Genomic DNA, 115,343 nt, shown 5'->3' on the forward strand with positions numbered 1-115,343 from the left:
GTTATCCATTCATCGCATGAGGGCAGCACAATGCAACATCGTAAACTGGGTTCCCACGGTCCCGTCGTCTCCACCCTGGGGCTGGGATGCATGGGCATGAGCGACTTTTACTCCACCGGCGCCGATCGGCAGGAGGCCATCGCCACGCTGCACCGGGCGCTGGAGCTGGGCGTCACGCTGCTCGACACCGCCGACATGTATGGCCCCCACACCAACGAAGAGTTGGTGGGGGAAGCGATCAAGGGCAAACGGCAACAGGTGTTCCTGGCCACCAAGTTCGGCATCCTGCGCGATCCGGCGGATCCTTCGGCGCGCGGCGTCAGCAGCCGGCCCGAGTATATCCGGCGCTCCGTCGAGGGCAGCCTGAGGCGCTTGGGCGTAGAGGAGATCGATCTTTATTATCAGCATCGGGTCGATCCGCAGGTGCCGATCGAAGACGTCGTGGGCACGATGGCGGATCTGATCCGCGAAGGCAAGATCCGCTATATCGGCCTGAGCGAGGCGTCGGTCGCCACGCTGGAGCGGGCGCACAAGGTGCATCCGATCACGGCGCTGCAGACCGAGTATTCGCTGTGGACGCGCGATGCCGAACAGGGCGTGCTGGCGGCCTGTGAGCGCCTGGGTATCGGTTTTGTGCCTTACAGCCCGTTAGGGCGCGGTTTCCTTACCGGTGCTATCCGGCGGCCGGAGGATCTGGCCGAGGACGATTTCCGCCGCGGCAACCCGCGCTTCCAGGGGGAAAACTTCGCCCGCAACCTGGCGCTGGTGGAGAAGGTGGGCGAACTGGCGGCGCAGAAGGGCGTCAAGCCTTCACAGCTGGCGCTGGCCTGGGTGTTGGCGCAGGGCGAGCACATCGTGCCGATCCCTGGCACCAAACGCCGTCGCTATCTGGAAGAGAACGTCGCGGCGGCGGAGATAACGCTGAGCGCGGCCGAACTGGCTGCGATCGAAGCGGTGTTCCCGCTGAGTGCGGCGGCCGGCGAACGCTATGGCGCCGAGTCGATGACCTATATCAACGGTTAAAAAAAAAGCGCGGCCTCAGGCCGCGCTCTGTCCTTTTCCGCCAACGGCGAATTATTTTTTCTTCGGCGCGCGCGGCGGGCGGCCGACGGTGGCTTGGTACACCTTGAAGCGGCCGTTTTGCGCCAGCACTTCGTGGCTGCCGAAGGTGGCGTCCAGAATGTCCGGGTACGGCAGGAAGGCGTTGGCGACGATGCGCAGCCGGCCGCCGATCGGCAGGTGTTTCACCGCGCCGCGGATCAGGGTTTCGGCGGCGGTCAGGCTGGTCTGCAGCCCGTCGTGGAACGGCGGGTTGGAGATGATCATGTCGAAACGACCGGTGATGTCGGAGTAAACGTTGCTGACGATCACTTCGCCTTCGATGCCGTTGGCGGCCAGCGTCGCGCGGCTGGATTCCACCGCGGCGGCGTTGACGTCGCTGAGGGTCAGTTTCACCTTCGGCGACAGCTTGGCCATCACCGAGGCCATCACGCCGGCGCCGCAGCCGATGTCCAGCACCTTGCCTTTCATGTGTTTTTCCAGCGTCGATAGCAGCAGCGAGCTGCCGACGTCCAGGCCGTCGCGGCTGAACACGCCCGGCAGCGTTTTCACTTCCAGATCGTGCAGCTGATAGCTGTCCCACCAGTCGTTCAGGTCGAATTCGGTCTGCGCGTCCAGGCGGCCGTGATACAGGCCACAGCGGCGCGCGCTGTCGATTTTCACCAGCGTGGCGTGGCCTTCCAGCGTTGGCTCGGCGCTGCGCACGCCGCTGCGGTTTTCACCGACCACGAACACGTCCACGCCTACCGGCAACAGCGCCAGGAGGTTGCACAGCTGGAATTGCGCTTCCTGCTTGCTCTTCGGCCAGTAGTAAACCAGCGTGTCGCAGTCGGCGACGAAAGCGGGATCGACGGTCAAACCGAACTGCACGTTATCGCCCATCGTCCGGTTCAGTAACTGCCAGTGATGGTAATGCTGAGTGTGGACGCGCACGTCCGCGGCCTCGAATTGGGCCGGCAGGCTGTCCTGCAGGTCGCCGGCAAACAGCACGCGGCGTTCGATAAATTCATCACTGTGGCGCAGCATGACTTCACTGGCGGGGGTTAATGCAGACATCAGATATTGGCTCCTGGAAATGAGACCGGGGATTATAGAGCTTTGTGGCGATATGTTCGACGGGTTTGTTGGCGCGGGCTGCGCGGGTTTGTTAGCATAGCGCGGCGCATGGCAGGCATGGCGCACCACAACGGGTAGGAATCGGTATGGCATCAAAACGCGACTGGCTGTTACAACAACTGGGTATTACGCAGTGGACATTGCGCCGCCCGGGCGTGTTGCAGGGCGAAGTGGCGGTCAGTCTGCCGCCCGAGGCGCGCCTGCTGGTGGTGGCACAGACGCTGCCCGCACCCGACGATCCGCTGTTTTGCGACGTGCTGCGCAGCCTGGGGCTGACGCCGGCGCAAACTTACAGCCTGACGCCGGAACAGGCGGCGATGCTGCCTGAAGAGACCGCATGCAACAGTTGGCGGCTGGGCGTGGCGGAGCCGCTTGCGGTCGCCGGCGCGCAGCTACACAGCCCGGCGTTGGCCGAGCTTTCCCAAGACGCGGGGGCCAAACGTGCCCTCTGGCAGCAGATTTGTCATCATGAACACGATTTCTACCCTGACGGCGGCCGATCTGGCCACGGCCTTCACCATTGAGCAAGCCAGCCACGCTTTCCCCTGGACGGAAACCACCTTCGCCAGCAACCAGGGCGATCGCTACCTTAACCTGAAGCTGAACGCCGACGGGGAGATGGCGGGGTTCGCCATCACGCAGATCGTGCTGGACGAAGCCACGCTGTTCAACATCGCTATTCATCCGCAGTACCAGCGTCGGGGCTTTGGCCGCCTGCTGCTCAACGCGGTGATCGAACAGCTGGAGAGCCGCGGCGTAGTCACGCTGTGGCTGGAGGTTCGCGCTTCCAACCAGGCGGCGATCGCGCTGTATGAAGATCTCGGTTTTAACGAGGTCACCGTGCGCCGCAATTATTACCCGAGCGCCCACGGCCGCGAAGACGCGATCGTGATGGCGCTGCCGCTGGCGTAATCCGCCTGGCCGGAAAAAGCATTGATTGTCACCGGTTGGCAAATCGGCGAAAATGCCCGGCTGTTATCTTTTATTCACCGCTTTGCCCGGCGCCGCGATCGGCGCGTTCTGATGATGTTGCAGGGCGGACTAACCGTAGAACCTGAAAACCATGTCTCCTAGTGAATTTGCCCGCGAAGTCTCTAAAAGAAGAACTTTCGCCATCATCTCGCACCCCGATGCCGGTAAAACCACCATTACCGAAAAAGTGCTGCTGTTCGGACAGGCGATCCAGACCGCCGGTACGGTAAAAGGCCGCGGCTCCAGCCAGCACGCCAAATCCGACTGGATGGAAATGGAAAAGCAGCGTGGGATCTCGATCACCACCTCCGTGATGCAGTTCCCGTACCGCGACAGTCTGGTCAACCTGCTGGATACTCCGGGGCACGAAGACTTCTCCGAAGATACTTATCGTACGCTGACCGCCGTCGACTGCTGTCTGATGGTGATCGATGCCGCCAAGGGCGTTGAGGATCGTACCCGTAAGCTGATGGAAGTGACCCGTCTGCGCGATACGCCGATCCTGACCTTCATGAACAAACTGGACCGCGACATCCGCGATCCGATGGAAGTGATGGATGAAGTCGAGCGCGAACTGAAGATCGCCTGCTCGCCTATCACCTGGCCGATCGGCTGCGGCAAACTGTTCAAGGGCGTTTACCACCTGTACAAGGATGAAACCTACCTGTACCAGACCGGTAAAGGCCACACCATTCAGGAAGTGCGCATCGTCAAAGGCCTGAGCAACCCGGAGCTGGATGCGGCGGTAGGCGAAGATCTGGCGGCGCAGCTGCGCGATGAGCTGGAGCTGGTGCAGGGCGCTTCCCACGAGTTCGATCAGGAAGCTTTCCTGAGCGGTGAGCTGACCCCGGTATTCTTCGGTACCGCACTCGGTAACTTCGGCGTGGATCACATGCTGGACGGCCTGGTGGCCTGGGCGCCGGCACCGATGCCGCGCAAAACCGATACCCGCGAAGTGACGGCGGCGGAAGAGAAATTCACCGGCTTCGTGTTCAAGATCCAGGCCAACATGGATCCGAAACACCGTGACCGCGTGGCCTTTATGCGCGTGGTTTCCGGCCGCTACGAGAAGGGCATGAAGCTGCGCCAGGTGCGCACCGGCAAAGACGTGGTGATCTCCGACGCGCTGACCTTTATGGCCGGCGACCGTTCGCACGTGGAAGAAGCCTATCCGGGCGACATCATCGGCCTGCACAACCACGGCACCATTCAGATCGGCGATACCTTCACCCAGGGTGAAGACATGAAGTTCACCGGTATCCCGAACTTCGCGCCGGAACTGTTCCGCCGCATTCGCCTGCGCGATCCGCTGAAGCAGAAACAGCTGCTGAAAGGGCTGGTGCAGCTGTCCGAAGAGGGCGCGGTGCAGGTGTTCCGTCCGATCGCCAATAACGATCTGATCGTCGGCGCGGTCGGGGTGCTGCAGTTCGACGTGGTGGTGGCGCGTTTGAAGAGCGAGTACAACGTGGAAGCGCTGTATGAATCGGTCAACGTGTCGACGGCGCGCTGGGTCGAGTGCGACGACGTGAAGAAGTTCGAAGAGTTTAAGCGCAAGAACGAGCTCAACCTGGCGCTGGACGGTGGGGACAACCTGTCCTACATCGCGCCGACCATGGTGAACCTCAACCTGACGCAGGAACGCTATCCTGACGTGACCTTCCGCAAGACGCGCGAACACTGATTGCTCGGCAGGGCGCCCAGTGCGCCCTGCACGTTTCCTCCATCCTCACTGCGCTAATTAATAAACCTTCCTCATATTTTATCCTGCGAACCGCTATCGCCAGGCGATGTTCGTTCGGCCTGCGTTTTCCGTCTGATGGTCTATCTTTAACGAGATGTCCGCACATTGCTTGAGAGTAAATCACTGTAATACGTTATTTGTTTGGTGAGTTATTCTGATGTGTTGCCGATAGGAGACAGTCAGTGTCTTTAAATATCAATGAGATAGCTATATTTCAGTTTTGTGTAACTTAGCCTGTCGTCAATAGACGACAGTTTTTTGATTAAAAATCCGACTGAAATATTTTTATCTTTGATAATTAAGGTATTTCTTGAGTTGGCACGGCTGTTGCAATATTCCTGTCGTGAACGCTTAATCGTATAGCGATGATGAAGTATTTACCGAGAAGGCCGCGTGAAGGTGGCCGCAGGGTTCCGGCGCTCTGGCGCTACGGGCCCCCAACAAAAGGAAGAGATCGATGAAAAAGACCAAATTTGCACACTCGCTGATGGCTGTCGTATTGGGTTCTGTTTTGGTAAGCGGCAGTGCGCTGGCCGAAGACAGTCTGCTCAACAAGGCGTCTAACGCCGCGGATAGTGCCGGTGCCAAAATCGATAGCTCCATGAAAAAAGTTGATGGTTACATGGATGACAGCGCGATAACGGCTAAAGTTAAAAGTGCGTTGGTGGAAGATAAGACCATCAAAAGCGCCGACATTTCGGTGAAGACCGAAAAAGGCACCGTGATCCTGAGCGGGTTCGTCGGCAGCCAGGCGCAGGCGGAGCATGCGGTCGCGGTCGCCGGTAAGGTGGAAGGCGTCAAGACCGTCAGCGACAAGCTGCACGTGAAAGATGAAGCCAACCAGTCGATCAAATCGTATGCCGGCGACACCGCCACCACCAGCGAGCTGAAAGCCAAGCTGTTGGCCGATGACATCGTGCCGTCGCGCAATGTGAAAGTGGAAACCACCGATGGCGTGGTGCAGCTGTCCGGTGAGGTGAAAACGCAGGCGCAGTCTGAACGTGCGGAAAGCATCGCCAAGGCCATCGACGGCGTGAAAAGCGTGAAAAACGACCTGGTGGTCAAGCAGTAACCCCGCCAGGCGCCCGTAACAAGCAACAACAAGCCACATCTGTCGGGCCGTGAAGGCGGCCCGGCATGTACCACCAAAAAAAGAAACTGATTTGCCGCCGACGTTCCGTTGTCGGGGCGGTAGGCAGCAGCGAATTTTTCACAATGGTAAGGAGAAGCTTATGTTTCGTTGGGGCATTATCTTTTTAGTTATCGCGCTTATCGCTGCGGCGTTAGGGTTCGGTTCGTTGGCGGGCACTGCTGCCTGGGCGGCTAAAATCGTGTTCGTCGTCGGTATCATCCTGTTCCTGGTCAGCCTGTTCACCGGCCGTCGGCGCCCTTAGCCGGCCGGCTTTTTCCTGCAAACTGTAACAAAGCTTAATTCCTTTTCTCACGTCGGGGAGGGCCGGCCATGAACAGCGACATCATCGTCGGGCGCTGGAAACAGCTGAAAGGCCAGGTATGGCAGGCATTGGCCGAATGGTCCGGCAGCGATTGCGCCTGGCTGGCCGGCAGTAATGATTTCCTCGCCGGTGTGCTGCAAGAGGATTACGGAAGAGAGCGAGACGCGGTATCCTCGGAGAAAACGTCTCACTGAGGATGCCAAGTTGGGATACAGAATACCCATCACGCTCGGCAATATAGAACCGCTGGCGTCTAAACCCTTTCGGCCAGGCAAGATGGCGCTGGTCTGCGAAGGCGGCGGCCAGCGCGGCATTTTCACCGCCGGCGTGCTGGACGAGTTTCAGCGCGCGGGCTTTAACCCTTTCGACCTGATGATCGGCACATCGGCCGGCGCCCAGAATCTGTCTGCCTATATCTGCGGGCAGATGGGCTACGCGCGCCGGGTGATCACCCGTTACACCACCTCGGCCCAATTCTTCAATCCGCTGCGCTTCGTGCGCGGCGGGCATCTGATCGATCTCGATTGGCTGGTTGATACGGCGGCGGCACAGATGCCGCTGGCGATGGACGTGGCGGAACAGCATCTTACCGACGGACGCGAGTTCCTGCTGTGTGCCTGTCGCAGCGACGATTTCGAACCGACCTATCTGCCGGCGCAGCGCGAACGCTGGCTGCCGGCCATCAAGGCATCCAGCGCCATTCCCGGTTTTTATCGCCAGGGCGTGGAGCTGGACGGCATCAGCTACCAGGACGGCGGCATCAGCGATGCGATCCCGGTGGAAGAGGCCTATCGTCGCGGCGCCGACACCATCGTGGTGATCCGCACCGTGCCTTCGCAGATGTACTACACCCCGCAGTGGATGAAGCGCATGGAGCACTGGCTGAGCGACAGCAGCCTGCAGCAGATGGTGCGCATCCTGCAGCATCACGAGCAAAGCTATCACCGCATCCAGCGTTTTATCGAGAAGCCGCCGGGCAAGCTGCGCATCTTCGAAATCTTTCCGCCGAAGCCGCTGGCCAGCAATGCGCTGGGCAGCCGACTGGGGTCGCTCAATCAGGATTATCACCTGGGGCGCCGCTGCGGCCGTTACTTCCTGGCCACCGTCGGCCAGTGGATGGCGCAGCCGGAGCCGGACGGCATGAAGGTGAAAAAAACGCTGTCGCGCCGCCTGATCCAGCCGGAGAACGTCAGAATGCCTTCGCCGATCGTGACTGACATCGTCATGCCGCCCGATCTGGCAGCGCAGCCGGAGGCCGCCGTGGCGGCACCGAAGATCATTCTGCCGGGCGATTTGCCGCCGGGTGAAGGGGGCGCGCTGTGAGTTACGCCTTTACCGATACCCACTGCCATTTCGATTTTCCGCCCTTTACCGGGCATGAGGCCGAGAGCCTGACGCGGGCGGCAAGCGCCGGCGTGCAGCGCATCATCGTCCCGACGGTCACCGCCGATCGCTTTGCCCGGGTGCTGCGGCTGGCGCAGGATCACGCACCGCTGTTCGTCGCGCTGGGGCTGCACCCGCTGTATATCGCGCAGCATCATGAGCCGCAGCTGGAACAGTTGGCGGCGCTGCTGGCCGAGCGGCCGCGCAAGCTGGTGGCGGTAGGGGAGATTGGGCTCGATCTGTATATGGACAACCCGCAGTTCGAGCGCCAGCACAGCGTGCTACTGGCCCAGTTGAAGCTGGCGAAACAGCATGACCTGCCGGTGATCCTGCATTCGCGCCGCACCCACGATCAGCTGGCTGCGGCGCTGCGGCGCATGCAGCTGCCGCGTCGCGGCGTGGTGCACGGCTTCGCCGGTAGCCTGTCGCAGGCGCAGGCGTTTATCCGCCTCGGCTATTACATCGGCGTGGGCGGCACCATCACCTATGAGCGGGCGCAGAAAACGCGCGGCGTGATGGCGCAGCTGCCGCTCGAGGCGCTGCTGTTGGAGACCGATGCGCCGGACATGCCGCTGGCCGGCTATCAGGGGCAGCCGAATCGCCCCGAACGCGCCGCCGAGGTGTTTCAGACGCTGTGCGAGCTGCGGCCGGAACCGGCCGATGAGATCGCCGCTCACCTGCAACGCAATACCCAAACGCTGTTCGTCATGCCGAATTGAGATCAACATAACGTGACTTGTGTCACGTTATAGGATTTTCATTTGCGTCTCGTTGTATACATTTGTGACATAAATCGGTGCGAGGGTGACCTCGCTCAGTATAATCCCCCCCCGAAACTCTCCAATAGCAGACCTCTCTTCATGAGCAGGGATGTATTTTATTTTTTGCAACAGGGAAACTTTGCATGCAACTCATCATGAGTCTGGTTGGCATGGCGGTGCTGATCGCCATTGCGGTGCTGCTCTCCAGCAACCGCCGGGCCATCAAACTGCGCACCGTCGTGTGGGCGTTCATCATCCAGGTCGGCATCGGTGCGCTGGTGCTGTACGTGCCGCTGGGCCGCAGCATCCTCGGCAGTATGTCTAACGGTGTGGCAAACGTTATCGCCTACGGCAATCAGGGCATTTCGTTCATTTTCGGCGGGCTGGTGTCCGACAAGATGTTCGAGGTGTTCGGCGGCGGCGGCTTCGTGTTCGCGCTGCGCGTCCTGCCGGTGATCGTGTTCTTCTCCTCGCTGATTGCGGTGCTGTACTACCTCGGCATCATGCAGTTGGTGATCCGCGTGCTGGGCGGCGGCCTGCACAAACTGCTGGGCACCTCGCGCACCGAATCGCTGTCGGCGACCGCCAACATTTTCGTTGGCCAGACCGAAGCGCCGCTGGTGGTGCGCCCGTATATCGCCACCATGAGCCAGTCAGAGCTGTTCGCCGTGATGTGCGGCGGCCTGGCCTCGGTAGCCGGTTCGGTGCTGGCGGGGTACGCGCAGATGGGCGTGCCGCTGGAATACCTGATCGCCGCGTCCTTCATGGCCGCGCCGGGCGGGCTGCTGTTCGCCAAGCTGATGGTGCCGGAAACCGAGCAGACCCACGATAAAGACGATGCGATGAAACTGATCGCCGAAGAAGAGCGTCCGGCCAACGTGATCGACGCGGCGGCTTCCGGCGCGGCTTCCGGCATGCAGCTGGCGCTGAACGTCGGTGCGATGCTGCTGGCGTTTATCGCGCTGATCGCCCTGCTCAACGGCATTCTCGGTGGCATCGGCGGTTGGTTCGATTACCCGCAGCTGTCGCTTGAACTGATCCTCGGCTGGGTGTTCTCGCCGATCGCCTTCCTGATCGGCGTGCCGTGGAGCGAGGCGATGACCGCCGGTTCGTTCATCGGCCAGAAGATCATCGTCAACGAGTTCGTCGCCTACATGAACTTCGGCGCCTATCTGCGCCCGGACGACGTGGTGGCGGCGGAAGGCCTGCAGGTGCTGTCGGCCCACACCAAGGCGATCATCTCCTTCGCGCTGTGCGGCTTCGCCAACCTCTCCTCGGTGGCGATCCTGCTGGGCGGTCTGGGCAGCATGGCGCCCAACCGTCGCCACGACATCGCGCGTTTTGGTCTGAAGGCCGTGGCGGCGGGCACGCTGTCCAACCTGATGAGCGCCACCATCGCCGGTTTCTTCCTGGCGCTGTAAGCCATCCCGGAGCCCGCGACGGCGCGACCGATCGCGGGACTCCGCCTATACTCTAAGCAACGCGGGTGCTTGCCGCACCCGCGATCTTCAGCCGCTTCTTTAGCGAATTTGTGAACGATATCGCGTTATTTTGTGATGCTCTTCACATATAATTCCGGTCTGTTACAGTGCTATTTCATATAGTGTGACGATGAACGCGAATCGCCCTCGGCATTCGTGTTCAAATAGCTATTACTGGCCGGCCGCAAGGCGGGTGGCCATGTGCGGTGAGAAGGATCTCAGTTGCCGCCGCGGGAACGCCGTTCCCCTGCGCTATCTTCATGGAACCAAGTCCGCTCGCCAACATCCAGGTACTCAGTTGGAGAGTTTTATGACCGAATTAACCGCAGCAGCGCAACGTGCGCTGAACCTGATGGATTTAACCACGCTGAATGATGATGACACCGACGAGAAAGTGATCGCCCTCTGTCGTCAGGCCAACAGCCCGGCCGGCCACACGGCGGCCATCTGCATTTACCCGCGTTTTATCCCGGTAGCGCGCAAGGCGCTGCGTGAGCAAGGCACGCCGGATATCCGTATCGCCACCGTGACCAACTTCCCGCATGGCAACGACGATATCGACATCGCGTTGGCGGAAACCCGCGCGGCCATCGCCTATGGCGCGGATGAAGTGGACGTGGTGTTCCCTTACCGCGCGCTGATCGCCGGCAACGAACAGGTCGGCTTCGAGCTGGTGAAACAGTGCAAGCAGGCTTGTCAGGCGGCCAACGTGCTGCTGAAAGTGATCATCGAAACCGGTGAGCTGAAGCAGGCCGACCTGATCCGCAAGGCGTCCGAGATCGCCATCAAGGCCGGGGCGGACTTTATCAAGACCTCCACCGGCAAGGTGCCGGTCAACGCCACGCTGGAAAGCGCCGAGCTGATGATGTCGGTGATCCGCGATCTGGGCGTGGCGAAGACGGTGGGCTTCAAGCCGGCCGGCGGCGTGCGCACCGCAGAGGATGCGCTGCATTATCTGCAACTTGCCGATCGTATTCTGGGCGAAGGCTGGGCCGACGCGCGGCATTTCCGCTTTGGCGCTTCCAGCCTGCTGGCCAGCTTGCTGACCGCGCTGGGCCACCAGACCCAGACCGCCGGCGGCGGCTACTGATCGATTTCGTTGGCGGGCGCCAGGCGCGCCCGTCTACACCGATTCTCGGCGACACAGGGGGATGCCTTGTTCCTGGCTCAAGAAATTATTCGTAAGAAACGCGACGGCCAGCCGTTAAGCGAAGCGGAAATCCGCTTTTTCATCAACGGCATTCGCGACAACGTGGTGTCGGAAGGGCAGATCGCCGCGCTGGCGATGACCATTTACTTCCATGACATGAGCATGCCGGAGCGCGTGGCGCTCACCATGGCGATGCGCGATTCCGGCACCGTGCTGGATTGGAAGAGTCTGGCGCTGAATGGCCCGATCGTCGACAAGCATTCGACCGGCGGCGTGGGCGACGTGACCTCGCTGATGCTTGGCCCGATGGTGGCGGCCTGCGGCGGCTATGTGCCGATGATCTCCGGCCGTGGCCTGGGGCATACCGGCGGCACGCTGGACAAGTTGGAAGCCATTCCGGGCTTCAATATTTTCCCGGACGATAACGCCTTCCGCAAAATCATTCAGGACGTCGGCGTGGCGATCATCGGCCAGACCAGTTCGCTGGCGCCGGCGGACAAACGTTTCTACGCCACTCGCGACATTACCGCCACCGTGGATTCGATCCCGCTGATCACCGCCTCCATTCTGGCCAAGAAGCTGGCGGAAGGGCTGGATGCGCTGGTGATGGACGTGAAGGTCGGCTCCGGCGCCTTTATGCCGACCTATGCGCTGTCGCAAGACTTGGCGCAGGCGATCGTCGGCGTGGCCAACGGCGCGGGCTGCAAGACCACCGCGCTGCTGACCGACATGAACCAGGTGCTGGCCTCCAGCGCCGGCAACGCGGTGGAAGTGCGCGAAGCGGTGCGCTTCCTGACCGGCGAATACCGCAACCCGCGCCTGCTGGAAGTGACGCTGGCGCTGTGCGTGGAAATGCTGCTGTCCGGCGGCCTGGCGCAAGACGAGGCCGATGCGCGCGCCAAACTGCAGGCGGTGCTGGACAACGGCAAGGCGGCGGAGGTGTTTGGCCGCATGGTGGCGGCGCAGCAGGGGCCGATAGACTTCGTCGAACGCTACGATAGCTATCTGCCGGCGGCAACGCTGAGCAAGCCGGTGTATGCTGAAAAGTCGGGCATCATCAGCGCCATGGATACCCGCGCGCTGGGCATGGCGGTGGTGTCGCTGGGCGGCGGCCGTCGTCGGGCGAGCGACGCCATCGACTACAGCGTTGGCCTGACCGAGGTGGCGCGCCTGGGCGATAAAGTGGATGCCCAGCAGCCGCTGGCGATGATCCACGCCAACGATGAAGAGAGCTGGCAGCAGGCGGCCGATGCGGTGCGCAGCGCAATGACGCTGAGCGACAAGGCGCCGGAGGCGACGCCGGTGGTGTATAAGCGCATCACTCAAGCGTGATGACCCTCGTCTTTCAAGCCGTAGCGTTGTTGGCTGCACGCGTGCACCCCAGTCACTTACTTGAGTAAGCTCCTGGAGATACACGCGCTAGCCGCCTGGCTACAACTTGAAATCCATTGGGTCTAAATTTAGAGAATAAGGGCGATTGCAGTCTTGCGGTCGCAATAGCGTGAGAACACGCAGGAGAGCACAGATGAAACGCACATTTATTATGGTATTGGACTCCTTCGGCATCGGCGCCAGCGAAGACGCCGAACGTTTTGGCGACCAGGGTTCCGACACCCTGGGCCACATCGCCGAGGTTTGCGCGCGCGGTGAGGCCAACGTGGGCCGCCAGGGGCCGCTGACGCTGCCTAACCTGAGCCGTCTGGGCCTCGGTAAAGCAGCGGAAGAATCCACCGGCAACTTCCCGCAGGGGCTGGATCGCAACGCCGACATCATCGGCGCTTACGCTTACGCCAGCGAACTCTCTTCCGGTAAAGACACGCCGTCGGGCCACTGGGAAATCGCCGGCGTGCCGGTACTGTTCGACTGGGGCTACTTCAAGGACGAGCACAACAGCTTCCCGCAGGCGCTGCTGGATAAGCTGGTGGAGCGCGCCAAGCTGCCGGGTTACCTGGGCAACTGCCACTCATCCGGCACCGTGATCCTCGATCAGCTGGGCGAAGAGCACATGAAAACCGGCAAGCCGATTTTCTATACCTCCGCCGACTCGGTGTTCCAGATTGCCTGTCATGAAGAAACCTTCGGCCTGGATCGCCTGTACGAGCTGTGCGAAATCGCGCGTGAAGAGTTGACCGAAGGCGGGTACAACATCGGCCGCGTGATCGCGCGTCCGTTCGTCGGCGACAAGCCGGGCCACTTCCAGCGCACCGGCAACCGCCACGATCTGGCGGTAGAGCCGCCGGCGCCGACCGTGCTGAAAAAGCTGGTGGACGAGAAGGGCGGTGAAGTGGTGTCGATCGGTAAAATCGCCGACATCTACGCCAACGTCGGCATCACCAAGAAGGTGAAGGCGACCGGCATCGACGCGCTGTTCGACGCGACCCTGATCGAAATGGAAAAGGCCGGCGACAACACCATCGTGTTCACCAACTTCGTGGACTTTGACTCCTCCTATGGCCACCGCCGCGACGTGGCGGGCTACGCCGCCGCGCTGGAGCTGTTCGACCGCCGCCTGCCGGAGCTGCTGAAGCTGGTGAAAGACGAAGACATCATCATCTTCACCGCCGACCACGGCTGCGACCCGACCTGGCCGGGCACCGACCACACCCGCGAACATATCCCGGTGCTGGTTTACGGCCCGAAAGTGAAGCCGGGCTCACTGGGCCACCGCGAGACCTTCGCCGACATCGGCCAGACCGTCGCCAATTACTTTGGCCTGTCGCCGATGGATTACGGTAAGACCCTGTTCTAAGCCCTGTCTTTCAAGCCGCAGCGTTGTTAGCTTCACGCGTGAACCCCAGTCACTTACTCAAGTAAGCTCCTGGGGATTCACCCGCTAGCTGCCTAGCTGCAACTCGAAATTCAAGGCTTAGATGTTTGACGTTTTTATTAAATAAGATTTCTAAAGGAAGAAAATTATGGCTACGCCGCACATTAATGCTGAGATGGGTGATTTCGCTGACGTAGTACTGATGCCGGGCGATCCGCTGCGTGCAAAATACATCGCCGAAACCTTCCTGGAAGGCGCGGTGGAAGTGAACAACGTGCGCGGCATGTTGGGCTTCACCGGCACCTACAAAGGCCGCCGCATCTCCGTAATGGGCCACGGTATGGGCATCCCGTCCTGCTCCATCTATGCGCGCGAGCTGATCGCCGAATTCGGCGTGAAGAAGATCATTCGCGTGGGCTCCTGCGGCGCGGTGCGTGACGATATCAAACTGCGTGACGTGGTGATCGGCATGGGCGCGTGCACCGACTCCAAGGTGAACCGTCTGCGCTTCAAGGACAACGACTACGCGGCGATCGCCGACTTCGACATGGTGCGCAATGCGGTCGACGCGGCGGCGGCGCAGGGCATCCCGGCGCGCGTGGGCAACATCTTCTCCGCCGATCTGTTCTACACGCCGGATCCGGACATGTTCCAGGTGATGAAGAAGTACGGCATCCTGGGCGTGGAAATGGAAGCGGCCGGCATCTACGGCGTGGCGGCGGAGCTGTACGAAGAGTTCGGCTGCAAGGCGCTGACCATCTGCACCGTGTCCGACCACATCCTGCGTCACGAGGCGACCACGGCGGCGGAACGCCAGACCACCTTTAACGAAATGATCGTTATCGCGCTGGAATCCGTACTGCTGGGCGACAAAGCGTAATACTCCGGCGGGCGTCATCATGGCGCCCGCCTGTCAATCTATTCATTCCGCTTGGCCAGTTTTGGCTAACGCTTTACCTTTCTGCCGTTTAACGCTATTACTTCCTCTATCAATCTATTCACCAATCTATTCATCTGATGATCACCGTTGAACAAGCTTTGCGTCATGGGCCAGCTACGGCTCGTCAACTGACAGAAGCGTTAGGCATCAGCCAGCCGACGCTATCGCGCCGTATCCGCGAACTGGCGGACGCAGTATTGATCCTCGGTAAAGGTAAGGCGACGCGCTATGTATTGCGGCGCGGGATCGGCGGTGAGAGGCAGTTTCCGCTGTATCGGGTTGATGAACGGGGTAAGGCGCACCTGTTTGCCACACTTTGCCCGCTGTATCCTGCCGATAACTGTGCGGTGTGCGATGAGCGCAGCGGAGAGTGGCAGCTCTATGACGGCATACCATGGTATTTGAACGACCTACGGCCGATTGGCTTTCTCGGGCGAGCCTGGGGAAAAGCAGCGGCGCGCGAGTTGAATTTGCCGGAGGATGTGCGGCGATGGGATGAAGGCCAACGCTTGTTGGCGCTCTGCCGTTATGGCGAAGACATGACCGGCGATCTGCTGCCTGGTGCCGACAGCTATCAGCGTTGGTTAATGCGGGACACTGCCGCCGCCATCACGGTGGAAGATAAAACCGAGCGTTACGCCGCATTGTCTGTCCAGGCGCTGGCCGGGGAACTGGTGGGCTCTTCCGCCGGTGGCGAGCAACCCAAATTTGCCGCCTATGCTGAGCTGGCGCCTGGGCGCCGCGCGCATGTGTTGGTGAAGTTCAGCCTGGCGCCGACGCATGTCATTGCACAGCGCTGGAGCGATTTGCTGATCGCCGAGTCGCTGGCGTTGCAGACGGTCGCCGCTGCGGGATTGCCTGCCGCATCGGCGCAAATCCTGTTCGGCGCCGACCGGCAATGTTTTTTAGAGATTGAGCGCTTTGATCGCATCGGTGAAGAAGGGCGGGTCGCGATGGTGTCGCTGGAGGCACTGGATGCCGAGTTCAGCGGCAGCGGCCACGCCAACTGGGTCGTGGCCGCCGAGCGGCTATTGCAGCAAGGGGTGATCAATCACTCAGTCTACCAACGGATTGCCCTGTATTGGGCCTTTGGCCGGTTGATCGCCAACAGTGATATGCACCAAGGCAACCTGTCGTTCTTGCGAATAACCCAGCGGCCGGTCATGTTGGCGCCTTTGTATGATATGTTGCCGATGGCTTTTGCCCCGGCAAGCAGCGGTAATCTGCGCCGCGACGCGGTGGAGATCCGTTTGAGCAACGAGGTGAGCGGCGCCGTCTGGCGGCAAGCGGAGCTATTGGCTCTCGAGTTCTGGCGGCGAACCGCGCAACATGACGACATCAGCGAGGCGTTCCGGGCGATTGCCGAGCAAATGTTGGTGCAACTGCAGAAGCTGCACGAGCGCATTCAGCGCCTGGCTTGAGTTACCCCTTCTTCGGCGCTTCCTGTTTTGTTTCCGACGCATCCTCTTCGTCGTCTTCCACCGTATTGCCTTCTGCCAACGGCGTGTTGGCGGTCAACAGGTACGGCGACTGCTGCCAGCGGCTGCGGCGGTGTTGCAGCAGGGTGCGCGCCAGAATGATGCCGATCGCCAGCGCCAGCAGGATCATCAGGCGCAGCAGGTTGGTGGTGTTGTCCACCTGCTTGGATTCGGTCGCCAGCACGTGGGTGTCGAGGGTGATGCGGATAAAGCCGATTGGGCCGTCTTTGCCCTGAATGGATTCGACCAACTGGTGGTTGAAGTAGCTGCCGGCGCGTTTGCCGTCGAGCGACAGGCGATCGCGTATACTTATCTGCTCCCCGGCGTGGGAGACCAGCGTGCCGTCCAGCTGATACACGCTGACGTCGAGAATGCGGCTGTGATCGGTGAGCTGCTTGAGGATGGCGTCGATGCGCGGGGTGTTGCCGTCGTCGTCCAGCAGCGGCGCCAGGCTGTAGGCGACCTGTTTGGTCAGCGTCTGCGCCAACTCTTCAACCTGCTCGGATCGCGCCATTTGGTGACTCAGGCTAAAATAAGAGGCGCCCTGCATCAGCAGCACCAGCAAAGCCAGGCAAATCAGGATAATAGCGGTGCGGTGCAGGCGAAATTTCAGTTTAGCGCGAGCCATGCAGGTTCCTTGGGCATCGGGGACACTTTATGTTGCCAGAACCGCTGGCGATAGGATAGCTTGATGCGTCGTTTTATCATGCAGCGTTTTTGTCCATTCAGGAGTCAATGATGTCAAACAGTCTGACCTATTGCGATCTTCCGGCGGAGATCTCCCAATGGCCGGGTCTTCCCCTTTCGCTCAGCGGCGACGAAGTGATGCCGCTGGACTACCGGGCGGGCAATACCGGGTGGCTGTTATACGGCAGAAAGCTGGACAAGGCGCGCATTACGCAATTCCAACGCAAGCTGGGCGCGGCGATGGTGATCGTCACCGCCTGGGGCGTGGACGATTATCAGGTGGTGCGCCTGGCGGGCACGTTGACGCCGCGCGCCAAGCTGCTGGCGGCGGAGAGCGGGCTGGACGTAGCGCCGCTCGGCAAGATCCCGCACCTGCGCACGCCGGGGCTGCTGGTGATGGACATGGATTCGACGGCGATCGAGATCGAGTGCATCGATGAGATCGCCAAGCTGGCGGGCGTCGGCGAGCAGGTGGCGGAAGTCACCGAACGCGCGATGCGCGGCGAGCTGGACTTTACCGCCAGCCTGCGCCAGCGCGTTGGTACGCTGAAAGGGGCCGACGCCAACATCCTCAAGCAGGTGCGCGACGAGCTGCCGCTGATGCCGGGGCTGACCAGCCTGGTGGGCAAGCTGCAGGCGATGGGCTGGCATGTGGCGATCGCCTCCGGCGGTTTCACCTACTACGCCGAATACCTGCGCAACCGGCTGCGGCTGGTGGCGGCAGCGGCCAATGAGCTGGAGATCCGCGACGGCAAGCTGACCGGCGAAGTGCTGGGGCCGGTGGTGGACGCACAGTTCAAAGCCGACACGCTGCTGCGGCTGGCAGAGAAGCTTGAGATTCCGCTGGCGCAAACCGTGGCCATCGGCGACGGCGCCAACGATTTGAAAATGATGCAGGCGGCGGGGTTGGGCATCGCCTACCACGCCAAACCGAAAGTGTATGAAAAAGCGCAGGTGGCGATCCGGCATGCGGATCTGATGGGCGTGCTGTGTATTCTCACCGGCAGCCTGAAACACGAAGTGCGATAACGAAAGATTGAGGTAAGACGTGGCAAAAGCGGCAAAACGGGCATTTGTGTGCAATGAGTGCGGGGCGGACTATCCGCGTTGGCAGGGGCAGTGCAGCGCCTGCCATGCCTGGAACACCATCACGGAAGTGCGTTTGGCCGCGTCGCCCGCAGCGGCGCGCAACGATCGCCTCAGCGGCTATGCCGGTGACGCCGGCGTCAGCAAGGTACAGAAGCTGTCGGAAATCAGCCTTGAGGCGCTGCCGCGCTTCACCACCGGCTTTCTCGAGTTCGACCGCGTGCTGGGCGGCGGCGTGGTGCCCGGCAGCGCCATTCTGATCGGCGGTAACCCCGGCGCCGGCAAGAGCACCCTGTTGCTGCAGGTGCTGTGCAAACTGTCCGAACAGATGAAAACCCTGTACGTCACCGGCGAGGAGTCGCTGCAGCAGGTGGCGATGCGCGCTCACCGTCTGGGGCTGCCGACCGGCGGCCTGAACATGCTGTCGGAAACCAGCATCGAGCAGATCTGCCTGATCGCCGAGCAGGAGCAGCCGAAGCTGATGGTGATCGACTCGATTCAGGTGATGCACATGGCGGACATTCAGTCTTCGCCGGGCAGCGTAGCGCAGGTGCGGGAAACCGCCGCCTATCTGACGCGCTTCGCCAAGACGCGCGGCGTGGCGATCGTCATGGTCGGCCACGTCACCAAAGACGGCTCGCTGGCCGGGCCAAAAGTGCTGGAACACTGCATCGACTGTTCGGTACTGCTGGACGGCGACGCCGATTCCCGCTTCCGCACCCTGCGCAGCCACAAGAACCGCTTCGGCGCGGTCAACGAGCTGGGGGTGTTCGCCATGACCGAACAGGGGCTGCGCGAAGTCAGCAACCCTTCGGCAATCTTCCTCAGCCGCGGCGATGAAGTCACTTCCGGCAGCTCGGTGATGGTGGTGTGGGAAGGCACCCGGCCGCTGCTGGTGGAGATCCAGGCGCTGGTGGATCACTCGATGATGTCCAACCCGCGCCGCGTGGCGGTAGGCCTGGAGCAGAACCGGTTGGCGATCCTGCTGGCGGTGCTGCACCGCCACGGCGGGCTGCAGATGTCGGATCAGGACGTGTTCGTCAACGTGGTCGGCGGGGTGAAGGTCAGCGAAACCAGCGCCGATCTGGCGCTGCTGATGTCGCTGGTCTCGAGCCTGCGCGATCGGCCGCTGCCAAACGATCTGGTGGTGTTCGGCGAAGTGGGGCTGGCGGGAGAAATCCGTCCGGTGCCGAGCGGCCAGGAGCGCATCTCCGAAGCGGCCAAGCACGGCTTCAAGCGCGCCATCGTGCCGCACGGCAATATGCCGAAGAAGCCGCCGGCCAACATGCAGGTGTTCGGGGTCAAGAAGCTGGCGGACGCGCTCGACGTGCTGGAAGAGTTTTATTAATGTCGCCGACGGCGAGAAAGATATGCTATTTTGTTTAGCATACTAAACGGAGGTGGCCATGCCGCAATTTGATTACCTGAAGACGTCCATTAAGCAAAAGGGCTGTACTTTGCAGCAGGTGGCGGATGCCAGCGGCATGACCAAGGGCTATCTGAGCCAGCTGTTGAACGACAAGATCAAAAGTCCGAGCGCGCAAAAGCTCGAAGCGCTGCACCGTTTTCTCGGGCTGGAGTTCCCGCGTAAAGAGGTTAAAGTCGGCGTGGTGTTTGGTAAATTTTACCCGCTGCACACCGGCCACATCTACCTGATCCAGCGCGCCTGCAGCCAGGTGGACGAACTGCACGTTATCTTGTGCCACGACGAGCCACGCGACCGCGAGCTGTTCGAGAACAGTTCGATGTCGCAACAGCCAACGGTCAGCGATCGCCTGCGCTGGCTGCTGCAGACCTTCAAGTACCAGAAAAACATCCATATCCACTCGTTCGACGAGCAGGGGATCGAGCCCTATCCGCACGGGTGGAACGTGTGGAGTGACGGCATGAAGGCCTTTATGGAACAGAAGGGCATCGTGCCGAGCTTCATCTATTCCAGCGAAGCGCAGGATGCGCCGCGCTACCGCGAGCATCTGGGCATCGAAACCATCTTGGTCGATCCCGAGCGTTCGTTCATGAACATCAGCGGCAATCAGATCCGCCAGGATCCGTTCCGCTATTGGGACTACATCCCGACCGAGGTGAAGCCGTTCTTCGTGCGCACCGTGGCGATCCTCGGCGGCGAGTCGAGCGGCAAGTCGACGCTGGTCAACAAGCTGGCCAACATCTTCAACACCACCAGCGCCTGGGAATATGGCCGCGATTACGTGTTTTCGCACCTGGGCGGCGACGAGATGGCACTGCAGTACTCCGACTACGACAAAATTGCCCTGGGGCAGGCGCAATACGTGGATTTCGCGGTCAAGTACGCCAACAAGGTGGCGTTTATCGATACCGATTTCGTCACCACCCAGGCGTTTTGCAAAAAGTACGAGGGGCGTGAGCATCCCTTCGTGCAGGCGCTGATCGACGAATACCGTTTCGATCTGGTGATCCTGCTGGAAAACAACACGCCGTGGGTGGCGGACGGCCTGCGCAGCCTCGGCAGCACCGCCGATCGCCTGGCGTTCCAGCACCTGCTGGAGGAGATGTTGCGCGCCAACAACATCGAGTATGTGCACGTTGAGTCCAGCGATTACGAAGAGCGTTTCCTGCGCTGCGTCGAGCTGGTGCAGCAGCTGCTGGCGGCGGACGCCGGCCGGTTGGCGAATGCGCCCGCCCATCGCCACGCCGCAGGCTGAGAAAATTAGCGGAATGTGCGGTCGCGGCGGCAGAAACGCCTCTCGGGCGCACATTTAACGGCTTGTTTAAACATGGTTCATTCGACAGCGACTAGGTTAAGATTTTCTTTACAATAACGCTTAGAAGAAGACATGTCTTATCGCTTACTCGCTCTCTGGTTAGTCTGCTATGCCGCAGCCTGGACGCTGCTGACTGTTCATCTCGATCCTACCCTGCCTTACGACGCCGTCGAGGCGCTCAACTGGGGCCTCAACGGCGAGTGGGGCTCACCGAAAAATCCTTGGCTGGTCGGTGCGGCGATGCAGCCGGCGATCTGGCTATCGTGGCTGCCGCTGAACCTGTACTGGTATGGCGGGCACTTTATCGCCATCGCCATCGGCATGTTGGGCGTCTGGCTATTGGCGCGCCGCCTGAGCGGCAGCACCTCGCTGGCCTGGATGGCGCTGCTGACGCTCAATCTGTCCGGCATCATCAATTTCGACATCATTCCCTACAACGATAACTACCTGTTGGTGATGCTGTGGCCGTGGATGGCGTTGTTTTTCCACCTGGCTATCTCGCGTTCGGCCAACTGGTGGCCGGTTTTCGCAGTGGTGGCCGGTCTGGCGATGATGGCGAAATACTCGACCTTCGCCTTCGTCTATTTCGCGGCGCTGTCGACGCTGTTCGTACCGCAGCTTCGCCGCTGCTATCGCCAGCCGCAGTTCTATCTGGCGGTGGCGATCTGGTTGGCGCTGGTGCTGCCGAACCTGTTCTGGCTGTGGAACCACGACTTCGCCGCCTTCAAGTGGGTGGATTCGCAGATCAAGATGCAGCTCAACCTCGATATGCTGCAGTCGCTGTTGCTGGTGTTCTATCCGTCGCTGGCGCTGTGGGTGATCCTGCGGCGCAGCGGGGCGGTGCTGGCCTGGCCAGCGGCGTTGCCGATGCGGGTACTGCTGTGGGTCTACCTGTTGCCGCTCGGCATCATCACCTTCTGGTTCTCCTTCAACGTCGGCGGCCGGCTGACCGAATGGCTGCAGCCGTTCTTCATGCTGGCGCCTGCGCTGCTGGTCGGCTGCGTACGTCAGCCGCCGGTGCGTTCACTGCGTGCGGCGACCATTGGGCTGATGTGCGCGGCGCTGGCGGTCTATCTGGGGTATGCCGCGGTGATGCTGGGCAACGTGCGCAACGCCGGCCAGAAAATGGTGGGTATCAAGGCGTTCAGCGCCGGGGTGGAACGGCAGTGGCAGGAACGGTATGGCGTCAGCCTGCGCTACGTCGGCGGCGAATACCTGTCGCAGTGGATGACGGTGTACGCCGCTTCCCGGCCGCAGACCATTACGCGCTGGTCCAATCATACGCGACCGAATATTTACAACGTCAACATCAGCTATTCGCAGATTGCGCAGCACGGCGTCGCCCTGTTCGGGCGGTTGGGTGAAGACTGCGCGCACAGCGACTTCGGCGGTGAGTTGGCCCACTGGCCGAAACTGCGCCTCGATTGGCAGCAGACGCTGACGTTCCGCGCCGATCCGCATGCCGACGAGCAGACGCTGTGCGTCGGCTTCGTTCGTCCGCAGTAACGGCGGCGCAGGGCACCGCCGCGATTCAGGCTTAGTAAGCGATAACCAGCTTGCCTTGCATATGGCCGCCGAGCAGCTGTTGATGCGCGGCGGTCAGAGTGTCTACCGTCAGCCCGTGCAGGGTTTCGCTCAGCGTGGTGCTCAGCTTGCCCTCGTCCAGCAACTGCGCCACCTGCTGCAGGATCTGGCCCTGCTGCGCGATGTCCGGGGTGGTGAACATGCTGCGGGTGAACATGAATTCCCAGTGCAGCGCGGCGCTTTTCAGCTTCAGCGCGTTTTGATCCAACGGCTGCGCGTTCTCGACGATGGTGCAGATATGGCCCAGCGGCGCGACCAGCTCGGCCATCGCCGGCCAGTGGCCGTCGGTATCGTTCAGGCACAGGATGTAATCCACCTGCTCGATGCCGTGCTGCGCCAGGTTGCCCTTCAGATCGCGGTAGTCCACCACCAGATCGGCGCCGCGTTCACGGCACCAGGCGGCGGATTCCGGCCGTGAGGCGGTGGCGATCACTTTCACCTTGCTGCGCAATGCGGCCAGCGGAATGGCCAGCGAGCCGACCCCGCCGGCGCCGCCGATGATCAGCAGCGTCTTGTTCTCCGGCGCATCCTGAATGTTCAAGTGTTCGAACAGCGCCTCCCAGGCGGTGAGGGCGGTGAGCGGCAGGGCGGCGGACTCGGCCCAGTTCAGGCTGCGCGGTTTGTGCGCGGCGATGCGTGAGTCGATCAACTGGTGGCTGCTGTTGCTGCCGGGACGGGTGATATCGCCGGCGTACCACACTTCATCGCCGGGCTTGAAGCCGCTGACGCTGCTGCCTACGCCCACCACGACGCCGCTGGCGTCCCAGCCGAGGATGCGCGGCTGCTGCAGACCGCTCTTTTGCAGACCCGCGTGTACTTTGGTATCCACCGGGTTAACCGACGCCGCTTTCACTTCCACCAGCAGATCGTACTGGCCGGGAACCGGCATTTCCGGTGAGATTTCGATGAAATCTGCGGGGTTCTGCGGGTCTACGGCAATGGCTTTTATCGACATGATTGTACTCCTTTCAAATGATGCCCCCAGTGTAGACCCGCGGCAGAGGGGTGATAAGATGGACAATATCTAACTGAGTGTTCGTTTAAGGTGAACAATGGAATTCAAACAGCTGCAGGATATGGCGCTGTTCGCGCTGGTGGCGGAGTGCGGCAGCTTTACCGCCGCCGCGCAGCGCGTCGGGCTGCCGAAATCCAGCGTCAGCCAGCGCATCAGCCAGCTCGAACAGACGCTGGGGCTGCGCTTGCTCAATCGCACCACGCGCCAGCTGAACCTGACCTTCGCCGGTGAGCGTTATCTGGAACATTGTCAGGCGATGATGTCTGCCGCTGAACGCGCCGATCTGGCGCTGCAGCGGCTGCGCGATAACCCGAGCGGCCGCCTGCGCATCTCGACGCCCGCCGGGCTGGGGGCGACCCTGGTGGCGCGGCTGGCGGCGGATTTTCAGCGCCAGTATCCGGACGTTTCGCTGGAGGTGTCGGTGTCCGATGCCATGGTGGATCTGGTACAGGAAGGCTTCGACGCCGCGTTGCGCACCGGCAAGCCGCAGGATTCTTCGCTGATCGGTCGCCGTCTCGGGTATGCGCCGCGCTATCTGTTGGCGGCGCCGTCCTATCTGGCGCAGCATCCGCCGATCGAACACCCGCAGCAGCTGCAGCAGCATCGCTGTATCGCTCACCGCGCCTGGACGGCCTGGAACCTGCGCTGCGGCGACGATTACTACCGTTGGCAACTGCCGCTGGCGCACACCACCGACAACCTGCTGTATGCGCGTGAATGCGCTATCGCCGGTGCGGGGATCACGCTGTTGCCGGCGTTTCTCAGCCGCGAGGTGGTGGCGCAGAAGCTGTTGGTGGAAGTCTTGCCGGCATGGCGCGCGGAGGGCAACGAACTGTATCTGGTCTACCCGAGCCGCAAGCTGAATTCCCCGGCGCTGGCCTGCTTCATCGATGTGGTGCTTCAGCACCCGGCGTTTGACGACTACGCGCGCGAGCTGGCGCGGGAGTGACTGCCGGGAGCGTCGCCTTCCCGGATCAGGCGGAGCACCTCGCCACCTGGACGATGCGCTTCCCTATATTCTCGCCCGCCAGCAGGCCGACCAGCGCAGCGGGCAACAGCTCAAAACCGGTGATCAGATCTTCGATGACCACTAATTTTTCCTCGGCGACCCAGGCCGTGAGCGCCGCCAGCCCCTGTTCTTGGCGCTGAAGGAAATCGGCCAACAGGAACCCCTGCATCGTCAAACTGTTGACGATGAGCAAACCCGAGATCCCGGCAGGTGCTGCCGGCGGGGAGGCCGTATCGTACTGCGATACCGCGCCGCAGCAAACGATGCGCCCCTGTTTTGCCATGTGCGGCAGGCTGGTCGCCAAAATATCGCCGCCGACGTTGTCGAACAGCACATCGATGCCGTTGGGGCATGAGCGGCTCAGGGCGTCATGCAGATTTTCCGCCTTATAATCTATCGCCGCGTCGAACCCCAGCCTGTCCGTCAGCAGTGCCGTTTTGGCGGCGCCGCCGGCAATGCCCACCGTGCGGCAGCCGTGAAGCCGGGCGATTTGTCCGGCGAACATGCCTACCGCCCCCGCAGCGGCGGATACGACGACGGTTTCACCGGCCTTGGGGCGTCCGCATTCCAGCAGGCCGAAGTAAGCGGTGAGTCCGGGCACGCCGTAAACGCTGAGCAAATGCGTATGCGGAACGATGTTCGGCTGTTTGAGCGCCTCAGCCGCCGGTAGGGCCGTGAAAGTTTGCCAGCCGGTTTCTGCCAACACTAAATCGCCGGCGGCCAGCAGGGGAGAGCGCGATTCGACAACTTCGGCCAGCGCGGTCGCGGCCATGATGTCTCCCACCTGCAATCCGGAACGATAGGTGACGCCCTGCATCCAGGCTCTGCTGGCCGCATCCAGTGGTACGTACAGCGTGCGCAACAGAACCTCTTCAGGGCCGGGGATCGGCATGGGCGCCTCACGAGTCTGAAAACAATCGACGGTCAGTTTTCCTTGAGGGAGTTTGACGAGGATGATTTGGCGATTCTGCATTGGTGGGCTCCTGTTTAAATCTTGCCGAAGGCATCGACATCGGTGAGTTGTGCCGACAGTTTCCACAGGCGTTGGGCCTGTTCAGGATCGACGGCGTAGCTTTTTACGCCGCTGAATGAAAAGCCCTCGTTATCGTTACGCCGGGCGACATCGCAATCTTCGCAATACAATCCGCCAAGGCCATTGAGTTGAGGTGATGTCGCCGCCCAAACCTGGGTTGCCGCTCCTTGTTGCGGGGTCTTCAGCATTTCCGGGTGGGCGGGTTTGCCGTTGGCGTCGATCCAGTCCAATGCGAACATCTCTTCCTGCGAGAGATAGCGCTGCAGTGGCGTTGGGATCATGCCGGGATGCAGCGAGAAGGCGCGCACGCCTGCGTTTTTCCCCTGCTTGTCAAGCTGCAGGGCGAAGAGCGCGTTAGCGGTTTTCGATTGGCCATAGGCGAGCCACTTGTCATAGCCGCTGTGAAACTGGACGTCATTCCAGCGTATGGCGCTGGCATGGTGACCGGAAGATGAGATGACGACAACGCGGGCACCGCCCGCCAATGCCGGCCAGAGGTGGTTCACCAGCGCGTAATGCCCCAGGTGGTTGATCGCGAATTGTGCCTCCCAGCCTGGGCCGATACGGGTTTCAGGGCAGGCCATGATGCCGGCGCCGCAGATCAACATATCGAGGTGGACGCCGGTCGCCAGAAGTTGTTGCGTGAACTTTCTGATGTTGCTCTGATCGGCCAAATCAAGCTCATAAATGTCGACGTTGCTGATACCGGCGATGGCCAGACGAGTGCGGGCGATGACGGGATCGCGGGCGGCGACGATCACCTGTGCTCCCGCCTGCGTCAATGCGCGAGTCGTTTCCAATCCCAGGCCGGAATGACCGCCGGTTACCAGCGCCGTCATGCCGGCCAGTTGACGATCTTTGAGTACGTCGGCGGCGGTGGTGGTGGCGTTAAAGCTGGAATTGAGGGGCACTTGTCGGTTCATTGGACGTTCCTCGCTGCGGTTGGCTGTGACACTGGGAGTGTAAGTCGGTGCTATCAGCGGCTGAATGCAACAAAAACCTAATTTCTGTCGCCATCGTCCTAACGCCTTTGGCTGGAGCATCGCACGGGCTATGCTCTTGAAAGGACCTTAGGGGGAGAGGGTATGGATCCTTTATCGGAAGTGCTGGCACCATTGAACAGCCAAAATGCATTTTTCGGCGGCCTGAAGGCCGGCGGCGACTGGGCCGTTCATTTTCCCGCTCCGCAAGGCGGGAAGTTCAACGCGGTGGTGCGTGGCGGCTGTTGGCTGGCGGCGGAAGGGCTGGCTGAACCGCTGTGGCTGGCGGCCGGCGACTGTTTACTGCTGACTCGTAGCCTGCCGCTGACCGTCGGCAGTGACTTGTCACTGCCGGCGCTCGACGCAGACGCGCTTTATCTGCAGGCGAAAAACGGCATGGCGAGCTGCGGCGAGGGGGAAACGTGCCTGTTTATCGGCGGTCGTTTTAGCTTTGGCCAGGAAGTGGAGCGGTTGTTTGGCAGCCTGCCCGCGCTGATGGTGATCCGCGGGGGTACGGAAGAGGCGGCCGTGCTGCAATGGGCGCTGCAACGGCTGGCGGATGAGCTGGTTAGGCCTTCACCGGGCAGTACGTTGATGACGCATCATCTGGGGCAAATCATGTTGACCCAGGCGCTGCGGATATACCTGATGGGGGAGGAGAGCGCGGCGTCGGGTTGGCTGCCCGCCTTGTTCGATCCGCGCATCGGCGCCGCGATGCAGGCAGTGCACGCCGATCCCGCCCGGCGCTGGACGGTGGCGTCGCTGGCCGCCGCTGCTAGCGTTTCTCGCTCGACGCTGGCGTTGCGCTTCAAGCAGAAGGCCGGTATGGCTCCGCTGGAGTATGTGTCGCGATGGCGCATGCTGCTGGCGACGCGGGCTTTGCGTACCGGCAGCGAACCGGTGTCCACCATCGCGCAGCGTTTGGGATACGATTCAGACAGCGCGTTCAGCCACGCCTTTAAGCGCATGATGGCATGCTCGCCGCGCGACTATCGCCGGACACGGGAATAAAAAAAGGCGCCGCATGCGGCGCCTTGGGTATTACTTGGCGATCTTCTTGTACTTGATGCGGTGCGGCTCGAGCGCGTCGGCGCCCAGCGTACGCTTCTTGTACTCTTCGTACTCGGTGAAGTTGCCTTCGAAGAATTCCACCTTGCCCTCGTCCTGGTAGTCCAGGATGTGGGTGGCGATACGGTCGAGGAACCAACGGTCGTGCGAGATCACCATGGCGCAGCCAGGGAATTCCAGCAGGGCGTTTTCCAGCGCGCGCAGGGTTTCGATATCCAGGTCGTTGGTTGGTTCATCGAGCAGCAGTACGTTGCCGCCAACCTGCAGCAGCTTGGCCAGGTGCAGACGGCCACGCTCACCGCCGGACAGCTCGCCTACGCGTTTGCCCTGATCGACGCCCTTGAAGTTGAAGCGGCCGACATAGGCGCGGCTCGGCATCTCGGTGTTGCCGATGCGCATGATGTCCTGCCCGCCGGAGACTTCTTCCCACACGGTTTTCGAGCCGTCCATGCTGTCGCGGAACTGATCGACGGACGCCAGCTTGACGGTATCGCCCAGCACGATGCTGCCGGAATCAGGCTGCTCCTGACCGGACATCATGCGGAACAGCGTGGATTTACCCGCGCCGTTCGGGCCGATGATGCCGACGATTGCCCCTTTCGGCACCGAGAACGACAGGTCGTCGATCAGCAGGCGGTCGCCGTAGGACTTGCGCAGGTTGCTGACTTCGACCACTTTATCGCCCAGGCGTGCGCCAGGCGGAATGAACAGTTCGTTGGTTTCGTTACGTTTCTGGTATTCGGTGTTGTTCAGCTCTTCGAAGCGGGCCAAGCGGGCCTTGCCTTTGGACTGACGGCCTTTGGCACCCTGACGCACCCACTCCAGCTCTTTCTCGATCGACTTGCGACGAGCGGCTTCGGCGGACGCTTCCTGTGCCAGACGCGCGTCTTTCTGCTCCAGCCAGGAGGAGTAGTTGCCTTCCCACGGAATGCCTTCGCCGCGGTCCAGTTCGAGGATCCAGCCGGCTACGTTATCCAGGAAGTAACGGTCGTGGGTGATCGCCACCACGGTGCCTTCAAAGTCGTGCAGGAAGCGTTCCAGCCAGGCCACGGACTCGGCGTCCAGGTGGTTGGTCGGTTCGTCCAGCAGCAGCATGTCCGGCTTTTCGAGCAGCAGGCGGCACAGCGCTACGCGGCGGCGCTCACCCCCGGACAGATGGGCGATTTTGGCGTCCCAGTCCGGCAGGCGCAGCGCATCGGCGGCGCGTTCCAGCTGCGTATTGAGGTTGTGACCGTCGTGCGCCTGAATGATCTCTTCCAGGCGGCCCTGTTCGGCGGCCAGCTTGTCGAAGTCTGCGCCTTCTTCCGCGTACAGCGCGTACACTTCGTCCAGGCGTTTCAGCGCGCCGACCACTTCCGCCAGCGCTTCTTCCACCGACTCACGCACGGTGTGTTCAAGGTTAAGCTGCGGCTCCTGCGGCAGGTAACCGATCTTGATGCCCGGCTGCGGGCGTGCTTCCCCTTCGATATCGGTATCGATGCCGGCCATGATGCGCAGCAGGGTAGACTTACCGGCGCCGTTCAGGCCCAGTACGCCAATTTTGGCCCCAGGGAAGAAGCTCAGGGAGATGTTTTTCAAAATATGACGCTTCGGCGGTACTACCTTGCCGACGCGGTGCATGGTATAGACGTATTGAGCCACGTTGCTCTAAGCCTCTTTATATCAGTATTTATAGGATGTCTGGCGGCATGAGTGTAGCCCGTTTCGATCTCGGATCCCAGACATCGCTCAGCGATCGCTAAGTATAAACGTTTATGCGCCGATAAAGGCGCATATTGGTGGCTTATGGCGTGACGACGATCGCGACGCGGCGGTTTTCCGCGCGGCCGCTGGAGGTGCGGTTGTCGGCAACGGGATCGCGCTTGCCCATGCCGCGGGTTTCGATATTGGCGCGCGGAATGCCGACGCTGGCCAGCAGATCGGCCACCGCATCGGCGCGGCGCAGGGAGAGCTGATCGTTATAGCTGTCTTCACCGTAGTTGTCGGTATGGCCGTCCAGGCGGAACTTGGTGATGCCGACGCTCAACAGCGCACGGCCCATCTTCTGCACCGTCTCGGTGCTTTCCGGGTTCAGCTTGCCGATGTTGTTGCCGAACAGCACTTTATCCGACAGGCCGAACTCCCAGCCGTTGTCGGTCAGTTTGAAGCCCTGCGATTGCAACAGCGCGACCTGTTCGGGCGTCAGGCCCTGCGGTTTGCTCTGGCAGCCGGCGAGCGCCAGCAGGGCGACGAACATCATCGCCAGCAGTGAAAAACGACCTTTAAACAGTTGCTGTATCATAGTCAAAATCCCTAGTTCAAGTGTTATAGCCGGGGCTCTTATTTATGTATAGCCAGCCGCCAGCCTCCATTATAACGATGCTTTGCCTGATACATCGCATCGTCAGCTTCGTGCAAAAGACCCTGAGGCGTCGACGCGTGATCAGGGTACAGCGCAATGCCGATACTCAGAGAGGTAATGACCGCCTCGTCGTTCGGTAAAATGACCGGTTGCGTCATGCAGTCGATGATGTTGTCAGCGATCTGCAAGACATCTTCCGTGCCGTGTACCGGCGCCAGCAGCACGGCGAATTCATCCCCGCCCAGACGCGCGACCAGATCGGTCTCGCGCAGCTGCGCGCGAATGCGTCCGGCAATGGTGGTCAGCACCGCATCGCCTGCGGCGTGGCCGTAACTGTCGTTCACTTCCTTGAAACGATCGCCGTCGATAAACAGCACCGCCAATTTCGCCGGCGGTTCGATATCGCCCAGCGCCCGGCTCAGTCGTCCTTCGAAGAAGGCGCGGTTCGGCAAGCCGGTCAGGCTGTCGTGCGTCGCCCGGTGAGCCAGCGAATCGTTCTCCTGCTTCAGATGTGCCTGCCAGGCCTCCAGCTCGTCGAGCAAGCCGTTGAAATCGTTGCTGAGCTCATGCAGCTCGGCGATTGGCGCCGACGGCACCCGCAGGCCGAAGGTGCGATCGCGGCGCACCGCGTGCGCCACGTTGGCGATATCGTCCAACGAACGGACGATGCCGGCCAGCATGCGGCGCGACAACACCAGGGCGCACAGGGTACTGAGCACCATGCAGGCGATCATGCCGACCAGGCCGCGCAACAGGAAACGCAGCAGGCTGCCGCCGTTGCCGCTCAACCAGACCTGGCCGACCTGTTTGCCCTCGTGAGAGATAGGCAAAATGACCGGCTCGGGCAGCGCCCAGTGCGCAACGATTTGTTCCAGACCGTGCAGCGGACCGTCGGTGGGGTGACGCCAACTGGCCAACATCTTGCCTTTATTATCCAGAATGCGCGCCTCCAGGATCTCTTCGTTGGAGGAGATCAACATCAGCGCCTCGCGCGCGGCGGTGCGGTCTTCAAACACCACGGCGGCCTCGACGGTATAGCTGATGGAGCGTGCGATCAGGTGCAGGTTGTGGTTGGCGTAAGCGCGCAGCGCAAACAGCGCCACCAGCGTCAGAAAGATGCCGGCGGTACCGACGGCGATCAGCGCCAGCCCAAGATGCACCCGCTGCAGCACCCGGCCCAATGTCGGGCGCGCATTGCCAGAACGGTTTCTACGCAACAGCCTCATAGCGGCGGCGCCTGTTTGCGTGCCAGCTGCAGCACGTTGGGGTGGACGCGCACGCCGCTGCGTGCCAGGGCGTCCAGGTTGACCTTGAAACTGGCCTGATCCCCATCGATAAGCAGGCAAAATGCGCTGCCGGCGGAGCATTCGCTATCGTTCTCGCTGATGCTGAGAATGGAGTTGCCGGAAATGCGCTGCATGAAATTTTGTCTCTGCGCGGCGTTGATGTTCCCTAAATAGATGACATCACAGCCGGTACTCAACGTTGGGCTGTCAAACGGTACGCGTTCGGTTTTAATCGGACGCGGCGCGCTCAGCAGGATCGGATCGAACAGCCCTTCGGCATACTGGGTGGGTGCGGTCACGCACAAGCGGATCGGATTGGGCTCACGCGACCAGCGGGCGTAGCTGATGATGCCGACCACCACGGTCGTCACGGCGTGCGTACGCTTTTGATAGGGATCATCGGCGGCGTGCGCAGGCCCGGGCAACGTCAGCAGCACCAACAACACGATCAGTAGCAGGCGGCCGATATTCAGGCGTGCGTCAAGGAAGCCCGGCACGGGGCTTTTTGCGCAACGCATCGCTATCGCGGTTTTATTCGCCATCTTCACCCGCCATTCCGGCCTGATCCACCGCCCGCAGGCCGTGGCCTGACAAGGAAAAATCCGGCCCGCTTGAAGGGACAATCGTTTTGCTGAAAGCTGTCAGTCGCACTGCCTAATGAACACTATCTAACCCATAATTGGCGCGGATTGTATTATAAGATGCCTTCGTTGGGCGCTTTATGTGCTGTTTTCTCGGAATTATCCTACTTATTTTTGATAGTATAAAAATGCCTACCCGGGTTTGCCACCGCTTTTCTGCAAAGTTGGCGCGTTTGGCCAGCTGTCAGGCGATTTGCGCAACGGCGCTGCCATCTTATAAATGCAATAATGTGATAGCTAATAATTAAAAAATATTTTACTTCCCCAATAAACGCCGAAGCAGCTAATAAAAATCCGGTAGCCAGAAATATTCCGCCGGCCTGATTTGTCAGCCAAAGTAAACGTTTTTTACCTGGCTCCCGTCATGACGATACACTTCTTCTTCTACAGTATTGAATGGATAAGCGATTGCGCTGTCTATGGTAGATATCTGCGACCGGGCCGTGCGCCCGGCATTATTTTGTCCCGCGGCGCTGTGGCGCGGCGGTCACCGGGGAGCTGGGCGGCTCCCGCGGTACAACCAGTGAGGAAAGAGCGAGGATGGTCAAGGTGGACAAGCGACGGCTGTTGGCAATGGGCCTGTGCCTGACGGCGTTTTCAGGCGCGGCACTGGCGGATTCTCTGGATGCGCAACGTCAGCGCTACCAGCAGATCAAGCAGGCGTGGGACGGCAATCAGATGGATGTGGTGGCGCAGCTGATGCCGACGCTGCGCGATTACCCGCTTTATCCTTACCTGGAATACCGCAAGCTGACACAGGATCTGAGCCAGGCGGGGTTCTCCGAGGTGAACGACTTTATCAAGCGCAACCCGACGCTGCCGCCGGCGAAATCACTGGCGCCACGCTTCGTCAATGAGCTGGCGCGGCGCGAAGACTGGCGCACCCTATTGGCCTTCAGTCCGCAGCCGCCCAAACCGGTGGCGGCGCGCTGCAACTATTACTACGCCAAGTGGGCCACCGGCGACCAGCAGGCGGCCTGGAGCGGCGCCGACGAACTGTGGCTGAACGGCAAAACGCTGCCGGGCGCCTGCGATCGGCTGTTCAGCGTCTGGCGCGGCGCAGGCAAGCAGACGCCGCTGGATATTCTGGCGCGCATGAAGCTGGCGTTGAAAGAGGGCAACAGTTCGCTGGTCAGCAACCTTTACAGCCAGCTGCCGGCCGACTATCAAACCATGGGTAACGCCCTGGTGCGCTTGCAAAACGATCCGACCACCGTGGAAGCCTTTGCCCGCAGCGTGGGGCCGACCGATTTCACCCGCGCTGCCACCGGCATCGCCTTTGAACGCCTGGCGCGGCAGGATGTGGAAAACGCGCGGGCGATGATCCCGACGCTCGCGCGGCTGCAGAAAATGAGCGATGACGAGCGGCTGGGGCTGGAAGAGGCGGTGGCCTGGCGCCTGATGGGCAGTGACGCTACCTATGAACAGGCGCAGTGGCGCGATCAGGTGATTCTGCGCAGCCGTTCGCCTTCGCTGCTGGAGCGCCGGGTGCGTATGGCGCTGGGCAACGGCGATCGGCAAGGTGTCGCGACCTGGCTGGCCCGTCTGCCGGAAGCGTCGCGCAACAAGGATGAGTGGCGCTACTGGCGCGCCAGTCAGCTGATGGACGAAGGGAAACGCGCCGAAGGCGAGGAGATATTGCGTAACCTGATGACCGAACGCGGCTTCTATCCGATGGTGGCGGCGCAGAAGCTGAAGGCCACTTATCCGGTGATGGTGGCGGTGGCAGCCAAGCCGCGCGCGTCGCTGACCGACGGGCCGGAAGTCGCCCGGGTGCGCGAGCTGATGTACTGGAATATGGACAACCTGGCCCGCAGCGAGTGGGGCTCTTACGTCGCCAGCCGCAGCCGGCCGGAACAAGAGGCGCTGGCGCGCTACGCCTTTGAGCAAAAATGGGCCGATCTGAGCGTGCAGGCGACCATCGTCGGCAAGCTGTGGGATCATCTGGAGGAGCGCTTCCCGGTAGCCTGGCCGCAGGAGTTCCGCCGTGCCACCGATGACAAGGGGATCACCACCAGCTACGCGATGGCGATAGCGCGTCAGGAAAGCGCCTGGAATCCGAAGGCGCAGTCGCCGGTTGGCGCTACCGGCCTGATGCAGGTGATGCCGCGCACCGCGCAGCATACGGTGCAGATGTTCAATATTCCCGGTTACGTCGGCCCGAGCCAGCTGTTCGATCCGCAGACCAACATCACCATCGGCACCAGCTATCTGGAGTCGGTCTATCAGCAGTTCGGCCGCAACCGTATCCTGTCGAGCGCCGCCTATAACGCTGGCCCGTCGCGTGTGAACACCTGGCTGGGCAACAGCGCGGGGCGTATCGATCCGGTGGCGTTCATCGAAAGTATTCCGTTCTCGGAAACCCGCGGCTACGTCAAGAATGTACTGGCCTACGATGCGTTTTACCGCTATCTGACGCACCGGCCGGCCAAGGTGCTGACCGACGCCGAGTGGCAGAGACGTTATTGATTTTGACGGCCCTATGGTATGCTGCTGTACTAGTTAAATAGTATGGTGGCTGCCATGACGCAATTATCGTTAAACGACCCCGCTCTTTCAGAACAAGGCAATGAGGATTGGCTGCGCTTCGTCGCGCTGCTGCAGAATTCGTTTGCGCAAGAACTGCATCAGCCGCTGCTGCAACTGATGCTGACGCCGGACGAGCGCACCGCGCTGGGCACCCGGGTGCGGATCATTCAGGAACTGATGCGCGGCGAGATGAGCCAGCGCGAGCTGAAAAATGAACTGGGCGCGGGGATCGCCACCATCACCCGCGGCTCGAACAGCCTGAAAGCGGCTTCACCCGAGCTGAAACAGTGGCTCGAGCAGCAGCTGTTGCATGACGCGCCCTAGCTGGCTCGGTGCTATGTGCTATGTGCTATGTGCTATTGCTGATAGATGGCGTTGTGAAACGGCACCAGCGCCAGCAGCAGCGCCTGGTGGTAAACGCTGGTGCGGCTCAGCTGGCCGTCGGTGAAGACGCCGATGGCGCCGCCCTGGCGCTTCACCTCGGCATTGCCGGTGATCGCCGCCATTTCGCTGCCCAATTCGCGACCGGCGCGAATACCTTGTAAGATGACTTCCGGCAGCATCAGGCTCGCCGAGCGGGATTCGCCGCGGATGTGTGGGTTCTCGATGGTCATCCAGGCGAAGGTCATATTCTCTTCAATCCCGGCTTCCACGCCGACCCAAAAATCGGCCTCGGGCCTGACCTGGCGCGCTTCCATGACGCGTTGACGCGAGCCGGTGCGGGTTTCGTGATTGCCTATCGGCTGCAGCGAGACGCCGCTGGCGACGTCAACGGATTCAATGCGGTATTGGCCTGCGCCAAAGACGTCATCGAAGGCCAGTTGAATAGCCTTGATCTTTGCCGGGTTGGTAGTTGCAGCGACAACATGGTACATAACGGGTTTGATATCCTTCTGGCCGATACGCCGGGCAGCGGCAAAAGCGCCGCCGGGCCGGGGATAAACGCAAATTTCACGCAGTATAACGGAAAACAAAAATGTTACAGGTATACCTCGTTCGCCATGGCGAAACGGAATGGAACGCGGCTCGCCGCATCCAGGGTCAGTCCGACAGCCCGTTAACCGCCATGGGTGAACACCAGGCCCGTCTGGTCGCCAGGCGTGTCAGCAAAGAAGGCATTACGCACATCATTACCAGCGATCTGGGGCGCACGCGCCGCACCGCGCAGATCATCGCCGAAGCCTGTGGCTGCGAAGTGATTGGCGATCCGCGTTTGCGTGAGCTGCACATGGGGGTTCTGGAAGAACGCCTGATCGACAGTTTGACGCCGCAGGAAGAGCAGTGGCGCAAACAGATGGTCGATGGTACTCCTGACGGCCGTATCCCTCAAGGCGAATCCATGGAGGAGCTGGGCGAGCGCATGCGCGCCGCGCTGGAGAGCTGCCTGATGCTGCCGGAAGGCAGCAAGCCGCTGCTCGTCAGTCATGGCATCGCGCTGGGGTGTTTGATCAGTACGGTGCTGGGGCTGCCGGCCTATGCGGAACGCCGCCTGCGTTTGCGCAACTGCTCACTGTCGCGCGTCGATCACCAGCAGAGCCCGTGGCTGGCTTCCGGCTGGATCGTGGAAACGGCGGGCGATGTCACGCATCTGGACATGCCCGCGTTGGATGAACTGCAGCGTTAACGCCGAATCGGGATCAGGTAATCGCACTTGATCTCGATAGGTGCCTGATGCGGACGGCGCTCGCCTTTCGGGTAGAAGCGTTCGATGTCGTGCCCTTTGCGACGTGTCAGCTGGAGCGCCGGCAGGCAGGTGCCGTAGACCGTCAGAATAAAGTCTTGCAGTCCCTCGGTGGGCCCTTCGTAGCTGAACATCGCAAACTCACCGCCCGGCAACACCAGCGGCTGGCCTTCCTGTACCTTGTCAGGCACCTGATCCGGTTCCAGCGCCGTGGTGTACAGCACTTCCTGTTCGTCGTCCTTCTCCTGGCTTGGTCGCGAGTGGTGCAGCCCGTACAGCACCGGCGGCAGGGTTTCGACGTCACCGAGGAACTGACGCCAGAACTGCGAGCGTAGTTCGGTGCGCACCGTGGTGATCTGTTCCAGCGTACAGGAGTAGCTTTGGGTCAGGCCGACCAGATGCTTGTCCGGCAGCGAGACGAATTCCGGTTGCGGCAGGGTGAAGGCCCCCAGACGGATCGGCGGACAGATGCCGAATGCGTTCCAGTCTTCGGCGCGGCGGTACAGCGCCGGCGTTTGCGCAAACTGTTTTTTGAAGGCGCGGGTGAAGGTCTGCTGCGAGTCGAAGCGATATTGCAGGGCAATATCCAAAATCGGCCGGCTGGTCAAACGCAGCGCGACGGCGGCTTTGGACAGCCTTCTTGCCCGGATGTAAGCACCGATGGCATTACCGGTAATATCTTTGAACATCCGTTGCAGATGCCATTTGGAGTAGCCGGCCTTGGCCGCCACGTTATCCAGCGACAAGGGTTGGTCCAAATGGCTTTCCAGCCAGCTAAGCAGATCACGAATGATACCGGCTTGATCCATAGATCTTCCTCGTAAAGCTTGGGGGTAGGAACCCGAACTGTTGATTCGTCACGCTGGTGCTGCGCTATCAGACCGATCCATGAGCCATTATGCGTTGCACTCTTTGCCTCTGCTGCGCATGCCGCGCCAGAGTTGGATTGGGGTACACCGTAGTGGGCGCAAAGAAATAACGACGCCGCATCATAGCAATTTTTTTACTCCGCGACTCTCAAAGATTTTTGTCACGCTCTGTGCTAAAACGGACGGTGCGGACCCGTAAAAAACCGATTCCGTGAGCTTAGACATAAATGATGGCGATCGCCGAACCTATTTTTGCGGCAAAGTTATATCGGAGTTAAGTAAATGAAAAAAGGCTGGATATTTTTATTCGGTTTGGTTTGCGCAACCGTTGGTAGCGCGCAGGCGGAGCAGGTGGGCTCCGTTGATACGGTGTTTAAATTGTTGGGGCCGGACCACAAAATCGTGGTGGAAGCGTTCGACGATCCGGATGTTAAAAATGTAACTTGTTATATCAGCCGCGCCAAAACCGGCGGCATCAAAGGCGGCCTGGGGCTGGCGGAAGACACCGCCGACGCGGCCATTTCCTGCCAGCAGGTGGGGCCTATCGAGCTGAGCGACAAGATCAAAAACGGCAAAGCGGAAGGCGAGGTGGTGTTCCAGAAACGCACCTCGCTGGTGTTCAAGAAGCTGCAGGTGGTACGCTTCTACGACGCCAAGCGCAATTCGCTGATTTACCTGAGCTACTCCGACAAGGTGATCGACGGCTCGCCGAAGAACGCACTGAGCGCGGTGCCGATCATGCCGTGGGCCGAGACGAAATAAAAAAACGGGGTTCAGCATGCTGAACCCCGTTTTCATGACGGCAGGCCGGAATTACTCTTCCAGATCGCCGCAGAAGCGGTAGCCTTCGCCGTGAATGGTGGCGATGATTTCCGGCGTGTCCGGCGTCGATTCGAAGTGTTTGCGAATGCGACGGATGGTGACGTCCACGGTGCGGTCATGCGGCTTCAGCTCGCGGCCGGTCATTTTCTTCAGCAGTTCGCCGCGGGACTGGATCTTGCCCGGGTTTTCGCAGAAGTGCAGCATGGCGCGGAATTCGCTGCGCGGGAGCTTATACTGTTCGCCGGCCGGGCTGATCAGCGAGCGGCTGTTGATGTCCAGCTCCCAACCGTTGAACTTGTAGCTCTCGACCAGGCGGCGTTCTTCGCCGAGGCTGCCCAGGTTCATGGTGCGCGACAGCAGGTTGCGTGCGCGGATGGTCAATTCACGCGGGTTGAACGGCTTGGTGATGTAATCGTCGGCGCCGATTTCCAGGCCGAGGATTTTGTCCACTTCGTTATCGCGACCGGTCAGGAACATCAAGGCGACGCTGGCCTGTTCACGCAGTTCGCGCGCCAACAGCAGGCCGTTTTTGCCTGGCAGGTTGATGTCCATGATGACCAGATTGATATCATTTTCAGACAGGATATTGTGCATCTCTGCACCATCATTGGCTTCATGAACAATGTAGCCTTCCGCCTCGAAAATGCTCTTCAGGGTGTTACGAGTGACTAACTCGTCTTCGACAATCAGAATGTGCGGGGTCTGCATATTTGCTACCTAAAATTGCCAACAAAATAGAAAATAGGAAGTACAGAAGTCTTTGTTTTCTTAGAGGAGGGCAGAGATAGCGCCACGTTCCCTCTCAGCAAATGACTAAAGTACGTAAACTCGTTCTTGATGCACTTTCCATCTCATGTCAACAAGATCGCTAGCCTGGTGGGGATGCTGTTCCCTACAACCCCTGGGGTGCCAAATTGGCGCATATCCTAACCCCATTAACAGCAATATAACAGCGCGTGCCGAATTCATCACCCAACAAAACTACGCTTTGTTGACATATATCAAATTCAATTGTAGCACGTTAACAGATTTGTGAAAAACACTTACAGAAATGCCAGTTTAAGTCACAGAACCTCAAATTCTGTGAACGATTCAGCATTATCCGGCCCGATAGGATACAATTATTCGCTTATTGATCATCGCTTTGTTTTAACTCATTGATAAATAAATGCAGTAAAACATAAGAACGAATAATGACTATTACGACGGGTTTATTAGCTCAACGAGCCGTTTAATCTTGTTTGTTGCTATTAACGCGTTTATTGTTACGCAATTGTAAATATAAGCGGGCGCTGCGCCACCGTCAAAACGCAGGCCCGCCTTCGGTGGAAAAGTGATGCAGCTTCATATTGTTTTAGTGGCTCCGGCGCGGCCGGAAAATGTCGGCGCGGCGGCGCGTGCGATGAAAACCATGGGCTTCACGTCGCTGCGCATCGTCGACAGCGAGGCGCACCTACAGCCGGCGGCACGCTGGGTGGCACACGGTGCCGGCGAGATCCTCGACGGCGTGCAAACGTTCGCCACGCTGGAGCAGGCGCTGGCGGACGTGGATTTCACCGTCGCCACCACCGCTCGCAGCCGCGCGCGTTTTCACTACTACTGCACGCCGCCCGAGCTGCTGGAACAGTTGAGTGAGCGTAAGCAGTGGGTCGGCCAGGCCGCGCTGGTGTTCGGCCGTGAAGATTCCGGCCTGACCAACGAAGAACTGGCGCTGGCGGATTTGCTGACCGGCGTGCCGATGCAGGCAGACTATCCGTCGCTTAACCTGGGCCAGGCGGTGATGGTGTACTGCTACCAACTGGCGAGCTTGATGGGCGTCAGCACGCCGCAGGAAACGGCGGCGTCGGAAGGGCCGCTCAAGGCGCTGCGCCACCGCGCCGATGCCTTGTTGAACGCATTGGATGTCGGCGATGACCAAAAATTGCGCGACTGGCTGCACCAGCGACTCGGCGCACTGCAACAGCGAGATACGGCGATGTTGCATACGCTGCTGCACGACATCGAAAAAAAACTCGCCAAGTGATAGCGGCTCCATCGGACGGTTACCCAGCGTGATCCACTAGTAAATCGGCTTTAAGTTGTTTTTTTGTTCTGTCGTTTTGCTTTTCACCTCCGATATCGCGCAATGTCGCCGCTGAGCGGAAAATAAGCAAAAAAAAGAAATCGTTTGACTTGGGATCGCGATTGCTTTAACCAATAGAGGGGACAGAGTATTTCATGAGACAGACAGACAACATGCGCAATTTCAGCCTGAAAACCACAATTATTACCACCACCGATACCACAGGTAACGGGGCGGGCTGACGCGCACAGGAAACACAGAAAAAAGCCCGCACCTAATCAGTGCGGGCTTTTTTTTCGGCTTAAATTCGGAGAGATCACACATGCGAGTGCTGAAATTTGGCGGAACCTCGGTGGCGAATGCAGAACGTTTTCTGCGCGTTGCCGACATCATGGAGAGTAATGCGCGTCAGGGACAGGTAGCCACGGTCTTGTCCGCCCCCGCAAAGATCACCAACCATCTGGTGGCGATGATCGACAAAACGGTGGCGGGTCAGGACATTCTGCCGAATATCAGCGACGCCGAGCGGATCTTTGCCGATCTGCTGAGCGGCCTGGCGCAGGCGCTGCCGGGCTTTGAATACGACAGGCTGAAAGGCGTGGTCGATCAGGAGTTCGCGCAGCTCAAACAGGTGCTGCACGGCGTTTCGCTGCTGGGGCAGTGCCCGGACAGCGTGAACGCGGCGATCATCTGCCGCGGCGAAAAGCTCTCCATCGCCATCATGGAAGGGGTGTTCCGCGCCAAGGGCTATCCGGTCACGGTGATCAACCCGGTAGAGAAGTTGCTGGCGCAGGGACACTACCTGGAGTCTACCGTGGACATCGCCGAGTCCACGCTGCGCATCGCCGCGGCGGCGATCCCGGCCGACCACATCGTGCTGATGGCTGGTTTCACCGCCGGCAACGACAAGGGCGAGCTGGTGGTGCTGGGCCGCAACGGCTCCGACTATTCCGCTGCGGTGCTGGCCGCCTGCCTGCGCGCCGACTGTTGCGAGATCTGGACCGACGTCGACGGCGTGTATACCTGCGATCCGCGCACCGTGCCGGACGCCAGGCTGCTGAAATCGATGTCGTACCAGGAGGCGATGGAGCTCTCCTATTTCGGCGCCAAAGTGCTGCATCCTCGCACCATCACGCCGATTGCCCAGTTCCAAATCCCTTGCCTGATTAAAAACACCTCCAACCCGCAGGCCCCCGGCACGCTGATCGGCAAAGACAGCACCGATGACGCGATGCCGGTGAAAGGCATCACCAACCTGAACAACATGGCGATGATCAACGTCTCCGGCCCGGGCATGAAAGGCATGGTCGGCATGGCCGCGCGGGTGTTCGCCGTGATGTCGCGCGCCGGCATTTCGGTGGTGCTGATCACCCAATCCTCTTCCGAATACAGCATCAGCTTCTGCGTGCCGCAGGGCGAACTGCAGCGCGCCCGCCGCGCGCTGGAGGAGGAGTTCTATCTGGAGTTGAAAGACGGCGTGCTGGATCCGCTGGACGTCATGGAACGCCTGGCGATCATCTCGGTGGTCGGCGACGGCATGCGCACCCTGCGTGGCATCTCCGCGCGATTCTTCTCCGCGCTGGCGCGCGCCAACATCAATATCGTCGCCATCGCCCAGGGCTCTTCCGAGCGTTCAATTTCGGTGGTGGTCAGCAATGATTCCGCCACCACCGGCGTGCGCGTCAGCCACCAGATGCTGTTCAACACCGATCAGGTGATCGAAGTGTTCGTCATCGGCGTCGGCGGCGTCGGCGGGGCGCTGATCGAGCAAGTCTACCGCCAGCAGCCGTGGCTGAAGCAAAAACATATCGACCTGCGGGTGTGCGGCATCGCCAACTCGCGCGTGATGCTGACCAACGTGCACGGCATCGCGCTGGACAGCTGGCGCGACGAGCTGGCCGGCGCGCAGGAGCCGTTCAATCTCGGCCGCCTGATCCGGCTGGTGAAGGAGTATCACCTACTGAACCCGGTGATCGTCGACTGTACCTCCAGCCAGGCGGTGGCCGATCAGTATGTGGATTTCCTGGCGGACGGTTTCCACGTGGTGACGCCGAACAAAAAGGCCAACACCTCGTCGATGAACTATTATCAGCAACTGCGCGCGGCGGCCGCCGGTTCGCACCGCAAGTTCCTTTACGACACCAACGTCGGTGCCGGTTTGCCGGTGATTGAGAACCTGCAAAACCTGCTGAACGCCGGCGATGAGCTGGTGCGCTTCTCCGGCATCCTGTCCGGGTCGCTGTCCTTTATCTTCGGCAAGCTGGACGAAGGGCTGTCGCTGTCGGCGGCGACCCTGCAGGCCCGGGCCAACGGCTACACCGAACCGGATCCGCGCGACGATCTGTCCGGTATGGACGTGGCGCGCAAGCTGCTGATCCTGGCGCGCGAGGCCGGTTACAAGCTGGAGCTGAGCGATATCGAGGTTGAGTCGGTGCTGCCGCCGTCCTTCGACGCGTCGGGCGATGTGGATCAGTTCCTGGCGCGGCTGCCGGAGCTGGATAAAGAGTTCGCGCGCAACGTGGCCAACGCCGCCGAACAAGGCAAGGTGCTGCGCTATGTCGGCCTGATCGACGAAGGGCGCTGCAAGGTGCGCATCGAGGCGGTGGACGGCAACGATCCGTTGTATAAAGTGAAGAACGGCGAGAACGCGCTGGCCTTCTACAGCCGCTATTATCAGCCGCTGCCGCTGGTGCTGCGCGGCTACGGCGCCGGTAACGATGTGACCGCAGCGGGCGTGTTTGCCGATCTGCTGCGCACACTGTCATGGAAGTTGGGAGTTTAATATGGTTAAGGTGTATGCACCGGCCTCGATCGGTAACGTCAGCGTCGGTTTCGATGTGCTGGGCGCGGCGGTTTCGCCGATCGACGGCACGCTGCTGGGCGACTGCGTCAGCGTAGAGGGTGCCGAGACGTTCAGTTTGCAGAATGCCGGGCGCTTCGTCAGCAAGCTGCCGGCCGAGCCGAAAGAGAACATCGTTTATCAATGCTGGGAGCGTTTCTGCCAGGAGATCGGCCGCGAAGTGCCGGTGGCGATGCGGTTGGAAAAGAACATGCCGATCGGATCGGGGCTGGGTTCCAGCGCCTGTTCGGTGGTCGCCGGGCTGATGGCGATGAACGAATTCTGCGATCGGCCGCTGGATAAGACGACGCTGCTCGGCCTGATGGGCGAGCTGGAAGGCCGCATTTCCGGCAGCGTGCATTACGACAACGTGGCGCCATGCTACCTGGGCGGCCTGCAGCTGATGCTGGAAGAAGAAGGTATCATCAGCCAGGAGGTGCCGTGCTTCGACGATTGGCTGTGGGTCATGGCCTATCCGGGCATCAAGGTCTCCACCGCCGAAGCGCGCGCCATTTTACCCGCGCAATACCGTCGTCAGGATTGCATCAGCCACGGCCGCTATCTGGCCGGCTTTATCCATGCCTGCCACACCCGGCAGCCGCAGCTGGCCGCCAAATTGATGCAGGATGTGATCGCCGAACCGTACCGCACCCGGCTGCTGCCGGGCTTCGCCGAAGCGCGCAAGGCCGCTCAGGACATCGGTGCGCTGGCCTGCGGCATCTCCGGCTCCGGCCCGACGCTGTTCGCCGTCTGTAACGACGGCGCCACCGCGCAACGCATGGCCACCTGGCTGCAACAACACTATCTGCAAAACGACGAAGGTTTTGTTCATATTTGCCGTCTGGATACCGCAGGCGCTCGACTACTGGGATAACGCATGAAACTGTACAACCTTAAGGATCACAACGAGCAGGTGAGCTTCGCGCAGGCGATCAAACAAGGCCTGGGCAAGCAGCAGGGGCTGTTCTTCCCGCTGGAGCTGCCGGAGTTCGAACTGACCGAGATCGACCACCTGCTGGAGCAGGACTTTGTCACCCGCAGCAGCCGCATTCTGTCGGCCTTTATCGGCGAAGAGGTGCCGGAAGCGGCGCTGAAGAAACGCGTGCAGGCCGCCTTTGAGTTCCCGGCGCCGGTGGCGAAGGTGACCGAAGACGTTTCCTGTCTGGAGCTGTTCCACGGCCCGACGCTGGCGTTCAAAGACTTCGGCGGCCGCTTTATGGCGCAGATGCTGGCGGAAGTGGCCGGCGATCAGCCGGTGACCATTTTGACCGCCACCTCCGGCGACACCGGCGCCGCCGTGGCGCACGCCTTCTACGGCCTGAAGAACGTCCGGGTGGTGATCCTCTACCCGCAGGGCAAAATCAGTCCGCTGCAGGAGAAGCTGTTCTGCACCCTGGGCGGCAACATTCACACCGTCGCGATCGACGGCGACTTCGACGCTTGTCAGGCGCTGGTGAAGCAGGCGTTCGACGATCAGGAATTGAAAGACGCGCTGCACCTGAACTCGGCCAACTCGATCAACATCAGCCGTTTGCTGGCGCAGATCTGCTACTACTTCGAAGCGGTGGCGCAGCTGCCGCAGGAAGCGCGCAATCAGCTGGTGATTTCAGTGCCGAGCGGCAACTTCGGCGATCTGACTGCCGGGCTGCTGGCCAAGTCGCTGGGTCTGCCGGTGAAGCGCTTTATCGCCGCCACCAACGCCAACGACACCGTGCCGCGCTTCCTGACCAGTGGCCAGTGGCAGCCGCACGCCACGGTCGCGACGCTGTCCAACGCCATGGACGTCAGCCAGCCAAACAACTGGCCGCGCGTGGAAGAGCTGTTCCGTCGTAAGGTCTGGCAGCTGAAAGAGCTGGGCCACGCGGCCGTCAGCGATGAGACCACCAAGGAAACGATGCGTGAACTGGCCGAACTGGGCTATATCTCCGAACCGCACGCGGCTATTGCCTATCGCGCGCTGCGCGATCAGCTGCAGGAAGGGGAGTTCGGTCTGTTCCTTGGCACCGCGCATCCGGCCAAGTTTAAAGAGAGCGTAGAAGCGATCCTCGGCCAGGCACTGCCGTTGCCGAAAGCGCTGGCGCTGCGGGCCGATCTGCCGCTGCTGTCGCACACGCTGCCGGCCGGCTTCGGTGAGCTGCGCAAGTTCCTGATGGGGCTGCCAGCCTGAGGTTCGGCAGGCTAGAATGCGAAAAGCCGTCTTGCGACGGCTTTTTTTTATGCCTGCTCCGGGCGTTTGAACACCAGTTCATTGCCCTGCGAGGCGGCTTCGTCGAAGACGTAGCCTTCCAGGTTGAAGTCCACCAGCTGCTCGCTGCGCGTCAGGCGGTTCTTGATGATAAAGCGGCTCATCAACCCGCGCGCTTTCTTGGCGTAGAAGCTGATGACCTTGTACTTGCCGTTCTTCTCGTCGAGGAAGATCGGTTTGATCAGCGCGCCGTGCAGTTTGGCCGGTTTCACCGCCTTGAAATACTCGTCGGACGCCAGGTTGACCACCACGTCGTCGCCCTGTTGCTCCAGCGCTTCGTTGAGTTTTTGGGTGACTTTATCCCCCCAGAAGCTGTACAGGTCTTTGCCTTTCGGGTTTTCCAGCTTGATGCCCATCTCCAGCCGGTACGGCATCATCAGATCGAGCGGGCGCAGCACGCCATACAGGCCGGACAGCATGCGCAGATGCTGCTGGGCAAAATCGAAGTCAGCCTCGTTGAAATCCTGCGCCTGCAGGCCGGTGTAAACGTCGCCCTTGAACGCCAGCAGCGCCTGACGGGCATTGTCCGGGGTAAATTTCGGCTGCCACTCGCTAAAGCGCGCGGCGTTCAGCCCGGCCAGCTTGTCGCTGATGCTCATCAGGCTGGCGATTTGCGCCGGCGTCAGCTCGCGGCAAATTTTGATCAGCTGTTTCGACTTGTCCAGCAGTTCGGGCTGCGTGAAGCGTTCTGTCGCCAGCGGGCTGTCGTAATCGAGAGTTTTTGCAGGGGAAATAATAACGAGCATGGCCAGATCCTGTTTATCCAAGTGCGGATACTGTAGCAAAAAGCGCGGGAAAAAGGGGCAATCGGTCCAATAGGCAGGGGCGCGTATTGCACGCGCCCCGGAAAACTCAGCGCGGCGGCTTTTGGTCGTCCCACACGCCCGGCTCCAGCTGCGACTTCAGCTCCGGATAACGGTTGGCGTCGAAGGTCGGCAGCTTGCCCAGGCGGCGTTGGCGATGGTAATCGTCGGCCAGCTTCAGCGCCACCCGCGACAGCAGCAGGATCGCCGTCAGGTTGGTGATTGCCATCAGCGCCATGGAGGTATCCGCCATTTTCCACACCAGCGGCAGCTCCGCCAGCGCGCCGAACATCACCATGCCCAACGCCACGCAGCGGAAAATCAGCAGGCCACCCGGATGGTTGTGCTCGAGGAACACCAGGTTGCTCTCGGCATAGGCATAGTTGGCGATGATCGAGGTGAAGGCGAAGAAGAAAATGGCGATGGCGACGAACGGCGCTCCCCAGCTGCCGACGGCGGTCGACAGCGCGCGCTGGGTCAGATCGATGCCGCTGATGCTGTCGGTCGGCTGATCGAGTATGCCGGAAGAGAGGATGATCGCCGCAGTGGCGCTGCAGATAACGATGGTATCGATAAACACCCCGAGCATTTGCACGTAGCCTTGCGAAGCCGGATGCGGCGGATAAGGCGAGGCGGACGCCGCCGCGTTGGGCGCCGAGCCCATGCCGGCTTCGTTGGAGAACAGGCCGCGCTGCACGCCCTGGGTCATCGCCTGGGAGATGCCGTAACCGACGGCGCCGGCCGCGGCTTCCTGCAGGCCGAAGGCGCTTTTGAAGATCAGCGCCAGGATCGCCGGCATGTGTTCGATGTTATGGCCAATCACCCAGAGGGCCAACAACAGGTAGGCGCCGGCCATCAGCGGCACCACCAGCTCGGCCACTTTGGCGATGGAACGGATGCCGCCAAAGATCACCACGCCGCTCAGCAGCACCAGGCCGATGCCGACGTGCAGCGGCTGCAAATGGAAGGCGACGGCGGAGGCCTGGGCGATGGAGTTGGCCTGCACGGCGTTGAACACCAGACCGAACGCGATGATCAGAAAGATCGAGAACAGCACGCCCATCCAGCGCATGCCGAGGCCTTTTTCCATGTAGTAGGCCGGGCCGCCGCGGTAGTTGCCGTTATCGTCTTTGGTTTTGTAGAGCTGCGCCAGCGAGCTTTCGACAAATGAAGTGGCCATACCGATAAACGCCACCGCCCACATCCAGAAGATGGCGCCGGGGCCGCCGGCGGTCAGGGCGATGGCGACGCCGGTCAGGTTGCCGGTGCCGACGCGCGCCGCCAACGTGGTGCACAGCGCCTGGAAAGAGGAGATGCCGGCGCTGTCGCTTTTATTGCTGTTTTTCAACACCGAGAACATGTGGCTGAAGTGGCGGAGCTGGATAAAGCGGGTGCGCAACGTGAAGTAGATGCCGGTGCCGAGCAGCAGATAAATCAGCACCGACCCCCACAAAATATTGTTTATAAAGTTCATCAGGTCCGTCAAGGGATCCCTCCTCTTATCGAAATTTAATGCGCACCTTGCAGCATCCACCGCAGGTGAAAAACATTGGCCTATTTTTTACAAGAGCTTAGCTGGAATTGGTCCGGCGTCAGTCGATTAAGATTTTTCGCAGATTAGTGGCCGAATTGCATCAATTTTTTCGAATTTAACATAATTTATTCGGACAATAGCACGTTATTGCCTTTCCATCCGCTCGGTTATGGCGAAAGATATCGGCGTAAACGGTTGCTCGCCCAAGGATAAAACAGATGCTTGCGCGCCGCGGTTTTCCAGCCTTGCACCGGGCTTGGCGCATGTTATTATCAAGGGAGGGCATGGTTGAACAATGCCAAAAGTTCATGCACAAACGATGAGATAATGCCAACATGACCGACAAATTAACTTCCCTGCGCCAGTTGACCACGGTGGTTGCAGATACGGGTGATATCGCGGCAATGAAGCTGTATCAACCGCAGGACGCCACAACCAACCCTTCGCTGATCCTCAATGCAGCCCAAATTCCTGAATACCGCAAACTGATTGACGAAGCCATCGCCTGGGCGCGCGGCCAGAGCAGCGATCGCGAGCAGCAGATCGCCGACGCCGCCGACAAGCTGGCGGTCAACATCGGTCTGGAAATCCTCAAACTGGTTCCGGGCCGCATCTCCACCGAAGTGGATGCACGCCTGTCTTACGACACCGTCGCCAGCGTGGCCAAAGCCAAGCGCCTGATCAAACTGTACAACGAAGCCGGCATCAGCAACGATCGCATTCTGATCAAACTGGCCTCGACCTGGCAGGGCATCCGCGCGGCGGAGCAGCTGGAGAAAGAAGGTATCAACTGTAACCTGACGCTGCTGTTCTCCTTCGCTCAGGCTCGCGCCTGTGCCGAAGCCGGCGTTTACCTGATCTCGCCGTTCGTCGGCCGTATCCTCGACTGGTACAAAGCCAACGGCGACAAGAAAGAGTTCGCCCCGCACGAAGATCCGGGCGTGATCTCCGTGACCGAAATTTACCAGTACTACAAACAGCACGGTTACAACACCGTGGTGATGGGCGCCAGCTTCCGTAACGTCGGCGAAATCATCGAACTGGCCGGCTGTGACCGCCTGACCATCGCCCCTGCGCTGCTGAAAGAGCTGGCGGAGAGCGAAGGCGCGCTGGAGCGCAAACTGTCTTACACCGGTGAAGTGAAGGCGCGTCCTGCCGCACTGACCGAACCTGAGTTCTACTGGCAGCACAACCAGGATCCGATGGCGGTTGAGAAACTGACCGACGGTATCCGCAAGTTCGCCGTAGACCAGGGCAAACTGGAAAAAATGATCGCCGACCTGCTGTAATTCCCGCAGATCGCGCAGTAAAAAGGTGGCTTAGGCCACCTTTTTTTATGCCTGACGCACCCGCCGGCGGGGGAAGCCCTTATACTCTCGGCAATGACAACAGAACGGGAGATGAACCCGTTCGGACCCCATCAGGCTGTAGAGGTTACGCATGGATATTTTACGTATTGGTTTGGTTTCCGTTTCCGACCGCGCTTCCGGCGGCGTTTATCAGGATAAAGGCATCCCGGCGCTGGAAGAGTGGCTGAGCGGCGCGCTGGCGACGCCGTTCAAGCTGGAAACCCGGTTGATCCCCGATGAGCAGACGCAAATTGAACAGACGCTGTGCGAACTGGTGGACGAAATGGGCTGCCATTTGGTGCTGACCACCGGCGGCACCGGGCCGGCGCGCCGCGATGTCACCCCCGATGCCACGCTGGCGATCGCCGATCGCGTGATGCCCGGCTTCGGCGAGCAAATGCGTCAGATCAGCCTACACTATGTGCCAACGGCAATTCTTTCTCGCCAGGTGGGGGCGATCCGCAAACAGGCGTTGATCATCAACCTGCCCGGCCAGCCGAAGTCGATCAGGGAAACGCTGGAAGGGGTAAAGGATGAGCAGGGCAATGCGGTGGTGCACGGCATCTTCGCCAGCGTGCCTTATTGCATTCAACTGCTCGATGGGCCTTACGTCGAAACGCACGCCGCGGTGGTAGCAGCATTTCGGCCAAAGAGCGCGCGTCGCGAGATAAACCTCTAAATTTCAGCGTTCTGCGAGATCGGCTTCAGCCCGTCTGGTGTGAAAATAATTTGCCGCTATAGTAAGGATTCTTTTACAGAAAGCCTGCGGCTTTTATTTTTACAGCCTTTACCGACGGTGCCCTATGCCTCACGACAATAATCGCCGGCTGAACCGGCAAGACTACAAAACGCTGACGTTGGCCGCGTTGGGCGGTGCGCTGGAGTTTTACGACTTCATCATCTTCGTGTTCTTCGCCGCCGTGGTCGGCGATCTGTTCTTCCCGGCGGACATGCCGGAGTGGCTGCGGCTGGTGCAAACCTTCGGCATCTTTGCCGCCGGCTATCTGGCCCGCCCGCTGGGTGGCATCGTGATGGCACACTTCGGCGATCTGGTTGGCCGCAAGAAGATGTTTACCCTGAGTATTCTGCTGATGGCGTTGCCGACGCTGGCGATGGGCCTGCTGCCGACCTACGCCAGCATCGGCATCGCTGCGCCGCTGTTGCTGCTGCTGATGCGTGTACTGCAGGGCGCGGCGATTGGCGGTGAGGTGCCGGGCGCCTGGGTCTTCGTCGCTGAACACGTGCCGCGCCGGCGCATCGGCTTCGCCTGCGGCACGCTGACCGCCGGGCTGACGGTGGGCATCCTGTTGGGGTCGGTGGTGGCGACGGTGATCAATACTACGCTCAGCCCGCAGAGCATCGCCGGCGGCGGCTGGCGCATTCCTTTCCTGTTGGGCGGCATGTTCGGCCTGGTGGCGATGTACCTGCGCCGCTGGCTGCAGGAAACGCCGATCTTCATCGAAATGCAGGCGCGTAAAGCGCTGGCCGAGGAGCTGCCGCTGAAATCGGTGGTGCTCAACCACAAACGGGAAGTGGCGGTGTCGATGCTGCTGACCTGGCTGCTCTCCGCCGGTATCGTGGTGGTGATCCTGATGACCCCGACCTATCTGCAAAAACAGTTCGGCATTGCGCCGGCCTTGACGCTGCAGGCCAACAGCATCGCCACCATCATGCTGATCGCCGGCTGCATCGTCGCCGGTTTGTCGGCCGATCGCTTCGGCGCCAGCAAAACGCTGGTGGTCGGCAGTGTGCTGCTGGCCGGCTGCAGCTGGCTGTTCTATCAGACGGTGGGCGTACACCCGGAAATGCTGTTCGCCTGCTATGCCCTGGTGGGATTCAGCGTTGGCGTGGTGGGGGCCGTGCCGTACGTGATGGTGCGGGCGTTCCCGGCGGAAGTGCGGTTTACCGGCATCTCGTTCTCATATAACGTCTCGTACGCTATTTTTGGCGGTTTAACCCCTATTTTTGTGACGCTGATCATGAAATTGACCCCGTTAGCACCCGCTTACTACGTGTTGGCGCTGTCGCTCATCGGGCTGTTGCTCGGTGTCTACCTGCATCGCGATCTGAACAGCGAAGCCGGGGAGCGGCGAGCCGATTCCTACAGCTAAAAAAAAGCCCTGCACTGCAGGGCTTTTCGTCAGGGAAGGGCGATTACGCCGTGACCGGCGAGGTCGCGACGCGGGCCGGGGCCGGCTCGCCAATCGGCAGCACGGTGCGACCGTATTGCTCGTTGAGCACTTCGGCCATTGCCAGGTAGATGGCGCTGGCGCCGCAGATGATGCCCTCATAACCGGCGAAGGTCAGCAGCGCGTGGTTGCCGGTGATGTTGCCGACGGCCAGCAGGGCGAACAGCAGCGTCAGGCTGGCGAACACGAACTGCAGCACGCGGTTGGCGCCCAGGGTGCCGAAGAACATGAACAGGGTGAAGATGCCCCACAGCGCCAGGTAGATGCCCAGCACGTGCGCCTCGGTGGCTTCAGCCAGGCCCAGGCGCGGCAGCAGCAGCAGGCCAACCAGGCTCAGCCAGAAGCTGCCGTAGGCGGTGAACGCGGTCATGCCGAAGGTGTTGCCCTTCTTGTATTCCAGCAGACCGGCCAGGATCTGGGCCAGGCCACCGAAGAAAATCCCCATGCTGATAATGGCGGAGTTCAGTGGGAAAAAGCCCGCGTTGTGCAGGTTCAGCAAGACGGTGGTCATCCCGAAGCCCATCAGGCCGAGAGGGCCGGGATTCGCCAACTTGTTGGTGTGCATAAGTCCTCTGCGATAACAGAAAATTAACGGAAACAGCGAAGTAAAATAATAAATGGTCTGAATGGCCAAAAAATCGAAGTTTTCCACCAGAGCGCGCGCATCATAATGATCCCCGCAGCCGGAAACAATGATCTGAATGACGATAAAAAAAGAAATTTTTTTCGCCTTGCCCCTTGATGCCGGATTGGATGGCCCCATCTTATTTGCAACCGCAGTTGCTAACCGCGGGTCGCACTGAGATATCGGGCAGTTGAAAAGCAAAAAATCGCCCGCATATAGGTTAGCAACCTGACTGATTATGAATTTTTTAGTGGAGACGTTTAGATGGGCAAAATTATTGGTATCGACCTGGGTACGACCAACTCTTGCGTAGCAATTATGGATGGTGCCAAGGCACGCGTGCTGGAAAACGCCGAGGGCGACCGCACCACTCCTTCTATTATCGCATATACCCAGGACGGTGAAACTCTGGTTGGCCAGCCGGCTAAGCGTCAGGCAGTGACCAACCCTGAAAACACCCTGTTCGCCATCAAGCGCCTGATCGGTCGCCGCTTCCAGGATGAAGAAGCGCAGCGCGACAAAGCGATCATGCCGTACAAAATCGTCGAAGCCGACAACGGCGACGCCTGGCTGGAAGTGAAAGGCCAGAAAATGGCTCCGCCGCAGATCTCTGCGGAAGTGCTGAAAAAAATGAAGAAAACGGCGGAAGATTACCTGGGCGAACCGGTAACTGAAGCGGTTATCACCGTACCGGCTTACTTCAACGACGCCCAGCGTCAGGCGACCAAAGACGCCGGCCGCATCGCGGGTCTGGAAGTCAAGCGCATCATCAACGAACCGACCGCTGCAGCCCTGGCCTACGGCCTGGACAAAGAAGTCGGCAACCGCACCATCGCGGTTTATGACCTGGGCGGCGGTACTTTCGATATCTCCATCATCGAAATCGACGACGTTGACGGCGAAAAAACCTTCGAAGTGCTGGCGACCAACGGTGACACCCACCTGGGTGGCGAAGACTTCGACAGCCGTCTGATCAACTACCTGGTGGAAGAGTTCAAGAAAGATCAGGGTATCGATCTGCGCAACGATCCGCTGGCGATGCAGCGTCTGAAAGAAGCCGCTGAGAAAGCGAAGATTGAGCTGTCTTCCGCTCAGCAGACCGACGTTAACCTGCCGTACATCACTGCAGACGCGACCGGTCCAAAACACATGAACATCAAAGTGACTCGCGCCAAACTCGAGTCGCTGGTTGAAGATCTGGTTGCGCGCTCTATCGAGCCACTGAAAGTGGCGCTGAAAGACGCAGGCCTGTCGGTTTCCGACATTCAGGACGTGATCCTGGTGGGCGGCCAGACCCGTATGCCAATGGTGCAGAAGAAAGTCGCAGACTTCTTCGGCAAAGAACCGCGTAAAGACGTGAACCCGGACGAAGCGGTTGCCGTAGGCGCTGCGGTACAGGGCGGCGTGTTGGCCGGTGATGTGAAGGACGTTCTGCTGCTGGACGTGACCCCGCTGTCGCTGGGTATCGAAACCATGGGCAGCGTGATGACGCCGCTGATCACCAAAAACACCACAATCCCGACCAAGCACAGCCAGGTGTTCTCTACTGCGGAAGACAACCAGTCTGCAGTAACCATCCACGTGCTGCAGGGTGAGCGTAAGCGCGCCAGCGATAACAAATCTCTGGGCCAGTTCAACCTGGACGGCATTCAGGCGGCACCGCGCGGCATGGCGCAGATCGAAGTGACCTTCGATATCGATGCCGACGGCATCCTGCACGTGTCTGCCAAAGACAAGAACACCGGTCGTGAGCAGAAGATCACCATCAAGGCATCTTCTGGCCTGAACGAAGACGAAATCCAGAAAATGGTGCGCGATGCCGAGCTGAACGCTGAAGCTGACCGCAAGTTCGAAGAGCTGGTACAGACGCGTAACCAGGCGGATCACCTGATCCACGGCACTCGCAAGCAGCTGGAAGAAGCGGGCGACAAACTGCCGGCGGAAGATAAAACGGCGATCGAAGCGGCGCTGAAAGATCTGGAAGCAGCGGTGAAAGGCGAAGATAAAGCCGAGATCGAAGCGAAGACTCAGGCTCTGGTGCAGGTTTCCGGCAAACTGCTGGAAATGGCTCAGGCGCAGCAGGGTGCTGACGCCGGCGCGGACAACGCGGCGCAGAAAGACGACGACGTGGTTGATGCCGAGTTTGAAGAAGTTAAAGACAAAAAATAATCGCCCTTAAGCGGGCACGGGGCGGCCGAGGTGCCGCTCCCGGAAACCAGCACGGGCGTCGAGGCAACTCTGCGCCCGTGCACGCATGTTAAGGGTAAGCGAAAGAATGGCGAAGAAAGACTATTACGAGATTCTCGGCGTCAGCAAGACGGCGGATGAACGTGAGATCAAAAAGGCGTACAAACGCCTGGCGATGAAATACCATCCTGACCGCAACCAGGAGCAAGACGCCGAAACCAAGTTTAAAGAAGTTAAAGAAGCTTACGAAGTCCTGACCGACGACCAGAAACGCGCAGCCTACGATCAGTACGGGCACGCGGCCTTTGAGCAGGGCGGCATGGGCGGCGGCGGCTTTGGCGGCGGCGCCGACTTCAGCGATATCTTTGGCGACGTGTTTGGCGACATCTTCGGCGGAGGCCGCCGTCAGCGTGCCAGCCGCGGTTCCGATCTGCGCTATAACATGGAGCTGACCCTCGAGGAAGCGGTACGTGGCGTCACCAAAGAGATCCGCATCCCGACGCTGGAAGAGTGCGACGTCTGCCACGGCAGCGGCGCCAAGCCGGGCAGCTCGCCGGTCACCTGCCCAACCTGTCACGGCCAGGGCCAGGTGCAGATGCGTCAGGGCTTCTTCACCGTGCAGCAGGCGTGTCCGCACTGCCATGGCCGCGGTCAGATCATCAAAGATCCGTGCAACAAGTGCCATGGCCACGGCCGGGTAGAAAAATCCAAAACGCTGTCGGTGAAAATTCCGGCCGGCGTCGATACCGGCGACCGCATCCGCCTGGCGGGTGAAGGCGAAGCCGGCGAGCACGGCGCACCGGCGGGCGATCTGTACGTTCAGGTGCAGGTGAAGGCGCACCCGATCTTCGAGCGCGAAGGCAACAACCTGTACTGTGAAGTGCCGATCAACTTCGCCATGGCGGCGCTGGGCGGCGAGATCGAAGTGCCGACGCTGGACGGCCGGGTAAAACTGAAGGTGCCTTCGGAGACCCAAACCGGCAAGCTGTTCCGCATGCGCGGCAAGGGTGTGAAATCGGTGCGTGGCGGCAGTCAGGGCGACCTGCTGTGCCGCGTAGTGGTGGAAACCCCGGTCAATCTGAACGACAAGCAGAAGCAGCTGCTGCGTGAGTTGGAAGAGAGCTTGGGCGGCCCATCCGGCGACAAGAACAGCCCGCGTTCGAAGAGCTTCTTCGACGGAGTGAAAAAGTTCTTTGACGACCTGACTCGCTAACCTGCTGTTTCTGTTGGTTTATGTTGGAACCCCGGGCGCCTGTCCCGGGGTTTTTATTTACTCGTCACAACGCTAATTCCCTAATAATAATGTGATTTACTCGTGCTTTTGATCGGTTTTTTCGAGTTATTTAGCATTTATAAACTTATTTTTTCGAACTAAAACGCCCTCTATACTCACTTCATGACTGTGATTCGCAGGGCGCTACGTCCTGCACAGATTTGGAGAGACGTACTGTGACCAACATCATTCGTCAATTTTTACGTCAGGAAGCCGCGGGCGGCATCATTCTGATCGCGGCGGCGATCGTCGCCCTGATCATGGCCAACACGCCGGCGCAGGGGATCTATCAGGCATTCCTTAACCTGCCGGTGATGGTGAAGATTGCTTCGCTGGAGATCGCCAAGCCGCTGCTGCTGTGGATCAACGACGGCCTGATGGCCATCTTCTTCCTGGTGGTGGGGCTCGAGGTCAAGCGCGAGCTGATGCAAGGCTCGCTGTCCGGGCGCGACAAAGCGGTATTTCCGGCGATCGCCGCGCTGGGCGGCATGCTGGCACCGGCGCTGATTTACCTGCTGTTCAACGGCGCGGATGAAGTCACCCGCCAGGGCTGGGCGATCCCGGCCGCGACCGATATCGCCTTCGCGCTGGGCGTAATGGCGCTGCTGGGCAACCGCGTGCCGACCAGCCTGAAAGTGTTCCTGCTGGCGTTGGCGATTATCGATGACCTGGGCGTGATTATCATCATCGCGCTGTTCTACACCCACGAAGTGTCGATGGTGGCGCTGGGCGTGGCGGCGGCGGCGACGGTGCTGCTGGCGGTGATGAACTGGCGTGGCGTGGGTAAAACCTCGCTGTATATGATGGTCGGCCTGGTGTTGTGGGTCGCGATACTCAAGTCCGGGGTGCACGCGACGCTGGCCGGGGTGATCGTCGGCTTTATGATCCCGCTGAACGTCAAGAAGGGGCCGTCGCCATCGGAAACGCTGGAGCATGAGCTGCACCCTTGGGTCGCGTTTATGATCCTGCCGCTGTTTGCATTCGCCAACGCCGGGGTTTCTTTGCAGGGTGTATCGCTGGAAGGATTGACGTCGCTGCTGCCGGTAGGGATTGCGGCCGGCTTGTTTATCGGTAAGCCGCTGGGGATTTTCCTCTTCAGCTTGCTGGCGGTGAAAATGGGCATCGCTCGCTTGCCTGAGGGGATCGGTTTCAAACAGGTGTTTGCCGTTTCGGTGCTGTGTGGTATTGGTTTCACCATGTCGATTTTCATCGCCTCGCTGGCGTTCGGCGATGCGGATGCGGCGCTCAGCACCTATTCCCGTCTGGGGATCCTGTTGGGTTCCACCGCGGCGGCGGTGGTAGGGTATGGATTGCTGCGTCTGGCGTTGCCGCGCGTGCGTTAATCCTGAATGTGCCCGGTAAGGGCACATAATAAAATGGCTGGTCGGAGCTGCGCGGTATAAAATATGTGCAGCTTCGGCCGTTCTTCGTTGGGACTAATGGGGCTATACGTTGTCTGAAGCAGGGAAAGGAAGTTTGTCGCTCGTCACGGCACACCGTTTGCCGCTGCGAAACGTTGTTAAGGAGAGCCGCTCGTGAGGATGTCGCATATCAACTTTAATCACCTTTACTATTTCTGGCAGGTCTGCAAGGCCGGTTCCGTGGTCGGTGCCGCCGAAGCGTTGTTTTTGACGCCGCAAACCATTACCGGCCAGATCAAAGCGCTGGAAGAGCGGTTGGACGGCAAGCTGTTCAAACGCCAGGGGCGCGGGTTGGTGCCTTCGGAGTTGGGGCAGTTGGTGTTCCGCTATGCCGACAAGATGTTTATGCTCAGCCAGGAAATGCTGGATATCGTCAACTACCGTAAAGAGTCGAACCTGCTGTTCGACGTCGGCGTGGCGGACGCGCTGTCGAAGCGTCTGGTCAGCCAGGTGTTGGAAACGGCGGTGGTGGTGGACAACGAACAGATCCACCTGCGCTGTTTTGAATCGACGCACGAGATGCTGTTGGAGCAGCTCAGCCAGCACAAGCTGGATATGATCCTGTCGGATTGCCCGGTGGACTCCAGCCAGCAGGAAGGGTTGTTCTCGCTGAAGCTGGGCGAGTGCGGCATCAGCTTCTTCTGTCGCCAGCCGGCGCCGGAGCTGCCGTTCCCGGCTTGTCTGGAGCAGCGCAAACTGCTGATCCCCGGCCGCCGCTCGATGCTGGGGCGCAAGCTGCTCAACTGGTTCAATACGCAGGGCATTCAGGTGGAGATTTTGGGCGAGTTCGACGATGCGGCGCTGATGAAGGCCTTCGGCATGTACCACAATGCGATCTTCGTGGCGCCGACGCTGTATGCGCAGGATACCTACAACGATGACAACGTGGTGGAGATTGGGCGCATTGACAGCGTGCAGGAGGAGTATTACATCATCTTTGCCGAGCGCATGATCCAGCATCCGGCGGTGCAGCGCGTATGCAACAAAGACTTCTCGGCGCTGTTTTCCTGCTAGCGGTTCACTGAACGCAGGGCGTAAAAAAACCGGCCTGAGCCGGTTTTTTTATCAAGCAGATAACGAAATGCTTATTGCATTGCGTTGATGCGTGCAGTCAGGTTTGACTTATGACGCGCTGCTTTGTTTTTGTGGATCAGGCCTTTAGCTGCCTGACGGTCCACCAGTGGCTGCATTACCAGGAATGCAGTTTGTGCTGCTTCTTTGTCGCCAGCTGCGATAGCTGCGTCTACCTTCTTGATGAAGGTACGCACCATTGAGCGACGGCTAGCGTTATGCTTGCGGCGTTTCTCAGACTGTACGGCGCGTTTCTTAGCTGATTTGATATTAGCCAAGGTCCAACTCCCAAATATATTCTATTGAGGACAATTCAAAGGCCGAGGAATATGCCCTTTTAGCCTTCGTTTGTCAATGGATTTGTGCAAATAAGCGCCGTTTGTACAGGCGGCACTCGCTACGTTGTGATGGCGCAGGATTTTACCAGCTTCGCTCTTGGGAATACAGTGTTTCGCGAGAAAATTCGCCAATGTTTTGCCGCGGCGGATGCAAGCCGTTGGCCACGGTCGAGAATCGGCCCGGCGGCGCCGGATAAACTGCGGCGAAGCCGTTTCACGCACAGATTATCTCCGGTATGGTATGTCTATTACATAAAGGCACCAATCGCGGGTTAACCTTACCGGCTGTACAAGGTATAATCCGCCGATTTCCACTGTTTTGAGCCAGCTATGGAGCTAATTCGCGGCATTCACAATATCCGGGCGCGCCACCATGGTTGCGTGCTCACCATCGGCAACTTCGACGGCGTGCATCGCGGTCATCAGGCGTTGCTGGAGCAGTTGAAGCAAGAAGGGCAACGCCTCGGGCTGCCGGTGATGGTCATGATCTTTGAGCCGCAGCCGCTGGAGATGTTCGCCGCAGACAAGGCGCCGGCCCGCTTGACGCGCTTGCGCGACAAGGCCAATTACCTGGCGCAGGCGGGCGTCGATTACCTGCTGTGCGTCAAGTTCGATCCGCGTTTTGCCGCCAACACCGCACAGGCGTTCGTCGCCGAGCTGCTGGTGGAAAAACTGGGCGTCAAATTCCTGATGGTTGGGGATGATTTTCGCTTTGGCGCCGGGCGCCAGGGCGATTTCCCGCTATTGCAGCAGGCCGGAAAAGAGTACGGCTTCGAAGTGGTTAGCACCCCGACCTTCCGCGAAGGCGATCGGCGCATCAGCAGCACCGCGATCCGCACCGCGCTGAGCGAGGACGATCTGCCGTTGGCGGAGACCTTGCTGGGCCACCGGTACAGCATTTCCGGGCGCGTGGTGCACGGCGATGAACTGGGCCGCACCATCGGCTTTCCGACCGCCAACCTGCCGCTCAAGCGCCTGGTGGCGCCGGTGAAAGGGGTGTATGCGGTGGAGGTGTACGGCCTGGGGCCGCAGCCGCTGCCGGGCGTGGCCAATATCGGTACGCGCCCGACCGTCGCCGGCGTGCGCCAGCAGCTGGAAGTGCATCTGCTGGATGTCACAATGGATCTTTATGGGCGCCATATTGAGGTGGTGCTTCGCGCAAAATTGCGCAATGAACAACGGTTTGCTTCGCTCGATGCCCTGAAGCAGCAAATCGCCAATGATGTGGTGACGGCCCGGAAGTTCTTCGGGTTAAAAACACTGGTTTAATCGTTTACCCTAAACAATTCGAGTTGCATCGCGGCGGCAACCGCGCGAACCCCGATGAGCTTGCACTGGCAAGTGATTCGGGTAAGAAAGGGCGGCCGACAAAGATGCAGCTTGAAGTGTGACGGGTAAATAGCCGAAAACGGAAACGAGAATCTCATGAGTGACTACAAGAATACCCTGAACTTGCCGGAAACAGGGTTCCCGATGCGCGGCGATCTCGCCAAGCGCGAGCCTGGCATGCTGCAACGTTGGTATGAACAGGATCTGTACGGGATTATTCGTACTGCCAAAAAGGGCAAAAAAACCTTCATTTTGCATGACGGTCCTCCGTATGCGAACGGCAGCATTCATATTGGTCACTCGGTTAACAAGATTCTCAAAGACATTATCATCAAGTCGAAAGGGATGGCCGGCTTCGACTCGCCTTATGTGCCGGGCTGGGACTGCCACGGCCTGCCGATCGAACTGAAGGTTGAACAGCTGTACGGCAAGCCGGGCGAGAAGCTGACGGCGGCCGAGTTTCGCCAGAAGTGCCGCGAGTACGCGGCCGAGCAGGTTGAAGGCCAGAAGAAGGACTTCATCCGCCTGGGCGTGCTGGGCGACTGGGATCGTCCATACCTGACGATGGACTTTAAAACCGAAGCCAACATCATCCGCGCGCTGGGCAAGATCATCAGCAACGGCCACCTGCTGAAAGGCGCCAAGCCGGTTCACTGGTGCACCGACTGCGGATCGTCGCTGGCGGAAGCGGAAGTGGAGTACTACGACAAGACTTCGCCGTCGATCGACGTGAGCTTCCATGCGGCCGACGCGGCTGCCGTGGCGGCCAAGTTCGGCGTGAGCCACTTCAGCGGCGCCATCTCTCTGGTTATCTGGACCACCACCCCGTGGACCCTGCCGGCCAACCGCGCGATCTCGCTGCATCCGGACTTCACCTATCAACTGGTGCAGGTTGACGGCCAGTGCCTGATCCTGGCGGCCGAGCTGGTGGAAAGCGTGATGAAACGCGCCGGCATCACCGAATGGACGGTGCTGGGCAGCTGCAAAGGCGCCGATCTGGAGCTGCTGCGCTTCAAACACCCGTTCATGGACTTCGACGTGCCGGCGATCCTCGGCGAGCACGTAACGCTGGACGCCGGTACCGGTGCGGTGCACACCGCGCCAGGCCACGGCCCGGACGACTTCGTGATCGGCCAGAAATACGGCCTGGAAGTGGCCAACCCGGTAGGGCCAAACGGCTGCTACCTGACCGGCACCTACCCGCTGCTGGACGGCAAGTTCGTCTTCAAGGCCAACGATCTGATCGTCGACCTGCTGCGTGAGAAAGGCGCGCTGCTGCACGTCGAGAAGTTCCTGCACAGCTATCCGTGCTGCTGGCGCCACAAGACGCCGATCATCTTCCGCGCTACGCCGCAATGGTTCGTCAGCATGGATCAGAAAGGCTTGCGTCAGCAGTCGCTGGAAGAGATCAAAGGCGTGCAGTGGATCCCGGATTGGGGCCAGGCGCGCATCGAAATGATGGTAGCCAATCGTCCGGACTGGTGCATCTCGCGTCAGCGCACTTGGGGCGTGCCGATGTCGCTGTTCGTGCACAAAGAAACCGAGCAGCTGCACCCGCGCACCGTTGAGCTGATGGAAGAAGTGGCCAAGCGCGTCGAGCAAGACGGCATTCAGGCCTGGTGGGATCTGGACGCGGCCGACATCCTCGGCGCGGAAGCCGCCGACTACGTGAAAGTGCCGGATACGCTGGACGTGTGGTTCGATTCCGGTTCCACCCATGCCTCTGTGGTTGACGTGCGTCCTGAGTTCCAGGGCCACAGCGCCGACATGTATCTGGAAGGCTCCGACCAACACCGCGGCTGGTTCATGTCATCGCTGATGATCTCCACCGCGATGAAAGGCAAGGCGCCTTATAAAGAAGTGCTGACTCACGGCTTCACCGTCGATGGCCAGGGCCGCAAGATGTCCAAGTCGATCGGCAACACCGTCAGCCCGCAGGACGTGATGAACAAGCTGGGCGGCGACATCCTGCGTCTGTGGGTGGCATCGACCGATTACACCGGCGAGATCGCGGTCTCCGACGAGATCCTCAAGCGTTCCGCCGACTCCTATCGCCGCATCCGCAACACCGCGCGCTTCCTGCTGGCCAACCTGAACGGGTTCGAGCCGAGCACCGATTGCGTGGCGCCGGAAGACATGGTGGTGTTGGATCGCTGGGCGGTCGGCCGTGCGCTGGCTGCGCAGCAGGATATCGAACAGGCTTACGCCAACTACGATTTCCACGAAGTGGTGCAGCGTCTGATGCAGTTCTGCTCGGTCGAGATGGGCTCCTTCTACCTGGATATCATCAAGGATCGTCAGTACACCGCGAAGAGCGACAGCGTCGCTCGTCGCAGCTGCCAGACCGCGCTGTATCACATCGTGGAAGCGTTGGTGCGCTGGATGGCGCCGATCATGTCGTTCACTGCGGACGAGATCTGGGGCTTCATGCCGGGCAAACGCGCGCAGTACGTGTTCACCGAAGAGTGGTACGACGGCCTGTTCGGGCTGGCGGAAGGCGAGCCGATGAACGACGCTTTCTGGGCCGAGCTGCTGAAAGTGCGCGGTGAAGTGAACAAGGTGCTGGAGCAGGCGCGTGCCGACAAACGCCTCGGCGGTTCGCTGGAAGCGGCGGTGACGCTGTATGCCGACAGCGAGCTGGCGGCACGCCTGAACAGCCTGCAGGATGAGCTGCGCTTTGTGCTGCTGACCTCTGCGGCAAGCGTTGCGCCATTGGCGGATGCGCCGGCCGACGCGCAGGCTTCTGAGCTGCTGAAAGGGCTGAAGATCGCCTTCAGCACGGCGCCGGGTGAGAAGTGCCCGCGCTGCTGGCATTACACCACCGATATCGGCCTGGTGGCGGAGCACGCAGATATCTGCGGCCGCTGTGTGAGCAACGTCGCCGGTGACGGCGAGAAGCGTAACTTTGCCTGAGAATTCGCGCCTGATGAGTAAATCAATTTGTTCGACCGGCCTGCGTTGGCTGTGGGTTGTGGTGGCGGTGCTGGCGCTGGATTTCGGCAGCAAGCAGTGGATCCTCGCTAACTTTACGCTGGGCCAGTCCCAGCCGTTGATCCCGTCGTTCAACCTGTTTTACGCGCGCAACTACGGCGCTGCGTTTAGCTTCCTCGCCGACCATGGCGGCTGGCAGCGCTGGTTCTTCGCCGGCATCGCCATCGCCATCGTTGCGGTGCTGCTGGTGATGATGTACCGCAGCGCGGCGCAGCAGAAGCTGAACAACATCGCCTATGCCTTTATTATCGGCGGGGCGCTGGGCAATCTGTTCGATCGCCTGTGGCACGGTTTCGTGGTCGATTTCATCGACTTCTACGTCGGTGACTGGCACTACCCGACCTTCAATCTGGCGGACAGCTTTATCTGCGTGGGCGCGGCGATGATCGTGCTGGAAGGTTTCCTGTCGCCGGCGAACAAAGGCGCAAAGAGTAAAGGTGAGTAATATGACGGCTCAGGTTATCAGTGACAGCGCGGTGCTGGTTCACTTTACGCTGAAACTGGAAGACGGTTCGACCGCCGAATCCACCCGCAACAGCGGCAAGCCGGCGCTGTTCCGCCTGGGTGACGGCAGCCTGTCGGCGCCGCTGGAAGCGCAACTGCTCGGCCTGCGCGCGGGCGACAAGTGCACCTTTACCCTGCAGCCGGAAGCGGCGTTCGGCGCGGAGAACCCGGATTTGGTCCAGTTCTTCTCGCGCCGCGACTTCGCGGAAACCGGCGTGCCGGACGTGGGCACCATCATGCTGTTTACCGCCATCGACGGCAGTGAAATGCCCGGCGTGGTGCGCGCGGTGGCGGAGGATTCAATCACCGTTGATTTCAACCATCCGCTGGCGGGCCATCCGGTGACCTTCGATATTGAAGTACTGGAGATCGATCCGCAGCAGGAGGAGACGCATGCAAATATTGCTGGCTAACCCGCGCGGCTTCTGCGCCGGGGTTGATCGTGCGATCAGCATCGTGGAACGCGCGCTGGAATTGTATGGCGCGCCGATCTACGTGCGGCATGAAGTGGTGCACAACCGCTACGTGGTCGACAGCCTGCGTGAGCGCGGCGCCGTGTTTATCGAAGAGATCGCCGAGGTGCCGGACGGCTCTATCCTGATCTTCTCGGCGCACGGCGTTTCTCAGGCGGTGCGCGCCGAAGCCAAGGCGCGCGATCTGACCATGCTGTTCGACGCCACTTGCCCGCTGGTGACCAAGGTGCATATGGAAGTAGCGCGCGCCAGCCGCCGCGGTACCGAAGCGATCCTGATCGGCCACGCCGGGCATCCGGAAGTGGAAGGCACCATGGGCCAGTACAGCAACCCGAAGGGCGGCATGTATCTGGTCGAATCGCCGGAAGACGTGTGGAAGCTGCAGGTGAAAGACGAAAACAACCTGTGCTTCATGACGCAGACCACGCTGTCGGTTGATGATACCTCGGACGTGATCGACGCGCTGCGTCAGCGCTTCCCGAGCATTATCGGCCCGCGCAAGGATGATATTTGTTACGCCACCACCAACCGTCAGGAAGCGGTGCGTAACCTGGCCGGCGATGCGGACGTGGTGCTGGTGGTGGGGTCGAAGAACTCCTCCAACTCCAACCGTCTGGCGGAACTGGCGCAGCGCGTCGGCAAACCGGCTTATCTGATCGATTCGGCGGCGGATATTCAGGAAGGCTGGCTGAGCGAAGCGCGCAATATCGGCGTTACCGCCGGCGCCTCTGCGCCGGACGTGCTGGTGCAGGAGGTGATCTCTCGCCTGAAAGCGCTGGGGGGCCTGGACGTGCATGAAATCAGCGGGCGTGAAGAGAACATCGTGTTTGAAGTGCCTAAAGAGCTGCGCGTGGATGTTCGGCAGATAGACTGACATATGCCGGTGGATGACAACGGGGAGCTTAGGCTTCCCGTTTTTTTTGGAAAACGTGCCGCATAAAAAAATAACACTTCATGCATATTCAAATTTTCTGCTAACTAAAGTCAAATTTATTCTGAGTATTTGAAGTAACATCGGTGTGATTAATTATATAGGCTGGCGAAAAGTCATTAATAAGAATATCATTAGGCTGCAATCTAAATAGGGCCCAGTGTTGGCAAGGTGATTACAATAATTACAATAATAGATGTTGCAGATGTTTCTTATTTTATTCCTGCCGAATATGTTCTACGGCGGTTAATCCCTTCTCCTGCAAATAGAGTTTCATATGTTCCAGCAACCGTCTGACTTTTAATGGCTGGATCTCCCTGCGCGGCATAATGGCATAGCAATTAATTTCCGGTAACCGCCAATCGGGTAATATTTCAATCAATTCACCGCTGCGCAATTCACGTTCAACGTTGGCGAAGAAATTGCGAATGATACCCTTGCCGGTCAGCGCCAACTCCTTCATCGCCATACCGCTGTTGGTGAACAAACGCCCGGTCATGCGCATGCGGTGTTCACCGCCGTTGCGATGGATAAGACGGACAAACTGCGGGTTGCCGAGCGGCGTAAAGGTCACCCAGTGGTGATGGCTCAGCGCCTGCGGCGAATCCGGCACGCCGTGGTGTGCCAGGTAGGCCGGCGAGGCGCACAACACTTCGCGGCAACGCGCCAGCCGCGTGGAAACGTAGCTGGAGTCGGCCAGCACGCCGCCGCGTATCGCCAGATCGATGCGTTGCGCGATCAGGTCTATCTTCTCATCGTGGATCTCCAGCCGCAGCGTGAGCCGAGGATGCTCGTCGAGAAAGCTTTGCAGCGCCGGCACCAGATAGTGAGTGGCGAATTCGGTGGAGGTGGCGACGCGCAGTTCGCCGACCAGCTCGCCGCGCAATGCGGCGATCCGTTGTTGGCCACGTTCGGCGGCGTGGATCATCAGCAGGCAATCCTCATAAAAACACAATCCTGCTTCGGTCAGACTCAATGAACGCGTCGATCGCAGCAGTAATTGAATGCCCAGATGCTCCTCCAGCTGGCGAATATGTTGGCTGACGGCGGAGGTCGTCATGCCCAATTCTTTTGCCGCCATGCTGAATGCGCCGCAATCGACCACTTTTGAGAAAATGGCCATGCGTTTTAAAATATTGCTCATAGTTTGTTAAGCACAACTTAACCAAGATTGTGAATTATACGGGCTAATAATATAGCACCATCTCTTCTATATTGCCTGAAGCATATAAACGCCGGGCTGATTATTATTTTGCAGGGATTTTTTCTCTTTTTGATAAATCTTATTGCGCTTATCAATAATACACCCGCGCCACATCGCAACAGGAGCTCATTGTGGACAGCGCTCAGAAAGAAGAAATATCGTTAAAGATCCTACGTGAATTATTGCAATACCGCCGCCGTTTCCCCGGCGACGACACCTCGATCGCCGAAGAAGAGCGGCGGGTCACTCAGGTGCAATTGCCGCGCATTCGGGCATTCATCGAAAACGAGCAACGTATCGAATTCGTGCTGCCGGCCTTTCCCACCAAGTCGCCCAACACCAACAAGGTGATCGGTGCGGTGCCGGACATGGCGGAGCGGCTGTCGCTGATCTTCCTCAACTCGCTGTGCCAGCGCATTCAGCTCTATTACCCGCCGGGGGCGCATATCGTTATCTGCTCCGATGGCCACGTGTTCGGCGATCTGATCCGCGTCAGCGACGACGCGATCAACCACTATCAGCGTGAGATTGAAAGCCTGCTGCATGAAGTGGGCGCGACGCACCTGAGCGTGTTTAACCTCGGCGACGTCAAAGGCCTGGCGGAGCATACCGATGATTACGATCTGCTGCGCCGGCTGTTGGTGGAGGGCTACGCCGAATCGGAAGAGGCGATCAAGCAACAGCTGATGCAGGACGAACAGGGCCTCTTGCTGTACCGCGCCATCACGCGTTTCCTGTATGAAGACAGCCAACTGCCGGGCTACAGCGGTTCCAACGCCGCGCTGCAGAAAGACGCCAAGCAGCGCGCCTGCGGGGTGATCCAACGCAGCTGGGCCTGGGGCAACCTGCTGGCGCAGCATTTTCCGGCGGCGATCCGCCTGTCGATTCACCCGCAGCCGGTCGACAGCCTGAAAATGGGCATCCACATGATGCCGACCAAAGACGACTGGCTGACGCCGTGGCACGGTGTGGCGGCCAACGTGAACGGCCAGTTCGTGTTGATGAAGCGTAAAGACGCGCAGAGCCTGGACGGCGAACTGGTGGAAATCCGCGGCACGCCGAGCCATTACCTGATCGAACAACCGCAGGTGGCCTGAGGCCGCTGCGGGCTTTTGCCCCCGATATCCTGCGGGGGCTTTTTTGACGGCACGTTGCCGTGTGAGCAGCACATTCGATGCAAGGAGAATCACCGATGAACAACCAACCGCTTAATTGCCATATTCAACCGAATACCCCGTTTGGCGCGATCCTGACGCCGCAGCATCCGGGGCAAAAGATCGGCGAACTGCCGGTGGCGGCGCTGCGGGCGCTGGCGCAGGAACATCACTTGCTGGTGCTGCGTGGATTCGACTCCGGTTTCAGCGAGGCGGAAGTCCTGACTCGCTACGCCGAGCAGTGGGGCGAGATCATGATGTGGCCGTTCGGTGCGGTGCTGGACGTGAAGGAGCATCCGGACGCCAAAGATCATATTTTCGACAGCAGCTACGTCCCGCTGCATTGGGATGGCATGTATAAGCCGACCATCCCCGAGTTCCAGCTGTTCCACTGCGTGGCGGCGCCGTCGCAGGACGAAGGCGGGTGCACTACCTTCGTCGATACCACGCGGCTGTTGGCCAATGCGGACGAAGTGCTGCTGGATCAGTGGCTGTCGGTGTCGATCACCTACCGCATCAAGCAGGTGGTGCATTACGGCGGCGAAGTCTGTTCGCCACTGGTGGTGCAGCACCCGAACGGCAGGGGGTTGATCATGCGCTACAATGAACCGCCGACGGAGGGGAAAAAATTCCTCAATCAGCATGCGCTGGAATACCACGGCGTGCCGGAACAACAGCAGGAACAGTTCCATCACACTCTGCAGCAGCACCTGTACGATCCGCGTCACTATTATGCCCATCAGTGGCAGCAGGGCGACGTGGTGGTGGCGGACAACTTCTCGCTGCTGCACGGCCGTGAGGGTTTTACCGCCCGTTCCGCGCGTCATTTGCAGCGCGTGCATATTCAGAGCAACCCGGTGTGCGCCAATCTGGCGCTGAAGCCGGCCAACGCAGAAGCGTAAAGGAGCATTATGGCAAGGATACTGATGGCGGCGGTCGCCACTCCGGGGCACGTCTACCCGATGTTGGCTATCGCTCGCCACCTGATTACCCAAGGGCATCAGGTGCGAGTGATGACCGGCGCGCTGTTTCGCGAACGCGCTGAGGCGGCTGGGGCAAACTTCGTGCCATTCGACGCGCAGGTGGATTTCGATTATCGCCACCTGGAAGAGCACTTTCCGGCGCGCGCCGCGCTGCCGCCGGGCAATGCGCAGATGGCGCTGGCGCTGAAGGATTTCTTCGCCGCACCGATCCCGTTGCTGGATCGGCAACTGCGTGCGGCCATCGCTGCCGAAAAGACCGATCTGCTGATGGTGGAGAACTGCTTCTACGGCGTGCTGCCGCTGCTGCAGTCCGCCGAGCGGCCGCCGGTCTTCGGTATCGGCGTCACGCCGCTGTCGTATTCTTCGCGCGATGCTATTTTTTATGGCCCGCGTATCCCGCCGGCGCTGCTGCCGCAGGCGTTGACCCGTGAGCAGCTGGTGGATGAAGAAACGCGCGTGCTGCTCGATGAAGTACAGCAGAGCTTCGATGCGGCGCTGGTGCAGGCGGGCGGGCGGGCGCTGGATCGCCCGTTCACCGACGCGCTGATCGGCGACTGCGAGCGTTTCCTGCAGCTGGCTACCACGGCGCTGGAATATGAGCGTGACGATCTGCCGAGCGGCGTGCGCTTCGTCGGTCCGCTGCGCAGAGGCGGCCAGCCGGCGGCGGAAGAGACACTGTGGGAGGCGGACGATCGTCGGCCGCTGGTGATCGTGTCTCAGGGCACGCTGGCCAATGTCGATCTGCATCAGCTGATCGTGCCGACGCTGCAAGCGCTGGCGCATCTGCCGGTGCGGGTGCTGGCCACCACCGGCGGGCGGGCGACGGAAGGGCTGATGGACGCGCTGCCGGGCAATGCCAGAGTGCGGGAATTTATCTCCTTCGAACGCTGGCTGCCGGAGGCGGCGCTGCTGATCACCAACGGCGGTTACGGCTCGATCAACGCTGCGCTGGACAGCGGCGTGCCGCTGATCGTCGCCGGTACCGGTGAGGACAAGCTTGAGGCGGCCGCGCGCGTGGTGGCCGCCGGCTGCGGCATCAGTCTGCATACCAGCACACCGACCGCCGAACAGATCCTGGCGGCGGCGACGCGCATTCTGCAACAGCCGATCTATCGGCAACGCGCGGCGCTGGTGCGTGAGGATTATGCCCGCCACGACGCGCTGACGGCGATCGCCAACGAAGTGGCGGCCATTACCGCCTGACCTCGCCGTTCTCCTTTCCCCAGGCGCCGTTTTTGGCGCCTTTTTTATGCATTTTTTTGCCATGGAAACTGCATGATTATGTACAATCGTCGCAGGCCGCCAAATCGGTTGAATGTTAATCTCACGACAGCGCCGCTGATGAGAACGGAGGAATATCATAATTTTCTAATTATGAAATGAATCCTCTGGCGACGCTGAAGCGGGGCGGTTACCCTGAATCGATAGCCTAATGGGATAGGCGTCAAATCAAGAAGAGAGCAAGCATGAGTGATTCACAAATCCGCATTGCGATTGCGGGCGCCGGCGGCCGGATGGGCCGTCAGTTGATCCAGGCGGTGCAGCAGGCGGAAGGCGTGTTATTGGGGGCGGCGCTGTCGCGCCCTGGCTCCAGCCTGGTCGGCGTCGACGCCGGCGAACTGGCGGGCATTGGCGCGCTGGGTATCAAAGTGAGCGACAGTCTGGAGAAGGTGGCGAGCGAGTTCGATGTTTTGATCGACTTTACCCGCCCGGAGAGCACCCGGGGCTACCTGGATTTTTGCGTGGCGCACCACAAGGCGATGGTGATTGGCACAACCGGCTTCGATGACGCCGGCAAACAGGCGATCCGCGATGCGGCGCAGCATATCGGCATCGTGTTCGCCGCCAACTTCAGCGTCGGCGTCAACCTGGTGCTGAAATTGCTGGAGAAGGCCGCGCAGGTAATGGGCGACTATACCGATATCGAAATCGTCGAGGCGCACCACCGGCACAAAGTGGATGCGCCGTCGGGCACGGCGCTGGCCATGGGCGAAGCGATCGCCGGCGCGTTGGGGCGCGACCTGAAAAACTGCGCGGTCTATGCGCGCGAAGGCCATACCGGCGAACGCGATCCGAAAAGCATCGGCTTTGCCACCATTCGCGCCGGCGACATCGTCGGCGAACACACCGCGATGTTCGCCGACATCGGTGAACGGGTGGAAATCACCCATAAGGCCTCCAGCCGGATGACTTTTGCCAGCGGCGCGGTGCGCGCGGCTAGCTGGCTGCATAACCGGGATAAAGGTCTGTTTGATATGCGAGATGTGTTGAATCTTGACCAATTATAATTGATTTGCATACCATCGTGATGTGGTTGTATTGATCATAATGCTATGATAATCGGACAATAATTTTATTGTCCTTTTTTTTAACATGAAAAATGAGGCTTTGGTAAGACTTTGTTGTTTTGATTGTTATTTGTTGGTGTTTATCTTGCTGATCGTCCCGTTTTTATCCGCTGAGTCTCATTTTAGCGTCTTTTTGAGCCCATTCTGGCACCGTTTCCCATCATTCTTTCCCGCAACCGTTTTCCAGCCCCGGTTTTCTGTGTTTTTATCGCCGCTCAAGCCGCATGAACGCCGAGAACTGCAAAAATAAAACAAAAAACGGCAGTTTGGGTAGACAAGCCGAGCACTCATCATTAAAATGCGCCCAATTTGCCAAAAATTGGCCTCGCGGACGGTTTTTGCATTGATTTAGATCGCGATATCTGAATTAATATGCAAATATTGTGATTGATTATTCCTCGGAGGATGTTTTGATAAAGTCAGCGCTATTGGTTCTGGAAGACGGAACCCAATTCCACGGTCGGGCCATCGGGGCAGAGGGAACGGCAGTGGGGGAAGTGGTCTTCAATACGTCGATGACCGGTTATCAAGAAATCCTCACTGATCCTTCCTATTCCCGCCAGATCGTTACTCTTACTTATCCTCATATCGGCAATGTCGGCACCAATGCTTCCGACGAAGAATCCTCCGCAGTACACGCCCAAGGCCTCGTCATTCGTGACCTCCCGCTGATCGCCAGCAACTACCGCAACGAAGAAAGCCTGTCCGACTACCTCAAGCGTCACAACATCGTGGCGATCGCCGATATCGATACCCGTAAATTAACCCGCCTGCTGCGCGAGAAGGGCGCCCAGAACGGCTGCATCATCGCCGCCGACTCGCCGGACGCCGCGCTGGCCCTGGCCAAAGCGCAAGGTTTCCCGGGATTGAAGGGTATGGATCTGGCGAAAGAGGTCACCACCCAAGAGGCTTACAGCTGGCAGCAAGGCAGCTGGACGCTTGAAGGCGACCTGCCTGAAGCCAAAACCGCCGCGGAACTGCCGTTCCACGTGGTGGCTTACGACTACGGCGCCAAGCGCAACATCCTGCGCATGCTGGTGGATCGCGGCTGCCGCCTGACCGTGGTGCCGGCGCAGACCCCGGCCGACGAGGTGTTGAAAATGAATCCGGACGGCATCTTCCTGTCCAACGGCCCGGGCGACCCGGAGCCGTGCGACTATGCCATCGCCGCCATCAAACAGTTCCTGGAAACCGACATTCCGGTGTTCGGCATCTGCCTGGGCCACCAGTTGCTGGCGCTGGCCAGCGGGGCGAAAACCATGAAGATGAAGCTCGGCCACCACGGCGGCAACCACCCGGTGAAGGATCTGGACAACAACACCGTGATGATCACTGCGCAGAACCACGGCTTCGCCGTCGATGAAAACAACCTGCCGGCGAACCTGCGCGTCACGCACAAATCGCTGTTCGACCACACGGTGCAGGGCATTCACCGCACCGACAAAGCGGCGTTCAGCTTCCAGGGTCACCCGGAAGCCAGCCCTGGCCCGCACGATGCCGCGCCGCTGTTCGATCACTTTATCGAACTGATTGAGACTTACCGTTCTAACGCCAAATAATCAGGAGCAGTAAAAAATGCCAAAACGTACAGACATAAAAAGCATCCTGATCCTCGGCGCTGGCCCGATCGTTATCGGCCAGGCGTGTGAGTTCGACTACTCGGGTGCCCAGGCGTGTAAAGCGCTGCGCGAAGAGGGTTACCGCGTCATTCTGGTCAACTCCAACCCGGCGACCATCATGACCGACCCGGAAATGGCCGACGCGACCTACATCGAGCCGATCCATTGGGAAGTGGTGCGCAAGATCATCGAAAAAGAGCGCCCGGATGCGGTGCTGCCGACCATGGGCGGCCAGACGGCGCTGAACTGCGCGCTGGAGCTGGAGCGTCAGGGCGTGCTGGCCGAGTTCGGCGTTACCATGATCGGCGCGACCGCCGATGCGATCGACAAGGCCGAAGACCGTCGCCGTTTCGACGTGGCGATGAAGAAAATCGGTCTGGACACCGCGCGTTCCGGCATCGCGCACACCATGGAAGAAGCGCTGGCGGTAGCCGCTGACGTCGGCTTCCCGTGCATCATCCGCCCTTCCTTTACCATGGGCGGCACAGGCGGCGGCATCGCCTACAACCGCGAAGAGTTCGAAGAGATCTGCGAACGCGGCCTCGACCTGTCACCGACCAACGAGCTGCTGATCGATGAATCGTTGATCGGTTGGAAAGAGTACGAGATGGAGGTGGTGCGCGATAAGAACGACAACTGCATCATCGTCTGCTCCATCGAAAACTTCGACGCCATGGGCATCCACACCGGCGACTCGATCACCGTCGCACCGGCGCAGACCCTGACCGACAAGGAATACCAAATCATGCGCAACGCCTCGATGGCGGTGCTGCGTGAGATCGGCGTCGAAACCGGCGGCTCCAACGTGCAGTTCTCGGTCAACCCGAAAACCGGCCGCCTGATCGTTATCGAAATGAACCCGCGCGTGTCGCGCTCTTCGGCGCTGGCGTCGAAAGCCACCGGCTTCCCTATCGCCAAGATCGCCGCCAAGCTGGCGGTGGGCTACACCCTCGATGAGCTGATGAACGACATCACCGGCGGCCGCACCCCGGCATCGTTCGAACCGTCCATCGACTACGTCGTGACCAAGATCCCGCGCTTCAACTTCGAGAAGTTCGCCGGCGCCAACGACCGCCTGACCACCCAGATGAAGTCGGTCGGCGAAGTGATGGCCATCGGCCGCACCCAGCAGGAGTCGCTGCAAAAAGCGCTGCGCGGTCTGGAAGTGGGCGCCACCGGCTTCGATCCGAAAGTGAGCCTGGACGATCCGGAAGCGCTGACCAAGATCCGCCGCGAGCTGAAAGACGCCGGCTCTGACCGCATCTGGTATATCGCCGACGCCTTCCGCGCCGGGCTGTCGGTTGACGGCGTCTTTAACCTGACCAACGTCGACCGCTGGTTCCTGGTGCAGATTGAAGAACTGGTGCGCCTGGAAGAGCAGGTGGCCGAAGCGGGCATCAACGGCCTGGACAAAGCGTTCCTGCGCACCCTGAAGCGCAAGGGCTTCGCCGATGCGCGTCTGGCCAAGCTGGCCGGCGTCGCCGAGAGCGAAATTCGCAAGCTGCGCCACAGCCACGGCCTGCATCCGGTGTACAAGCGTGTGGATACCTGCGCGGCGGAATTCGCCACCGACACCGCCTACATGTACTCCACCTATGAAGAAGAGTGCGAGTCCAACCCGACCAACGACCGGCCGAAAGTGATGGTGTTGGGCGGCGGGCCGAACCGTATCGGCCAGGGCATCGAGTTCGACTACTGCTGCGTGCACGCCTCGCTGGCGCTGCGCGAAGACGGCTACGAGACCATCATGGTCAACTGCAACCCGGAAACCGTCTCCACCGACTACGACACCTCCGACCGCCTGTACTTCGAGCCGGTAACGCTGGAAGACGTGCTGGAGATCGTGCGCATCGAGAAGCCGAAGGGCGTGATCGTGCAGTACGGCGGCCAGACCCCGCTGAAGCTGGCGCGCGAGCTGGAAGCCGCGGGCGTGCCGATCATCGGCACCAGCCCGGACGCCATCGACCGCGCCGAAGACCGCGAGCGCTTCCAGCAGGCGGTTAACCGTCTGGGCCTGAAGCAGCCGGCCAACGCCACCGTCACCGCCATCGAGCAGGCGGTGGAGAAGGCGGCGGGCATCGGCTATCCGCTGGTGGTGCGCCCTTCCTACGTGCTGGGCGGCCGAGCGATGGAAATCGTCTATGACGAAATCGATCTGCGCCGCTACTTCCAGACCGCGGTCAGCGTGTCCAACGATGCGCCGGTGCTGCTGGACCGCTTCCTGGACGACGCGGTGGAAGTGGACGTCGACGCCATCTGCGACGGCGAGCGCGTGCTGATTGGCGGCATCATGGAGCACATCGAGCAGGCGGGCGTGCACTCCGGCGACTCCGCGTGTTCGCTGCCGGCATACACCCTGAGCCAGGAAATTCAGGACGTGATGCGTCGACAGGTGGAAAAACTGGCGTTCGAGCTGCAGGTGCGCGGCCTGATGAACGTGCAGTTCGCGGTGAAAGACAACGAAGTCTACCTGATTGAAGTGAACCCGCGCGCCGCGCGCACCGTGCCGTTCGTGTCCAAAGCGACCGGCGTGCCGCTGGCTAAAGTGGCCGCGCGCGTAATGGCGGGCAAAACGCTGGTCGAGCAGGGCGTGACCGAAGAAATTATCCCGCCGTACTACTCGGTGAAAGAAGTGGTGCTGCCGTTCAACAAATTCCCGGGCGTCGACCCGATTCTGGGGCCGGAAATGCGCTCTACCGGGGAAGTGATGGGCGTGGGCCGCACCTTCGCGGAGGCTTTCTCCAAAGCGATGCTGGGCAGCAACTCGGGCATGAAGAAACAGGGCCGCGCGTTGCTGTCGGTGCGTGAAGGCGACAAGGCTCGCGTGGTCGATTTGGCCGCCAGCCTGCTGAAGCAAGGCTTCGAGCTGGACGCCACCCACGGCACCGCGGTGGTGCTGGGCGAAGCGGGCATCAACCCGCGCCTGGTCAACAAGGTGCACGAAGGGCGTCCGCACATCCAGGACCGTATCAAGAATGGCGAGTACACCTACATCGTCAACACCACGGCCGGTCGTCAGGCGATTGAGGACTCCAAGCTGATTCGCCGCAGCGCCCTGCAGTACAAGGTGCACTACGACACCACGTTGAACGGCGGCTTCGCCACCGCGATGGCGCTGAAAGCGGATCCGACCGAGCAGGTCACGTCGGTGCAGGAAATGCACGCGCGCATCGGCAAGTAACCGTGCGATAACGCTAGGCCAGGGGCGCTGCAGATGCAGCGCCCTTTTTTATTCAGCGAATTTGTCGGCAGGCGTTAAAAATTTCCGCTATCAATCAGTGGGCAAACTGTCACCCTGTGTGATTGGTATATGCTTGGTGTATTGGCAAGGAACGAAGGAACGACGATAACAATGATTCTGATAATTTATGCTCACCCGTATCCCCGGCATTCGCATGCCAATCAGCGCCTGCTGCAGGCGGTGAGGGATCTTCCCGAGGTAGAGGTGCGCTCGCTGTATGAGCTGTACCCCGATTTCAATATCGACATCAACGCCGAGCAGCGGGCGCTGGCGCGCGCCGACATGGTGGTGCTGCAGCATCCGATGCAGTGGTACAGCTTCCCGCCGCTGTTGAAGCTATGGATCGACAAAGTGCTGGAGCACGGCTGGGCCTATGGCCACGACGGCAATGCGCTGGTGGGTAAAGATTGCCTGTGGGCGGTGACAAGCGGCGGCGACGAGCACCACTTCGAGCTGGGCGACTTTCCCAACTTCGCCGCGCTGGCGCAGCCGCTGCAGGCCACGGCGATTTACTGCGGCATGAACTGGCAGCCTTATTTCGCCCTGCATAACACCTTTACCTGCAACGAACCGGCGCTGCTTGCCGCCGGCGAAGCCTACCGGCAGCGGTTGGTCGACTACCTGATGGAACATGCCGAAGCTGAAACTCGGGAGGCCAGCCATGGATAACCACCACATGATGATCGAGGGGCTGATCTACCTCGGCTCCGCGGCGCTGTTCGTGCCGATCGCGGTGCGATTGGGGCTGGGCTCGGTGCTCGGCTACCTGATCGCCGGCTGCATTATCGGCCCCTGGGGGCTGAAGCTGGTGTCGGACGCCGAGTCGATCCTGACCTTCGCCGAGATCGGCGTGGTGTTGATGCTGTTTATCATCGGCCTGGAGTTGGATCCCAAGCGGCTGTGGACGCTGCGCGCCTCGGTGTTCGGCGGCGGCAGCATTCAGATGGTGGGCTGCGGCCTGGCGCTGAGCGCCTTCTGTTATTTCCTTGGCCTTAACTGGAAGGTGGCGCTGCTGATAGGCCTGACGCTGGCGCTCTCATCCACCGCCATCGCCATGCAGGCGATGAGCGAACGCAACCTGACGCCGTCGCCGATCGGCCGCAGCGCGTTTGCGGTGCTGCTGTTCCAGGATATTGCGGCGATCCCGCTGGTGGCGATGATCCCGCTGCTGGCCAGCAGCGGCGCCACCACCACGCTGGGCGCTTTCGTGCTGTCGGCGGCCAAAGTGGTGGGCGCGTTGACGATAGTGGTACTGCTCGGCCGCTACGTCACCCGCCCGCTGCTGCACTTCGTCGCCCGTTCGGGCATGCGCGAAGTGTTCAGCGCCGTGGCGCTGTTCCTGGTGTTCGGTTTCGGCATCCTGCTGGAGATGGCCGGGCTGTCGATGGCGATGGGGGCGTTCCTGGCCGGGGTGCTACTGGCGAGCTCGGAATACCGCCACGCGCTGGAGAGCGATATTCAGCCGTTCAAGGGGCTGCTGCTGGGGCTGTTCTTTATCGGCGTTGGCATGTCGATCGACTTCGGCACGCTGTTCCATCATCCGCTGCTGATCGCCTCGCTGCTGCTGGGCTTTATGTTGATCAAGGCGGCGCTGCTGTGGCTGATAGGGCCGCTGCTCGGCGTGCCGAAGCGCCAGCGCGGCCTGTTCGCCATTCTGCTGGGGCAGGGCAGTGAATTCGCCTTCGTGATTTTCAGCGCCGCGCAGCTGGCCGGCGTACTGCCGCCTGAATGGGCCAAGTCGCTGACGCTGGCGGTGGCGCTGTCAATGGCGGCTACCCCGCTGCTGCTGGTGATCGCCGCGCAGCTGGAGAAAAATGCGCCGAAAGAGGAGCGCCCGGCTGACGTTATCGACGACGAGAATGCCAGCGTGATCATCGCCGGCTTCGGCCGTTTCGGCCAGATCGCCGGCCGTTTGCTGTTGGCCAACGGCGTACACACCGTGGTACTGGATCACGATCCGGACCATATCGAGACGCTGCGCAAATTCGACACCAAGGTGTTCTACGGCGACGCCACGCGCGCCGATTTGCTGGAGGCCGCCGGCGCCGCCCACGCCAAGGTGCTGATCAACGCCATCGACGACGTGGAAGACAGCCTGGCGTTAACCGAGCTGGCCAGGCAGCACTTCCCGCATCTGAAGGTGGTGGCGCGAGCGCGCGACGTCGATCACTGGTATCAGCTGCGGCAGCTGGGGGTGGAAAAACCGGAGCGCGAAACCTTTGAAAGCTCGCTGCGCATCGGCCGTGAAACGCTGGAACTGCTGGGGCTGGACGCCTATGAGGCGCGCGAGAAGGCGGACACGTTCCGCCGCTATAACCTGAAGATGCTGGAAGATACGCTGGAGAATTATCAGGACACCGAGTTCCGCATCGCCAGCCTGCAGCGGGCCAAGGAGATGCTCAGCGCGGCCATCGAGCAGGATCAGAATCGGCTGGCACGGGTGCAGCAGACCGGCTGGCGCGGCAGTATCGACGGCAAGGCGCCGGAGGACGACGTGGTGGAAGCCAAAGGATAAGAGTAGGGGCGCCGTGATGGCGCCCCTTTTTTTGCTTAGCTCAGCGCGACCTTGATGCCCAAGGCGATCAGCATACCGCCCAGCAGCTTGTCGACGATCTTCTGGGTCTTTTCCAGCCCGCGGCGCACCGGCCCGCTCTGGATCAGGAACACCAGCAGCGGCCACCAGATGACCGACAGGCCGAGAATAATCCCCGCGTACCACAGCTTGTCGCCCAGGCCGGAATCGATCTGCAACACCTGGGTAAATACCGCCAGGAAGAACAGGGTGGCTTTCGGGTTCAGCAGGTTGCACAGGTAGCCTTGCGCAAAGGCGCTCTTCAGGCTGACCTGCTGCTGCGGCAGATTGCTGACGTTCATCTTGCCGCCGCCGCGCGACAGCAGCGCATGGATGCCGATCCACACCAGATAGACCGCCCCGGCGTATTTCAGCAGGTTAAACAACCACGGCGTGGTGGTGATCACCACCGCCAGCCCGGCGACGCAGTAGGACATGTGGGTGGCGACGCCGCAGATCACGCCGAAGGCGGTCATCATGGCGGCCAGCCGCGGATAGCGGGCGGCGTTTTTGATCACCAGGAAAAAATCCGGGCCGGGGGAGAGCATGCCGAGGGCGGCAATGCCGGCGACGAACAGCGAAGTTTCAAGCATGGGAGCGTCTCGCGCAAAAGACAGAGTTCTGGCGATAATAACGCCGCTTCCTCTGATGCGCATCAACCCAATGAGGTATTGTTAGGCTCTATGATAATTATTCATCTACCGCCAGCGATGGAGCACCATGCAGCAGACTACCGCCACAGAGAGGCCGGAGCCGCACCGGCAACAGCGTGAAATTACCCGCCTGTGCATTCAATGCGCGCTGCTGCTGTTGCAGCACGGCGCCGAGAGCACGGTGGTGGAACAGCTGTCGACCCGCCTGGGGCTGGCGCTGGGGATGGACAGCGTGGAAAGCTCGATCTCCGCCAATGCGGTGGTGTTGACCACCCTCAGCCACGGCGCCTGTCTGACCACCACCCGCAAGAACGTCGATCGCGGCATCAATATGCAGGTGGTGACCGAAGTGCAGCATATCGTGATCCTCGCCGAACACCACTTGGCGGATGCGCACGACGTGGCGCGCCGTTTTGAAAGGATCCGGCCGTTGCGCTACCCGCGCTGGCTGGTGGTACTGATGGTGGGGTTGTCCTGCGGGTGCTTCAGCATGCTCAACGGTGGCGGCTCTGACGCCTTCCTGGTGACCTTTATCGCCAGCGGCACGGCGATGCTGGTGCGCCAAATTCTCACCGCCCGCCAGATGAATCCGCTGATCAATTTTTGCCTGACGGCGTTTGTCGCTACATCGATCTCCGGGCTGCTGCTGCGCCTGCCGGCGTTTAAAGACACCTCGAGCGTGGCGATGGCCGCCAGCGTGCTGTTGCTGGTGCCGGGCTTCCCGCTGATCAACGCGGTGGCCGATATGTTCAAGGGGCACGTCAATACCGGGCTGGCGCGCTGGGCGATGGCCAGCCTGCTGACGCTGGCGACCTGCATCGGGGTGGTGATGGCGATGTCGTTGTGGGATCTGCGGGGGTGGTCATGAGTCTGCTGTGGGCCTTGTTGCAGGAAATGCTGTTGGCGGCGGTGCCGGCGCTGGGCTTCGCCATGGTGTTCAACGTGCCGCTGCGCGCGCTGCGTTATTGCGCGCTGCTTGGGGCCATCGGGCGCGGTTCGCGCATGCTGATGATGCACGGCGGTATGAACATCGAGTGGGCCTCGCTGCTGGCGGCGATCCTGATCGGCATCATCGGCATCTACTGGTCGCGCTGGCTGTTGGCGCACCCGAAGGTGTTCACCGTGGCGGCGGTGATCCCGATGTTCCCCGGCATTTCCGCCTATACCGCGATGATAACTGTGGTAGAGATCTCGCATCTGGGCTACAGCGAAGCCCTGATGGAGACCATGATCACCAACTTTCTCAAGGCCAGTTTCATCGTCGGCGCGTTGTCGATCGGCCTGTCGTTACCGGGCCTGTGGCTGTACCGCAAACGCCCCGGCGTGTGAAATTTCTAGGCCGGAGATCGTTGGTTATTAGATATACTGATAAGAGCTATCTTATATATTCATCTTGCTTGATTAGCCTATCGACGGCACTCAGGCCTTTACGTATAGTGTCACCAATTTTGCTGCCTACACAGGGTTAAACAATGATTATCAGCCTGATCGCTGCCTTGGCGGCGGATCGCGTTATTGGCATGGAAAACGCCATGCCGTGGCACCTGCCGGCGGACCTTGCGTGGTTTAAACGCAACACGTTGAATAAGCCGGTTATTATGGGCCGCAAGACTTTCGAGTCCATCGGCCGCCCGCTGCCGGGCCGCCACAATATCGTTTTGAGCAGCCGTCCGGGCAGCGAAGCCGGGGTGACCTGGGTGACCTCGATGGATGAAGCGCTGGCCGCCGCCGGCGACGTGGAAGAAGTGATGGTGATCGGCGGTGGGCGCATCTATACCCAGCTGCTGCCGCGCGCCGATCGCCTGTACCTGACGCACATCGACGCCGAGGTCGGCGGCGATACCCACTTCCCGGATTACGAGCCGGACGAATGGGAAACCACGTTCAGCGAGTTCCACGACGCCGACGATCTGAACTCGCACAGTTACTGCTTCGAGATCCTGCAGCGCCGCTGATTTCAGCGCGTTAGCCAACTCTCCCCGGGGGCGCAAGCAATTGCGCCCCCGGCCTTTTTGCGCCCGTCGTTCGTAACCTTTCCGTCACATTACCTGATTAGTATGAAGCCCAACTCCGAGCGCCTCGGCAACTCTGGTGAATCTTGACCGCGGCGCCATAACTAAAAAGGTAACCACGCTATGACCAAGCAAATTGAGCAATTAGACGCCGACCGCCTGATCGATCCCACTCGCCGCAAACTGCTGCTCGGCAGCGCCGGTGCCGTCGGCCTGGCCGGCTTTCTCGGCGGCGGCATCTGGTCGGTCTCCGCCGAGGCGTTGGCCGAGGATCTGCCGCCGAACAAACTGCTGGGCTTTCAGGGCATCGCCGCCTCTACCGCCGACGAGGTGACCATTGCACCGGGCTACCGCGCGGAGGTGCTGATCTCCTGGGGGGAACCGCTGGTGGACGGCGCGCCGGCCTTTGATCCGCAGGGCAACAACAGCGCCGCCGATCAGGAAAAACAGTTCGGCGACAATAACGACGGCATGAGCTTCTTCCCGATCGACGATCGCCACGGTGTGATGGCCATCAATAACGAATACGTCAACGAGCAGTACCTGTTCGCTCACGGCGGCGCCAAGGCCACCAGCCTGGAAGAGGTGCGTAAATCGCAGGCGGCGCACGGCGTTTCCATCGTGGCGGTAAAGCGCGTCGGCGACGGCCAGCGGTGGGAAGTGGAGCGCCCGTCGCGCTATAACCGCCGCATCACCGCCAACACCGACATGCAGTTCAGCGGCCCGGCCGCCGGGCATCCGCTGTTGCAGACCGCCGCCGATCCGAGCGGCCGCAAGGTGCTGGGCACCTTCGGCAACTGCGCCAACGGCAAGACGCCGTGGGGCACCTATCTGACCTGCGAAGAAAACTTCGATACCTACTTCGGCACCCGCCAGGCCGATTACCCAACCACGCCGGAACAGAAGCGCTACACGCTGAAGGTCAGCGAGCCGGAGCGTAACTGGCCGGACTATGACGAGCGCTTCGACGTGGCGAAGAACCCCAACGAATTCAACCGCCATGGCTGGATCGTGGAAATCGATCCGCTGAATCCGACCTCGACGCCCATCAAGCACACCGCGCTGGGCCGCTTCAAGCATGAAAATGCGGCGGTGACCGTGGCCAAAGATGGCCGCCTGGTGGTGTACATGGGGGACGACGAGCGCGGCGAGCATATCTACAAGTACGTTTCCAAAGGCGTGGTCGACGCTGCCAATCCGGCCAATAATCGCACGCTGCTGGACGAGGGAACGCTGTACGTGGCGCTGTTCGACGGCGACGAAGCCGGCACGCCGCTGAAGGGCAAAGGACGCTGGATTGCGCTCGAGTTCGGCAAGAACGGCCTGACGCCGGAGAACGGCTTCCGCGATGAGGCCGAAGTGCTGATCTTCGCCCGCAAGGCGGCGCAGCAGGTCGGCGCCACCAAAATGGATCGCCCGGAGTGGATCGCGGTGAACCCGCATGACGGCCGCGCTTACTGCACGCTGACCAACAACAGCAAGCGCGGTGAGGAAGGGATGCCGCTGAACGCCGCCAACCCGCGGCCGAACAACATCTATGGCCAGATCATTCGCTGGGACGAAGGCGGCGACGCCACCGCCGGCACCTTTGCCTGGGACATGTATGCGCTGTGTGGCAACCCGATTGCCCACCCGGAAGGCGTCAACCGCGGCACGCCGAACATCACGGCGGACAACACGTTCAACAGCCCGGACGGGTTGGGCTTCGATCGCGCCGGCCGCCTGTGGATCCTCACCGACGGCAAGTACAGCAACAAGGGGGATTACGCCGGGCAGGGCAACAACCAGATGCTGGTGGGCGATCCGGTCAGCGGCGAAATTCGCCGTTTCATGGTGGGGCCGAAGTCCTGCGAACTGACCGGTATCACTTTCACTCCGGACTACAAGACGATGTTCGTCAACGTACAGCATCCGGGAGAAGAGGGCGATTCGCACTTCCCGAACAACAGCCCGCGCCCACGTTCATCGGTATTGATGATCACGCGCGAAGATGGCGGGGTGATTGGGGCGTAAAGCGGTAAAGGGAACAAAGGCGGCCTGGGGCCGCCTTTATGATTTCAGGATGCGGCCAGTCTGCCGGCGTGATCAGGCGCCTCGCCGCGATTGGCGGGCTGCGTGAAGTAACGGCGGTCTTCCCAGCGCAGCATCGTCAAGTCGCCGCCCCAGCAGCAGCCGGTATCCAGCCCGATCACGCCTTCCGGCGTGCCCTTGCCTTCCAGCGAGGCCCAGTGGCCGAAGACGATGGTGTATTCCGGATCCACCAGGCGCGGCAGCTCGAACCACGGTTTCAGCGGCGCGGGCGCTGTGCCCGGCGCATCTTTGCAGATCATGTCGAGCTGGCCGTTGGGGAAGCAGTAGCGCATGCGCGTGAACGCATTGGTGCTGAAACGCAGGCGCGCCAGGCCGCTCAGTTCCGGTGCCCAGTTGTTCGGCATGTCGCCGTACATGGCGTCGAGAAACAGCGGGTAGCTGTCGCTGCTCAATACCGCTTCCACTTCGCGCGCGCACATTTTCGCGGTGTCGATATCCCACTGCGGGGTAATGCCGGCGTGCGCCATCACCAGCTTTTGCTCATCGTCCACCTGCAGCACCGGTTGGCGACGCAGCCAGTTGATCAGCTCGTCGGCGTCCGGCGCCTCCAGCAGCGGGGTGATGCGATCTTTGGGCTTGTTGCGGCTAATGCCGGCGTAGACCGCCAGCAGGTGCAGATCGTGGTTGCCCAGCACCATGCGCACCGCCGGGCCGAGTGAGCGCACGAAGCGCAGCACGTCCAGCGAGGCGGGGCCGCGCGCCACCAGATCGCCGGTCAGCCACAGCCGATCGCGCTCGGGATCGAAAGCAGCCTGAGCCAGCAGCGACTTCAGTTCATCGTAACAACCGTGAACGTCGCCGATAAGGTATGTCGACATAATTAATGGATCAGCGTTGGAATGGCTAAGCGAAACACGGGAATAGCGGTGCGGAATGGTTGACCCTGATGGTCCACCATTTCGTAATGGCCTTCCATGGTGCCCAGCGGCGTTTCCAGAATGGCGCCGCTGGTGTACTGAAACTCTCCGCCGGGCGGAATGACGGGCTGTTCGCCGATCACGCCTTCGCCCTGAACTTCGGTTTGGCGGCCGTTGCTGTTGGTGATCAGCCAGTAACGGCCCAGCAGTTGCACGTCGCTCCGCCCCAGATTGCGGATGGTGATGGTATAGGCGAAGACGTAACGCTCTTCTTCAGGGATCGACTGTGATTCCACATAGATGCTCTGAACCTGAATACACACGCGGGGCGAATCAATCATGACAACAACTCCTTATTGCTGCGGCGTCGGATTGGCTGACAGCCAGTTCGCCAGCTTGCAGTATTGCGCCACAGAAATATTTTCTGCTCTGAGCGAAGGATCGACGCCCAGCTCCGTCAGCTGCTCCGGCGTGAACAGGTCGCCCAGGCTGTTGCGGATGGTTTTCCGCCGCTGGTTGAACGCCTGCGTGGTGATGCGGCTCAGCATGCGCACGTCGCCCACCGGGTTCGGCAGCACGCTGTGCGGCACCAGACGCACCACGGCGGAATCGACCTTCGGCGGCGGCGCGAACGCGGTCGGCGGCACTTCCAGCACCGGAATGACGTTGCAGTAGTACTGCGCCATTACGGTCAAACGCCCATAGGCCTTGCTGTTCGGGCCGGCCACCAGACGGTTGACCACCTCTTTTTGCAACATAAAGTGCATGTCGCGGATTGCCTGAGTATAGCTGAAAAGGTGGAACATCAGCGGCGTCGAAATATTGTACGGCAGGTTACCAAATACGCGCAGCGGTTGGCCAGCTTCCTCGGCCAGTTCGGCGAAATTCACCGTCATGGCGTCCTGCTGGTGGATGGTCAGTTTGTCTTTCAGCCGCGGGTGGTTCTCCAGCCGGGTGGCCAGATCGCGGTCCAGTTCGATCACCGTCATGCGGTCCATGCGCGCGCCGACCGGCTCGGTCAGTGCGCCGAGGCCGGGGCCGATCTCGACCACCGCTTCGCCCGGCTGCGGGTGAATGGCGGAGACAATGCTATCGATGACAAACTGATCGGTTAAAAAGTTTTGTCCAAAGCGTTTGCGGGCAAAGTGCCCTTGGTGGACTCTGTTATTCATTACAATTAATTATCATTTTAATGGCGAGATTCAGGGCCGTTTGGAAACTGCCGACATCGGCGGTGCCGGTGCCGGCCAGTTCCAGAGCGGTACCGTGGTCGACCGAGGTGCGTATGAAAGGCAAACCGAGGGTGATATTCACCGCGCGGCCGAACCCTTGGTATTTTAACACCGGCAGCCCCTGATCGTGATACATCGCCAGCACCGCATCGGCATCTTGCAGATATTTGGGCTGGAACAGGGTGTCCGCCGGCAGCGGGCCGACAAGATGGATGCCGTCAGCGCGCAGCGCGTCGAGCGCCGGGATGATGGTGTCTATCTCTTCGTGCCCCATATGGCCGCCTTCCCCGGCGTGGGGGTTCAGACCGCAAACGTAAATGTGCGGCTGGGCGATGCCAAATTTGGTTTTCAGATCGTGATCGAGGATGCGGATGACTTCGAACAGGCTCTGTTGCGTGATGGCGCCCGGCACCGCCAGCAGCGGTAGGTGGGTGGTCGCCAGCGCCACGCGCAGCTCTTCGGTCGCGAGCATCATCACCACGCGATCGCAGCGGCTGCGATCGGCAAAGAATTCGGTATGGCCGATAAACGGCACGCCGGCGTCGTTGATCACGCCCTTGTTCACCGGGCCGGTGATCAGCGCCGCGAATTCGCCGTTCAGGCAGCCGTCGCAGGCGCGCGCCAGGGTTTCCACCACGTAGGCGCTGTTGCCGACGTACAGCTCCCCGGCGGTGACCGGGTGAGCGAGCGGGACCGGCAGCACGGTCAGCGTGCCGGCGCGTTGCGCCTTGGCCGGTTGCTGCGGCTGGTAGTCGCGCAGCGTCAGCGGCAGGCCCAAACGTTGGGCGCGTTCAAGCAGCAGGGCCGGATCGGCGCACACCACCAGCTCAACAGGCCAATCCTGTTGCGCCAGCGCTGCCACCAAATCCGGCCCTACCCCGGCGGGTTCGCCGGGGGTAATGACGACGCGTTTATTGCTGTGCATCGCTGCCATCGAGGATCTTCACGTAAGCCTGGGCGCGCTGTTCCTGCATCCAGGTCTGCGCCTCTTCGGCGAACTTACGGTTGAACAGCATGCGGTAAGCGCGATCTTTCTGCGCGGCGTCGGTCTTATCCACCTGACGGGTATCCAGCAGCTGAATCAGGTGCCAACCGAAGGAAGAGTGGACCGGCGCGCTGATTTCACCCTTGCTCAGCTTCAGCAACGCATCGCGGAAGGCCGGATCGTAGATGTCCGGGGAAGCCCAGCCCAGATCGCCGCCCTGCATGGCGGAACCCGGATCCTGCGACAACTGTTTGGCTTCGTCGGCAAACTTGGCGCGGCCGCTCTTGATCGCTTCCGCAACGGATTGCAGCTTGGCGCGCGCCTGATCGTCGGTCAGCACCACCGAAGGTTTCAGCAGGATGTGACGGGCGTGCACTTCGGTGACCGACACCGACTGGCTGGCGCCGCGAATGTCGTTCACCTTCAGGATGTGGAAGCCGACGCCGGAACGGATTGGGCCGACGACGTCACCTTTCTTGGCGCTCACCAGACGTTCCGCGAACAGGGTCGGGATCTCTTGCAGTTTGCCCCAGCCCATATTGCCGCCTTTCAGCGCCTGAGAATCGGCGGAGTAGGTGATCGCCAGCTTGCCGAAGTCGGCGCCGCTGTTGATTTCGCCCACCAGGCGTTTGGCCAGCTCTTCGGCTTTGTCGACCTGCTGCTGCGACGGGTTCTCCGGCAGCGGGATCAGGATGTGGCTGATGTTCATTTCGGTGTCGCTGCCGTTCTGCGCGCCCACCTGTTTGGCCAGCGCGTCCACTTCCTGCGGCAGGATGGTGACGCGGCGGCGCACTTCGTTGTTACGCACTTCGGAGATCAGCATCTCTTTGCGGATCTGCGAACGGTAGGTGTTGTAGTTCAACCCTTCGTACGACAGACGGCTGCGCAGCTGATCGACGCTCATCTTGTTTTGTGCGGCGATATTGGCGATCGCCTTGTCCAGATCGGCGTCGGACACGGTGATGCCCATTTTCTTGGCCATCTGCAGCTGGATGTTATCCATGATCAGGCGTTCGATGATCTGATGGCGCAGCGTCTTGTCGTCCGGCAGCTGTTGGCCGGCCTGCTGGGCGTTGAGCTTCACTGACTGCAACAGACCGTTGACGTCGCTTTCGAGTACCACGCCGTTATCCACGACGGCGGCGACTTTATCCACTTCTTGGGGTGCTGCGAACGCGGCATTGGCGCAAACCACCAATCCGAGAATAAGCGTTCTCCAGTTCTTCATACATTTCCCATTATGTAATCCGCAAATGCGGGTGAAAGTTCTCGTTTTCAAAGTGTTGCAAAGCGTCAGAATGCACGCTGATACGGCAGAATGCCGGAGCGCAGCATTTCTGCGGAACCGAGACTATGATCGCTGCTCAGGCCGCGCAGTTCGACGTTGAACGAAACTCTGTTGTCGTAAACGCTGGTATTGTTGCTGTTGTTCCAGTCGGTAACCTTGCGCTCATAGCCCAGGGTCACCGCCCAGCAGCAGGTGTTGTACTTCAGCCCCACCAGCTGATCGGCGGATTGTTTGGCGCGGGTGTCGTAATAATACGCCCCGACCACCGCCCAACGATCGGCGATCGGCCAGCTGCCGGTGATGCCCACCTGCGAGATGCCGTCTTGGTAGGCCGGAATCTCATTGGTGTTCAGCGCCGTTTTGATGTATTCCGGCGTGGCGTAACGGTAGTTCAGCTGCACCACGCGCTCGGCATCCTGGCGGTATTCCACCACGCCGTTGCCCAGCGAGACGCTGTTCAGGCGGGTGTCGTACTGCAGGCCACCGCGCAGGCCCCAACGATCGTCGATTTTCCAATAGGTATCGCCGGCCCAGGCCACGCTGCCGGTGTCGTCGTTGTTGTCGTAACCGGTCATCCGGTCACCGGTGCGCGAACGGCTGAAGTAGTAGATTTGACCCACGGAAGCGTTAAAACGTTCAACCAGCGCGTCATCATAAATACGGGTGGTCACACCGGTAGACACGCGGTTCTGCGAAGCGATGCGATCCAGGCCGCTGTAAGTGCGGTCACGGAACAGGCCGGAGTAGTCGGTCTGCAGCAGGGTGGTGTCGTAGGTGTAGATGTTGCTTTGGTCGCGGTACGGCACGTACAGGTACTGCACGCGTGGCTCCAGCGTCTGGGTGGCGCCTTCGGCCCAGATCATCGGCCGTTCGAACACCAGCTTGCCGTCGACCTTGAACTGCGGCAGCACACGGTTGACCGAGTTGTCGAGGTTTGGCGCAGTAACCGGATTGTTCTGCGTACTCTTACGACTTTCATAGTTGGCGGCGAAACCGTCAGGAATATCCTGCTGGTAGTGGGTCGCCATCAGCTTGGCTTCGGTGTTCAGGCTGGCCCAGCCGTTGGTGAGCGGCAGGTTGAGCGTCGGTTCCATATGCAGACGGGTGGCGTCCGGGCTGTACGGGTTGACGCTGGTGAACTTGGCCGCCTGGCCGTAAATATGGAAATCGAACGGGCCGAGGTCGTTTTTGTAGTAGTTCAGATCCAGCTGCGGCTGCACCTTATAGGTGTCAGACCGGGTACGGTCGGTGGTGTCGAAGATCTGGAACTGCTTGGAACTCAGCGTGGCGTTCCAGTTCTCGTTGGCGTAGCCGAGGCTGAATTTCTGCGTGGCGTAGCCGTCGGTGGTGGAGCCGTATTTGGAGTCCAGATCGGTGAAGTATTTGTAGTCGCTGACCTTGGTGTAGTCGACGTTGAAGCGCCACACCTGATCCATGACGCCGTTGTGGTTCCAGTAGAATAGCCAGCGTTTGCTGTCGTCATTGTCTTTGCCGTATTCCTTGTCGTCCGGCAGCCAGTCGAACTCCATCAGGCCGAGGCCCGGCTGCACCAGATAACGGAACTCGGTCTGCCACTGCAGGCCCCGCTTGGACATATAGTGCGGCGTGATGGTGGCGTCGTAGTTCGGCGCGATGTTCCAGTAGTACGGCAACATGAACTCGAAGCCGTTGTTGCTGCCGTACTTGGCGTTCGGGATCAGGAAGCCGGAACGGCGCTTGTCGCCGACCGGCAGCTGCAGGTACGGGCTGTAGAACACCGGCACGCCGCCGATGCGAAAGCGGGCGTTCCATACTTCCGCCACCTGCTCTTCGCGATCGTGGATCACTTCTGAACCGACCACGCTCCAGCTGTCATCACCTGGCAGACAGGAGGTAAAGGTGCCGTTTTCCAGAATGGTGTAACGGTTGGCGCCGCGCATTTTCATCTTGTCGGCGTCGCCGCGCCCCTGACGGCCTACCATCTGGTAGTCGCCTTCATAGACATCGGTATCTTTGGTGTTCAGGTTCGACCAGGCCTTCGGGCCTTTCAGTTTGATCTGATTGTCGCTGTAGTGCACGTCGCCGGTGGCGGTGACGGTGCGGACCGGCTCCGCCTGGCCCGGGTTTTGCGTCTGGTTTAGCTCAACTTCTTTGGCGGTCAGGGTGCTGTTGCCCTGCTCGACATGCACGTTGCCGCTGAACAGCGCGCTTTTCGGGTAGTCGGCGCGCGAGTCATCGGCATTGATGGTCACCGGTTGGCTGTTCGGATCGCCGCTGACCAAAGGCTTGTCGTAAACGGGAACGCCAAGCATGCATTGCTCGGCCAGATCAGCCAGCGCATGCTGACTGTAGAGTGCCGTCCAAATCATCGTGGCCAGCAGTGTTGGGAAACTTTTTTTCATACGCGGTTTTGGTGTTCCGTCATCAGAGGCGTCATGTCCGGCAAACGGTCAGAGACTATATTACTCATCTGCGTTGCGCTAGTGCTAAATCCAGCCGTTTACTTGCGTCGTCGTTAGGCGCAAAGATAAATGACAGGTATGATAATCCAAATTCTAGGAAAAATCGCCTGCACCCTTTCCTGAAGCGAAGGGGGACGGCGGCTTTCGGCATGATAATTGAGGAGTATATGCAGTATTGGGGAAAACTGCTCGGCGTCATCGTCGCCATCTGGTCTGGCGCGGGATTCTGGGGTGTAGTTCTGGGGCTGATTATCGGTCACATGATCGATACGGCGCGCAGCAACAAGCGCAGCCGGGGGTTCTTCACCGACCAGCAAACGCGGCAAACGCTATTTTTCCGCACCACTTTTCAGGTGATGGGCCACCTGACCAAATCCAAAGGACGCGTTACCGAGGCGGATATCCAGATCGCCAGCCTGTTCATGGATCGCCTGCAACTGCACGGCGAAGCGCGCACCGCGGCGCAGCAGGCGTTTCGCGAGGGCAAACAGAGCCAGTTCCCGCTGCGTGAGACGCTGCAGCAGTTCCGCAGCATCTGTTTTGGCCGCTTCGATCTGATTCGGATGTTTCTGGAAATTCAGATTCAGGCGGCGTTCGCCGACGGCTCGTTGCACCCGAACGAACGTCAGGTGCTGTACGTCATCGCCGAAGAGCTGGGCATTTCGCGCGCGCAGTTTGACCAGTTCCTCAGCATGATGGAGGGCGGGCGCCAGTTCGGCGGCGGTCAGCAGGGCGGGTATTCGCAGGGTGGCTATCAGCAGGCTCAGCGCGGCCCGACGCTCGACGACGCGTGCAAGGTGCTCGGCGTGCGCAGCAGCGACGATGCCGCCACCATCAAACGCGCCTACCGTAAGCTGATGAGCGAACACCATCCGGATAAGCTGGTGGCGAAAGGCTTGCCGCCGCAGATGATGGAAATGGCCAAGCAGAAAGCGCAGGAGATTCAGGCGGCGTACGACCTGATCAAACGCGAGAAAGGCTTCAAATAACGATACCCGTCATACTTCGAGCTGCAGGTGCGTTGGCTGCCCGCGCTTACCCCGGTCACGTACTTTTTGTACGTTCCCGGGGCTGCGCTTAGTTGCCGCCTTCCTGCAACTCGAATTATTTAGGGTATCCCTGGGTGATGCGCTTAGAAATCCGGCTCGGCGCGAAAGTGCATCGGCGTCTGAAAAGCGGGATGGGTGATGCGCAGCTCTTGCGCATGCAGTTGCAGCCGCGGCGCCATCGCCTTGGCCTCCGGCGGGGCGTAGAAGCCGTCTCCGAGGATTGGGTGCCCCAGCGCCAGCATGTGCACCCGCAGCTGGTGCGAGCGGCCGGTGATCGGCGTCAGCATCACGCGGGTGCTGCCGTCGGCGTCGCGTGACAGCACCCGATACTCCGTTTGCGCCGCTTTGCCGGTGTCAAAACACACCTTTTGCAGCGGCCGGTTCGGCCAGTCGCAGATCAGCGGCAAGTCCACCAACCCTTCGTCATGCGCCATATGCCCCCAAACGCGGGCGATATAGGATTTCTTCGGTTCGCGTTCGCGGAACTGACGCTTCAGCTCGCGCTCGGCGGCCTTGTTGAGTGCCACCACGATCACCCCGCTGGTGGCCATGTCCAGCCGATGCACCGATTCGGCGGCCGGGTGATCGGCCTGAATGCGGGTCATCAGGCTGTCTTTGTTTTCCGGCGCGCGGCCGGGCACCGACAGCAAGCCGCTGGGCTTGTTGACCACCATGATGTGTTCATCCTGATACAGGATGTGCAGCGGGTCCTGCGGGGGATTGTAGGGTTCCATCTTGGCTCCGCGAAAAGGGCCGAACGGGGAGGCGGCTGCCTCCCCGCGTCGCGCCGGTTACTGGTGGGTGACCACCACCAGACGAATGGCGTCCAGGCGCCAGCCTGCTTCATTGAGGTTGGCCAGCACCTGACGGCGGTTGAACTCCAGCGCTTCGACTTCGTCGTCGCGGATGTTCGGGTTGACCGCCTTCAGCGCTTCCAGACGCGCCAGCTCGGCGCTCAGCTTGTCGTCCGCCTCTTGCTTCGCCTGTTCGATAAGCGTGCGCGCCTGCGCTTCCACCAGGCTTTCCGCCTGCTGCAGCATGGCGTGCACGTCTTGCTGCACGGCGTTGACCAGCTTGCTGGAGGTGTGGCGGTTGACTGCGTTCAATTGGCGGTTGAAGCTTTCGAACTCGACCTGAGCCGCCAGGTTGGTGCCCTTGCGGTCCATCAGCATGCGGATCGGCGTCGGCGGCAGGAAGCGCGTCAGCTGCAGGTGTTTCGGCGCCTGGGCCTCCACCACGTAGACCAGCTCAACCAGCAGGGTGCCGACCGGCAACGCTTTGTTTTTCAACAGGGATACCGCGCAGCTGCCGGTGTCGCCGGACAGGATCAGATCCAGGCCGTTGCGGATGATCGGGTGCTCCCAACTGACGAACTGCGCGTCTTCGCGCGACAGCGCCTGATCGCGGTCGAAGGTGACGGTGCAGCCGTCCTGCGGCAGGCCCGGGAAGTCCGGCACCAGCATATGGTCAGACGGCGTCAGCACGATCAGGCTGTCGCTGCGGTCTTCCTGATTGATGCCGACGATGTCGAACAGGTTGAGCGCGAAGCCCACCAGGTTGACGTCGTTATCCTGCTCGGCGATGGCGGCGGCCAGCGCCTGGGCTTTGTCGCCGCCGTTGGAGTGCATCTCCAGCAGTCGGTCGCGGCCCTGTTCCAGCTGCGCTTTCAACTGATCGTGCTGCTGGCGGCAGGCGTGGATGAATTCGTCGAAGCCTTCCTGTTCGGTCGGCGCGGCCAGATAGCCGATCAACTGCTCGTAGCAGCTGTCGTAGATGGTGCGGCCGGTCGGGCAGGTGTGTTCGAAGGCATCCAGCCCCTCGTGGAACCAACGCCCCAGCACCGCCTGTGCGGTGTGTTCCAGGTAAGGCACCATGATCTGGATATCGTGCATCTGGCCGATACGGTCCAGACGGCCGATACGCTGCTCCAGCAGATCCGGGTTGAACGGCAGATCGAACATCACCAGTTGGCTGGCGAACTGGAAGTTGCGGCCTTCGGAGCCGATCTCGGAACACAGCAACACCTGCGCGCCTTCCTCTTCGGAGGCGAAGTAGGCGGCGGCGCGGTCGCGCTCGATGATCGACAGCCCTTCGTGGAACACCGCGGCGCGGATCGCTTCACGCTCGCGCAGTACCTGCTCCAGCTGCAGCGCGGTGTCGGCCTTGGCGCAGATCACCAGCACTTTTTCGTTGCGGTTGGCCAGCAGGTAGTCCAGCAGCCACTCGACGCGCGGGTCGAAGTTCCACCAGGTGGCATTTTCGCCCTCGAATTCCTGATAGATCTGCTCCGGGTATAGCATGTCACGCGCGCGCGCTTCGACGGACTTCTTGGCGCCCATAATGCCGGAGACTTTGATCGCGGTCTGGTACTGGGTCGGCAACGGCAGCTTGATCTGGTGCAGGTTGCGGTGCGGGAAGCCCTTCACGCCGTTACGGGTGTTGCGGAACAGCACGCGGCTGGTGCCGTGGCGATCCATCAGCATGGAAACCAACTCCTGGCGCGCCTGCTCGGCGTTGTCGCCTTCGCTGTTGGCGGCTTTGAGCAGCGGTTCGATGTCCTGCTCGTCGATCAGCTCGCCCAGCAGGTTCAGCTTGTCATCGGCCAGGCGCTCACCGCTCAGCAGCAGGGTGACGGCGTCGGCCACCGGGCGGTATTTCTGCTGCTCGGCGACAAACTCGCCATAGTCGTGGAAACGATTCGGATCGAGCAGGCGCAGGCGCGCAAAGTGGCTTTGTTGGCCCAGCTGCTCCGGGGTGGCGGTCAGCAGCAGCACGCCGGGGATATGCTCGGCCAACTGCTCGATCACCTGATATTCGCGGCTCGGCGCTTCTTCGCTCCAGGCCAGGTGGTGCGCTTCGTCAACCACCAGCAGATCCCACTGGGCGTCCGCCAGCTCTTCCAGGCGCTGCTTGTTGCGGCGCACGAAGTCCAGCGAGCAGATCACCAGCTGTTCGGTTTCGAACGGGTTGCTGCTGTCGAGCTTGGCTTCGGCGTAGCGGCTGTCGTCGAACAGCGAGAAGTAGAGGTTGAAGCGGCGCATCATCTCCACCAGCCACTGGTGCTGCAGCGTTTCCGGCACCACGATCAGCACGCGCTCGGCGCGGCCCGCCAGCAGCTGCTGGTGGATGATCATGCCGGCTTCGATGGTTTTGCCGAGGCCGACTTCGTCCGCCAGCAGGACGCGCGGGGCATGGCGTTGGCCGACTTCATGGGCGATGTGCAGCTGGTGCGGGATCAGGCTGGCGCGCATGCCGCGCAGGCCGGCGAACGGCAGGCGATACTGCTCGCTCTGGTATTTGCGCGCGCGGAAACGCAGCGCGAAACGGTCCATGCGGTCAATTTGGCCGGCGAATAGGCGATCCTGCGGTTTGCTGAAGGTCAGCTTGCTGTCCAGCAGGACTTCACGCATCGCCACGCCGCTTTCCTGGGTGTCCTGGCGGGTGCCGATATAGGTCAACAGACCGTTTTCCTCTTTCACCTCTTCCACCTGCAGCTGCCACCCCTCGTGGCTGCTGACGGTATCGCCCGGGTTGAACATCACGCGGGTGATCGGCGAATCGTTTCTGGCATAGAGGCGGTTTTCACCGGTGGCGGGGAAAAGCAGGGTAATCATGCGCGCGTCCAGCGCCACGACGGTGCCCAGTCCTAATTCGCTTTCCGTATCGCTGATCCAGCGTTGACCAAGAGTAAAAGGCATATATTGTCGGCTCGATTCTTTGTAAGTAAGTCTTGTTACCGGGCGGGAAGGGCCGCGGCACCTGTACTGAACGTCTGCTAATCCCGGTTTGTTTTAAATTTGACGGGCAATAGCCATTCACGCCATGCAGACGTCGTGAGACGGCAGGGCTAAGCGTGGTTCAGTTTTGGGAAGGGCGCTATGGTAATGGAAGGCGGCGCGTTCGTCACCTGCAAAACCGGATGATTTTTCTTAACCTGGCGCAATCTCAAAACAGCCCCATCTGCCCGGTGACCAGCGTGGTGAAGTCGTCGTGCAAGAAAGGGAGTATAGCGTCTGCCACCGGCTGCAGCTGGCGTTCGAGGTAATGCTGATAGTCGATGGGGGAATGGCGCGTCTCCAGCGGTTCCGGCCCGGCGACGGTCATCACGTAGCTGATCCAGCCGCCGTTCTGATACTGCAGCGGCCGCCCCTGGCTGCGGTTGTAGTCGTCGGCGATGCGCGCGGCGCGGGCGTGCGGCGGCACGTTGCGCTGATAGTCGTCGAGCTTTCTGCGCAGGCGTTTGCGGTACACCAGCTGATCGTCGAAGTCGCCGTTCAGGGTTTTGCCGACGTAGTCGCGCACATAGTCCTGATAGGGCTGCCGTTTGAAGATGCGCTGATAGAGCTGCTGCTGGAACTGCTGCGCCAGCGGCGTCCAGTCGGTGCGCACCGTTTCCAGGCCTTTGTACACCATCTCTTCCTCGCCGCCGGCGCGTGCGATCAGGCCGGCGTAGCGCTTCTTGCTGCCCTGTTCGGCGCCGCGAATGGTCGGCATCAGGAAGCGGGAATAGTGGGTTTCGAACTCCAGCTCCAGCGCGTTCTCCAACCCGAACTGCTGCTGCAGATGCTGCTGCCACCAGGCGTTGACCCGCTGCACCAGCGCTCGGCCGATCTGCGCCGCCTGCAGCTCGTCATGCGGCTGTTTCAGCCACACGAAGGTGGAATCGGTGTCGCCGTAAATAACCTGATACCCTTCGGCTTCGATCAGTTCGCGGGTTTGGCGCATGATCTCGTGGCCGCGCAGGGTGATCGACGACGCCAGCCGCGGATCGAAGAAGCGGCAGCCGCTCGATCCCAGCACGCCGTACAGCGCGTTCATGATGATCTTCAGCGCCTGCGACAGGGGCTTGTTGTGCTGGCGCTTGGCGGCTTCGCGCCCCTGCCAGATCTGCTCGACGATCGCCGGCAGGCAGTGTTTGCTGCGCGAGAAGCGGGCGTTGCGAAAACCGGGCACCGAATCGGCGTCGTTTGGGTGGCGCATGCCTTCCACCAACCCGACCGGATCGATCAGGAAGGTGCGGATGATCGACGGATACAGGCTTTTATAGTCCAGCACCAGCACCGAATCGTACAGGCCGGGCTGGGAGTCCATCACGAAGCCGCCGGGGCTGTGTTCCTCCGGCTGTTCGCCGAGGTTGGGGGCGACAAAGCCCAGGCGGTGCATGCGCGGCATATAGAGGTGGCTGAAGGCCGCCACCGATCCACCGCTGCGATCGGCCGCCAGCCCGGTGACGGTGGCGCGTTCCAGCAGGAAGTTGAGCAGGTCGGCCTTGGCGAAGATGCGCGTCACCAGCTCGCAGTCCTTCAGGTTGTAGCGGGCCAGCGCCGGCTTGTCTTCGGCGAAGCGTCGGTCGATCTCCGCCATGCGCTGATAAGGGTTGTCGATCGCCTTGCCTTCGCCCAGCAGCGCCTGCGAAACGTATTCCAGGCTGAAGGAGGGGAAGTTCCAGGTGGCGGACTTCAGCGCTTCGATGCCGTCGATGATCAGGCGGCCGGCGGCAGCGGCGAAAAAGTGGTTCTGTTTGAAGCCGTGCTCGCGCCACTCCAACAGGTTGCCGCCACGCCCCAGCCGCAGCGGGATCTGGTAGCGTTCGGCGTGCTTTTGCAGCACCCGCAGATCGAACTGCACCAGGTTCCAGCCGATGATGGCGTCAGGATCGTGGCGCTCCAGCCACGCGTTCAACCGTTCCAGCAGTTGGGGGCGGCTGGCGCAGTATTCCAGATCGAAATCCAGCGGCGCATCGCCGCCGTTGGCCGGCCCCAGCATGTAGACCTGCCGCTGGCCACAGCCTTCCAGCGCGATAGAGTAAAGTTCGCCGTGGGCGGTAGTTTCGATATCCAGCGACACCAGCCTAAGCGTCGGGCGGTAGTCCGGCGCCGGCTTCATCTGGCCGTTGAGCAAGGGCCCGCCGCCGTTGGCCTGGCCGTTGAACCACACCGGCGCGGTGATGAAGCGCTCCATCAGGTAGCGTTCGGGTGGGCGAATGTCGGCCTCGTAGACCGTAACGCCGCCTTCCCGCAGCAGTTTTTCCAGCTTGATGAGCTGACGGTGCTGGCGGCAGTACAGCCCCAGCATCGGGCGGTGATGAAAATCCGTCAGTGCCAGCGGTTTCAGTTCGACTTGCCGTTCTTCGCGCAGCAGCAGTTCCGCGCGCGGCTTTTGTTCGGCGGGGATAAACGCTACCGAGGTTTGCGGCGGCAGGCGCAGCTGACGCGGGCCTGCGTCGGTCGCCAGCCAAAATTCGACCTCGGTGCCGGCGGGCGTGTCGCGCCAGTGGCGAGTGAGCAGGAAACCCTGTTGCAGTGCTGTCATAACCCCTTCGTCTTCCGCCGGGCGGCGTGCGCGACATCCAGCGAGATGTCGGTTTTGGCGCTAATATAGATAAATTATAGTATGTGTTTTTATACAGTCATTGTCCATCGGCGTTCGGCGCTGCCAAATACGCATACAATTCATCGATTGACTCGCCAGCGGCGCCGCTGGAAAATCCTCGGCCCCGTTTGGCCGAATAATCCGCAGAGGTGTAATGGAAGCCTATTTACAAGATTTGATCACCCAGTCACTGGCTTTCACCCTGATGGTCGTCCTGCTGGTCGCTTTTCTCGAGTCGCTGGCGCTGGTGGGGCTGCTGCTGCCCGGCACGGTGATGATGGCCAGCATCGGCGCCCTGATCGGCAGCGGCAAGGTGGACTTCTACTACGCCTGGGCGGCGGGGATCGTCGGCTGCCTGCTCGGCGACTGGATCTCCTATTTCGTCGGTCGCGCCTTCAAAGGGCCCTTGCACCGCTGGTCGTTCCTGAAGAAGAACAAAGCGCTGCTCGACAAAACCGAACACGCCTTGCACCAGCACAGCATGGCGACCATTCTGATCGGCCGCTTCGTTGGCCCGACGCGCCCGCTGGTGCCGATGGTGGCCGGCATGCTCGATCTACCGCCGTACAAGTTTGCCTTGCCGAATATCATCGGTTGCCTGACCTGGCCGCCGGTCTATTTCTTCCCCGGCATCCTGGCGGGCGTGGCGATCGACATTCCCGCAGGCGCCAACAGCGCGATGTTCAAGTGGTTGCTGCTCGCCGCGGCGCTCACGATCTGGCTGGCTGTGTGGCTGAGTTGGCGCTGGTGGCGTGAGGATAAGCGCAGCGCCGATCGGCTGAGCCGTTGGCTGACGCCGCTGCGGCTGCGCGTGGTGTGCGGATTGAGCTGGCTGGCGGCGCTGGCAGTCGGTTATCTACTGAGCCAGCAGCCCTTGATGCCGGTGTATCGGCACCTGCTGTGGCAGGTGCTGTCCGGGCAATGATTGCGGGGGCGTAAGCCCCCTTCGTATTACTGGAAGAACGCTTCCAGCTGTTCAAATACCCGCACGTCTTCGCTGTGGCGCTTCACCTGCAGCACGTCTTCCAGCTTTTCCACCTGGCTGATCATTTGCTCCAGCCGCTGATCGTCGGCGACCAATAGCCAAATGCGGCTCTGCTGGCCGTCCTTCAGCGGCAGACACAGAATGCCTTCGACGTTGAACGCGCGGCGAGCGAACAGCCCGCAAACGTGCGACATGACGCCGGGATGGTTGCGCACGGCCAGCTCCAGGATCACCTGGGGTTTATCTTGTGGTTGCAGCATGGCTTATTCTCCAATCATGTCGATATTGGCGGCGCCCGGCGGCACCATCGGGAACACTTTTTCGTTGATGTCGATCAGCGCGTGGATCAGGCAGGGGCCCGGGCGTTGGATCGCTTCGGCCAGCGCGGCCTGCGGATCTTCCGCGGCGTTCAAATCGCAGGTATCCAGCCCGAATCCGGCGGCGATCTTCAGGAAGTCGGTGCGCTTCGGATAGGCGGCGGCGAAGATGCGCTGCTGGTAGAACAGGGTTTGCTGCTGGTGCACCAGCCCCAACGCCTGGTTGTTCATCAAAATGATTTTCACGTCCAGATCGTGTTCGACCGCGGTGGCCATTTCCTGAATGTTCATCATCAGGCTGCCGTCGCCGGAGAAGCACAGCACTTTGCGCTCGGGCTCCGCCAACGCCGCACCGATCGCCGCCGGCAGACCGAAGCCCATGGTGCCCAGGCCGCCCGAAGTCAGCCACTGGCGCGGCCGGCTCAGCGGATAGGCCTGCGCCACCCACATCTGATGCTGGCCCACGTCGGTGGTGATGATGGCGCTGTCGTCCACGCAGCGCGCGGCCGCCAGCACCAGGCCGTAATGGCTCAGCGGATCGTCGGCGTTCGGCATGTTGAACGGGAACTCGCGCTTCAGGTCATTGACGGTGCTCAGCCACGCGCTGCGCGGCTGCGTGTCGATCTGCGGCAGCAGCTGTTGCAGCACCTGGCCGACGTCGGCATGGATCGCCACGTTGGCCTGTTTGACCTTGCCCAGCTCGGCGCGGTCGATATCCACGTGAATGATGGCGGCGTTAGGGCAGAACTGCTCGGTTTTGCCGATTGCCCGATCGTCGAAGCGCGCGCCCAGCACGATCAGCAGATCGGCCTCCTGCAGAATGAAGTTGGTGCTGCGCGCCGCGTGCATGCCCAGCATGCCCAGCGACAGCGGGTGTTCCACCGGCATCGCCCCCAGCGCCATCAGCGTCATGGTGGTAGGCAGACCGGCGCGTTCGGCCAGTTCCAGCGCCTGGCGGTGAGCGTCGGCGCAGATGATGCCGCCGCCCAGGTAGAGGATCGGGCGTTGCGCCTGGTTGATCATCGCGGCGGCCTGCGAAACCAGCGCCGGATCGAAGCTCGGTGCGGCGTCCTGCACGGCGATCGGCGGTAGCTCCTCCAGGGTGATGGTGGCGGTCTGCACGTCTTTCGGCACATCGATCCAGACCGGGCCGGGGCGGCCGGATTCGGCGATGCGGAATGCGTCGACGATCACCTGCGGCAATTCGCGAATATCGCGTACCAGATGGTTGTGCTTGGTGATTGGGATGGAAATACCGTAGGTGTCCACCTCCTGGAAGGCGTCGGTGCCGATCATCGAAGAAGGCACCTGACCGGTGATGCACACCAGCGGAATGGAATCGAGCTTGGCGTCGGCGATGGCGGTGACCAGGTTGGTGGCGCCCGGCCCGCTGGAAGCGATGCACACCGCCGCTTTGCCGTTGGCGCGCGCCATGCCCTGCGCCATAAAGCCCGCGCCCTGTTCGTGGCGCGCCAGCACGTGGTGAATGCGGGTGCTTTGGCTCAGCGCGTCATACAGCGGCAGCGCCGCGCCGCCGGGGATGCCGGCGACGGTGGTGATGCCCTGCCGCTCCAGCAGATGAACGATCAATTGTGCGCCGGTGAAGCGGGTGCCCGGCTGAGGCGTGCCCGAAGTTGCCATGTTCCTGTCCTTTCTCAAGGCCGGTGAGCTTTTCTGGGCAGGGTGCTAAAACAAGAAACCCCGCCCGGTTTGCGCCGGCGGGGTTTGGGAATCGATGCGTTGATTCGGACCCTACGGCGCATTGCCGACGACCACCACCACACGCACGACGACCACCGCGGCTGGTAGCGCGGTAAATAGTAGGGTCGAAGTCAGCGAGGATGCGATCACAGGGAACCTTATCATCAGTAAAAAAAGTCAGGTTTTTATAAAAGCACAGGCGCAAAATTCGCACAACAGGTTTATTGGCGCAGCATAAAAAACGCGCGTCAGATCACGCTTTACCCAAGATGCCCAGCACGCGCGCTTCGGGCGCGCTGCCGTCCAGCAGGGCCTGCGTCGGGCCGTCGTAGTAGATGCGGCCGTCGACCACCAGCAGCGTGCGCGGCGCGATGCGCGCGGCGTCGTCGAGGTTGTGCGACACCATCAGCAGCGTCAGGTTACGCTGTTCGCACACCGTCTGCAGCAGCTGCAGCATTTCGTTGCGCAGCGCCGGATCGAGCGCCGAGAAGGGCTCGTCGAGCAACAGGATCGGCCGTTGGCGAATCAAACAGCGCGCCAGCGCGGCGCGCTGGCGCTGGCCGCCGGAAAGCTGCGACGGCAGGCGCTCCAGGTGCTCCTCCAGGCCGACCTGACGGGCGATATGCGCCCGCTGTTGGCGCTGCTGTTCAGTCAGGCGCAGACCGGGATCTAACCCCAGCCCGATGTTCTGCGCCACCGTCAGGTGCGCGAACAGGTTGTTCTCCTGAAACAGCATCGACACCGGCCGTTTGGCCGGCGGCGTGGCGGTGTGGTCTTCGTCGTTCAGCAGCAGCCGGCCGCTGGCCGCCGGCAGAAAACCGGCGATCAAACTCAGCAGGGTGCTTTTACCGGCGCCGCTGGGGCCGAGCACCGCGACGCGCTCGCCCGGCTGGATGCGCAGATCAAAGCGCATCGGCAGGTGTTCATACAGATAGGTCAGTTTTTCAAGCGTCAGCATGGCGCCCCGGTAAGCGTTCGATCAGGGTAAACAGCAGGAAACACAGCAGCAGCAACAGCAGCGCGGTCACCGCCCCGTCGTTGCTGCGGTAGGCGCCAATCTGCTGATACAGGTAAAAAGGCAGGGTACGGAAATGCTCGTTACCAAACAAGGCGACCACGCCGAAATCGCCGATCGACAGCACGCAGGCGAAGGCCAGCGCCTGCGCCAGCGGGCGACGCAGCGCGCGCAGTTCGATCAGCCGCAGCCGTTGCCAGCCGTGGATATCCAGCGACAGGCACAGCGGGTTGTAACGTTCGGCGAGGTCGCGCATCGGGTTCTCCAACACCTTCAGCGCATAGGGCACCGCCATCAGCGCATTGGTGAGGATCACCAGCGCATAGGGCGACTGTGGCAGCCCGATTGTATCGCTCAGCAGCAGGAAAAAGCCGGTGGCCAGCACGATGCCCGGCATCGCCAGGATCACCATGCCGCTCAGCTCCAGCGCCTGGCCGCCGCGCAGATGCTGCCGCAGCTTCAGCTCGCGGCTGCTCCACAGCAGCATCATCGTGAGCGCCACGCACAGCGCCCCGGCGCCGAGGGCGATGCGCAGCGACGTGAACAGCGCCTGCCACAGCACCGGCTGGCGCAGCACGCTGACGACGGCCTGATTGGCGCCGTCGGCGATCACCGCCAGCAGAGGCGGCAGCAGCAGCAACAGCGCGGCGGCGATCAGCAGAAAATCGCCGACGCGTCGCCACAGGCTGTCTTCCGGATTGCGCCAGCGCTGGGCGTGGGTATGCCCCACCGGCAATACCTGGCTCAGGCGCTGACTGATCAACACCAGCCCCAGACAACAGCTTAACTGGATCAGCGCCAGCATGGCGGCGCGACCCAGATCGTAGTCGTAACTCAGCGCCTGATAGATCGCCAGTTCGATGGTGGTAGCCTGCGGCCCGCCGCCCAGCGACAGCACGGTGGCGAAGCTGGCGAAGCACAGCATGAAGATCAATGCGCCGCTCGGCAGGATCTGGCGGCGCAGCGCCGGCCATTCGACGAAGCGGAACTGCTGCCAGCCATTCATGCCCAGCTGGGCGGCCAGCTGGCGCTGCTCCACCGGGATATTCTCCAGCGCCTGCAGCAACAGGCGGGTGGCCAGCGGCAGGTTAAAGAACAGGTGCGCCAGCAGAATGCCCTGCAGACCGTAGGGCGAGAAGCCATATTCGATGCCCAGCCAGCCGCACAGCGTCGCCAGCCAGCCTTGGCGCCCATAGACGCTGAGCAGGCCGAACACCGCCACCAGCACCGGCAGCACCAGCGTCATGGCGCACAGCCGCAGCAGCAGCTGCCGGCCGGGGAAGCGGCGGCGATAGAGCGCGCGCGCCAGCAGAACGGCGGGCAGCACCGAAATCAGCGCCGACAGCAGCGCCTGCCAAAAGGTGAAGCGCACCACGTGCCAAAGGTAGCTGTCCTGCCACAGGCCGCGCCAGTCGCTGTCCGGCGCGTGACGCCACAGCGAGCCCATCGCCAGCGCGGCGACCAGCAGGATCACGCCGGCGGCCAACAGCCCCGGCCAGAGCCAGCGGGGGATCAGCGGCTGACGGCGGTTTGCCATGCCCGGATCCAACCGCCGCGTTGTTTGGCCACCTCTTCGGCGCTGTATTGCAGCGCGGTCTGCGGCACGTTCATCTGCTCAAAGCCGACGGGCAGTGGGGTGTTGATCACCGGGTACATCCAGTTGCCGGTCGGGATGGCGTTTTGGAACGCCGGTGTCACCATGAACTGCATGAAACGCTCCGCCAGCTCAGGCTGTTTGGCGGCCTTCAGCTTGCCCGCCACTTCCACCTGCAGGTAGTGCCCTTCGCTGAACGTGGCGGCGGCGTAGAGATCTTTTTTCTCTTCGATCAGGTGATAGGCCGGAGAGGTGGTGTAGCTGAGCACCAGATCGCCTTCGCCCTTCAGGAACAGGCCGTAGGCTTCGCTCCAGCCTTTGGTGACGGTGACGGTTTTCTTCGCCAGTTGCTGCCAGGCGGCCGGCGCCTTGTCGCCATACACTTTTTGCATCCACAGCAGCAGGCCGAGGCCCGGCGTGCTGGTGCGCGGATCTTCGTAGATCACTTTCCAGTTGCGATCGCCGCTGACCAGCTCCTGCAGGCTTTTTGGCGGGTTCTTCAGTTTTTCTTTGTTGTAGACGAAGGCGAAGTACCCGTAGTCGTATGGCACGAAGGTCGCGTCCTGCCAGCCGCCCGGCACCGTCAGTTTGGCGGTGTCGACGCCGCTCGGCGCGAACAGGCCGGTTTGCTGCGCCGCCTGCAACAGGTTGTTGTCCAACCCCAGCACCACGTCGGCGGCGCTGTTCTTGCCTTCCATGCGTAGGCGGTTCAGCAGCGAGACGCCGTCTTCCAGCGCGACGAACTTCAGTTCACAGTCGCACTCGGCTTCAAAGACTTTTTTCACCGCCGGGCCTGGGCCCCAGTCGGCGGCGAAGGAATCGTAGGTGTAAACCGTCAGCGTCGGCTTGGCCAACACCGGCGCGGCACACAGCAGCAATAAGCAGGGCAGAAATGTTTTGACCACGTTGCACTCCTGAAAAATAAGGGGGCAAGGGCATCTGAGGGGGCGAGGCGGCGTCGCCGGTTCGCTGGGCTCAAATCCCTCCGCCGGTATTGACCGGATCAGGTTCGACGGGTGTGCTCTCAGCGGAAAATCGGGCTTATCACGCGGCCCGACTTACCGCACCCCGTTGAGACGGCGCTATTGTAAAGATTAACCGACCCGGGCGAAAGGCGCTTATGCCTCCGGCGGGGCAAACCAGGCGGACTTGAAGTCGAACCAGCCGAGGGTGTTCATCCGCACGCCGCGCATGCTGCGCTGGCCGTGCAGCTGCAGCCAGTGGTGGAACAGCGGATGCAGCTGGTGGTTGCTGACCAGACGCTGGCAGAACTCGGCCAGCGGCAAGCGGTTGGCGCGCCACAGCGCTGCGTCCTGCGCCAGATCTTCGTTCATGCAATGCTGCATCAGCGGCAGTTCGTACAGCGTGGCGAACAGCGAAAACTCCAGCGGCAGATAGAAGTTGGCGCTGCCGAGCCACAGATCGCTGCGCGCGTCGCCCTGGTGCCAGGTGGCATAATCCACGCTTTGCACGATCAGACGGATGCCGTGCTGCGCCAGCAGCGGTTCGATCGCCTGGCGAATGGCGTGAAACTCCGAATGTTCATTGAAGTGGGTCATCGTCAGTTCGGTCAGGCCCGCGGGCTTGGGCTGCTGCGCCAGCGTGCGGTTGTGGTGCCAGCGCGGCAGCAGGCCGTACGCCGGCGACCAATAGCGCTGGTAGAGCGGCCCGGCGTGGCTCAGCAGCGAAATGGGGTTGATCAATTCGCACAGCCAACTGCGAATGGCGGGGTCGACGGCCAGCGGTGAACGCTGATCGAACAGCAGGAAATAGCAACCCTCTTCCAGCCGGCTTTCCAGCTCGCTGTTGCCGGTTTCATCGCCCTGCAGCTGCACGCCGGAGTGCACCAGCTCTTCGGAAAACTCCGGCAGCACCCAGATGTTCACCTCGTCGATCAGCGCCCGGTAGCCAAAATAGTCGTCGAAGGCGTGGATCTTCATCTGGCTGGGATGGTTGCGCACCATGCGGTAGGGGCCGGTGCCGACCGGATGGCGGGCGAAATCCGGCAGTTCACGCCATTCGCGCGGCAGGATCATGGCCTGCACGCTGCCCAGCAGCCAGGGCAGCCAGTGGTCGGGGCTGCGCAGCTGCACGTCGATAACGAACGGCGTCGGCGAGGTGACGCTCTCGATATGCGAGAACAGCGGTTGCGAGGTCAGACGCGAGAGGGAAGTGATGACGTCCGCCATCTCCAGCTCGCGGCCATGATGAAAATGGATCGCCGGGCGCAGGTAAAACCGCCAGTGCAGCGGGGTCAGCGCCTGCCAATGGTGAGACAGATCGGACTCCAGTTCCCCGTTTTCCTCATTTATGCGCGTCAGGCCATTGAAGATCTGGCGCGCCAAATGGGTCTCCGAACGCCGCAGCGCCGAGCCGGGCAACAGGTTGTACAGCTGCCGGTAGTAGAGCACCCGCAGGATGTGTTTCCCCTGTCGGAAGCTGCGCCCTAGCTGCGACAGCAGCATCTGGCGCACCACGTTTTTGTCGCCCACCAGCTGCACCAACTGATCGATGCGGTCCTGTTCCAGCAGCTCCTCGGCCCGTTGTTGCTGCAGCGCCAGGCCGGTGTAGTGGAAAGTTAACCGCGAACGCTTGCCGCGCCCCGACTCCGCCTGCCAGGTGAGCCAGCCTTCCCGCTGCATGGCGCTCAGCAGGGAGCGCACGTGGCGCCGCGAGCAGCTGAGCACCTCCGCCAGCGCCTGCAGCGTAGTGTCGGTGGTTTCACCGTGGCAGCGCTGCCACAGACGGATGAACTGCTGCTGCAATCGGGACGTGGACATAAAAGAGGAACGCTCCTGCCTCAACTCGTCAATTTTTCTTTCCCTATATTACGCCGATAATTTTCATCAATGAAAGGGGAGGGCGTAATCATGAAAGCTTTCTTATCCAGACAGTTCTATCAGCGCTACTTCAGTGCTGTGCGCCGCCAGCGCGCCGACTGGCTGAGCGTGGTGCCCGAACAGGCGCGGCTGGCGATGCTGGCGCACCTGACACAATGGGACATTAAAGAGATGACCGATAAGCAGTATCGCGAGCACCTGTAGGGGCCGCGGCAACCAATTTCTGAGTAATGGTGCTGTTTCACCAGCCAGTGGGGCGACCCACTGGTTTTTTTATGCGTGGTCATGGCGATGCGCTTGCATTTTTCTCGCCGTGGCCTAAGGTTCTTTCTTCTGCTTTGAGGTCAGGGAAGACGATATGCAACGCCTGAGCCGGTTGTCACTGCGCATTAACCCCATCTTTGCCGCATTCCTGCTGATCGCTTTCCTCTCCGGCATCGCCGGCGCGTTGCTGACGCCGACGCTCAGCCTGTTTCTGACCACCGAGGTCAAGGTGCGGCCGCTGTGGGTCGGGCTGTTTTACACCGCCAACGCGGTGGCCGGCATCGTCGTCAGTTTCCTGCTGGCCAAGCGCTCCGACACCCGCGGCGATCGGCGCAGGCTGATCTTGCTGTGCTGCCTGATGGCGGTCGGCAACTGCCTGCTGTTCGCCTTTAATCGCGACTACCTGACGCTGATCACCGCCGGGGTGCTGATGTCCGCCGTTGCCAACACCGCCATGCCGCAGATTTTCGCGCTGGCGCGGGAATATGCCGACCGCGAGGCGCGTGAAGTGGTGATGTTCAGCTCGGTGATGCGCGCCCAGCTTTCGCTGGCCTGGGTGATTGGCCCGCCGCTGTCGTTTGCGTTGGCGCTGAACTACGGCTTTACCGTGATGTTCCTGATCGCCGCCGCCACCTTCGCGCTTTGCGTGCTACTGGTGGGATTTATGCTGCCTTCGGTGCCGCGCGCGGCGGGAAATGAGGGGCTGCAGAGTGGGGTGTCTGCGCCGATCGCGCCCGCCAGCGCCTGGCGCAATCGCGACGTGCGGTTGCTGTTCATCGCCTCGATGCTGATGTGGACCTGCAACACCCTGTACATCATCGATATGCCGCTGTATATCACCGCCGATCTCGGCCTGCCGGAAGGGTTGGCCGGGGTGCTGATGGGCACCGCCGCCGGGCTGGAGATCCCGGCGATGCTGCTGGCCGGTTATTACGTCAAACGTTTCGGCAAGCGCAACATGATGCTGCTGGCGGTGGCGGCAGGCGTGCTGTTTTACCTCGGGCTGACGGTGCTGGCGGCCAAGCCGGCCCTGATTGCGCTGCAGCTGCTCAACGCGGTGTTTATCGGCATCGTCGCCGGTATCGGCATGCTCTATTTTCAGGATTTGATGCCGGGCCGACCGGGCGCCGCCACCACCTTGTTCACCAACAGCATCTCTACCGGGGTGATCCTGGCCGGGGTGCTGCAGGGCGCGCTGGTGGAAAATTTCGGTCATGGCTCGGTATATTGGATGGCGGCGCTGCTGGCGCTGGCGGCGCTCGGGATGAGCGCCAAAGTGCGTGAAGTGTGAGGTCAAACGACGGCATTCTTGATGCAAGTCATTGAGAAGGCAGAAGCGGACGCCCAAGCTGGAGGCATATGGAGCGCGATCGTTGCGTTCACGCCCGTCTCGCTATTGAGATGCCGCCTTGTCGTTTAGAACAGTGGGAACGTTATGGATAAACTCACACCGCTCAAACCGCTTCCTTCCCTGTGCGCCCTTGCCGCCACGCTGATCATCTGGTTCCTCATTCCCGTGCCGGAGGGCGTTGCGCCCAACGCCTGGCAACTGCTGGCGCTGTTTATCGGCACCATCATCGCCATCATTGGCAAAGCGATGCCGATCGGCGCGGTTTCGGTGATCGCCATCGCTCTGGTGGCGGTGACCGGCGTCACCAATCCCGGCAAGCCGGGCGCCGCGCTGGACGATGCGCTCAGCGGCTTTTCCAACCCGCTGATCTGGCTGATCGGCTTTTCGATCATGATCTCCCTCAGCCTGAACAAAACCGGGCTGGGCGCGCGCATCGGCTACTACTTCATTTCGCTGTTCGGCAAGAAAACGCTGGGCATCGCCTATGCGCTGACGCTGGCGGAAACCACGCTGGCGCCGGTGACGCCGAGCAACACCGCGCGCGGCGGCGGCATCATTCACCCGATCATGAAGTCGATCGCCGACAGCTTCGGCTCTAAACCCGAGCTCAATACCTCCGGCAAAATCGGCCGCTACCTGTCGTTGGTAAACTACAACATCAACCCGGTTACCTCGGCGATGTTTATCACCGCCACCGCGCCTAACCCGCTGATCGTCAGCCTGATCGCCAAAGGCACCCACGGCAGCTTCGAGCTGTCCTGGTCGATGTGGGCGATTGCCGCCCTGGTGCCGGGGCTGTGCTCGCTGATCGTGATGCCGCTGGTCATCTACCTGCTGTATCCGCCGGAGGTAAAAAGTACTCCGGACGCGCCGCGTTTCGCGCGCGACAAACTGCAGGCGCTGGGGCCGATAACGCTGCCGGAGAAAATCACCCTCGGGGTGTTCGCGCTGTTGCTGGCGTTGTGGGCCGGCATTCCGGCGATGATCTTCGGTCCGGCGCTGGCGGTCAATCCCACCACCGCGGCGCTGATCGGCCTGGCGGTGCTGCTGGCCACCGGCGTGCTGAGCTGGGAGGATGTGCTCAAGCATAAAGGCGCGTGGGACACCGTGGTGTGGTTCTCGGCGCTGGTGATGATGGCCAGCTTCCTCGGCAAGCTGGGGCTGATCGGCTGGCTGTCGCAAACCGTGGGCAACGGCATCGACCATATGGGCATGAGCTGGGTGGGCGGCACGATCTTGCTGACCCTCATCTATTTGTATTCGCACTATTTCTTCGCCAGCACCACCGCGCACGTGACGGCGATGTTCGCTGCCTTCTTCGCCGCAGGCATCGCGCTCGGCGCGCCACCGGCGCTGCTGGGCCTGATCCTGGCGTTCTCTTCCTCGCTGATGATGTCGCTGACGCATTACGGCACCGGCACCGCGCCGATCATCTTTGGCTCCGGCTACGTGACGCTGGGGGAATGGTGGAAAGCGGGATGGGTGATGAGCGTGGTTAACCTGTTGATCTGGATCCTGATCGGTGGGGCGTGGTGGAAGCTGCTGGGCTACTGGTGATACCCGTCATACTTGAAACTGCCGCCGTGTTGGCTGTGTAAGTGCACCCCTGTCACTTAGTACACTAAGCTCCAGGGGATTGACTGACTTGCCGCCTTGCCGCAGTTCCAATTATTTAGGGTATTCGCCGACGATCAGTTCAGAAACGCCGGCTGCTGCGCTTCGTAGCGGGAGATGTCCGCTTCGTGCTGCAGCGTCAGACCGATGCTGTCCAGCCCGTTGATCATGCAGTGGCGGCGGAAGCTGTCGATTTCGAACGGATAGCTTTTGCCGCCGGCGTTGACCGTCTGGTTCTCCAGATCCACCACGAACGCCGTCCCCTCGTTGGCGTCCACCAGCTTGAACAGCTCATCCACCTGCTGCTCGCTCAGCGTCACCGGCAACAGCTGGTTGTTGAACGAGTTGCCGTAGAAGATATCGGCGAAGCTCGGCGCGATCACCACTTTGAACCCGTAATCGGTCAGCGCCCAGGGCGCGTGTTCGCGCGAGGAACCGCAGCCGAAGTTCTCGCGCGCCAACAGGATACTCGCGCCTTTATAGCGCGGTTTATTCAGCACGAACTCCGGGTTCGGCTGCTGGCCGGCGTCGTCGAGGAAACGCCAGTCGTTGAACAGGTGCTGGCCGAAGCCGGTGCGGGTGACCTTCTGTAAAAACTGTTTGGGAATAATGGCGTCGGTATCGACGTTGGCCGCATCCAAAGGCACCACTAAGCCGGTATGTTGAGTAAATTTAGCCACGTTAGCCCCTTAGTGAATATCACGGATGTCGGCGAAGTGACCGGCAACGGCGGCCGCGGCGGCCATCGCCGGGCTGACCAGGTGGGTGCGCCCACCGCGGCCCTGACGCCCTTCGAAGTTACGGTTGCTGGTGGACGCGCAGCGCTCGCCCGGATTCAGACGGTCGTTGTTCATCGCCAGACACATCGAGCAGCCCGGCAAACGCCATTCGAAACCGGCTTCGATAAAGATTTTGTCCAACCCTTCGGCTTCCGCCTGGGCTTTCACCGGGCCGGAGCCCGGCACCACGATAGCTTGCACGCCGCTGGCGACCTTGCGCCCCTTGGCGATCGCCGCCGCCGCGCGCAGATCTTCGATGCGTGAGTTGGTGCAGGAACCGATGAACACTTTGTCGATCGGCACGTCGGTCAACTTGATGCCCGGCTTCAAATCCATATAGGCCAGCGCTTTCTCGGCGGAGGCGCGCTCGACCGGATCGCTGAACGATTCCGGCGCCGGGATCGCCTGATTGACGGCGATCACCTGGCCGGGGTTGGTGCCCCAGGTGACCTGCGGCGCGATCTCTTCGGCGTGCAGCGTCACCACGGTATCGAATTGGGCGTCGGCATCGGACTTCAGCGTGCGCCAATAGGCGACCGCCTGCTCCCAGTTTTCGCCGGTTGGTGCGAACTGACGCCCTTTCAGGTAGGCGAAGGTGGTGTCGTCCGGCGCGACCAGCCCGGCTTTGGCGCCCATTTCGATCGCCATATTGCACAGGGTCATGCGGCCTTCCATGCTCAACGCTTCGATTGCCTTGCCGCAGAACTCCACCACGTGGCCGGTGCCGCCGGCGCTGCCGGTTTTGCCGATCACCGCCAGCACGATGTCTTTGGCGGTAATGCCCTTGGCGGCGTCGCCGGTGACTTCAATCTTCATGGTCTTGGCGCGGCCCTGTTTCAGGGTCTGGGTCGCCAGCACGTGCTCCACCTCGGAGGTGCCGATGCCGAACGCCAGCGAGCCGAAAGCGCCGTGGGTGGCGGTGTGCGAGTCGCCGCAGACGATGGTCATGCCCGGCAGCGTCATGCCTTGCTCAGGCCCGATCACGTGCACGATGCCCTGGAACGGGTGATTCAGGTCATACAGCGAAACGCCGAATTCCGCGCAGTTCTTGATCAGCTCCTGCATCTGGATGCGTGCCATCTCGCCGCTGGCGTTGATGTCTTTGGTCTGGGTCGACACGTTGTGATCCATGGTGGCGAAGGTTTTGCCGGGCTGGCGCACCTTGCGGCCCATGGCACGCAGGCCGTCGAACGCCTGCGGCGAAGTGACTTCGTGCACCAGGTGACGGTCAATATACAGCAACGGCGTTTCGTTCGGCGCTTCGTGCACCACGTGGGCGTCGTACAGCTTCTGGTATAAGGTTTTGGCCATGTTATGCCCCCTGAGCTACAAAGCGAGCGATGATGTCGCCCATTTCATCGGTGCTGACGGCTTTACCATCACCGGCCAGATCGGCGGTGCGGTAGCCCTGTTCCAACGCCTGGTTGATGGCGCGCTCCACGGCGTCGGCCGCTTCATCGGCGCCCAGGCTGTAACGCAGCAGCAGGGTGGCGGACAGGATCTGCGCAATCGGGTTGGCGATGCCTTTGCCTGCAATATCCGGCGCGGAACCGCCCGCCGGTTCGTACAGGCCGAAGCCTTGCTCGTTCAGGCTGGCGGACGGCAACATGCCCATCGAGCCGGTGATCATCGCACACTCGTCGGACAGGATGTCGCCGAACAGGTTGGAGCACAGCAGTACGTCGAACTGGGACGGATCCTTGATCAGCTGCATGGTGGCGTTGTCGATATACATGTGCGACAGCGACACGTCCGGGTAATCTTTGGCGACCTGATTGACCACTTCACGCCACAGGATGGAGCTTTGCAGCACGTTGGCCTTGTCGATCGACGTCACTTTGTGGCGGCGCTTGCGGGCGGATTCGAAGGCGATGCGCGCGATGCGTTCAATCTCGAAACGGTGATACACCTCGGTATCGAAAGCGCGCTCCTGCATGCCCTGGCCTTCGCGGCCCTTCGGCTGGCCGAAGTAGATGCCGCCGGTCAGTTCGCGTACGCACAGAATGTCGAAGCCGCGGGCGGCGATGTCGGCGCGCAGCGGGCAGAATGCCTCCAGCCCTTGATACAGGCGCGCCGGGCGCAGGTTGCTGAACAGCTTGAAGTGCTTGCGCAGCGGCAACAGCGCGCCGCGCTCCGGCTGCTCAGCCGGCGGCAGATGTTCCCATTTCGGGCCGCCTACCGATCCGAACAGGATGGCGTCGGCCTGCTCGCAGCCGGCGACGGTCGCCGGCGGCAGCGGGCTGCCGTGGCGATCGATGGCGATGCCGCCGACGTCGTACTCGGCGGTGGTGATGCGAATATCAAAGCGTTGACGCACCGCGTCCAACACTTTGCGCGCCTGAGCCATTACTTCCGGGCCGATGCCGTCTCCGGGCAAGACGGCAATGTGATAAGTCTTCGTCATGTTCACACCGTTTCCTGATTATTTTGATGTTTGTTTTGCTGCAGACGCTGCTTTTCTTTTTCTACCTGCTGTGAGCGCCAAATATTGTTCAACACGTGCACCATCGCCTTGGCGGAGGATTCGACGATGTCGGTCGCCAGACCTACGCCGTGGAAGCGGCGGCCGTTGTAAGAGACCACGATATCCACCTGGCCCAACGCGTCGCGGCCATGGCCCTTGGCGGTCAGCTGGTACTTCACCAGCTCGATCGGGTAGTCGGTGATGCGATTGATTGCCTGATAAACCGCATCGACCGGGCCGTTGCCGGTGGCGGCTTCGGCTTTCTCTTCGCCGCCGCAGATCAGTTTCACCGAGGCGGTGGCCATGATGCTGCTGCCGGACTGCACGCTGAAGTAACCCAGGCTGAAGTGCTCCGGCTCTTCCTGCTGTTTGTTGATGAAGGCCAGCGCCTCCAGGTCATAGTCGAATACCTGGCCCTTTTTGTCGGCCAGCTTCAGGAAGGCGGCGTACAGGGTATCCAAGTTGTAGTCCTGCTCCTGGTAGCCCATCTCTTCCATGCGGTGTTTCACCGCCGCGCGGCCGGAGCGGGAGGTCAGGTTCAACTGCACGTCTTTCAGGCCGATCGACTGCGGGGTCATGATTTCGTAGTTTTCGCGGTTCTTCAGCACGCCGTCCTGGTGAATGCCGGAGGAGTGGGCGAAGGCGTTGGAGCCGACGATCGCCTTGTTGGCCGGGATCGGCATGTTGCACAGCTGGCTGACGATCTGGCTGGTGCGGAAGATTTCCTGATGATTGATGTTGGTGTGCACGTTCATGATGTCCTGGCGCACTTTAATCGCCATGATCACCTCTTCCAGCGAACAGTTGCCGGCGCGCTCACCGATGCCGTTCAGGGTGCCTTCCACCTGACGGGCGCCGGCCTGGACCGCGGCGATGGAGTTGCCGACCGCCATGCCCAAATCGTCGTGGCAGTGCACGGAGATGATGGCTTTGTCGATGTTCGGCACGCGGTCATACAAGGTGGTGATGATGCCACCGAACTGGTTCGGCGTGGTGTAACCGACGGTGTCCGGAATATTGATGGTGGTGGCGCCGGCGTTGATGGCGGCTTCGACCACGCGACACAGATTGTCGATCGGCGTGCGGCCGGCGTCTTCACAGGAGAACTCTACGTCGTCGGTGTAGTTGCGGGCGCGTTTGACCGAGCGCACCGCCATCTCCAACACTTCGTCGAACGAGCGTTTCAGCTTCGATTCGATGTGCAGGGTCGAGGTGGCCAGGAATACGTGGATGCGGAACGCTTCGGCGACGCGCAGCGCTTCGGCGGCCACGTCGATGTCTTTATCCACGCAGCGGGCCAGGCCGCAGATGCGGCTGTTCTTGATCTGACGCGCGATGGTTTGCACCGACTCGAAGTCGCCTGGCGAAGAGACCGGGAAGCCGACCTCCATCACGTCGACGCCCATTCTCTCCAGCGCCAGCGCAATCTGAATCTTCTCTTTTACGCTCAGGCTGGCCTGCAATGCCTGTTCGCCATCACGCAGCGTGGTATCGAAAATAATGACTTGTTGGCTCATCGGTGCATTCCTTATCGTGTTGACTTCACGCTAAGCGGGCAAAAAAAAAACCCGCGCAGTAGCGCGGGTTTCTTATGGGTGATCGGCTGAGTCAGCTCCGAACTTCGTCCACAGGCATACCGCGCAAACAAGATGCGTTAAGTAGTAGGCCTAGTAGACGGTGAGTACGGATCATAAGGGTTCAGCTTCTCTTAAATGGGGTGTCTGCCTAATTTGATACGTGATTGCCCTGGCGATGTCAACACCTGATTGAATGCGGGGACAATGCATCGGCTAATCGGCCGAACAGAGGATCATGCGGCAAAAAAGCGACGCCCTAGAGAAAAAACGGGTCCAGTTTGCGTGCTGCTTAGCATAAACGAATCGAATATAGACTGCGCTAATTGCTTCTGGATTTCGTTGCGTTAAGATTTGTGATGAAAAAATAAGAGGGATTAATCACGGGGAGTAATAAAATAACATTTTTAATACAAATGATTTAAATTGAATCCATATGAACAATTGATTGTTTTAGTCATAATATAACAAAATAATGCGTTTTTACACAAAGTGAGCGGTGTTTTTAGATGGTTTGATTGCTTATGATGTGTTTTTATAGTTTGTCTCATACAGCGCGGCTACGTTGTTTAATTGTATTAATCATTGTTGATACCTAATTATTAGTACTACCCAGGTGGCATTCTTCTCGTTGACGGGGGAAGCTGCTGACATGTATTCCATATACGACTTATATCGTGTCGATAACACGAGGTTTTTTATCGGTTGATGACGGTAATGGCAGGATTTGTCGTGCAAAGATAAGACAATGCGGCGTTTCATTGTTTGTCGAGCATAAGGATTAGATTATCTACACAGGATTTAGTGGAGTGAAATATGGCTGAATATGATTCAGAAATCGCCATGGTCAAAGAGCCGGCGGACATTCATTTGCGCAGCGTCGATCTTAATTTGCTGACGGTGTTTGACGCCGTGATGCAAATGCAAAATATTACGCGAGCCGCTAATTCGTTAGGGATGTCGCAGCCGGCAGTGAGCAACGCGGTAGCGCGCCTGAAGGTGATGTTCAACGACGAACTGTTCGTGCGCTGCGGGCGCGGGATCCAGCCCACCATGCGGGCCAGGCAGCTGTTTGGTCCGGTGCGGCAAGCGCTGCAGCTGGTGCAGAATGAGTTGCCGGGTGCCGAGTTCGAGCCGCTGACCAGCACGCGAGCGTTCTCTCTTTCGCTGTGCAGCCCGCTCGACTTGCGCCTGGGCGCCGGGATAATCAATCACGTCAAACAGATCGCACCGCAGCTTAATCTGCAAATAAAGTCATACATTAACAATAATATCGAACATCAATTGCGTTATCAGGACGTCGAGTTTGTCATCGGCTACAGCCGTTTCGAATCAGCGGAGTTTCGCAGCCTGGCGATGTTCGACGACGAATTAGTGCTGGCGGTTGCGCAGGCGCACCCGAGAATGGGCGAGGAGGCGACGCCGGAGCACATGCTGGCCGAGCAGCACGCCGTGGTTTCCCTGGAAAGTTTTGGATCGTTCAGTAAACCTTTTTATTTAGAGGAGCCGATGCTGCGCGCCGTGACGCAACAGTGCACGGATCTCTACAGCGTGTTGAATATGGTGTCGCAAACGGAAATGGTGGCGATTGCGCCCGCCTGGTTGGTGCGACAGCAGACGGAGGCATTGAAAATAAAGGCGGTTCCTTTATGTGGCAATGATAATAAAGCCACCTGCTATCTCTCTTGGCATGAATCCTCCGAGCGGGATAAAGGCCATCAGTGGATGAAATCCGTCCTGATTGAGGCAGGCAACCCAAAGTAAAGCGATAAAAAATGGAAGCCACATAAAGATAATATTCAACTGAGCGTTTTTTTCTCATGATAAAAACTAAGAACTATCTGTGTTTTTATTAAGATGTTTCTTGGTTTTACGGCGATAAAATAACTTATTTTCAGAGTGAGTTTGTTCGTTCAGCAAAAATAATTAATATAAATTAATATTCTGATTTTTACTTTTCGACTGGTATTTTAAACTAACTCGATGCGGCGGCCCGAACGGGCCGCGTTTTACTGCCATCAGCAAACCTTTTCCTCCCCGTTTTGTCCAACCGATGAAAGTGCGGAAGTCGGACTGAGTTTTGGCTCACACTTCTACGCTGAAATCGCTTTGCCCTCTGCCTGAGAGTAGGTAGACTGCGCAGAAAAAAGTAAACACGTGTAAGCTGAGATGAGGGCCGTAAGGCGTCGTTCAGGCTTAACTGTTTGATTCATTTCAGGCTTAGAGCACTATGATCACTAATCTGCTGCAATACCATTTGATCCATCGTATACAGCATCAAATCATCCACCGAGCCGATCGCACAGCTTTTCGCCAATGGTCGCCCAACGGCGAGTTGCAACTGACCTGGGGAGAGGCCGCCACCCGCATCGATCGCATTGCTGCCGGACTGCTGGGGTTGGGCGTCGAAGTGCAAGAACGCATCGGTATTTTCGCCAATAACACGATGGCCTGGGCGTTGACCGATCTCGCTATCCTTCACCTGCGTGGCATCAGCGTACCGCTCTATTCCACCAATACGCCGGCGCAGGCGGCGTTCGTCACCAACGACGCCGACATCCGTATACTGTTCGTCGGCGAGCAGGCGCAGCTTGACGCCGCCATCGCGCTGCGCGGCGTCTGCCCACAGCTGCGCCATATTGTCGTCTTCGACGAGGATACCGATCTGCGCGGCTGCGAGATCGCACAGCATCTGAGCGCCTTCGAACGCGCTGCCGATCCGGCGGCTTTTGCCGCTCAACGTTTGCAGCGTATTGAAGAGTGCGACCTGCAGGATCTCTTCACCCTGATTTATACCTCGGGTACTACCGGCGAGCCGAAAGGGGTGATGCTGGACTACCGCAACCTGGCGGCGCAGCTCTACCTGCATGATGAAAGACTGACGGTCGGCGAAGAGGATGTGTCGC

At 60.6% G+C, this 115,343-nt stretch carries 99 protein-coding genes, 1 riboswitch and 1 other annotated feature (1 of these 101 only partly in view); of the genes, 61 read left to right on the top strand and 38 right to left on the bottom strand.

All coding sequences use genetic code 11. The annotated features are described in order from the left end of the window. The first annotated feature begins 30 nt into the window (after positions 1 to 30). Positions 31 to 1,023 (top strand): aldo/keto reductase, encoded by a 993-nt coding sequence (locus tag C9411_RS06670; protein ID WP_107226722.1) that lies wholly within the window; start codon positions 31 to 33, stop codon positions 1,021 to 1,023. 51 nt (positions 1,024 to 1,074) lie between these two features. Here the strand turns inward: C9411_RS06670 and rsmC are convergent, their stop codons facing one another. Next, the gene (gene rsmC, locus C9411_RS06675) at positions 1,075 to 2,115 is read right to left on the bottom strand and encodes a 16S rRNA (guanine(1207)-N(2))-methyltransferase RsmC (protein ID WP_107226723.1); all 1,041 of its coding nucleotides are present in this window, start codon (positions 2,113 to 2,115) and stop codon (positions 1,075 to 1,077) included. Positions 2,116 to 2,261: 146 nt separating this feature from the next. Here rsmC and C9411_RS06680 point away from each other — a divergent pair, with 146 nt between their 5' ends. From C9411_RS06680 to yjjJ, 14 genes are all read left to right on the top strand, one after another. Next, complete coding sequence (locus C9411_RS06680) at positions 2,262 to 2,699, top strand: DNA polymerase III subunit psi (protein WP_107226724.1); 438 nt, start codon at positions 2,262 to 2,264, stop codon at positions 2,697 to 2,699. Beyond that, entirely contained in the window at positions 2,644 to 3,087 is a 444-nt protein-coding gene (gene rimI, locus C9411_RS06685; protein ID WP_107226725.1) for a ribosomal protein S18-alanine N-acetyltransferase, read from the top strand. The genes C9411_RS06680 and rimI overlap by 56 nt, the downstream gene beginning before the upstream one ends. Before the next feature lie 151 nt (positions 3,088 to 3,238). Continuing rightward, on the top strand, positions 3,239 to 4,828 hold the full coding sequence (gene prfC, locus C9411_RS06690) for a peptide chain release factor 3 (protein WP_063991474.1): 1,590 nt from the start codon (positions 3,239 to 3,241) through the stop codon (positions 4,826 to 4,828). Positions 4,829 to 5,345: 517 nt separating this feature from the next. Beyond that, positions 5,346 to 5,960 carry a molecular chaperone OsmY gene (gene osmY / locus C9411_RS06695; protein WP_063991473.1) on the top strand — a complete coding sequence of 205 codons (615 nt, stop codon included), beginning with the start codon at positions 5,346 to 5,348 and terminating at the stop codon, positions 5,958 to 5,960. A 160-nt stretch (positions 5,961 to 6,120) separates the two neighbouring features. Further along, complete coding sequence (locus C9411_RS06700) at positions 6,121 to 6,282, top strand: DUF1328 domain-containing protein (protein WP_004857650.1); 162 nt, start codon at positions 6,121 to 6,123, stop codon at positions 6,280 to 6,282. A 68-nt stretch (positions 6,283 to 6,350) separates the two neighbouring features. Beyond that, a complete protein-coding gene (locus C9411_RS06705; RefSeq protein WP_063991472.1) occupies positions 6,351 to 6,536 on the top strand; it encodes a hypothetical protein in 186 nt (61 codons plus the stop codon). 10 nt (positions 6,537 to 6,546) lie between these two features. Beyond that, positions 6,547 to 7,665 carry a patatin family protein gene (locus tag C9411_RS06710; RefSeq protein WP_107226726.1) on the top strand — a complete coding sequence of 373 codons (1,119 nt, stop codon included), beginning with the start codon at positions 6,547 to 6,549 and terminating at the stop codon, positions 7,663 to 7,665. Then, positions 7,662 to 8,444, top strand: coding sequence for a TatD family hydrolase (locus tag C9411_RS06715; RefSeq protein WP_107226727.1), 783 nt, complete (start codon positions 7,662 to 7,664; stop codon positions 8,442 to 8,444). The genes C9411_RS06710 and C9411_RS06715 overlap by 4 nt, the downstream gene beginning before the upstream one ends. Before the next feature lie 185 nt (positions 8,445 to 8,629). Then, a complete protein-coding gene (locus C9411_RS06720; RefSeq protein ID WP_063991469.1) occupies positions 8,630 to 9,907 on the top strand; it encodes a NupC/NupG family nucleoside CNT transporter in 1,278 nt (425 codons plus the stop codon). A gap of 370 nt (positions 9,908 to 10,277) precedes the next feature. Then, a complete protein-coding gene (gene deoC / locus C9411_RS06725; RefSeq protein ID WP_004933072.1) occupies positions 10,278 to 11,057 on the top strand; it encodes a deoxyribose-phosphate aldolase in 780 nt (259 codons plus the stop codon). A 66-nt stretch (positions 11,058 to 11,123) separates the two neighbouring features. Continuing rightward, positions 11,124 to 12,449, top strand: coding sequence for a thymidine phosphorylase (deoA, locus tag C9411_RS06730; protein WP_063991467.1), 1,326 nt, complete (start codon positions 11,124 to 11,126; stop codon positions 12,447 to 12,449). A gap of 193 nt (positions 12,450 to 12,642) precedes the next feature. Then, positions 12,643 to 13,866 carry a phosphopentomutase gene (deoB, locus tag C9411_RS06735; protein ID WP_063991466.1) on the top strand — a complete coding sequence of 408 codons (1,224 nt, stop codon included), beginning with the start codon at positions 12,643 to 12,645 and terminating at the stop codon, positions 13,864 to 13,866. Between the two features lie 166 nt (positions 13,867 to 14,032). Then, a complete protein-coding gene (gene deoD, locus C9411_RS06740; protein WP_004933059.1) occupies positions 14,033 to 14,764 on the top strand; it encodes a purine-nucleoside phosphorylase in 732 nt (243 codons plus the stop codon). Positions 14,765 to 14,901: 137 nt separating this feature from the next. Next, a complete protein-coding gene (gene yjjJ, locus C9411_RS06745; RefSeq protein WP_107226728.1) occupies positions 14,902 to 16,245 on the top strand; it encodes a type II toxin-antitoxin system HipA family toxin YjjJ in 1,344 nt (447 codons plus the stop codon). Between the two features lies 1 nt (position 16,246). Here yjjJ and C9411_RS06750 read toward each other — a convergent pair whose 3' ends face one another. After that, positions 16,247 to 16,930 carry a YtjB family periplasmic protein gene (locus C9411_RS06750; RefSeq protein WP_107226729.1) on the bottom strand — a complete coding sequence of 228 codons (684 nt, stop codon included), beginning with the start codon at positions 16,928 to 16,930 and terminating at the stop codon, positions 16,247 to 16,249. A 110-nt stretch (positions 16,931 to 17,040) separates the two neighbouring features. Here C9411_RS06750 and serB point away from each other — a divergent pair, with 110 nt between their 5' ends. The 4 genes from serB to C9411_RS06770 all read left to right on the top strand — a co-directional run bounded on the left by serB (position 17,041) and on the right by C9411_RS06770 (position 22,322). Beyond that, positions 17,041 to 18,018 carry a phosphoserine phosphatase gene (gene serB, locus C9411_RS06755; protein ID WP_016929162.1) on the top strand — a complete coding sequence of 326 codons (978 nt, stop codon included), beginning with the start codon at positions 17,041 to 17,043 and terminating at the stop codon, positions 18,016 to 18,018. Positions 18,019 to 18,037: 19 nt separating this feature from the next. Then, complete coding sequence (gene radA / locus C9411_RS06760) at positions 18,038 to 19,423, top strand: DNA repair protein RadA (protein WP_025159617.1); 1,386 nt, start codon at positions 18,038 to 18,040, stop codon at positions 19,421 to 19,423. Positions 19,424 to 19,481: 58 nt separating this feature from the next. After that, positions 19,482 to 20,756, top strand: coding sequence for a multifunctional transcriptional regulator/nicotinamide-nucleotide adenylyltransferase/ribosylnicotinamide kinase NadR (gene nadR / locus C9411_RS06765; RefSeq protein ID WP_063991463.1), 1,275 nt, complete (start codon positions 19,482 to 19,484; stop codon positions 20,754 to 20,756). Positions 20,757 to 20,888: 132 nt separating this feature from the next. Next, positions 20,889 to 22,322 (top strand): glycosyltransferase family 39 protein, encoded by a 1,434-nt coding sequence (locus C9411_RS06770; protein ID WP_063991462.1) that lies wholly within the window; start codon positions 20,889 to 20,891, stop codon positions 22,320 to 22,322. 31 nt (positions 22,323 to 22,353) lie between these two features. On the opposite strand, the gene C9411_RS06775 is transcribed toward C9411_RS06770, so the two are convergent. Further along, positions 22,354 to 23,355, bottom strand: coding sequence for a zinc-binding alcohol dehydrogenase family protein (locus C9411_RS06775; RefSeq protein ID WP_063991461.1), 1,002 nt, complete (start codon positions 23,353 to 23,355; stop codon positions 22,354 to 22,356). Between the two features lie 97 nt (positions 23,356 to 23,452). On the opposite strand from C9411_RS06775, the gene C9411_RS06780 reads away from it, so the two are divergent. Next, positions 23,453 to 24,364 (top strand): LysR family transcriptional regulator, encoded by a 912-nt coding sequence (locus tag C9411_RS06780; protein ID WP_038878520.1) that lies wholly within the window; start codon positions 23,453 to 23,455, stop codon positions 24,362 to 24,364. A gap of 25 nt (positions 24,365 to 24,389) precedes the next feature. On the opposite strand, the gene C9411_RS06785 is transcribed toward C9411_RS06780, so the two are convergent. Next, a complete protein-coding gene (locus C9411_RS06785; protein WP_107226730.1) occupies positions 24,390 to 25,397 on the bottom strand; it encodes an NADP-dependent oxidoreductase in 1,008 nt (335 codons plus the stop codon). A gap of 14 nt (positions 25,398 to 25,411) precedes the next feature. Continuing rightward, positions 25,412 to 26,380, bottom strand: coding sequence for an SDR family NAD(P)-dependent oxidoreductase (locus tag C9411_RS06790; protein ID WP_107226731.1), 969 nt, complete (start codon positions 26,378 to 26,380; stop codon positions 25,412 to 25,414). 162 nt (positions 26,381 to 26,542) lie between these two features. Between C9411_RS06790 and C9411_RS06795 the strand changes: the two genes are divergently transcribed. Further along, positions 26,543 to 27,448: an AraC family transcriptional regulator gene (locus tag C9411_RS06795; protein ID WP_107226732.1), complete on the top strand. Its 906-nt coding sequence runs from the start codon at positions 26,543 to 26,545 to the stop codon at positions 27,446 to 27,448. A gap of 30 nt (positions 27,449 to 27,478) precedes the next feature. On the opposite strand, the gene ettA is transcribed toward C9411_RS06795, so the two are convergent. The 4 genes from ettA to C9411_RS06815 form a co-directional block, all read right to left on the bottom strand. Further along, on the bottom strand, positions 27,479 to 29,146 hold the full coding sequence (gene ettA / locus C9411_RS06800) for an energy-dependent translational throttle protein EttA (RefSeq protein ID WP_063991457.1): 1,668 nt from the start codon (positions 29,144 to 29,146) through the stop codon (positions 27,479 to 27,481). Between the two features lie 142 nt (positions 29,147 to 29,288). Further along, entirely contained in the window at positions 29,289 to 29,786 is a 498-nt protein-coding gene (locus C9411_RS06805; RefSeq protein ID WP_107226733.1) for an OmpA family protein, read from the bottom strand. A gap of 38 nt (positions 29,787 to 29,824) precedes the next feature. After that, complete coding sequence (locus C9411_RS06810; protein ID WP_063991456.1) at positions 29,825 to 31,072, bottom strand: diguanylate cyclase domain-containing protein; 1,248 nt, start codon at positions 31,070 to 31,072, stop codon at positions 29,825 to 29,827. Then, positions 31,069 to 31,674, bottom strand: coding sequence for a YfiR family protein (locus tag C9411_RS06815; RefSeq protein WP_063991455.1), 606 nt, complete (start codon positions 31,672 to 31,674; stop codon positions 31,069 to 31,071). Before C9411_RS06815 ends, C9411_RS06810 begins: the two co-directional genes overlap by 4 nt. Positions 31,675 to 32,313: 639 nt before the next feature. Here C9411_RS06815 and sltY point away from each other — a divergent pair. Together sltY and trpR are read left to right on the top strand one after the other, a co-directional pair. Further along, positions 32,314 to 34,242: a murein transglycosylase gene (sltY, locus tag C9411_RS06820; protein ID WP_063991454.1), complete on the top strand. Its 1,929-nt coding sequence runs from the start codon at positions 32,314 to 32,316 to the stop codon at positions 34,240 to 34,242. 54 nt (positions 34,243 to 34,296) lie between these two features. Further along, positions 34,297 to 34,626, top strand: coding sequence for a trp operon repressor (gene trpR / locus C9411_RS06825; protein ID WP_004933017.1), 330 nt, complete (start codon positions 34,297 to 34,299; stop codon positions 34,624 to 34,626). 32 nt (positions 34,627 to 34,658) lie between these two features. Here trpR and yjjX read toward each other — a convergent pair whose 3' ends face one another. Next, positions 34,659 to 35,177: an inosine/xanthosine triphosphatase gene (yjjX, locus tag C9411_RS06830; RefSeq protein WP_063991453.1), complete on the bottom strand. Its 519-nt coding sequence runs from the start codon at positions 35,175 to 35,177 to the stop codon at positions 34,659 to 34,661. A gap of 101 nt (positions 35,178 to 35,278) precedes the next feature. Here yjjX and gpmB point away from each other — a divergent pair, with 101 nt between their 5' ends. Continuing rightward, complete coding sequence (gene gpmB / locus C9411_RS06835; RefSeq protein WP_025305227.1) at positions 35,279 to 35,926, top strand: 2,3-diphosphoglycerate-dependent phosphoglycerate mutase GpmB; 648 nt, start codon at positions 35,279 to 35,281, stop codon at positions 35,924 to 35,926. Here gpmB and robA read toward each other — a convergent pair. Then, positions 35,923 to 36,792, bottom strand: coding sequence for an MDR efflux pump AcrAB transcriptional activator RobA (robA, locus tag C9411_RS06840; protein ID WP_033641224.1), 870 nt, complete (start codon positions 36,790 to 36,792; stop codon positions 35,923 to 35,925). The genes gpmB and robA overlap by 4 nt on opposite strands. Positions 36,793 to 37,134: 342 nt before the next feature. Between robA and creA the strand changes: the two genes are divergently transcribed. Continuing rightward, positions 37,135 to 37,614 (top strand): protein CreA, encoded by a 480-nt coding sequence (gene creA, locus C9411_RS06845; RefSeq protein WP_033652887.1) that lies wholly within the window; start codon positions 37,135 to 37,137, stop codon positions 37,612 to 37,614. 51 nt (positions 37,615 to 37,665) lie between these two features. Here creA and arcA read toward each other — a convergent pair whose 3' ends face one another. After that, a complete protein-coding gene (gene arcA, locus C9411_RS06850; protein ID WP_004933003.1) occupies positions 37,666 to 38,382 on the bottom strand; it encodes a two-component system response regulator ArcA in 717 nt (238 codons plus the stop codon). A gap of 628 nt (positions 38,383 to 39,010) precedes the next feature. On the opposite strand from arcA, the gene C9411_RS06855 reads away from it, so the two are divergent. The 5 genes from C9411_RS06855 (at position 39,011) to thrC (ending at position 44,742) form a co-directional block, all read left to right on the top strand. Then, positions 39,011 to 39,697: a tRNA/rRNA methyltransferase gene (locus tag C9411_RS06855; protein ID WP_107226734.1), complete on the top strand. Its 687-nt coding sequence runs from the start codon at positions 39,011 to 39,013 to the stop codon at positions 39,695 to 39,697. Between the two features lie 212 nt (positions 39,698 to 39,909). Beyond that, positions 39,910 to 39,978 (top strand): thr operon leader peptide, encoded by a 69-nt coding sequence (gene thrL, locus C9411_RS26180; RefSeq protein WP_107226805.1) that lies wholly within the window; start codon positions 39,910 to 39,912, stop codon positions 39,976 to 39,978. After that, positions 39,917 to 40,034, top strand: a sequence feature (Thr leader region). Its footprint overlaps the gene before it by 62 nt. Positions 40,035 to 40,058: 24 nt before the next feature. Beyond that, positions 40,059 to 42,518, top strand: coding sequence for a bifunctional aspartate kinase/homoserine dehydrogenase I (gene thrA, locus C9411_RS06865; RefSeq protein WP_063991451.1), 2,460 nt, complete (start codon positions 40,059 to 40,061; stop codon positions 42,516 to 42,518). 1 nt (position 42,519) lies between these two features. Continuing rightward, positions 42,520 to 43,449 carry a homoserine kinase gene (gene thrB, locus C9411_RS06870; protein WP_107226735.1) on the top strand — a complete coding sequence of 310 codons (930 nt, stop codon included), beginning with the start codon at positions 42,520 to 42,522 and terminating at the stop codon, positions 43,447 to 43,449. Between the two features lie 3 nt (positions 43,450 to 43,452). Further along, positions 43,453 to 44,742: a threonine synthase gene (gene thrC / locus C9411_RS06875; RefSeq protein ID WP_107226736.1), complete on the top strand. Its 1,290-nt coding sequence runs from the start codon at positions 43,453 to 43,455 to the stop codon at positions 44,740 to 44,742. A 47-nt stretch (positions 44,743 to 44,789) separates the two neighbouring features. Here thrC and yaaA read toward each other — a convergent pair whose 3' ends face one another. Together yaaA and C9411_RS06885 are read right to left on the bottom strand one after the other, a co-directional pair. Beyond that, positions 44,790 to 45,566 carry a peroxide stress protein YaaA gene (gene yaaA / locus C9411_RS06880; protein WP_063991448.1) on the bottom strand — a complete coding sequence of 259 codons (777 nt, stop codon included), beginning with the start codon at positions 45,564 to 45,566 and terminating at the stop codon, positions 44,790 to 44,792. A gap of 106 nt (positions 45,567 to 45,672) precedes the next feature. After that, positions 45,673 to 47,109, bottom strand: a complete 1,437-nt coding sequence (locus tag C9411_RS06885) for a sodium:alanine symporter family protein (RefSeq protein ID WP_107226737.1) — start codon at positions 47,107 to 47,109, stop codon at positions 45,673 to 45,675. A 383-nt stretch (positions 47,110 to 47,492) separates the two neighbouring features. Between C9411_RS06885 and tal the strand changes: the two genes are divergently transcribed. The 3 genes from tal to C9411_RS06900 all read left to right on the top strand — a co-directional run bounded on the left by tal (position 47,493) and on the right by C9411_RS06900 (position 50,617). After that, complete coding sequence (gene tal, locus C9411_RS06890) at positions 47,493 to 48,446, top strand: transaldolase (protein WP_004932982.1); 954 nt, start codon at positions 47,493 to 47,495, stop codon at positions 48,444 to 48,446. A 151-nt stretch (positions 48,447 to 48,597) separates the two neighbouring features. Further along, positions 48,598 to 49,185, top strand: a complete 588-nt coding sequence (mog, locus tag C9411_RS06895) for a molybdopterin adenylyltransferase (protein ID WP_063991446.1) — start codon at positions 48,598 to 48,600, stop codon at positions 49,183 to 49,185. A gap of 124 nt (positions 49,186 to 49,309) precedes the next feature. Beyond that, a complete protein-coding gene (locus C9411_RS06900; protein WP_107226738.1) occupies positions 49,310 to 50,617 on the top strand; it encodes an MFS transporter in 1,308 nt (435 codons plus the stop codon). 43 nt (positions 50,618 to 50,660) lie between these two features. Here the strand turns inward: C9411_RS06900 and satP are convergent, their stop codons facing one another. Further along, positions 50,661 to 51,260 (bottom strand): acetate uptake transporter, encoded by a 600-nt coding sequence (gene satP, locus C9411_RS06905; RefSeq protein ID WP_033638663.1) that lies wholly within the window; start codon positions 51,258 to 51,260, stop codon positions 50,661 to 50,663. Between the two features lie 324 nt (positions 51,261 to 51,584). Between satP and dnaK the strand changes: the two genes are divergently transcribed. The 4 genes from dnaK (at position 51,585) to nhaR (ending at position 57,215) form a co-directional block, all read left to right on the top strand. After that, positions 51,585 to 53,489, top strand: a complete 1,905-nt coding sequence (gene dnaK / locus C9411_RS06910; protein ID WP_107226739.1) for a molecular chaperone DnaK — start codon at positions 51,585 to 51,587, stop codon at positions 53,487 to 53,489. 106 nt (positions 53,490 to 53,595) lie between these two features. Next, the gene (dnaJ, locus tag C9411_RS06915) at positions 53,596 to 54,720 is read left to right on the top strand and encodes a molecular chaperone DnaJ (protein ID WP_004932969.1); all 1,125 of its coding nucleotides are present in this window, start codon (positions 53,596 to 53,598) and stop codon (positions 54,718 to 54,720) included. A 236-nt stretch (positions 54,721 to 54,956) separates the two neighbouring features. Next, positions 54,957 to 56,123, top strand: a complete 1,167-nt coding sequence (gene nhaA, locus C9411_RS06920; RefSeq protein ID WP_033649145.1) for a Na+/H+ antiporter NhaA — start codon at positions 54,957 to 54,959, stop codon at positions 56,121 to 56,123. 192 nt (positions 56,124 to 56,315) lie between these two features. Then, on the top strand, positions 56,316 to 57,215 hold the full coding sequence (gene nhaR / locus C9411_RS06925; protein ID WP_004932962.1) for a transcriptional activator NhaR: 900 nt from the start codon (positions 56,316 to 56,318) through the stop codon (positions 57,213 to 57,215). 71 nt (positions 57,216 to 57,286) lie between these two features. Here the strand turns inward: nhaR and rpsT are convergent, their stop codons facing one another. Next, positions 57,287 to 57,550 carry a 30S ribosomal protein S20 gene (gene rpsT / locus C9411_RS06930; RefSeq protein ID WP_033637053.1) on the bottom strand — a complete coding sequence of 88 codons (264 nt, stop codon included), beginning with the start codon at positions 57,548 to 57,550 and terminating at the stop codon, positions 57,287 to 57,289. Positions 57,551 to 57,940: 390 nt separating this feature from the next. On the opposite strand from rpsT, the gene ribF reads away from it, so the two are divergent. The 5 genes from ribF to ispH all read left to right on the top strand — a co-directional run bounded on the left by ribF (position 57,941) and on the right by ispH (position 63,781). After that, positions 57,941 to 58,879: a bifunctional riboflavin kinase/FAD synthetase gene (gene ribF / locus C9411_RS06940; RefSeq protein WP_063991443.1), complete on the top strand. Its 939-nt coding sequence runs from the start codon at positions 57,941 to 57,943 to the stop codon at positions 58,877 to 58,879. 156 nt (positions 58,880 to 59,035) lie between these two features. Continuing rightward, entirely contained in the window at positions 59,036 to 61,852 is a 2,817-nt protein-coding gene (gene ileS / locus C9411_RS06950; protein ID WP_063991442.1) for an isoleucine--tRNA ligase, read from the top strand. A gap of 13 nt (positions 61,853 to 61,865) precedes the next feature. Continuing rightward, entirely contained in the window at positions 61,866 to 62,375 is a 510-nt protein-coding gene (lspA, locus tag C9411_RS06955) for a signal peptidase II (RefSeq protein WP_063991441.1), read from the top strand. Between the two features lies 1 nt (position 62,376). Next, positions 62,377 to 62,847 carry an FKBP-type peptidyl-prolyl cis-trans isomerase gene (fkpB, locus tag C9411_RS06960; RefSeq protein WP_107226741.1) on the top strand — a complete coding sequence of 157 codons (471 nt, stop codon included), beginning with the start codon at positions 62,377 to 62,379 and terminating at the stop codon, positions 62,845 to 62,847. Next, positions 62,828 to 63,781, top strand: a complete 954-nt coding sequence (gene ispH / locus C9411_RS06965) for a 4-hydroxy-3-methylbut-2-enyl diphosphate reductase (protein ID WP_107226742.1) — start codon at positions 62,828 to 62,830, stop codon at positions 63,779 to 63,781. The genes fkpB and ispH overlap by 20 nt, the downstream gene beginning before the upstream one ends. Positions 63,782 to 64,055: 274 nt before the next feature. Here ispH and C9411_RS06970 read toward each other — a convergent pair whose 3' ends face one another. Continuing rightward, positions 64,056 to 64,982 carry a LysR family transcriptional regulator gene (locus C9411_RS06970; protein WP_063991438.1) on the bottom strand — a complete coding sequence of 309 codons (927 nt, stop codon included), beginning with the start codon at positions 64,980 to 64,982 and terminating at the stop codon, positions 64,056 to 64,058. 191 nt (positions 64,983 to 65,173) lie between these two features. Here C9411_RS06970 and pvcA point away from each other — a divergent pair, with 191 nt between their 5' ends. The 8 genes from pvcA (at position 65,174) to kefC (ending at position 76,902) form a co-directional block, all read left to right on the top strand. Continuing rightward, entirely contained in the window at positions 65,174 to 66,139 is a 966-nt protein-coding gene (gene pvcA, locus C9411_RS06975) for an L-tyrosine isonitrile synthase (RefSeq protein ID WP_063991437.1), read from the top strand. A gap of 95 nt (positions 66,140 to 66,234) precedes the next feature. After that, the gene (locus C9411_RS06980) at positions 66,235 to 67,098 is read left to right on the top strand and encodes a TauD/TfdA family dioxygenase (protein ID WP_107226743.1); all 864 of its coding nucleotides are present in this window, start codon (positions 66,235 to 66,237) and stop codon (positions 67,096 to 67,098) included. Positions 67,099 to 67,122: 24 nt separating this feature from the next. Next, positions 67,123 to 68,382, top strand: coding sequence for a glycosyltransferase (locus C9411_RS06985; protein WP_107226744.1), 1,260 nt, complete (start codon positions 67,123 to 67,125; stop codon positions 68,380 to 68,382). Between the two features lie 263 nt (positions 68,383 to 68,645). Continuing rightward, positions 68,646 to 69,467, top strand: a complete 822-nt coding sequence (gene dapB, locus C9411_RS06990) for a 4-hydroxy-tetrahydrodipicolinate reductase (protein ID WP_063991435.1) — start codon at positions 68,646 to 68,648, stop codon at positions 69,465 to 69,467. 470 nt (positions 69,468 to 69,937) lie between these two features. Continuing rightward, positions 69,938 to 71,086, top strand: coding sequence for a glutamine-hydrolyzing carbamoyl-phosphate synthase small subunit (gene carA / locus C9411_RS06995; RefSeq protein ID WP_048232622.1), 1,149 nt, complete (start codon positions 69,938 to 69,940; stop codon positions 71,084 to 71,086). A 16-nt stretch (positions 71,087 to 71,102) separates the two neighbouring features. Further along, positions 71,103 to 74,327 (top strand): carbamoyl-phosphate synthase large subunit, encoded by a 3,225-nt coding sequence (gene carB, locus C9411_RS07000; protein ID WP_107226745.1) that lies wholly within the window; start codon positions 71,103 to 71,105, stop codon positions 74,325 to 74,327. Between the two features lie 171 nt (positions 74,328 to 74,498). Further along, a complete protein-coding gene (gene kefF / locus C9411_RS07005; RefSeq protein WP_107226746.1) occupies positions 74,499 to 75,056 on the top strand; it encodes a glutathione-regulated potassium-efflux system oxidoreductase KefF in 558 nt (185 codons plus the stop codon). After that, complete coding sequence (kefC, locus tag C9411_RS07010; RefSeq protein ID WP_063991432.1) at positions 75,049 to 76,902, top strand: glutathione-regulated potassium-efflux system protein KefC; 1,854 nt, start codon at positions 75,049 to 75,051, stop codon at positions 76,900 to 76,902. The genes kefF and kefC overlap by 8 nt, the downstream gene beginning before the upstream one ends. Before the next feature lie 35 nt (positions 76,903 to 76,937). Here the strand turns inward: kefC and C9411_RS07015 are convergent, their stop codons facing one another. Then, positions 76,938 to 77,552, bottom strand: coding sequence for a LysE family translocator (locus C9411_RS07015; protein WP_107226747.1), 615 nt, complete (start codon positions 77,550 to 77,552; stop codon positions 76,938 to 76,940). A gap of 127 nt (positions 77,553 to 77,679) precedes the next feature. On the opposite strand from C9411_RS07015, the gene C9411_RS07020 reads away from it, so the two are divergent. The 4 genes from C9411_RS07020 to C9411_RS07035 all read left to right on the top strand — a co-directional run bounded on the left by C9411_RS07020 (position 77,680) and on the right by C9411_RS07035 (position 81,637). Beyond that, entirely contained in the window at positions 77,680 to 78,480 is an 801-nt protein-coding gene (locus C9411_RS07020) for a threonine/serine exporter ThrE family protein (protein WP_063991431.1), read from the top strand. Then, complete coding sequence (locus C9411_RS07025; RefSeq protein WP_033637072.1) at positions 78,477 to 78,941, top strand: threonine/serine exporter; 465 nt, start codon at positions 78,477 to 78,479, stop codon at positions 78,939 to 78,941. The genes C9411_RS07020 and C9411_RS07025 overlap by 4 nt, the downstream gene beginning before the upstream one ends. 143 nt (positions 78,942 to 79,084) lie before the next feature. Further along, on the top strand, positions 79,085 to 79,567 hold the full coding sequence (folA, locus tag C9411_RS07030; RefSeq protein ID WP_038873402.1) for a type 3 dihydrofolate reductase: 483 nt from the start codon (positions 79,085 to 79,087) through the stop codon (positions 79,565 to 79,567). A gap of 180 nt (positions 79,568 to 79,747) precedes the next feature. Next, positions 79,748 to 81,637: a PhoX family phosphatase gene (locus C9411_RS07035; RefSeq protein WP_107226748.1), complete on the top strand. Its 1,890-nt coding sequence runs from the start codon at positions 79,748 to 79,750 to the stop codon at positions 81,635 to 81,637. Positions 81,638 to 81,681: 44 nt separating this feature from the next. Here C9411_RS07035 and apaH read toward each other — a convergent pair whose 3' ends face one another. The 6 genes from apaH to lptD form a co-directional block, all read right to left on the bottom strand. Then, complete coding sequence (gene apaH / locus C9411_RS07040) at positions 81,682 to 82,533, bottom strand: bis(5'-nucleosyl)-tetraphosphatase (symmetrical) ApaH (RefSeq protein WP_063991429.1); 852 nt, start codon at positions 82,531 to 82,533, stop codon at positions 81,682 to 81,684. Between the two features lie 2 nt (positions 82,534 to 82,535). Beyond that, positions 82,536 to 82,913, bottom strand: coding sequence for a Co2+/Mg2+ efflux protein ApaG (apaG, locus tag C9411_RS07045; protein WP_019455040.1), 378 nt, complete (start codon positions 82,911 to 82,913; stop codon positions 82,536 to 82,538). A 12-nt stretch (positions 82,914 to 82,925) separates the two neighbouring features. Beyond that, positions 82,926 to 83,744, bottom strand: coding sequence for a 16S rRNA (adenine(1518)-N(6)/adenine(1519)-N(6))-dimethyltransferase RsmA (gene rsmA, locus C9411_RS07050; protein ID WP_060422426.1), 819 nt, complete (start codon positions 83,742 to 83,744; stop codon positions 82,926 to 82,928). Next, complete coding sequence (gene pdxA / locus C9411_RS07055) at positions 83,737 to 84,738, bottom strand: 4-hydroxythreonine-4-phosphate dehydrogenase PdxA (RefSeq protein WP_369919386.1); 1,002 nt, start codon at positions 84,736 to 84,738, stop codon at positions 83,737 to 83,739. Before pdxA ends, rsmA begins: the two co-directional genes overlap by 8 nt. Further along, positions 84,716 to 86,017, bottom strand: a complete 1,302-nt coding sequence (gene surA / locus C9411_RS07060) for a peptidylprolyl isomerase SurA (RefSeq protein ID WP_033637077.1) — start codon at positions 86,015 to 86,017, stop codon at positions 84,716 to 84,718. Before surA ends, pdxA begins: the two co-directional genes overlap by 23 nt. Positions 86,018 to 86,082: 65 nt before the next feature. Then, positions 86,083 to 88,458, bottom strand: coding sequence for an LPS assembly protein LptD (gene lptD / locus C9411_RS07065; RefSeq protein ID WP_107226749.1), 2,376 nt, complete (start codon positions 88,456 to 88,458; stop codon positions 86,083 to 86,085). Positions 88,459 to 88,685: 227 nt separating this feature from the next. Here lptD and djlA point away from each other — a divergent pair, with 227 nt between their 5' ends. Further along, positions 88,686 to 89,507, top strand: coding sequence for a co-chaperone DjlA (gene djlA / locus C9411_RS07070; RefSeq protein WP_015376627.1), 822 nt, complete (start codon positions 88,686 to 88,688; stop codon positions 89,505 to 89,507). A 143-nt stretch (positions 89,508 to 89,650) separates the two neighbouring features. Here the strand turns inward: djlA and rluA are convergent, their stop codons facing one another. The 3 genes from rluA to C9411_RS07085 form a co-directional block, all read right to left on the bottom strand. Then, on the bottom strand, positions 89,651 to 90,301 hold the full coding sequence (rluA, locus tag C9411_RS07075) for a bifunctional tRNA pseudouridine(32) synthase/23S rRNA pseudouridine(746) synthase RluA (protein WP_063991427.1): 651 nt from the start codon (positions 90,299 to 90,301) through the stop codon (positions 89,651 to 89,653). Positions 90,302 to 90,358: 57 nt separating this feature from the next. Further along, complete coding sequence (rapA, locus tag C9411_RS07080; protein WP_063991426.1) at positions 90,359 to 93,265, bottom strand: RNA polymerase-associated protein RapA; 2,907 nt, start codon at positions 93,263 to 93,265, stop codon at positions 90,359 to 90,361. Positions 93,266 to 93,512: 247 nt separating this feature from the next. Then, positions 93,513 to 95,879: a DNA polymerase II gene (locus C9411_RS07085; protein WP_107226750.1), complete on the bottom strand. Its 2,367-nt coding sequence runs from the start codon at positions 95,877 to 95,879 to the stop codon at positions 93,513 to 93,515. 214 nt (positions 95,880 to 96,093) lie between these two features. Here C9411_RS07085 and C9411_RS07090 point away from each other — a divergent pair, with 214 nt between their 5' ends. Next, a complete protein-coding gene (locus C9411_RS07090; protein WP_033637083.1) occupies positions 96,094 to 96,864 on the top strand; it encodes a DedA family protein in 771 nt (256 codons plus the stop codon). 26 nt (positions 96,865 to 96,890) lie between these two features. Here C9411_RS07090 and ilvN read toward each other — a convergent pair whose 3' ends face one another. The 7 genes from ilvN to sgrR form a co-directional block, all read right to left on the bottom strand. Further along, positions 96,891 to 97,184 carry an acetolactate synthase small subunit gene (gene ilvN, locus C9411_RS07095; protein ID WP_016929110.1) on the bottom strand — a complete coding sequence of 98 codons (294 nt, stop codon included), beginning with the start codon at positions 97,182 to 97,184 and terminating at the stop codon, positions 96,891 to 96,893. A 3-nt stretch (positions 97,185 to 97,187) separates the two neighbouring features. Continuing rightward, a complete protein-coding gene (ilvB, locus tag C9411_RS07100; protein WP_107226751.1) occupies positions 97,188 to 98,882 on the bottom strand; it encodes an acetolactate synthase large subunit in 1,695 nt (564 codons plus the stop codon). Between the two features lie 111 nt (positions 98,883 to 98,993). Beyond that, positions 98,994 to 99,107, bottom strand: coding sequence for an ilvB operon leader peptide IvbL (ivbL, locus tag C9411_RS07105; RefSeq protein ID WP_369919387.1), 114 nt, complete (start codon positions 99,105 to 99,107; stop codon positions 98,994 to 98,996). Between the two features lie 88 nt (positions 99,108 to 99,195). Continuing rightward, complete coding sequence (thiQ, locus tag C9411_RS07110; RefSeq protein ID WP_107226752.1) at positions 99,196 to 99,900, bottom strand: thiamine ABC transporter ATP-binding protein ThiQ; 705 nt, start codon at positions 99,898 to 99,900, stop codon at positions 99,196 to 99,198. After that, positions 99,887 to 101,494 carry a thiamine/thiamine pyrophosphate ABC transporter permease ThiP gene (gene thiP / locus C9411_RS07115; protein WP_063991422.1) on the bottom strand — a complete coding sequence of 536 codons (1,608 nt, stop codon included), beginning with the start codon at positions 101,492 to 101,494 and terminating at the stop codon, positions 99,887 to 99,889. The genes thiQ and thiP overlap by 14 nt, the downstream gene beginning before the upstream one ends. Next, positions 101,470 to 102,456, bottom strand: coding sequence for a thiamine ABC transporter substrate binding subunit (gene thiB / locus C9411_RS07120; protein WP_107226753.1), 987 nt, complete (start codon positions 102,454 to 102,456; stop codon positions 101,470 to 101,472). The genes thiP and thiB overlap by 25 nt, the downstream gene beginning before the upstream one ends. 57 nt (positions 102,457 to 102,513) lie before the next feature. Next, a riboswitch (TPP riboswitch) is annotated at positions 102,514 to 102,632 on the bottom strand. Positions 102,633 to 102,669: 37 nt separating this feature from the next. Further along, positions 102,670 to 104,331 (bottom strand): HTH-type transcriptional regulator SgrR, encoded by a 1,662-nt coding sequence (sgrR, locus tag C9411_RS07125; protein ID WP_063991420.1) that lies wholly within the window; start codon positions 104,329 to 104,331, stop codon positions 102,670 to 102,672. 90 nt (positions 104,332 to 104,421) lie between these two features. Here sgrR and sgrT point away from each other — a divergent pair, with 90 nt between their 5' ends. The 3 genes from sgrT to C9411_RS07140 all read left to right on the top strand — a co-directional run bounded on the left by sgrT (position 104,422) and on the right by C9411_RS07140 (position 107,563). Then, on the top strand, positions 104,422 to 104,595 hold the full coding sequence (sgrT, locus tag C9411_RS07130; protein ID WP_004932838.1) for a glucose uptake inhibitor SgrT: 174 nt from the start codon (positions 104,422 to 104,424) through the stop codon (positions 104,593 to 104,595). 154 nt (positions 104,596 to 104,749) lie between these two features. After that, positions 104,750 to 105,946, top strand: coding sequence for a sugar efflux transporter (locus C9411_RS07135; protein WP_063991419.1), 1,197 nt, complete (start codon positions 104,750 to 104,752; stop codon positions 105,944 to 105,946). Between the two features lie 144 nt (positions 105,947 to 106,090). After that, positions 106,091 to 107,563, top strand: coding sequence for a DASS family sodium-coupled anion symporter (locus C9411_RS07140; RefSeq protein ID WP_063991418.1), 1,473 nt, complete (start codon positions 106,091 to 106,093; stop codon positions 107,561 to 107,563). A 134-nt stretch (positions 107,564 to 107,697) separates the two neighbouring features. Here the strand turns inward: C9411_RS07140 and leuD are convergent, their stop codons facing one another. The 4 genes from leuD to leuA are packed head-to-tail and all read right to left on the bottom strand — an operon-like array spanning position 107,698 to position 112,380. Further along, entirely contained in the window at positions 107,698 to 108,300 is a 603-nt protein-coding gene (leuD, locus tag C9411_RS07145) for a 3-isopropylmalate dehydratase small subunit (protein WP_063991417.1), read from the bottom strand. Positions 108,301 to 108,309: 9 nt separating this feature from the next. After that, positions 108,310 to 109,710 carry a 3-isopropylmalate dehydratase large subunit gene (gene leuC / locus C9411_RS07150; RefSeq protein WP_107226754.1) on the bottom strand — a complete coding sequence of 467 codons (1,401 nt, stop codon included), beginning with the start codon at positions 109,708 to 109,710 and terminating at the stop codon, positions 108,310 to 108,312. A 1-nt stretch (position 109,711) separates the two neighbouring features. Further along, on the bottom strand, positions 109,712 to 110,803 hold the full coding sequence (gene leuB / locus C9411_RS07155; protein ID WP_033649192.1) for a 3-isopropylmalate dehydrogenase: 1,092 nt from the start codon (positions 110,801 to 110,803) through the stop codon (positions 109,712 to 109,714). Between the two features lie 2 nt (positions 110,804 to 110,805). Beyond that, positions 110,806 to 112,380 carry a 2-isopropylmalate synthase gene (leuA, locus tag C9411_RS07160; protein ID WP_107226755.1) on the bottom strand — a complete coding sequence of 525 codons (1,575 nt, stop codon included), beginning with the start codon at positions 112,378 to 112,380 and terminating at the stop codon, positions 110,806 to 110,808. Positions 112,381 to 113,253: 873 nt separating this feature from the next. On the opposite strand from leuA, the gene leuO reads away from it, so the two are divergent. Beyond that, positions 113,254 to 114,201 carry a transcriptional regulator LeuO gene (gene leuO, locus C9411_RS07170; protein ID WP_063991416.1) on the top strand — a complete coding sequence of 316 codons (948 nt, stop codon included), beginning with the start codon at positions 113,254 to 113,256 and terminating at the stop codon, positions 114,199 to 114,201. A 466-nt stretch (positions 114,202 to 114,667) separates the two neighbouring features. After that, positions 114,668 to 115,343, top strand: partial view of a long-chain fatty acid--CoA ligase gene (locus C9411_RS07175; protein ID WP_063991415.1) — the beginning only. 1,133 nt of this gene lie beyond the right edge of the window; the window shows 676 of its 1,809 coding nt (coding positions 1-676); the start codon lies at positions 114,668 to 114,670; its stop codon lies off the right edge, out of view.

Origin of the sequence: Serratia sp. Nf2 (genome assembly GCF_003028435.1) — a bacterium.
Classification (GTDB): Bacteria; Pseudomonadota; Gammaproteobacteria; order Enterobacterales; family Enterobacteriaceae; genus Serratia; species Serratia marcescens_L.

Bases quoted from the DNA above. Each gene is read 5' to 3' on its own strand.
- C9411_RS07035 (WP_107226748.1), top strand. From the start codon at position 79,748: ATGACCAAGCAAATTGAGCAATTAGACGCCGACCGCCTGATCGATCCC.
- C9411_RS06780 (WP_038878520.1), top strand. From the start codon at position 23,453: ATGGAATTCAAACAGCTGCAGGATATGGCGCTGTTCGCGCTGGTGGCG.
- dnaJ (WP_004932969.1), top strand. From the start codon at position 53,596: ATGGCGAAGAAAGACTATTACGAGATTCTCGGCGTCAGCAAGACGGCG.
- leuC (WP_107226754.1), bottom strand. From the start codon at position 109,710: ATGGCCAAAACCTTATACCAGAAGCTGTACGACGCCCACGTGGTGCAC.
- sgrT (WP_004932838.1), top strand. From the start codon at position 104,422: ATGAAAGCTTTCTTATCCAGACAGTTCTATCAGCGCTACTTCAGTGCT.
- deoD (WP_004933059.1), top strand. From the start codon at position 14,033: ATGGCTACGCCGCACATTAATGCTGAGATGGGTGATTTCGCTGACGTA.
- ilvB (WP_107226751.1), bottom strand. From the start codon at position 98,882: ATGGCAACTTCGGGCACGCCTCAGCCGGGCACCCGCTTCACCGGCGCA.
- rsmC (WP_107226723.1), bottom strand. From the start codon at position 2,115: ATGTCTGCATTAACCCCCGCCAGTGAAGTCATGCTGCGCCACAGTGAT.
- C9411_RS06980 (WP_107226743.1), top strand. From the start codon at position 66,235: ATGAACAACCAACCGCTTAATTGCCATATTCAACCGAATACCCCGTTT.
- pdxA (WP_369919386.1), bottom strand. From the start codon at position 84,738: ATGGCAGCGATGCACAGCAATAAACGCGTCGTCATTACCCCCGGCGAA.
- rapA (WP_063991426.1), bottom strand. From the start codon at position 93,265: ATGCCTTTTACTCTTGGTCAACGCTGGATCAGCGATACGGAAAGCGAA.
- C9411_RS06750 (WP_107226729.1), bottom strand. From the start codon at position 16,930: ATGGCTCGCGCTAAACTGAAATTTCGCCTGCACCGCACCGCTATTATC.
- osmY (WP_063991473.1), top strand. From the start codon at position 5,346: ATGAAAAAGACCAAATTTGCACACTCGCTGATGGCTGTCGTATTGGGT.
- yjjJ (WP_107226728.1), top strand. From the start codon at position 14,902: ATGATCACCGTTGAACAAGCTTTGCGTCATGGGCCAGCTACGGCTCGT.
- folA (WP_038873402.1), top strand. From the start codon at position 79,085: ATGATTATCAGCCTGATCGCTGCCTTGGCGGCGGATCGCGTTATTGGC.
- C9411_RS06775 (WP_063991461.1), bottom strand. From the start codon at position 23,355: ATGTCGATAAAAGCCATTGCCGTAGACCCGCAGAACCCCGCAGATTTC.
- C9411_RS06700 (WP_004857650.1), top strand. From the start codon at position 6,121: ATGTTTCGTTGGGGCATTATCTTTTTAGTTATCGCGCTTATCGCTGCG.
- mog (WP_063991446.1), top strand. From the start codon at position 48,598: ATGGATATTTTACGTATTGGTTTGGTTTCCGTTTCCGACCGCGCTTCC.
- C9411_RS06810 (WP_063991456.1), bottom strand. From the start codon at position 31,072: ATGAGGCTGTTGCGTAGAAACCGTTCTGGCAATGCGCGCCCGACATTG.
- C9411_RS06985 (WP_107226744.1), top strand. From the start codon at position 67,123: ATGGCGGCGGTCGCCACTCCGGGGCACGTCTACCCGATGTTGGCTATC.
- C9411_RS06790 (WP_107226731.1), bottom strand. From the start codon at position 26,380: ATGAACCGACAAGTGCCCCTCAATTCCAGCTTTAACGCCACCACCACC.
- kefC (WP_063991432.1), top strand. From the start codon at position 75,049: ATGGATAACCACCACATGATGATCGAGGGGCTGATCTACCTCGGCTCC.
- C9411_RS07025 (WP_033637072.1), top strand. From the start codon at position 78,477: ATGAGTCTGCTGTGGGCCTTGTTGCAGGAAATGCTGTTGGCGGCGGTG.
- rsmA (WP_060422426.1), bottom strand. From the start codon at position 83,744: ATGAATAACAGAGTCCACCAAGGGCACTTTGCCCGCAAACGCTTTGGA.
- C9411_RS06670 (WP_107226722.1), top strand. From the start codon at position 31: ATGCAACATCGTAAACTGGGTTCCCACGGTCCCGTCGTCTCCACCCTG.
- lptD (WP_107226749.1), bottom strand. From the start codon at position 88,458: ATGAAAAAAAGTTTCCCAACACTGCTGGCCACGATGATTTGGACGGCA.
- creA (WP_033652887.1), top strand. From the start codon at position 37,135: ATGAAAAAAGGCTGGATATTTTTATTCGGTTTGGTTTGCGCAACCGTT.
- dnaK (WP_107226739.1), top strand. From the start codon at position 51,585: ATGGGCAAAATTATTGGTATCGACCTGGGTACGACCAACTCTTGCGTA.
- leuO (WP_063991416.1), top strand. From the start codon at position 113,254: ATGGCTGAATATGATTCAGAAATCGCCATGGTCAAAGAGCCGGCGGAC.
- yjjX (WP_063991453.1), bottom strand. From the start codon at position 35,177: ATGTACCATGTTGTCGCTGCAACTACCAACCCGGCAAAGATCAAGGCT.
- kefF (WP_107226746.1), top strand. From the start codon at position 74,499: ATGATTCTGATAATTTATGCTCACCCGTATCCCCGGCATTCGCATGCC.
- carB (WP_107226745.1), top strand. From the start codon at position 71,103: ATGCCAAAACGTACAGACATAAAAAGCATCCTGATCCTCGGCGCTGGC.
- C9411_RS06855 (WP_107226734.1), top strand. From the start codon at position 39,011: ATGCAGCTTCATATTGTTTTAGTGGCTCCGGCGCGGCCGGAAAATGTC.
- surA (WP_033637077.1), bottom strand. From the start codon at position 86,017: ATGAAGAACTGGAGAACGCTTATTCTCGGATTGGTGGTTTGCGCCAAT.
- prfC (WP_063991474.1), top strand. From the start codon at position 3,239: ATGTCTCCTAGTGAATTTGCCCGCGAAGTCTCTAAAAGAAGAACTTTC.
- C9411_RS07015 (WP_107226747.1), bottom strand. From the start codon at position 77,552: ATGCTTGAAACTTCGCTGTTCGTCGCCGGCATTGCCGCCCTCGGCATG.
- djlA (WP_015376627.1), top strand. From the start codon at position 88,686: ATGCAGTATTGGGGAAAACTGCTCGGCGTCATCGTCGCCATCTGGTCT.
- C9411_RS06680 (WP_107226724.1), top strand. From the start codon at position 2,262: ATGGCATCAAAACGCGACTGGCTGTTACAACAACTGGGTATTACGCAG.
- sgrR (WP_063991420.1), bottom strand. From the start codon at position 104,331: ATGTCCACGTCCCGATTGCAGCAGCAGTTCATCCGTCTGTGGCAGCGC.
- serB (WP_016929162.1), top strand. From the start codon at position 17,041: ATGTCAAACAGTCTGACCTATTGCGATCTTCCGGCGGAGATCTCCCAA.
- C9411_RS07140 (WP_063991418.1), top strand. From the start codon at position 106,091: ATGGATAAACTCACACCGCTCAAACCGCTTCCTTCCCTGTGCGCCCTT.
- C9411_RS07085 (WP_107226750.1), bottom strand. From the start codon at position 95,879: ATGACAGCACTGCAACAGGGTTTCCTGCTCACTCGCCACTGGCGCGAC.
- C9411_RS06795 (WP_107226732.1), top strand. From the start codon at position 26,543: ATGGATCCTTTATCGGAAGTGCTGGCACCATTGAACAGCCAAAATGCA.
- fkpB (WP_107226741.1), top strand. From the start codon at position 62,377: ATGACGGCTCAGGTTATCAGTGACAGCGCGGTGCTGGTTCACTTTACG.
- arcA (WP_004933003.1), bottom strand. From the start codon at position 38,382: ATGCAGACCCCGCACATTCTGATTGTCGAAGACGAGTTAGTCACTCGT.
- apaG (WP_019455040.1), bottom strand. From the start codon at position 82,913: ATGATTGATTCGCCCCGCGTGTGTATTCAGGTTCAGAGCATCTATGTG.
- C9411_RS06805 (WP_107226733.1), bottom strand. From the start codon at position 29,786: ATGATACAGCAACTGTTTAAAGGTCGTTTTTCACTGCTGGCGATGATG.
- robA (WP_033641224.1), bottom strand. From the start codon at position 36,792: ATGGATCAAGCCGGTATCATTCGTGATCTGCTTAGCTGGCTGGAAAGC.
- gpmB (WP_025305227.1), top strand. From the start codon at position 35,279: ATGTTACAGGTATACCTCGTTCGCCATGGCGAAACGGAATGGAACGCG.
- C9411_RS06785 (WP_107226730.1), bottom strand. From the start codon at position 25,397: ATGCAGAATCGCCAAATCATCCTCGTCAAACTCCCTCAAGGAAAACTG.
- C9411_RS06720 (WP_063991469.1), top strand. From the start codon at position 8,630: ATGCAACTCATCATGAGTCTGGTTGGCATGGCGGTGCTGATCGCCATT.
- lspA (WP_063991441.1), top strand. From the start codon at position 61,866: ATGAGTAAATCAATTTGTTCGACCGGCCTGCGTTGGCTGTGGGTTGTG.
- thrC (WP_107226736.1), top strand. From the start codon at position 43,453: ATGAAACTGTACAACCTTAAGGATCACAACGAGCAGGTGAGCTTCGCG.
- C9411_RS06815 (WP_063991455.1), bottom strand. From the start codon at position 31,674: ATGGCGAATAAAACCGCGATAGCGATGCGTTGCGCAAAAAGCCCCGTG.
- trpR (WP_004933017.1), top strand. From the start codon at position 34,297: ATGACGCAATTATCGTTAAACGACCCCGCTCTTTCAGAACAAGGCAAT.
- leuB (WP_033649192.1), bottom strand. From the start codon at position 110,803: ATGACGAAGACTTATCACATTGCCGTCTTGCCCGGAGACGGCATCGGC.
- C9411_RS07020 (WP_063991431.1), top strand. From the start codon at position 77,680: ATGCAGCAGACTACCGCCACAGAGAGGCCGGAGCCGCACCGGCAACAG.
- rimI (WP_107226725.1), top strand. From the start codon at position 2,644: ATGAACACGATTTCTACCCTGACGGCGGCCGATCTGGCCACGGCCTTC.
- tal (WP_004932982.1), top strand. From the start codon at position 47,493: ATGACCGACAAATTAACTTCCCTGCGCCAGTTGACCACGGTGGTTGCA.
- C9411_RS06770 (WP_063991462.1), top strand. From the start codon at position 20,889: ATGTCTTATCGCTTACTCGCTCTCTGGTTAGTCTGCTATGCCGCAGCC.
- thrB (WP_107226735.1), top strand. From the start codon at position 42,520: ATGGTTAAGGTGTATGCACCGGCCTCGATCGGTAACGTCAGCGTCGGT.
- deoC (WP_004933072.1), top strand. From the start codon at position 10,278: ATGACCGAATTAACCGCAGCAGCGCAACGTGCGCTGAACCTGATGGAT.
- satP (WP_033638663.1), bottom strand. From the start codon at position 51,260: ATGCACACCAACAAGTTGGCGAATCCCGGCCCTCTCGGCCTGATGGGC.
- C9411_RS06705 (WP_063991472.1), top strand. From the start codon at position 6,351: ATGAACAGCGACATCATCGTCGGGCGCTGGAAACAGCTGAAAGGCCAG.
- ilvN (WP_016929110.1), bottom strand. From the start codon at position 97,184: ATGCTGCAACCACAAGATAAACCCCAGGTGATCCTGGAGCTGGCCGTG.
- nadR (WP_063991463.1), top strand. From the start codon at position 19,482: ATGCCGCAATTTGATTACCTGAAGACGTCCATTAAGCAAAAGGGCTGT.
- thrA (WP_063991451.1), top strand. From the start codon at position 40,059: ATGCGAGTGCTGAAATTTGGCGGAACCTCGGTGGCGAATGCAGAACGT.
- dapB (WP_063991435.1), top strand. From the start codon at position 68,646: ATGAGTGATTCACAAATCCGCATTGCGATTGCGGGCGCCGGCGGCCGG.
- apaH (WP_063991429.1), bottom strand. From the start codon at position 82,533: ATGTCGACATACCTTATCGGCGACGTTCACGGTTGTTACGATGAACTG.
- C9411_RS07135 (WP_063991419.1), top strand. From the start codon at position 104,750: ATGCAACGCCTGAGCCGGTTGTCACTGCGCATTAACCCCATCTTTGCC.
- C9411_RS07090 (WP_033637083.1), top strand. From the start codon at position 96,094: ATGGAAGCCTATTTACAAGATTTGATCACCCAGTCACTGGCTTTCACC.
- C9411_RS06900 (WP_107226738.1), top strand. From the start codon at position 49,310: ATGCCTCACGACAATAATCGCCGGCTGAACCGGCAAGACTACAAAACG.
- sltY (WP_063991454.1), top strand. From the start codon at position 32,314: ATGGTCAAGGTGGACAAGCGACGGCTGTTGGCAATGGGCCTGTGCCTG.
- ispH (WP_107226742.1), top strand. From the start codon at position 62,828: ATGCAAATATTGCTGGCTAACCCGCGCGGCTTCTGCGCCGGGGTTGAT.
- ileS (WP_063991442.1), top strand. From the start codon at position 59,036: ATGAGTGACTACAAGAATACCCTGAACTTGCCGGAAACAGGGTTCCCG.
- ribF (WP_063991443.1), top strand. From the start codon at position 57,941: ATGGAGCTAATTCGCGGCATTCACAATATCCGGGCGCGCCACCATGGT.
- yaaA (WP_063991448.1), bottom strand. From the start codon at position 45,566: ATGCTCGTTATTATTTCCCCTGCAAAAACTCTCGATTACGACAGCCCG.
- deoB (WP_063991466.1), top strand. From the start codon at position 12,643: ATGAAACGCACATTTATTATGGTATTGGACTCCTTCGGCATCGGCGCC.
- thiP (WP_063991422.1), bottom strand. From the start codon at position 101,494: ATGGCAAACCGCCGTCAGCCGCTGATCCCCCGCTGGCTCTGGCCGGGG.
- ivbL (WP_369919387.1), bottom strand. From the start codon at position 99,107: ATGATAAGGTTCCCTGTGATCGCATCCTCGCTGACTTCGACCCTACTA.
- rluA (WP_063991427.1), bottom strand. From the start codon at position 90,301: ATGGAACCCTACAATCCCCCGCAGGACCCGCTGCACATCCTGTATCAG.
- C9411_RS06970 (WP_063991438.1), bottom strand. From the start codon at position 64,982: ATGAGCAATATTTTAAAACGCATGGCCATTTTCTCAAAAGTGGTCGAT.
- leuA (WP_107226755.1), bottom strand. From the start codon at position 112,380: ATGAGCCAACAAGTCATTATTTTCGATACCACGCTGCGTGATGGCGAA.
- thiQ (WP_107226752.1), bottom strand. From the start codon at position 99,900: ATGCTGACGCTTGAAAAACTGACCTATCTGTATGAACACCTGCCGATG.